This window comes from Agrococcus sp. SL85, assembly GCF_026625845.1.
In the GTDB taxonomy this organism is placed as follows: Bacteria; Actinomycetota; Actinomycetes; order Actinomycetales; family Microbacteriaceae; genus Agrococcus.
Genome location: NZ_CP113066.1, coordinates 733,700 through 843,611 on the forward strand (window position 1 = coordinate 733,700; position 109,912 = coordinate 843,611).

Here is a 109,912-nt window from a genome sequence, read left to right on the forward strand (position 1 = left end):
GGTTGGGAACGTGCGCGAACACGCGCTTGATCGATGCGCGAAGCGACTGCTGCGGCACGACGAGCCCGATGCGCGGGGACGCGAGCAGCTCTCGGTGACCCGGCGTGAAGAAGTCGTCGAACACCGATTCGCCCGTGGGCTCCTCGTCGCGGTCGGCGGCGGCGATGTCGGCGAGCAGCTTCACGAGGTAGATCGCGACGATCGTCTTGCCCGTGCCCGGATCGCCCTGCACGATGCTCGTGCTCTCGATCCCCCGCTCGAGGTCGTGGAACAACGACTCGACGATGCCGGCGGTCGCGACCGCCTGGTCCTCGGTGAGCGCCTTGAACGGCGAGAGCTTGAACAGGTCGGAGTTGCGGATCTCGGGTATCGAGCGGGTGAAGAGCCCACGAGCCCGGAGTTCGTCGAAGATCTCATCGAAGCGGGTCCGGTACTCGTCGCGACGGTAGTACTCGGCGTCGACGATCCCCGTGTTCCGGTTGAGCACGATGCGGGCGGCGTCACCGCTGAACAGCCGGATCAGGAGCGACTCGAGGTCGAGGCACGCCGACTTGTGGAAGGTCTCGTCGACGACGACGTGCGCCCGCTCGAGCTGCTGGCGATACGGGTTCGCCAGATGCTGCCGCGCGCGGGCGCCCATGTTGAGCGTCTCGCCCACGTAGATCTCCGTGCCGCCTTCGAGCGCGTAGACGACTGGCCAGTTCGTCGCGCGCCGATCGCCCATCGACCACGCGCGCATGGAGGCGTCGTCGAACGGCAGGTCGTGGATCGTCGCCATGCGATCAGCGGCGGTCGTACTTCGTGATCGAGCCCTTCGCGAGCTCCACCGGGTACTTCTGCTTCGTCTGCTCGAGCTTCATGAGCACGAGCTCGGCGGGGTCTGCGCCGATGCGGTCGGCGAGCAGCAGGCAGTAGGTCAGCACGTCGGCGAGCTCCTCACGCACGCGCGCGTCGTCCGCATCCTCGCTCCACTGGAAGCACTCGAGCAGCTCGGCCGCCTCGATCGAGACGCTCTTCGCCAGGTTCGGCGCGGTGTGGAACTGCGCCCAGTCGCGCTCGGCGACGAACGCGCGGAGCGCGGCGAGCGCGCGGTCGTCGGTCATGGTCTCACGCTAGCTGGCACTCCGCGCGGCCTGCTCACCTTGGCCTGCACCGCCTGTCGGTCAGGTTCCGGCCCGATGCGAGCAGCTGCAGGTCAACCGCGGTAGCGGCGGACGGACTCTCGGATCGCGTCAGCATGCGAGTAGATGTCGTCCAGCGACTCGATCGGGTGCCGAGTCTCGGTCTTCGCCTCGTCGAACACGCCGAGGTACTTCTGCTTCCTGCTGTTGAAGTGCAGGCGGGCAATGGGCTTGCGGTTGTTATCGTCCAGCAGGATCGCGAAGTAGGACTTCGCATCGCGGTGCACGATGCGAGGAGGCTTGACCTCGCTGCAGGCGATCGCCTTCACGATCTGGTAGCCCTCGAGCTCCTCGAGCGTCGTGTCCACCTCGGTGTCGCGATCGAGGTCCTTCTCCGCGATGGGCTCACTCGTCACGGCGGCGGCGGAGTCCGATAGTGGCGCCGGCGTGTATCCGGTCGCGCCGAGCGCGGTCTTGAGCCGATCGTTGACCTGATCGCTCAGGTACTGCTTGCCGGCCTTCGCGACGAGCGCGGTGAACTGCTCGCGCACTTTCTGCGTGAACGACCCCTCGTAGACGCGCGTCGTGAAGAAGCGCACCCAATCGTCCGAAGGCTCCCGGAACTGCTCCCCGATCGCGCGTTTGAGCGCGCCCACGTACTTGAGCTCTTCGGCCGCGCTGATCACGGAGTCGAGATCGAAGTTCTCCTTCGTGAGTTTCCGCAGCTCCGGAACGATCGACTCATCGACGTCGCTGAGGTCCAGGACGAGGAACGGCTTCTCGTCCATCCGATTCGGCTTGTCCAGGTCGGTGTAGAACTGATAGGTCTCGCCATTCGTCAGCACAGCGATCCGGGCATTCGTGACGGCGAAATACCGGAACAGCTGCGAGGCGTGCTCGAACTTCAACTGACCGACCGAGGCCTTGCACTCGAGAAGGATCTGCACCTCGCCATCCCGAAGGATCGCGTAGTCGATTTTCTCGCCCTTCTTGAGCCCGACATCCGCGGTGAACTCCGGCACGACCTCGAGCGGATTGAAGACGTCGTAGCCGAGGATCGTCGAGATGAACGGCATGATGAACGCGTTCTTCGTCGCCTCCTCCGTCTGGATGGCCGCCTTCTGATTCTGAACCTTCGCGGCGAGGGCGTTGAGCCGATCACTGAATTCCATAGTTGCCTCCCGAGATTGGATCGACCATAGCGGTTTGGATGACAAGTGTGAGCGCGACTCAGCGCTCAGGAGTTCGTTTCCGAATCGGACGCATCCGCAGTCTCCGCGCCGCTGTCTCGCTTCCGCTTGAAGAGCGACCCCAGGCGCTCGCCAGCCCCTTCTGCAAGCCCCTTCGCGGTCGCCCCCGCGTCCTTGATCGCCGTTAGCGCCCGCGCCTCATCGGGGACGCCATCACCGTCAAGGTCGACAGGACGGAAGAAGTCCGACACATCGGAGACTGCGGCGAGCGCTCGCTCGCGGGCGGCACCGAAGCCGGCTTCACCAGCCGCTTCAGCTGCTTCCGACTCCTCGTCCGCGCGGCGCACGAGCAGCAGGTACTCCGCCGCATCGACACCAGGCGGCGGCAGTTCGCGCAGGTGCTGCTGCAGGCGCCGCGACTGCACGCCCAGCATGACGTACGTCATCGTCCCCGAGACGACGCCGCCGATCACGGGCACGACCTTGCTGGCGGCCTTCGCGAAGCTGTCCTTCGTCAGCTGTACACCGATCACTCGAAGGATCTGCTTCATGGGCGTGTACCAAGCGGTCTTGGTCAATGCGATGCCTGCGATCTGTCGCTGGACCGCGGGTCGCGCGACGTTCGCAGCGAATGCCGTGAGCGACGCGGACGCACCACCGACACCCATCATGACCCCGAGGAAGGTCGCGAGCATGCCGAGCGTCTCATCGTCGATCTCCTCAGCGTCCTCGAGGAATGACTGCCAGCCATAGACGTAGGCGAGCTTCTGCATGATCCGGAACGCGTGGATGTAGAACTGCGTGATGTCGCCCGGAATGGTGCCGATCATGAGCAGCCCACCCGGAAGGCCGGCCGCGAACGACAGCATGGTCGACTTACGGGTCTCGAACTCGATGGCCGCCATAGCGATGGAGTCGAGCATCGCCGGCGGGATTCCGGCCGCAGCCGGATTCTCCGCGAGCGCGCCGGCGATCACGTCTTGCGAGAAGCCACGCTTGTGCAGCTCCGCCTTCAAGAACTGCTCCCGCTCGATGCGCACGCCACGAAGGCGGATGACTCGCTTCAAGAAGCCCGCAGCGAACTCCTCCGCTTCCTGCCGCTGCTCCTCAGTCATCTCTCGGATGGCGTCAGCCAGGCTCGGCCCTTCATCATCCGCCACACTGACGTCGGTCGCCTCGACTTCGAGCGGCCTCCGCAGCTCGTCCCGCTCATCGCCATCCATTAGGATCGCCTTCCCGTACAGGGTTCCGTTTACGGCCGTCGCGTTGACGGTACCCCAACTGAGGCCTCGTTTCCGAGAAATTCTCCGCGCTGCCGAAGCGTCTTCAGCCGCGACCCCTACGCCCGCACCGAACTCCCCCGCGGCATCAGCGTCGGCATCGCCAGACGCACCTCTCGCTCGGCGCCGCCATCGAGCAGCTCGAGCGCCGATGCCGCGATCTGGGCGAAGTTCGTGCGCACCGAGCTCAGCGGCACGGGCAGCCGCGCTGCCACCGGGATGTCGTTGTAGCCGACCAGCGAGTAATCGCGGCCGGCCTCGAGACCTGCACGATGCGAGGCCGCGAGCACGCCGATCGCGAGATCGTCGTTCGCCGCGAAGACGGCCGACGGCCGGCGCGAGCCCGACAGCCACCCGGCCGCCGCCTGCTCGCCGGAGGGGATGCGGTAGTCCGTCGTCTCCGCGATCAGCGGTGCGACGCCGGCCTCGGCGAGCGCCCGCTGCGCGCCCGCGAGGCGGTCGCGGGCACTCGACGTGTAGAGCGGGCCGGTCACGAGCGCGATGTCGCGGTGCCCGAGGTCGACGAGGTGGCGGGCGGCCAGGTAGCCGCCGGTGTCGTCGTCGCCGAGGGACGCCGGCGAGACGCCGTCCGAGCGCAGCACGAGCGCGTGCCGCACGCCGCGGGTTCGCAGCGACGCCACCAGCGGATCCGAGATCCGCGCGGAGGCGAGCAGCAGTCCATCGACACCGCGCGCCAGCAGCGTCTCGGCGGCCGCCGCCTCACCGCCGTCGGTGTCGCCCGCAGTCGCGACGATCGCGAACCGCCCCGAGCGCTCGCACGCGGCCGCGATCGATTCGTACATGAGCGCCATCACGGCATCCGACAGCCTCGGCACGAGCACGCCGATCGTGCCGGTCTCGCCGCGGCGCAGCGCCGATGCCGCGCGGTTGCGGCGGTAGCCGAGCTCGTCGGCGATCTCGCGGATGCGGGAGGCGTGGGGCGAGCGCAGGCTCTTGCTGTCGAGCACGCGACTGGCGGTCGAGACCGAGACGCCCGCGGCCGCGGCGACGTCCTTGAGCGTCACGACCTCGCGCGGCTCCGCTGCCATCCGGCACCTCCTGGGGCCAGCGTACCCACGAAGTCGGGAACGTTTGCAGATCGGGGGTTGACACGAGCGCCCGCCAGCGCGCACACTGCAATCGTTCCTGCAAACGTTTGCAGACAACGACCTCCCGCAGCGGACGCTGCGGCGACTCGATGGAGAGGACGCCACCATGGCACTGGACCTTCGCGGGCTCGTCCCCGCACCTGTCACGCCGTTCACCCGGGATGGAGCGGTCGACGTCGACGCGATCCACCGCCTCGGCGGCTGGCTCGGCAGCATCGACGGCGTCAAGGGCCTCGTGGTGCTCGGCCACGCGGGCGAGGGCACGTTCCTCACCCAGGACGAGCAGGCCGCGGTCATCCGCGCGTTCGTCGAGGCCACCGACGGCCGCACCCCGGTCATCGCCGGCATCACCGGCGAGGGCTCGAAGGTGGCGGCCGAGGAGGCGAAGCGGGCCGTCGACGCCGGCGCCACCGCGGGCCTCGTCTACCCCTCGCACGGCTGGCTGCGCTTCGGCTACCAGGCCGGCGCCCCGCAGGCGCGCTACTCCGAGATCTACGAGACGAGCGGCCTGCCGCTCATCCTCTTCCAGTACCCGGACGCCACGAAGGCCACCTACGACCTCGAGACGCAGCTGGAGATCGCCGGCCAGGAGGGCGTCTTCGCCACCAAGAACGGCGTGCGCAACATGAAGCGCTGGGACACCGAGATCCCCGTGCTGCGCGCCGAGCACCCCGAGCTGCAGATCCTCACCTGCCACGACGAGTACCTGCTGCACACGATGTTCGACGTCGACGGCGCGCTCGTGGGCTACGGCGGTCTCGCGCCCGAGCCGCTCATCGAGCTCATCGCTGCCGGCAAGGCCCGCGACTACGCGAAGGCCCGCGAGATCCACGACCGCCTGCTGCCCGTGACGAAGACCGTCTACCACCGCGGCTCGCACATGGAGGGCACCGTGGCGCTCAAGGAGGGCCTCGTCGCCCGCGGCATCCTCGAGCACGCCACCGTGCGCTCGCCGCTGCTGCCGCTCGCCGACGGCGCGCACGACGAGATCGCTGCCGCGCTCGCCTCCGCGCAGCTCGGCAGCGCGCTCATCCCCGCCTGAGCGGATGCGGGAGCCGGCTCGCCCGGCTCCCGCATCGCCCCGCCCCCGCCCCGCGCGGGAACCCTGCCGCATCGCCGACGAGCGGGCGCGCGGCGCAGAGCGCATCATGGATGACGGATGCGACCACAGCTCGACCGGTCAACGACGACCATCGCGGCACGGCCGCGGTAGAACCAGGAGCTTCCATGAGCACCACCGACGCCCGCCGCAGCACCGCTGGCGCGCCCGACTCCCCCGCCGCCGACGCGATTCCCCCGGCCGACGCCGTGGCCGCGCCCGGGGCGGCGCGCCCCCGCCGCACGATCTGGCGCACGCTCGCCCTCGCGGGCCCGGCCTTCGTCGTCGGCGCGTGGCAGTTCGGCCCCGGCAACCTCGCCTCCGCGGTGCAGGCCGGTTCGGCCTTCGGCTACGCGCTCGTGTGGGTGATCGTGATCTCGACGATCCTCATGATCTGCTTCACCGACATGAGCGTGCGGATGGGCATGCGCTCGCCCGTCTCGCTCATCCAGTCGATCAAGGACGAGCTCGGGAAGCCCGTCGGCGTCATCGCCGGCATCGGCGTCTTCTGCATCACGCTGATGTTCTCGGTCGGCAACGCGGTGGGGTCGGGGCTCGGCCTCTCGCTGCTGCTCGGTGGGTCGCCCATCCTCTGGACCGTCGCCTGCACCGTCGCGGTCGGCGCGATCCTGCTGTTCCGCAACGTCTACGGCGTCGTCGAGAAGGTGCTCATCGTCATCGTCGCCCTCATGGCGATCGCCTTCGTCGTGAGCGCGGTCGTGGCCCAGCCCGACTGGGCGCAGGCCGCCGCGGGCCTGTGGCCGGTGATGCCCGCGGGCAGCGAGATCCTCGTCGTCGCCCTCGTGGGCACCAACTTCTCGATCAACGCCGCCTTCTTCACCTCCTACGGCATCAAGCAGCGCGGCCACACGCGCGCCGACTACCGCGACATCACGCTCGTCGACACGATCCCCGGCATCGTCGCCCCCGGCATCATGACGGCGCTCGTGATCGTGGTCGCCGCGGCGGTGCTCGGACGCACGGGCGAGGATGCCTCCACCATCAACCAGCTCGCGGCCGTCTTCGAGCCGCTCGCCGGCCCGGTCGGTGCGGGGCTGTTCGCGCTGGGCCTCTCGGGCGCCGCCTTCTCGTCGATGATCGCCAACGCCACCGCGGGCGGCACCATGCTCTCGGATGCGCTGGGTCGCGGCCCGTCGGCGAGCAGCCGCACCGCACGCATCGTCTCGGGCGCGATCCTCCTCTGGGGCATCGTGATCACGCTCATCTTCCAGTCGTCGCCCGTCGGCCTCATCATCACGGCGCAGGCGCTCACGGTGCTCGTGGCCCCGCTGCTGGGCGCGCTGATGCTGATCATGAGCAACCGCCGCTTCATGGGCGACCTGCGCAACCGCTGGTGGCACAACGTGCTCGCGGTGCTCGGCTTCGTCGCGATCTGCGCGACGTCCGTGCGGCTGGTGATGGCGCTCCTCGGCTGAGGATCGGGAGTCGGGGGCGTCAGCGCCCCCGGCTCCCCTCAGCAGGACGGCGCCGGGCGCGCCGACGGCCCGTCACACCGAGATCGGCGCCCCGCACTCCCGGCACTCCGCCGCCTCCGGCACCACCATGAAGCAGCTCGTGCAGGTGACCTCGCGCATCGCTGCGGGCGCCGGCTTCGTCGCGCGCGGCGTGCGCGGCGTCCGGGGCGTCGTCGCGCGGGGCGCCCTGGTGACGGGCCTCGCCGAGGTCCGCGGGGTGAGCTGCGGACGGCCGCCGTCCTCGGGCAGCTCGGCGCCGTAGAGCCGGTAGCAGTCGAAGCGGTCCTCGGCGGCGCGCTGCTCGCGCGACTGCACCGTGGTGCCGGGCACGGCGCCCGCGTGGTCGCCCACCGAGAGGTCAGCGCGCACGCACAGCGAGGCGATGCGCGGCTCGCCGCGGCCCTCCGCATCCATCGCGACGCGCGTGAGCACGGCGCCCACCCACTCCTCCGCAGGCTGCCGGGTCGTGATGCCGGTCGCCGCCTGGATGCGGACGGCGAGGTCCTCCTCGGTGATCCACGCGCCGTACTCGCGCGCGGTCTCGAGCAGCACCTCGCGCGCGGCGGGCCACCACTGGCGGATCGCGTCGGACTGCGAGACGTACTTGCCGCTGGCGAGATCGGGCATGGGGCTCCTCGTGCTGCTGCCCGCGGGCTGGCCCCGGGCGGGATGGGTCGTGCGGGATGGATCGGTCGTGCTGGGTCGTGCGGGGTGGATCGGTGCGGGATGGATGCGCGCGGCGCCGGCGGTCGCCGATGCCGGCGCGGCTAGCGGGCGCCGCTCTCGACGAGCCGCTCGAGCAGCGTCGCGAGCTGGGCGCGCTCGGCGGGGTCGAGCGCGTGGAGCGCGGTGGAGTCGGCGGCGATGGCGGCGCCGAGGCGCTCGCGCACGGCGGCGCCCGCCTCGGTCGGCGAGAGCGCCGGGGCATCGGGCTCGCCGTCGCGCACGGCGAGGCCCGCCCGCTCGAGCGCATCCGCGGCGGCGGCGATCACCGCCTCCTCGGCGAGCAGCCGATCGGCGATCGCGCGCAGCGGCATCGGCTCATCCAGGAGCAGCAGCACGCGCGCGGCCTGCGGCTCGATGCCGAGCGGCCGGGCGGCGCGGGCGAAGTCGTCGCGGGCGAGCGTCGCGGCCCGGTGCAGGAGGATCGCGAGGCCCCTGGCCTCGTCGACCTGCTCCGCGCTCGCCACGGGTCCAGGCTACTCCCGCGGCGAGGGCCCGGCCCGGCGGTGCTGCCGGGGCCGGGCCCTTGCGCTGCCTGTGGTCACGTGAGGCCCTCCGGAGGCGCCGAGGAGGGCGCGAAGCGACCACACCCCTCCACCCGCGGGAGGCGGGGGATCAGGTCGAGTAGACGCCCACGACGCGGTTCTGCTCGAGGATCGCGTCGGCGTACTGCTCGAGGAAGGTCTCGTAGGTGGGGTTGCCCGTCACCTCGCGCGAGAGGGCGTAGACCCACGCGTAGTAGTGGTGGTCGCCGTGCCCGGCGGGCGGCTGCGGGCCGTACCAGCCCTCCTGGCCGGCCGTGTTCGGCCCCGTGACGCCCGTGGCGGGATCGATCGGGCCGTCGTGCGCGGGCAGGCCGTAGCGCACCCAGTGCGTGAAGCCGCGCGGCAGCGGCGCATCCGGGTCGTGCACGACGACCGCGAGCTCGACGGCGCCCTCGGGCGCGCCCGTCACGGTGAAGGTGGGCTCGGCGTTGCCGCCGTCGTAGCTGAGGCCCGCGGGGATGCGCTCCCCCGGCCCGAACTCGGCCGCGCTGATCGCGAGGTCGGCGATGTTGAGTCCCATGCATGCTCCTTCGTCTCCACGCACCGCGCGGGCCGCGCGGCGCCGCCGTCACGCTAGCCAGCGCGGCTGTGCGCCGGATCGGCAGCGCGTGCGCCCTGCCAGGGCGCCGGCGCACGCCTCGGCCGGGCCGCCGGCCGCCGCGCACCCCCTGCCGCCCACCATCCGGCGTGGCTAGCATGCGCGGCAGGGCCGCATCGCGCTCGCCGCCCGGCGGCGCACGGCCGAGCAGCCGAGGAGGCCCGCGATGGGTGCACTGGACGACCTCACCAAGAAGGCGCAGGAGTTCGTGGAGCAGAACAAGGAGCAGATCGACCAGGTGCTCTCGAGCGAGCAGGCCGAGCAGTTCACCGACGGCGTGCTCGGCACGATCGCCGAGAAGGCCGACCAGGTCACGGGCGGCAAGCACAGCGAGAAGATCGAGGAGGTGCGCGCCACCCTCGACGGGAAGGTCGGCGACCAGTAGGGCGGCGGGCGGCCGCTGCCCGCCGCTACACGATCGCGGTGTCGAAGGAGACGACCGCCTCGCGCAGCGCCGCCCGCAGCTGCACGTCGTGCCACTGCGGGTGGCGGATGCGGCGCTCCTGCATGCGGTGCCAGTAGGTCTGGTGCAGCTCGGCGTTCGTCGGCACGGTCGCCAGGTACTGCAGCGGCACCGAGCCCTCCTCGGGCGAGAGCGTGAGGCGTCGCGAGAAGGCGGCGTTCACGAGGCCGTGGAGCACCGGCACGTCGCGGAAGACGTGGCTCGCGACGTAGCCGGGGTGGAAGGCGGCCATGCCGACGAGCGGCGCCTGCGCGCGCTTCGCCGCTTCGTCGAGCAGCAGCAGGCCCGCGAGCTTCGCGCTGCCGTAGGCGCCGAGCATCGAGTAGCTCGAGTGGCGGCCCTCGAGGTCGTTGACCTCGAGCCGGGCGAAGCGGTGCACCGCGGAGGAGGTCAGCACCACGCGGCCCTCGCTCTCGCGCAGGCGCGGCAGCAGCATCCGGCTGAGGAGCGCCGGCGACAGCACGTTCACCTGCCAGGTGCGCTCGTGGCCGTCGACCGTGCGGCGGCGCTCGCCGTAGAGCGCGCCGGCGTTGAGCGCGAGCACGTCGATGCGCGGCAGCTCGGCCAGGAGTCGCGCGGCGAGGTCGCGGACGCTCAGCGCCTCCTCAAGGTCGACGAGGAAGTGGCGGGCGCCGATCTCGTCGGCGATGGCGCGGGTGCGCTCGGGGCTGCGGCCGACGACGACGACCTCGTGGCCCGCCGCGCTCAGGGAACGGGCAGCGGCGGCACCGATGCCTGCGCTGGCACCGGTGAGCACGACGACCTTGGGCTCACCCATCCGCTCTCCCTCGCGCCATCAGCGCAGCATCAACGTTCGCTCAGGCGTGAACCTAGCACAAGCGGAAGTCACATCCATTTCGATATGATCACGATATGGACCAGCAGCCGAGGCGACGAGATGCCGAGCGGAACCGCGCACGCATCCTCGAGGTGGCAGCGGAGCGCATCGACGCGGGCGAGAGCGTCGCCCACAAGGACCTCGCGCGCGCCGCAGAGGTGGGCGTCGGCACCGTCTACCGTGCCTTCCCGGCCCGCCCCGACCTCATCACCGCGCTCGCCGAGCCGCACCTGCTCGAGCTCGCGAAGCTGCTGCGCGAGGCCACCGAGGCGGAGGATCCGCTGGCGGTCGCCGTCACCGGCGCCGTCGGCCTCCTCGGCCAGCACCCCGACGTGGCCGAGAACCTGCGCGACGAGGCCGGCCACGCGCAGCCCGCGCCCGCCGTCGCCGAGGTGCTCGAGGCGCTCCAGGGCGTGCTCGCCACCCCCGGCCCCCTCGGCATCCACCAGGGCGTCGACGCGCACGCGCTCGTGCGCATCCTCTGCGGCCTGAACTACGCCGCCTCCCTCGCATCCGACAAGGATGCGGCCCGCGTGCTGCACGTGGGCGTGGCCCTGCAGGGGCTGCGCGCGGCCTGAGCCGCGCCCTCTGCGCGCCCTCCCAGCGGCGCGCGGGAGGATCGAGCCGTACCCCGACCTGACCAGGGGAGGCACCTCGTGCGCACGCGATCGGACGCCGACGAGCGGCTCGCCGCCTATCTCAACGAGCACCTGCTCGGCAGCGAGGGAGGCGTCGAGGCGTTCCGAGCCGCAGGGAGGACCTGGGCGGGCACGCCGCACGCCGCCACGATCGAGCGACTGGCGGTCGACGTCGCGCGCGATCGCCGCGACCTCGCGAGGCTCGTGCTGTCGCTGGGCTTCCGCCCGGCGAGGTGGAAGCGGCTGCTCACGGGCACCCTGCGCGCGATCGGCGCCGCCGCGCCCTACAACCTGCTGCGCCGGCGCCGCGCCTCGACCGCCCAGCTCGAGCTCGACGTGCTGATGGGGGCCGTGCGGGCGAAGCTCGCGATGTGGGAGGCGCTGCACGAGCTCGCGCGGATCGACGGGCGCATCGACGCCACGCTCGCGCAGCGCCTGCGCGAGCGCGCCGAGCACCAGCTCGACGAGCTGCGCCGCGTCTCGCTCGCGACCTGCGCCGAGCGCTTCGGGCCCGCCGCCGCGCAGAGGGAGGGGCGCGCGTGACCCGCGCCGTCGTGGTGGGCGCGGGCGTCAACGGCCTCACCGCCGCCGCCGTGCTCGCCCGGGCGGGGGTCGAGGTCACCGTGCTCGAGCGGCTGCCGTCGATCGGCGGCGCCGCCGCGAGCGCTGCGGTGCTCGGCGAGGGCACGGTCGTCGACCTCGGCGCGGCCGCGCACCCCTTCGGCGTCGCGAGCCCCGCCTTCCGGGCGCTCGGGCTCGCGCAGCACGGGCTCGAGTGGGTGCACGCGCCCGTGCCGCTCGCGCATCCGCTCCCGGGCGGCCGCGCCGCCGTGCTGCACCGCGACGCGGAGCGCACGGCGCGGGGGCTGGGCGCCGACGCCCGCGCGTGGCTGCGGCTGCACGCGCCCGCGACCGAGCAGCCGCTGGAGACCGTCGCCTCCGCGATGGGGCCGCTCGTGCGCATGCCGGAGCATCCCCTGCTGCTGGCCCGCATCGGCGTGCGGGGCGCCTGGCCGGCGCGCGCGCTCGCGAGGGCCGTGTTCCGATCGGGCGCGGCGCAGGCGCTCTTCGGGGGCTCGGCGACGCACGCGACCCTGCCGCTCTCGCACCCCATGACGTCGGCGTTCGCCGTCGCCTTCGGCGGCGTCGGGCACACGCTCGGCTGGCCCTTCGCGCGCGGCGGCACGCAGGCGATCCCGGATGCGCTGGCCGGGGCCGCGAGGGCGGCCGGCGCGCGCATCGAGACGGGCGTCGACGTCGACGACCTCGGCGCCCTGCCCGCCGCGGACGCCGTGCTGCTCGACCTGACGCCGCGGCAGGTGCTCGAGCTCGCGGCCGACCGGGTCGAGCCCCGCTACCGGCGCCGCCTGGGCGGCTGGCGCTACGGGCCGGCCGCCTCCAAGGTCGACTACCTGCTCGACGGCCCCGTGCCCTGGACCGACCCGGCGGTCGCGGGGGCCGGCACCGTGCACCTCGGCGGTCGGATCGAGCAGATCGACGACGCCGAGCGGGCCGTCGCGGCGGGGCGGATGCCGGATCGGCCCTTCGTGCTCGTGTGCCAGCCGAGCGTCGCCGACCCCTCGCGCGCGCGCGGCGGGCAGCAGGTGCTCTGGGCCTACGCGCACGTGCTGCACGGGTGGCGCGGTGATGCGCGCGCGGCGATCGACGCCGAGATCGAGGGCGCAGCGCCGGGCTTCCGCGACCGCATCCTCGCCGCGCGCTCCACGCCGCCCGCGGCACTCGAGGCCTGGAACCCCAACCTCGTCGGCGGCTCGATCGGCGGCGGCTCGCTCGCGGGCTTGCAGCAACTGGCGCGCCCCGTGCTCGCGCGCCCGTACCGGGCGGGCTCCGGCCTCTACGTGTGCTCGTCGTCGACGCCGCCCGGCGGCGGCGTCCACGGCATGGCGGGCTGGCACGCGGCGCACGCGGTCCTCCGCGACCTCGGCGCCTGAGGGCGGCCCCGGAGGCTGTGGAGGGCGTCCGATCGCGATCGACGCTCGCCCGTACCTTCCCGGCATGCGCACCACGACCCTCCTCGCCCTGGCCGCTGCCGCGGCAGTCCTCATGACGACGGCCTGCGTGCCGCTGCCGCCGCCGCTCACCTCCTCGGCGCCCGCCCCGCAGGGCGCCGCAGCCGACGCTCCGCCCTCGCAGACCCCGGAGCCGACCTCCTCGCCCGCGCCCGCCGAGTCGAGGGCGGCGCTCGCCGAGCCGCTCGTCATCGAGGCGGCGTGGGGCTCCTCCTGGTTCGTGATCTCGAGCATGCAGCGCACCGGGTCGCGCGACCCTGCCGACCTCGCCGGCATCGCCACCCCGGCGGAGCAGGAGCTCGCGCTCGCGTTCCTCGACTCGCTCGACGCGGACGGCATCGCGGTCACGGGCGTGCCGACCATCGACTCGATGGAGGTCGTCGAGCACGGCTCGTCGCACTCGAGGATCGTGCTCTGCAACGACCTCTCCCCCATGCTCGAGAGCGATCTCGACACCGGGATCGCCTCGCCCGTCACCTCGGTGGCGCTCGAGGAGGTCACGCTCACCCTCGAGCTCGTGGACGGCGTCCCGAGCGTCGCGGACTGGACGCCGGTGGATCCCTCCGACCGCAGCTGCGCCTGATCAGCCCGGAGGCAGATCCGGCGGGCGCGCGTCGCGCCCGCCTGCGCCTACACTGGCCGCACGCCGCAGAGCGGCGGGCGATCGGAGCCCCCATGACGACGTGGACCGACCGGCGCGAGCACGCGCCCCGGCTGCTCGTCGAGCGCGCCCACGACGAGCCTCGTCGCGGGCCACGCCGACGACCCGCGGCTCGCCGCCGTCCGCTCGCTCGTGCGCGACTCCTGGAGCCGCTCGCTCGCGGGCCTCGTGGGCGTCGAGGGCGCGCCGCCGCTCGAGCTCGACGCCGAGGCGCTCGCCGCCTACCGCTCCGCGCACCCGCTCGCGGGCGCCATGGCGATGATCCGCTCGCTGCTGCTGCCGGGCGACGCGCTCGAGTCGGGCGTCGTCGTCGCCGTGGGCGACGCGGCCGGCCGGCTGCTGTGGGTGGAGGGCGACCGCACCGTGCGCGCCCTCACGGGCGACATGGGCTTCGTGGCCGGCACGAACTGGTCGGAGGCCGCGGTCGGCACCGCGGCGCCCGGCACGGCCCTCGCGCTCGACCGCTCGGTGCAGATCCGCGGCCCCGAGCACTTCAACCGGCTCGTGCAGCCGTGGTCGTGCACCGCCGCGCCCGTGCACGACCCCGAGACCCGCGCGATCCTCGGCGTGCTGGACGTCACCGGCGGCCCCGAGGCGGCAACGCCGCAGGCGCAGCTGCTCGTCGACGCCACCGCGCGCGCCGTGGAGTCGGAGCTGCTCGTCGCCCGGCTGCGGCAGCGGGCCGAGCCGACGAAGCGGTTCCGCTCCGCGCTCCCCGCCCGTCGGCCCGCGCCGCAGCGCGCCGCGACCCTGCGCGTGCTCGGCCGCGACCTCGGCGCGCTCGACCTGCCCGACGGCCGCACGGTCGAGCTCAGCTCGCGCCACGCCGAGCTGCTGCTCATGCTCGCCACGCATCGGCAGGGCCTCTCGGGCGAGCGGCTCGCCGAGCTCGTCTACGACGACCCGCGCTCCGACTCGCTGCGGCCCGAGCTCGTGCGGCTCAAGAAGGTGCTCGCCGAGCACGCGCCGCACCTCGTGCCCGCCTCCCGGCCCTACCGGCTCGAGGCCGCGCTCGAGACCGACCTCCACCAGGTGCTCTCGCTGCTCGACCGCGGTGCGCACCGCGTGGCCCTCGCCGCCTACTCCGGCGACGCCCTGCCGGGCTCCCGCGCGCCCGGGGTCGAGGAGCTGCGCGACAGCGCGCGCGCCACCCTGCGCGAGGCGCTGCTGGCCGAGGCGAGCGCCGAGGTGCTCCTCGCCTACGTCGACACCACCGCGGGCGCCGATGACCTCGAGGTGCTGCGGCTGTGCCTGCGGATGCTGCCCGCGCGATCGCCGCGGCGCGCGGGCCTCGTCGCCCGCATCGAGCGGCTGGAGCAGCCCGCAACCTGACGCAACGTGCCCCCTCGTAGCCTGCCGGGCAATCGCAGCGTCGCGGTCGCGGCGCTCGGCATCCGAGTCAAGGGAGACCACGATGACCATCGTCGACGACGACGTGCAGGCAGAGCCCACCGCGAGTCCCGGCGTCTACGCCGCCCCCGGCAGCGAGGGCTCGATCGTCAGCTACCGCTCGCGCTACGGCCACTGGATCGGCGGTGAGTGGGTGGACCCCGTGAAGGGCCAGTACTTCGAGGACATCACGCCCGTCACCGGCAAGCCCTTCTGCGAGGTCGGCCGCGGCACCGCGGAGGACATCGACCGCGCGGTCGACGCCGCCTGGAAGGCCTTCGCGAGCTGGCGCCGCACGACCCCCGCGGAGCGCGCGCTCATCCTCAACCGGATCGCCGACCGCATCGAGGCGAACCTCGAGCAGATCGCCGTCGCCGAGACGTGGGAGAACGGCAAGCCCGTGCGCGAGACGCTCGCGGCCGACATCCCCCTCGCCGTCGACCACTTCCGCTACTTCGCGGGCGTGCTGCGCGCGCAGGAGGGCGGCCTCAGCCAGCTCGACGAGGACACCGTGGCGTACCACTTCCACGAGCCGCTGGGCGTGGTCGGGCAGATCATCCCCTGGAACTTCCCGATCCTCATGGCCACGTGGAAGCTCGCGCCCGCGCTCGCCGCCGGCAACTGCGTCGTGCTGAAGCCGGCCGAGCAGACGCCCGCGTCGATCCTGCTGCTCTTCGACCTCATCGGCGACCTGCTGCCGGCGGGCGTCGTGAACATCGTCAACGGCTTCGGCATCGAGGCCGGCGCCCCGCTCGCCTCGCACCCGCGCATCCGCAAGGTCGCGTTCACGGGCGAGACGACGACGGGCCGCCTCATCATGCAGTACGCCTCGCAGAACCTCATCCCCGTCACGCTCGAGCTCGGCGGCAAGAGCCCCAACCTCTTCTTCGAGGACGTCGCGCGCGACACGGGCGACAGCTACTACGACAAGGCGCTCGAGGGCTTCACCCTCTTCGCGCTCAACCAGGGCGAGGTGTGCACCTGCCCGAGCCGCGCGCTCATCCAGCGCTCGATCTACGACCAGCTGCTCGGCGACGGGCTCGACCGCGTCGCGAAGGTCAGGCAGGGCAACCCGCTCGACACGTCGACGATGATCGGCGCGCAGGCCTCGAACGACCAGCTCGAGAAGATCCTCAGCTACATCCAGATCGGCACGGAGGGCGGCGCGAAGCTGCTCACGGGCGGCGAGCGCGTCGACCTGGGCGGCGAGCTCTCGGGCGGCTACTACGTCGCGCCGACGGTGTTCGAGGGCACGAACGACATGCGGATCTTCCAGGAGGAGATCTTCGGCCCCGTGCTCTCGGTCACGTCGTTCAGCGACTTCGACGACGCCATCTCGATCGCCAACGACACGCTCTACGGCCTGGGCGCGGGCGTGTGGAGCCGCTCGGGCGACATCGCCTACCGCGCGGGCCGCGCGATCGAGGCGGGCCGCGTGTGGACGAACACCTACCACCAGTACCCGGCGCACGCCGCGTTCGGCGGGTACAAGCAGTCGGGCATCGGCCGCGAGAACCACCTGAAGATGCTCGAGCACTACCAGCAGACGAAGAACCTGCTCGTCTCGTACGCCGACGGGGCCATGGGCTTCTTCTGATCCGCCCGCCCGGCCGTCGGTGCTCACCCCCGGCGGCCGGGCGCTCCCCCAGGAGGCACGCATGACCGACTTCGAGCGCGTCGCGATCACCGCCGACGCCGCCGCCATGGTGCGGCAGCTCACGGCCCAGCACGGGCCGCTCATGTTCCACCAGTCCGGCGGCTGCTGCGACGGCTCCTCGCCGATGTGCTACCCCGTGGGCATGTTCCTCACGGGCGCGGGCGACGTGCTGCTCGGCGCGGTCGACGCAGGCCTCGACGACCCGGTCGAGGTCTACATGTCGGTGAGCCAGTTCGAGTACTGGAAGCACACGCACCTCACGATCGACCTCGTGGAGGGGCGCGGCGCCGGCTTCTCGGTGGAGGGGCCGACGGGGATGCGCTTCCTCATCCGCTCGCGCATGCTCACGGAGCCCGAGCTCGTGCACTTCGGGCTGCTCGCGCCGCCCGCCGAGGACTGAGGCCGGCGGAGGACCGCACGGGCGCCCCTCCGGCGCGGTCGACATCGCCGCGCGGACGGGCCGTCGTGGGACGATCGGCGGATGCGGGGAGCGACGTGGTTGCTGGCGGCGGCCGCCGTCGTGCTCGCGCTCGCCGGCTGCGCGCCCGGCGCGCTCGTGCCCGGGCCATCGCCCGCCGCGACGCAGCCCCGACCGGATGCGACCGCGACGGCCGCGCCGTCGCCCGAGCCGGAGCCCGCGGCCGCGCCCGTGCTCCTGACTACCCTCGCCGCCTCCGACGGACTCGCGATCGTCGACCCCGACGCCGACGAGCCGGTGCTCGACGTCGTCGAGGTGGGCCAGGCGCCGTGGGGCGTGGCAGCGGCCGAGGGCACCGCCTACGTCGCCACCGCGGAGGGCCTCGCGGTCGTCGACCTCGCGGCGCGCGAGCGCACCGCGCTCGTGCCCTACCTGCACCAGCCCGCCGAGGCAGGCTTCGGCGAGTACCGCGACGGCGGGCTGGGCGTCGCCGTGTCGCCCGACGGCGCGCACGTCTTCGTCGCCGTGCACCGCTGGCCGGATCCTGCGTGGCTCGAGGCCTACGACGTCGCCGAGGGGGCCTTCACGGGCAGCGTCGGCGTGGGCGTGCGCCCCTTCGACGTGCTGGCAGACCCCGACGGCGAGTGGGTGGCGACGATCGACCACGACTCGTACACGGTGTCGGTGGTCGACGCGGCGGCGCTGGAGGCAGCGGGAGGGGCCGGCGGCGGCGGGGCGGCGGCGCCCGAGATCGTGCGACATGAGATCGCGCCCTTCGGCAACCTCGGCTTCGCCGGCTGGGAGAAGCCGCACTATGCGGCGATCACGGGCGACGGCCGCATCGCGCTGCCCTACCAGGGGCTCGTCATGGTGCTGCTCGATCCCGCGACGGGAGCGACCGAGCGCGTGCCGATGGCGGCGAACAGCCACTCGCACGGCGTCACGGCGGCGCCGGATGGACGGCTCGTCACCGTCGGCACGGGCGCGTTCGGCACCGCGACAGGCGCGCCGGGCGTCTCGCTCCTCGACCCCGGGACGCGCGAGGAGCAGGTGGTGACGCTCGAGCGGCCGCACGAGACCGCGGCGATCTGGCAGCCGGATGCCGGCGGCGGCTGGCAGGCGGTGCTCGCGGGCGGATTCACGCGCGATGGCTGGTGGGACGGGCTCACCGTGGTGGATCCGGCCTCGGGCGCCGTGCGCGAGATCGCGCTCGATGGCCGGCCGCAGGCGATCGTCGCCGCTGCCCTCCCCGCTCCCTAGGCGGCGCTCGCGCCGCGCGCCGCCTCGCCGCGGACCTCGGCCGCCGTGCGGTCGAGCCGGAGCCGCATCGCGCGCAGCGCGAACACGACGGCTGCGGAGCCCGACTCCGGCTCGTCGCGCTCGACGATCGCGCGGTAGAGCGCGTCGATCGCCGCGGCGCTCGCGCGGGAGGCCTCGGCCACGCCCTCGAGCCCGGCGAGCGCCCGCAGGTGCTCCCCGAGCGCGTCGAGGGCATCGGCGACGAGCGCGCGCTCGTCGGCGTCGAGGCGCACGGGCACCGGGAGTCCCCACGCGGCGCCCGCGAGCACGTCGAGCACCTCGGCCATGCGATGCACGATCGATCGCAGCGACGCGAGCATGCGCGCGTCGCGGTCGACGTCGTGCGGCCGCCAGATCGTGCGGGGGTTGAGCAGGCGGCTCTCGCGCGCCTGGCGCACCGCGTCGCCGAGGTCGTCGGCCTGCAGGCTCGGCTCGGGCCCCCAACCGGCCCAGTCGTCGCGCGGCGGCGGCCACGCGCCGCGCAGCTGCGCCGCGATGACGTCGGTGCGGTCGGCGAGGTCGTGGACGGCGAGGCGGATCTGCTCGCGCGCCTCCCGGTCGTGGAGCGGCGGCACGATCACGAGGTTCGCCACGACGCCGATCGCGAGGCCCACGGTGAACTGGGCGACGTAGGCGAGGGCGTAGTTGTCGGCGTCCACGCCGCCGAAGATGAGGACGAGCAGGGCGACGACGGGCACGACGGCACCGCCGATGCCGAGGGACGCGAAGCCCTGCACCAGCACCGCGACCACGGCGATGGCGCCGACCGCGACGAATCCCGGCAGGTCGAGCGCGAGGAGCGCGAGGCCGAGCGCCGCGCCCAGGATCAGGCCGATGGTCTGCTGCATCGCGGTGCGCGCGATCGTGAAGACGGTGCTGCCCGTGGCGATGAAGGCGCCGAGCGGTGCGGCGTAGGCGTACTGGTGGAGCTCGCCCGGGAGGTTGTTAGCCACGAACCACGCGGCCATCGCACCGAGCGCGGCGCGGGCGGCGATCGCGATGCGGAAGCGCGGCAGCCACCGCAGCAGCGCCCTGCGGGCGCGTCGGCGCGCGGTGGCGCCGCCGCCCGAGGGCGGGCCGGACAGCGGGGAGTCAGGGGTTCCCACGTGCACACGGTAGTCCAGCGGGCGCGGCGACGAGCGGACGCACGGCTGCGGGGCAGCCCGGTGGGCTGCCCCGCAGCCTGGCCGCGCTCGGGCCTGCTCGTGGCGCGCGCGGATCGCCGGCCCGGCGACCCGTTCGGCGACCCGCGCCGAGCCTCGCTTCGGAGCCCGGTCGCGAGCGCCCGCAGCAGCGCCTGCGCGCTCATCGCAGCGGGAGGGTGGCGAGGGCGCGCAGCGCGTGCTGCTCGCGGTCGGCGAGCGCGCGCTCGGCGGTGCGAGCGGGCCGCCGGTCGGGCGCGGCGGGCTGCAGGGCCCACCGCTCGAGGAGGCGCGCGGCCTGCAGGGCGAGCCTGCGCGGCGCGGCCGTGGGAGGTGCTGCGGCATGCAGCGTTGCATTCGACATGGTACGACTCTCTGGCATGGCGATATCGCCCCTCGGACGGGCGTCGATATCGCAGGGGAATTGCGTCAGGAATGCGCGACGAACGTCCCTCGCGGGGGAATTCTTCGCGCGCGGCCGCCCGCTCGGCGCGAGACGGCGCCCGGGCGACCGGATGCGGACACGGCGATGGGCAGAGCGCACGGACGCGGGCCTCGGCCAGCCCTCCCGCCGCGGGGGCGGTCGAGCCGGACGCGGCCGCCGGCGCCTGTGCTGGCCAGGCGTGGCGTGGCGTGTCGTGCAGTGTCGGTGCTGCCCCAGTCAAGGATGACCGGAGCGGAGCCGGCGTGGACGGCCGGGCGAGGCCGTCGGTCCGTGCGCTCTGCCGCTAGCGGATCCCACCGACGGGGAGGGCTCCAGCGGCCGTGACTGCGGGTGCGGTCTTCAAGAACATCGCGAGCATCCTCCTCTCTCATCGGTGATGGGACATCGCGGGAATGACTGTATGGGGGAATTGCGCTCGGGCGCAAGCCCGAGGAAGGGATTCGTCGGAGGAATTCGCGCGTGCGGGCGCCGTCGCGGTCTTCCCCTGGCGCATGACCAGCTGCGCGGCCCCTCCGGCGCGCTCGACGCGCATCCGCGAGACTGCCTCCCGCGATTGGTCGAACCAATCTTGACAGCACCGCGCAGGCGGGCGTACCGTCTCGGATTGGTCGAACCAATCTGGTCCGGCCGCGCTCGACGGCGAGAGGGGGCAGCCATGCACGAGACGCTCGAGGCGTTCGCGATCCAGCTCATCGACCTCTCGACCCCCGAGCCCGACGGCGGCCGCCGCCTCGCGCCCGAGCGCGAGCTCTGCATCCGGCTCGAGGTCTCGCGCGGCACCCTGCGCGAGCGCCTCTCGCAGCTCGAGTCGATCGGCGTGCTCTCGCGCAGGCAGGGCCACGGCTCCTACCTGCAGGCGCCCGGCCCCGACGTGATCCGCACCTACTTCTCCACCATGCGCGCGCTCGGGTTCCTCGACGCCGCCGAGATCGCCGAGGCGCGCGAGATGCTCGAGACGGTCGTGGCCGTGCAGGCCGCCCGCCGTGCGAGCGCCGCCGACGCCGAGCGCCTCCGCGCGTTCGTGGACGAGATGGTGCAGTGCACCGCGGCCGGCGAGCACGACGCCGCGGCAGAGGCCGACCTCGCGTTCCACGCCGAGCTCTTCCGCATCATCGACAACCCCGTCTTCACGATGGTGCACACGGGCCTCGCCCACGCGCTCGCGCAGCACATGCACGAGCGGCGCGCGGCCGTGATCGCCGCCCTCGGCGCGGAGCACGAGGGCCCGGTCGACACCGACACCGTCCACTACCCGATCGTCGACGCGATCGCGGCGAACGACCCCGACGCGGCGCGCGACGCCATCCGCCGCCACTTCGAGGTGCACTCGCTCATCACCCTCGAGACCGCCCAGGAGGGCACCGCATGACCGCTCCCGTCGTCTTCATCGGCCTCGGCGCCATCGGCACGCCGATGTCGCAGCGCATCGCCGCGGCAGGCTTCGCCGTCACCGGCGTCGACCCCTTCGAGGCCGCCCGCGAGCGCGCGGCGGCCGCCGGCATCGCCGCCGTCCGCTCGATCGCCGAGGCGCCCGCCGAGGGCACCGTCGTCGTCATGGTCGCCACGCCGGACCAGCTCGACGCGCTCGTGGCCGAGGCGCTGGCCGCGGGCGTCGTCGCGGGCCGCACCTGGATCGTCATGTCGACCGTCGGCCCGGATGCGGTGACCCGGGCGGGCGCGGCGCTGCGGCAGGCGGGCGCCGCGGTCGTCGACGCGCCCGTCACGGGCGGCGTCGCCCGCGCCACGACGGGCGAGCTCATCATCTTCGCCTCCGGCGTCGATGCCGAGGTCGCCTCTGTGGCCGACGTGCTCGCGCCGCTCGGCACCGTCCGCACGGTCGGCGGCGAGCTCGGCCAGGGCCAGGCGATCAAGGTCGTCAACCAGCATCTGTGCTCGGTGCACATCGTCGCCGCGGCCGAGGCGCTCGCGCTCGGCGAGTCGCTCGGCCTCGACAAGGCCGCCGTGCTCGACCTCGTGGGCGGCGGTGCCGCGGGCTCGTGGATGCTCGCCGACCGCGGCCCACGCATGCTGCTCGGCACCGATGCCCCCGTCACGAGCACCATCGGCATCTTCGTGAAGGACTCGGGCCTCGTGGCCGACTCCGCCGCCGCCGTCGGCGCCGAGGTGCCCGTGCTCGCGGCCGCGCGCGCCCGCTACCTGCAGGCGGCGGAGGCGGGGCTCGAGCGTCGCGACGACAGCCGCGTCATCGAGACCTACCAGCGCTGACCGACCCTGGCCGAGGAGGCACCATGCTCCACCGACCCATCGACGAGCGGCGCCGCGCCGCCCCGGCCGGAGCGGCACGCGCATGACCGTCACCGACACGACCGCCCGCATCGCGGGCAAGGAGGGCCGCACCCGCGACGAGCGCATCCGCGCCGTGCAGGAGGCCGCCTACCGCGCCCGCCACCACGCGATCGACATGGGCGAGGTGCAGGGCCAGGGCTACGTCGGCCAGGCGCTCGGCGCCGCCGACATGCTCGCGGCCGTGTACGCCGACCAGCTGCGCTTCGACCCGGCCGACCCGCACTGGGAGGGCCGCGACCGCTTCCTGCTCTCGACCGGCCACTACGCGATCGGCTGCTACGCGGCGATCGCCGAGGCGGGCATCGTGCCCGTGGAGGAGCTGCTGACCTACGCCGGCGACGACTCGCGCCTGCCGATGTCGGGCATGGCCTCGTACACGCCCGGCATGGAGATCTCGGGCGGCTCGCTCGGCCACGGCCTCACGGTCGCGGTCGGCATGGCGCTGGGCCTGCGACTGCAGGGCCGCGGCGAGCAGCGCGTCATCAACTTCCTCTCCGACGGCGAGCTCGACGAGGGGTCGACGTGGGAGGCCGCCATGGGCGCCGCCCACCACCGCCTCGGCAGCCTCACGGCGCTCGTCGACATGAACGCGCTGCAGGCCGACGGCCCCACCGCCGACGTGCTGCGCATCGAGCCCGTCGAGGAGAAGTGGCGGGCGTTCGGGTGGAGGGCCATCCGCGTCGACGGCAACGACGCGGGCGCCCTGCTCGACGCCTTCGACGCCCTGGAGGCCGATCGCGCGCCCGAGGGCCAGCCGCAGGTGATCATCTGCGACACGAAGGTCGGCCGCGGCGTGCCGCTGCTGGAGGAGCGGGAGAAGGCGCACTTCATGCGCATCGAGGAGCACGAGTGGCAGATCTGCCGCGACCAGCTCACCGCAGGCGAGGAGGACGCACGATGAGCACCGCAGCACCCGCCAAGCGCGCGAGCACGAGCGCGATGATCGCGTCGATCGCCGACGCCGACCAGCGCACCCAGACGGCACCCTTCGGCACCGCCCTCGCGGCGCTCGCCGAGACCGACCAGCGCGTCGTGGGCCTCACCGCCGACCTCGGCAAGTACACCGACATGCACCGCTTCGCGCAGCAGCACCCCGGGCGCTTCTTCCAGATGGGCATGAGCGAGCAGCTGCTGTTCGGCGCCGCCGCCGGCATGGCGGAGACGGGCCTCGTGCCGTTCGCGTCGACCTACTCGGTCTTCGCCGCGCGCCGTGCGTACGACTTCATCTGCCTCGACATCGCCGAGCCGAACCTCAACGTCAACGTCGTGGGCGGCCTCCCGGGCCTCACGACGGGCTACGGCCCCAGCCACCAGGCGACGGAGGACATGGCGATCTTCCGCGGCATGCCGAACCTCACGATCGTCGATCCGTGCGACGCGCTCGACATCGAGCAGGCCGTGCCGCAGCTCGCCGCCCACGAGGGCCCCACGTACCTGCGGCTCCTGCGCGGCACGGTGCCGCTCGTGCTCGACGAGTACGACTACGCCTTCGAGCTCGGCAGGGCGACGGTGCTGCGCGGCGGCGCCGACGTCGTGCTCATCTCGTCGGGCCTCATGACGATGCGCGCACTGCAGGCTGCGGAGGCCCTCGCGGCCCACAGGGTCGACGTGGCGGTCGTGCACTCCCCCACCATCAAGCCCTTCGACGCCGAGACCGTGCTGCGCGAGCTCGACACCCCGCGCCTCGCGGTGACGCTCGAGAACCACACCGTGGTCGGCGGCCTGTTCTCGGCGGTCGCCGAGGCGGCGGCGCGGACGGGCGTGGCGAAGCGCATCGTGCCGATCGGCCTGCCGGACGCGTTCCTCGACGCCGGCGCGCTGCCGACGCTCCACGAGCGCTACGGCATCTCGAAGGACCGCATCGTGCAGACGGTGCTCGCCGAGCTCGGCTGAGCGCACCCGGGACGACGAGCGGGGGCGGAGCGCGCGATGCGCTCCACCCCCGCTCGTGCGTCGGCCTCAGCCGACGAGGTTCGCCGTCGCCTCGGCCATGTGCGCGTGGAGCGCGCGCTCGGCGGCGTCGGGATCACCGCCCTCGATCGCCACGACGAGCTCGCGGTGCCGGTCGACGCTCATGTTGCGCAGGGCGTGCTCGACGCCGGCGAACATGATCGACATCCGGATCGACCCCTCCAGCTGACCCCACTGGTGCAGCAGCGTCGCGTTGCCCGCCGCCGCCACCAGGGCGCGGTGGAAGGAGAGATCGGCCTCGAAGCGCTCGGCGATGCTGTCCTGGGGCGGCTCGGCCATCGCGACGAGCGCCGCCCGGACCGGCGCGAGCGCCGCCTCGCGGTCGGCCGCGCCGGCGACGAGCCGCACCGCGAGCGCCTCGAGCGCACCGCGCACCCGGAAGATGTCGACGATCTCGTCCGCGTCGAGCGAGCGGACGCTGAGCCGGCCGCGCGCATCGGCCTCCAGCAGGCCCTCCTGCTGCAGCTGCCGCATCGCCTCGCGCAGGGTGCCGCGGCTGATGCCCAGCCGACCGGAGAGGTCGGACTCGACCATGCGCGTGCCGGGCGCGAGCGCGCCCGCGGAGATCGCGCCGCGGAGCGAGGCGAGCGCCTGCTCCCGCAGGCTCGTGCGGCCGAGCTCGGCCATGGGCGGCAGCATCCGAGCTCCTCCGATCGTCGAGCTCGATCCTACGGCGGAGGCGGCGGAGAGCGGACGATCGATCCAGAATCGTGTCCTCTGGTTGACTGTCAACAGTAGGACGCGGTACCGTCGCATCGTCGCCGACGACGGCCGACGGCGACAGGAGGGCCGACGATGGCGCAGATCCCCGAGCGACTCGGCTGCTCCACCATCTCGTTCCAGCACCTCGCGCTCGAGGACGCGCTCACGGCGATCGCCTCGCTCGGCTTCGCCGAGATCGACCTCGGCGCGCTCCCCGGGGTCTGCGACCACGTGCCCTTCGACCTCGACGAGTCGGCCATCGCGAGCGTCGCCGCGACCGTCCGCGCGAGCGGGCTGCGGGTGCGCAGCGTCAACGGCGACATCGGCGACCTCAACGATCCCGCCGCCGACGCCGAGGCGCGTCGCTCGCACCTCGACCGCCTCCTGCGCCTCACGGCCGCCGTGGGCGCCGAGGCCCTCGTGCTGCCCTGCGGCGCGCTCGGCCACGAGCCGCTCCGCACCGAGGCCGAGGACCTCGACCTCGTCGGCGACTGGCTGCGCGAGGCCGGCAGGGCGGCGCTCGAGCACGGCGTCGCGCTCTGGGTGGAGTCGCTGCACTTCCTGCGCTTCGGCTGGAGCCGGGCGCGGGCCGAGGCCCTGCACCGCCGGCTCGCGGGCACCGCCGTGCGGCCGATCCTCGACGTCGCGCACGTCACCGCCGCGGGCGACGACCTGCTCGACCTCATCGTCGGCTGGGGCGACCGCATCGCGCACGTGCACCTGCGCGACGCCGTGCCCGGCGACTTCAGCCGCGCCATCGGCGAGGGCGCCGTCGACTTCGGCGCCGCGATCGCCGCGCTCGAGGCGCGCGGCTTCGCGGGCGCGTACGCGCTCGAGCCTGCCCTCGCGCGCCTACGTCGACGACGCCACCGGCCCCATGACCGACCCAGCGCGCGCAGCGCGCCTCGACGCGATCCGCGACGCCGCGGACCGCATCGCCCCCGAGCTCGCGGCAGCCGCAGCTCGCTGACCCCACAGGAGCACCCATGACCCAGCGCACCGCCATCGTCACCGGCGCCACCTCCGAGCGCGGCATCGGCATGGCCGTCGCCGACCGCTACGCGCGCGACGGCTGGGCCGTCGTCGTCCTGGACCTCGACGGCGAGCGCGCCGCTGCCGTCGCGGCCGAGATCGGCGAGCGCCACGGCGTGCCGCACTTCGGCTTCGCGGTCGACGTGGCCGACGAGGCCGCCGTCGCCGCCGCCGCGGCCGCGGTGCACGCCGAGGTCGAGGCAGGCCGCCTGCCCGTCGTCGGCGGCCTCGCGAACATCGCCGGCATCACCTCCCCCGTGCCGTTCCTCGAGACCGACCTCGCCCTCTGGAACACGGTCATGGCGGTGAACGCCACCGGCACCTACCTCGTCACGAAGGCGTTCCTGCCCGCGATGCTCGAGGCCGGCTGGGGCCGCATCGTGACGATGTCGTCCGTCTCCGCCCAGCGCGGCGGCGGCGTCTTCGGCAAGGTGCCCTACTCGGCCGCCAAGGCTGCCATCCTCGGCTTCACGAAGGCGCTCGCGCGCGAGATCGCCTCCTCGGGCGTCACGATCAACTCGGTGACGCCCGGCGCGGTCGACACGAACATCCGCGTCGGCTCGACCCCCGAGTCGGAGGCGAGGCTCGCCGCCGACATCCCCCTCGGCCGCGTCGCCTCGACCGATGAGATCGCCGCGGTGTTCGCCTTCCTCTCGAGCGAGGACGCCTCCTACCTGCAGGGCACGAACATCGACATCAACGGCGCGAGCCACCTGCACTAGGCCCGCACGACCCCCGGACCCGGCGCCCCGACCCCCGCGACACGGACGGGGCGCCGCCCATCCCCCGAACCGCCAGCCAGAGCCCCGAACCCGAGGAGCCCCATGCCCGACGAGCCCCTGGTCGTCATCGCCGTCTTCCGCCCTGCCGAGGGCGCGCGCGAGCAGGTGCTCGCGGCGCTCGAGCGCGCCATCCCGCGCGTGCACGAGGAGGCGGGCTGCAACCTCTACGCGATCCAAGAGGCTCCCGGCGGCGTCATCTGGATGGTCGAGCACTGGGACTCCGCCGCGCTGCTCGACGCGCACGGCGCGGGCGAGCCGGTCGCCGACCTCAACGCCGCGCTCGACGGGCTGCTCGTCGCCCCCGTCGAGGTCATCCGCCTCACGCCCATCCCGATCGGCGACCCGCACAAGGGCGCCGTCGCCGCCTGACTCGCCGCATCCGCCGAGACGCTGGCTGTCAACAGTCCGACTCACTACACTGACGGCACCCCGGCGGCTCCCCCGGCGCCCGTCGCCGTCCGTCACCGTCGACCGCAGGAGCATCGATGACCCAGCACCCCGCACCGCTCGGCCGACCCCTCGGGCACGCCGCCCGGGGCGTCCGGTGACCGCCGTGGCCCTCGACGCGCAGTTCCAGGCCCTCGGCTCGATCGAGCGCGTGACGCGCCGCGAGCTGATCCTCGACCGCCTCCGCGAAGCGGTGACGGGGGGCGAGCTGCCCGCCGGCACCCACCTCGCCGAGACCGAGCTGAGCGCCTCGCTCGGGGTCTCGCGCGGCACGCTGCGCGAGGCGCTCCGGCACCTGGAGGAGGAGGGCCTGCTCACGAAGGACGCGCGGGGCCGGCTGTCGGTGCGCGTCGTCACGCTCGAGGAGGTCCGCGACATCTTCGACGTGCGCTTCGCGCTCGAGTCGCTCGCGGCCGAGGTGGTCTGCGCGCGCGAGGACCTGCCCGCGGTGGTCCGAGAGCTCGAAGGGGCGCTCGCCCGGCTCGAGGCGAGCGAGCAGGGCACGATCCCCGAGCAGGTCGAGGCCGACCTCGCCTTCCACGAGGCCATCTGCGCCGCGAGCGGCAACGAGACCCTCGTGAGCTCGTGGCGGCGCGTCTCCGGCCTCGCGCGAGCCGTCATCACCGCGGCCGGCCACGACACCGCGGTCGTGAACATGTCGGCCGCGCGCCACCAGCCGATCGTCGAGGCGATCGCATCGGGCGACGGCGAGCGGGCCCGCACGGTGCTGCGGGAGCACACGACGACCGCGCGCGACCTCATCACGGCGCGGCTCGAGGCCTCCGCCGGCGCCTGAGCCGCTGCGGCGCCTGAGGCGCCGCGATGCCGCAGGCGGGGCGCGCCGTCAGCGCGAGCGGTCGGTCGCGCCGCCACCCGCGATCGTGCGGTAGACGCCCGTGTGGTCGAGCCCGCCGTCGCCCGCGTCGGCCGCGGCCTCGAAGAGCGCGAGCGCCGTCTCGCCCGCGGGCAGGCGCAGGCCGCCGGCAGCGGCCGCCTCCTGCGCGTAGCGGAGGTCCTTCACCTGGTAGTCGATCGTGCCGCCGGGCTCGAAGGCCTCCGCGATCCAGTGGTGCCGCTTCTGCCGCAGCACCTCGCTGGCGGCGAGGCCTGCGCCGAGCGCGTCGGCGAGCGCGGTCGGATCGATGCCGGCGGACCGGGCGAGCGCGAAGGCCTCCGAGAGCGCCGTGACCGTCTCGGCGACCACGAGCTGGTTGCAGAGCTTCGCCGTGGCGCCCGCGCCCGTCGGCCCCATGCGCGTGACGCGGCTCGCGCACGGCGCGAGCACCTCGGCCACGAGAGCGGCCTGCGCCTCGCTCCCGCCGACCATGACCGACAGCCGGCCCTCGGCGGCGCCGAGCACGCCGCCGGAGAGGGGCGCGTCGACCACGTCGACGCGCCCCTCCAGCTCGGCGGCGAGGGCACGCAGCGCCACGGGCGAGACCGTGCCGCACACGACGAGCGTCGGCGCGCCCGCGCGCTCGCGCCAGCCCGCCAGCAGCCCCTCGGGGCCCTCGAGCACCTCGCGCACCTGCGCGAGGTCGGGCAGCACGGTCAGCACGACGTCGCACGCGGCGTCCGCGGGGGTCGCGGCGACGACCGCGCCCGCCTCCGAGCGCAGCGCCTCAGCCTTCTCCGGCGTGCGGTTCCACACCGCGAGCGGGCCGGCCGCGGCGATCAGCCGCGCCATCGGCATCCCCATCGCGCCGAGCCCCAGGAGGCTCAGCGAGCGGGCCGGCACGCCGCTCACCGCGCGAGTGCAGCCGCCGCGAGCGCCTCGGTCTCGCGGCGCAGCTCGATGGCCTGCGCGAGCGAGTCGTCGACCTCCACGTCGTCCCAGCGCACGCTCTCGCCCTGGGCGATCGCGCGCTTCAGCGGCACATGGTGCGCGAGCGCGACGGGCAGGTAGCCCTCGGCGACCGAGGTGCGGGCCGAGACGAGCTTGCCGTAGACCGCGAAGCCTCCCTCGCCGTCGAGCGTCGAGCCCGCGGCCAGGTCGGTCTTCGCCGTCGCGACGACGTCGGCCGTGAAGCCCACGGCCGTGCCCGTGGCGACGCCGCGCAGCACCGCGTTGGCGATCGAGACGTTGAGCTCGAGCCCGACGTAGTGGTACGGCCGGTAGAGCGCCGCGTACTGCCCGCTCGGGTCCGGGTGCCACGGGTACTCCTGGAAGCAGCTCGCGACGTACTCGTTCGTGGCCTTCACCACGACGAAGACGCCCTCCTGCGTGTTGTGGGGGATCCAGTCGCCCTCGCGCGTGTAGCTCGACATGACGTCGACGGTGCCCTCGTGGGGCAGCACGCCGCCCGCCGACTCGGGCCTGCAGACCGTCGCGATCTCCTCAAGGTTGCCGGGCGTGAACGTGAGGCCCGCGTCGCCGGGCACGAGGCCCGCGGCGTTCGCGACCGCAGCCATCTCGATCGCGGCCTTCGTGCCGTCGCGGAAGGACGTGTGCATGTTGGGGTTCAGCTGCCCCGACTGCTTCAGCTCGTCCGAGAACTCCCAGTGGTCCCAGACGTTGTCGGGGTTCATCTGGTGGTAGCCGGGCAGGTACTTGGCGCCCTTGCCCGCGCAGACGACGTCGAAGCCGGAGGTGCGGGCCCAGTCGATGAGGCTCCCAGATGAGCGCGGGCTGGTCGCCGAACGCCATGGAGTAGACGACGCCCGCGGCCTTGGCGCGCGCGGCGAGCGCGGGGCCGGCGAGGGCGTCGGCCTCGACCGTGACCATCATCACGTGCTTGCCGGAGTCGATGGCGGCGAGGGCGTGCTTGATGCCGACGATGGGGTTGCCCGTGGCCTCGACGATGACGTCGATGTCGGTGCGGAAGAGGTCCATCGCGTCGGCGATGACGGCCGTCCTCCCCTCGCTGAGCGCGTCGACCGAGTCGACGATCGCGTCCTCGGGCCAGCCGACGCGGGCGAGGGACTCGCGCGCGCGGGCGGTGTTGATGTCGGCGATCGCGGCCACCCGGACGCCCGGGATGTTGCGGGCCTGCGAGAGGTACATGGTGCCGAAGCGGCCGGAGCCGATGAGGCCGACGCGGATCGGACGGCCTGCGGCCTCCCGCTCCTGGAGCAGCTCGTGGAGGTTCATGGGTGCCTGCTTCCCTGGGTGGGTCGATGGAGGGGTCGGTGGGATCGCGCGGGCGCGACGGGTCGCGCCGCACCGCCTGGGTGCTCGGTGCGGCGCTGCGGGAGGGCGGGCCGGTCGGCCCGTGGTGGTGGCGGGGCCCCGAGGTCGGGGCCCCGCCACGGGTCACATCGCGCGGATCTGCTCGACCCAGGTCTGCACCTGGTCCGGCAGGCCCTCGACGACGGGCGTGGTCGCCTCGATCCAGGCGTCGCGGTCGGTGATCTCGGTGAAGACGGCGCCGCCCTCCTCGAGCTGGGCGCGGTAGTCCTCGGTGTTCGTCACCGTGTTCTGGGTGTACTCCTGGCCGACCTCGTCGGCGACCTCGGTGATCGCGGTGCGGACGTCCTCGGGCAGGCCCTGCAGCGCGTCGTCCCACATGATGAAGTGGTAGTTCGCGAACATGTGGCTCGTCTCGCCGATGTTCGGCGCGACCTCGTGGATCGAGTTGAAGAGGATCGCGTCGAGCGGGTTCTCCTGGCCGTCGAGCACGCCCGACTCGAGCGCCGAGTACACCTCGTTGAACGGCAGCGCCTCGGCGCGCGCGCCGAGCGCGTTCCAGGTGTCGAGCATCGTCTGCGCGCTGGGCGTGCGGATCGTGAGGCCCTGGAGGTCGCTCAGCTGGGTCACCGGCTCTTTCGTCGTGAGCTGGCGGGCGCCGCGGTACATGTTGCCGAGCAGCGCGTAGCCCGATGCCTCGGTGACAGCCGTCTTGATCTCGGCGCCGAGCTCGCCCTCCCACACCTCGAAGAACTGCTCGTCGTCCTCGTAGAGGAACGGCGCGGTCTCGACGGACGCGAGATCGGTGTACGCCTCGACCGAGAGCATCGACTCGATGACGATGTCGACGGAGTCGATCTGCAGGCCGTCGATCATCTCCTCCCACGTGCCGAGCGTGGAGTCGGAGTGGATCTCGACCGTCACCTGGCCGTCGGTGGCCTCCTCGATCCGCTCGGCGAACTGCTCCGCGGCCCACTGGCGCGGGTCGGTGGTGGAGCCGGCGTGGCCGAGCACGAGGGTGATCGGCTGGCCGTCGTCCTCGCCGCCGCCGCTGGCAGCGGGGTCGGCGCCGCCGGACGAGCAGCCCGCGAGGGCGAGGGCGACGATGCCCGCGCCGGCGATGAGCTTGGTGGTGCGCATGGGGTTCCTTTCGGGGTGGTGGAGGTGGTGCGTCACTCGCCGAGCAGCACGGACGGCAGCCAGAGGGAGATCTGCGGGATGTAGGTGATGAGGAGCATGTAGATGAGGCCGGTCAGCAGGAACGGCCACGCGGCGCGGATCGCGGAGAGGAACTTCACCTTCGAGATCTCGGCCGAGAGCATCAGCGCGATGCCGACGGGCGGGGTGATGAGGCCGATGCCGAGGTTGACGACGATGATGATGCCGAGGTGCACGGGGTCGACGCCCGCCGCCGTGAGCACCGGCAGCAGGATGGGCGTGATGATGATGAGCGCCGCGTTGGCCTCGATGAACATGCCCGCGATGAGCAGCATGATGTTGACGAGGATGAGCAGCACGACCAGGTTGTCGGTGAAGCCGAAGATCGCCTCGGCGGCCGCCTGCGGCACGCCTCCGGACGTGAGCGCCCAGGAGTAGAGCTGCGCCGCCGCGAGGACGAGCATGATGAGGCCGACCATGAGCGCCGACTCGGCGAAGGCGGTGACGAGCTTCTTCCAGGTGAGCTCGCGGTAGACGAACAGGCCCACCACCAGTGCGTAGACGACGGCGACGGCAGCGGCCTCGGTCGGCGTGAACCAGCCGAACCGGATGCCCGCGAGGATCACGAGCGGCAGCAGCAGGGCGGGGAGCGCCGCGACGACGGCCTTGCCCAGCTTCGGGCGCTCCTCCTTGGGGGTGACGCCGACCAGCTTGGGGTCGGGCGCCTTCGCGAACGCCTCCTCGGTGAAGCCCTGCTTCCGCACGGTGAGGTGGACGGTGACCATGACCATCGCGATGTAGAGGATGGCGGGGACGATGCCGGCGAAGAAGAGCGCGCCGATCGACGTGCCGGAGACGACGCCGTAGACGATCATCGTGATCGACGGCGGCATGATGGGCGCCACGATCGGCGCCGCGGCCGTGACCGCCGCCGTGTACGCGGCCTTGTAGTCGCGCGCCTTCATCGCGGGGATGAGGATGCGGCCGAGGCTCGAGATGTCGGCGACGGCCGAGCCCGAGATGCCGCCGAAGAAGAGCGCCGAGAGCACGTTCGTCTGCGCGAGGCCACCGCGCATCCCGCCGACGATCGCGTCGGCGAGGCCGAGCAGCCGCTTCGTGATGCCGCCGGCGTTCATGATGCCGCCGGCGAGGATGAACAGCGGGATCGCGAGGAGCGCGAACGGCGTGATGCCGGCGACGATGCGCTGCGCGCCGATCGTCAGCGGGGTGTCGGTGACGAGCCAGAGCGTGATGATCGACGCGAGCGCGAGCGCGAACCCGATCGGGACGCGGAGGAGCATGCCTCCGAGGAAGTTGCCGAGCAGCAGAGGACCCATGGTCACATCTCTCCCTTCACCATCGTGTCCTCCTCGGACTGGAACAGGACGCGCGAGGGGAGCGGATCCACCTCGGGGTCGGGGTTGCGCACGAGCCTCCACCAGGCCTCGATCGCGAAGAGCGCCGAGATGCCGCAGCCGACGGGCACGGCGAGGGAGATGAGGCCGAACGGCAGGTCGATCCCCGGCATGTTGCGGCGGAGCGCGCTGGGCAGGGCCTCGATGCCGTAGAGCACCAGGACCGCGAGCGTGAAGAGCACGAGGGCGCTGGCGACGGTCGTGACCGCGATGCGCAGCCACCGCCGCTGGGGCAGGTACTCCCAGATGTCGAGCACCATGTGCCGGCCCTGGCGGACGCCGAGCGCGATGGCGAGCATCGCGAGCCAGACGAAGGCGAGCGAGGCGACCTCGGTGGTCCACGACGAGCTCTCGCGGGTGACGTAGCGGGCGAGCACCTGCCACGAGACCGAGATCACGATGAGCGCGAGGAAGGCCACGCAGAGCCATTGGACGATGACGTCGAGCATCGACATGATGCGATCGACCAGTCGTGGCATGTTCGCTCCTTTGCGAATGGGTGGCGGTGCCGGGATCGAGTGAAGCAGTGGGTTCGGTCGACTGTCAACAGTCGAACGCGCGCTGTTACGGAGTCGTGATGCCGTGCTCGGCGCGGAACTCCGCCTCGAGCTCGCGGCGCACCTTGACGGCCGCGAGGGTCTCGTCGGCGTCGACGTCCGCCCACGTGACCGAGCGGTCCTTGGGGACGTCGCGCACGAGCTTGGCGCCGTGCGCGAGGCCCAGCGGCAGCGCGCCGTGCTCGAGCGAGTAGGAGGCGGGGCGCAGCTTCCCGAAGACGGTGAAGCCGCCCTCCCCGTCGAGCGTCTCGCCGGCCCGCAGGTCGCGCTTGGCGGTCGTGACGACGTCGCCGCGGAAGCCCGTGGGGGCTCCGGTGGCCTCGCCGCGCAGCACCGCGCTCGCGATCGAGACCCCGAGCTCGAGGCCGATCATGTGGTACGGCCGGAAGAGCGAGCCGTAGCGGCCCGTCTCGTCGGTCTTGACGCCGTACTCGGCGAAGCACTGCACCGCGTAGTCGGTCCTGGCCTCGAAGGTGACGTAGACGCCCCAGCGGAGGTCCCGCTCCACCTCGCTGCCGTCGCGGTGCAGGCTCGAGGCGATCTCGACGGTGCCGCGGCGGTCGAGCGAGCCGCCGACGCTGCGCTCGCGGAACACGTGCGGGAGGTCGTCGACGCCGGCGGCGGGGAACGCCAGGCCGTCGAGCTGCGGCTCGAGGCCCGTGCCGTTGGCGACGGCCGCCATCTCGATCGCCGACTTCGTGCCGTCGAGGAACGAGTTGAACATCTTGGGGTTGAAGTCGCCGCTCGCGAGCTGCTCGTCGCTGAAGCCGTAGTGGTCCCACACGGTGTCGGGCGTCGAGTAGTGGTACTCGGGCAGGTACTTCGTGCCCTTGCCCGCCGCGACGACGTCGAAGCCGACGGTGCGGCACCAGTCGACGAGCTCGGAGATGAGGGCCGGCTGGTCGCCGTAGGCCATCGAGTAGACGACGCCCGCGGCGGCGGCGCGGCGCTGCAGCAGCGGGCCCACCATGCAGTCGGCCTCGACGTTGACCATGATCACGTGCTTGCCGTGGTCGATCGCGGCGACGGCGTGGTCGGTGCCGACGATCGGGTTGCCCGTGACCTCCAGGATCACCTCGACCGCGGGGTGACGGATGAGCGCCATCGAGTCGTCGATCACGGCGGTGAGGCCCGTGCGGGCGGCCTCGTCGAGCGTCGCGGCGGCGACGCGGTCGGCATCCCAGCCGGTGCGGGCGAGCGCATCCTTCGCCTTCGGCACGTCGATGTCGGCGACGCCCACGACGTGGAGCTCGGGCGTGACCGAGGCCTGCGTGAGGAACATCGAGGCGAACTTGCCGGCACCGATGACGCCCACCCGGATGGGGCCGGACTCGGCGTTCCGTCGCTGCAGCAGCGTGTAGAGGTTCAAGGGTCTGCTCCTTCGCAGCCGATGCGCCGAAGCGCCGTGTTTGATTGTTGACAGTAAAACCTCACAGCGCTCGCGTCAACCTCCGTTCGCGCGTCCTCCCTGTCGTCGAGTGGCGCCGTTCGGCGGTGAGTGGCGCCGATCGGCTGGGATTGGCGGCGAGATCCAGCCGTTCGGCGCCACTCGACGCCAGGAGTCGCCACTCACCGCATGGGGTCGCGGCGTGCGGCAGCGGGTCGGATCAGCTTCGGCGGGGCGGCGCGGACAGCGGCGAGGCGGAGGGCCGGGTCAGCGCGGGCGGACGGCTCGGGAGGCGGCGGCGACCGCGACGGCGACCGCGACGCCGATGAGGGTCTCGAGCACGCGGTCGGCGAGCAGCTGCGGCACGGGCTCGGGGCTCGAGGCGTGCACGAGCACGAGCGCGAGCGGCGTCACGGCCACCAGCGCGAGGCCGTAGTTGCGCACCACGACGAGCCTCGGCGGCCGCCTGCAGCAGCACGACCGCGAGCACGACGCCGAGCGGCGGCAGCTCGAGCAGCAGCAGGAGCGCGGCGACGACGATGCCGAGGCACGTGCCGAGGATGCGGTGGGCGCCGCGCGCGAGCTGCACGGCCACGCCGCGCCCCACGAAGGGCACGACGGCGGCGAGCATCGCCCAGTAGGGGTGCCCGATCTGCGCGGCCGTCGCGATGGCGCCCGCGAGCGCCACCGCGATCGCGGTCGTGGCCGCGTGCCGGCCGATGCCCGCCGGTCGTGGCCGGCTGCGCGGCTGGTGCGCGGCGGGCAGCAGGGCCTGCTCGAGCACGCCGAGGAGCACCGAGAGCGTCGCGGCGCCCGCGGCGACGAGCGCTGCCACGCCGACACCGGGCCAGTCGCCGGGCACCGTCGCGCTCGCGCCCACCGCGAACACGGGGAACAGCGCTCCCGGGGGCGACCACCCCTGGCGGTCCGAGAGCCAGGACCCGAGCGCCGCCACCGCCGTCACGACGGGGATCGCGAGCCACGCCCTCGCGTCACTCGTCCCGACCGCGGCGCCCAGCACCACGGCGCCCGTGAGCAGGAGCCCATGCCGCACCTGGATGCGCCAGCGGCCTGCGCTCGGCAGCCGGCCGCCGTAGAGCGATGCGAAGATGCCGAAGCTCGCGTAGAGGCCGAGGTCGAGGCGCCCCGCGAGCGCGAGCCCGCCGAGCACCAGCAGCATCGCGAGGCCCGCCCGGGCGGCCACGCGCCAGTCGCCGACCGAGGGGTGGAAGCGCACGAGCTCGCGGCCCGCGTCGCGCAGCACCCCGCCGATGCGGGAGCGACGATCGCGGGGGTGGGATGCGGCGGGCTCGGTCATGCGCCTCCATCCTCCCGCGCGCACAGGGCTGTGGAGGGCGCCCGACCGGGTCGCACCCCGTCGATTACTCTGCCCGCATGCGCCGAACCACCCCCGCAGCCCTCGCCCTCGCAGCGATCGCAGGCGCGCTGCTGGCCGGCTGCACGCCCGAGCCGCCCGCCGAGACGACGCCGCCGCCGACGGCGGAGCCGTCCGTCTCGGAGGAGGACGCCCGGGCGGCTTGGGAGGTCTACCAGCAACGACTTTCCGAACTCGGTGCTCAGCCCGAGTCAGCGGAACTCGAGGACCTCCTGACGGTGGCTGGCTCAGACCTGGCGCAAGATCAACTCGAGAACATGCAGCGCGCCGCTGATCGGCGCATCCGAGTTGAGGGGAATCGTCGGACAAGCGCCTTCGAGTTCGATCAAGCAGCACAGTCCGCTAGGGCGGCCGTCTGCATCGACGTCTCGGATGAACGCGTTGTCGGCGATGAGGGCAGGGAGATCGAAACCGGCGAGCCGAGGACGACGATCGCGAGGTCGGTGACTTTCGCAAGAGTTGATGGAGCCACCCTCGTCACTCAAGAGCAGGAGTTCGAGGGCCCACCGGAGTTGAACCCATGCGATTGATCGCCACGGTGCTCCTCGCTTCGGTAGCGCTCTTCGGATCTGGCGCAGGTGAAGACGGAAACGCAGGCTTCTTCGACGAGGACCACCTCGAAGTCGCGGGCGAGCGCCTCTTGGACGGAACTCAACCCGCCGCTGACATTGCCGATAGCGACATCGACTGGGATGCGCTTTGGGAGCAGTACTTGGCCGACAGGCGAGCGTCGTGCGTCGCTGATCTCGATCCAGCTTTGTCGCCCTCGATGTGCGACATCATCGTCGTCGACCGCCGCCAACCTCCTCCTGTCGACGGCACCGACCCCATCACCATCGAGGACCTCGCCTCGTTCGAGCCGATCGTCGGCGAGCTCGTCGTCGAGCCCGACGGCTGGGGCGTCGTCGGCACGCCCACGAACTTCTACGCGACGGCCGAGTCGCACACGATGCAGGGCGACCTCTTCGGCGCCCCGGTCTCGGTGCGCTGGACCCCCACCTCCTACGCCTTCGACTACGGCGACGGCACCGTCGAGACCACGGAGGCCTCCGGGCGCGCCTGGCAGGGCACCGAGGAGCAGTGGACCGAGACCTCCACGAGCCACACCTACGCCGACCGCGAGGACGCGACCGCGACCCTCACGGTCACCTTCACCGCCGAGGTCGACGCCGGCGGCGGCTGGTTCCCCGTGCCGGGGAGCCTGCCGGTGCAGGCCCCGCCGATCGAGGTGAAGGTGTTCGAGGTCGACACCGTGCTCACCGACGGCGACTGCCGCGCGCACCCGACCGCGCCCGGCTGCGGCTAAACCCGACGCCGCCGGCGCTCGCCGCGCGGCGTAGGGTCGTGCCATGACGGACAGGCTCGGATGGGGCATCCTCGGCGCCGGACGCATCGCCGGCGCCTTCGCGCGCGACCTCGCGCACGACGGCATGCGGCTCGCCGCGGTCGCGAGCCGCGACGGCGACCGGGCCCGCGCCTTCGCGGACGAGCACGGCATCCCCACGGCCCACGGCTCCTACGAGTCGCTCGCCGCCGACCCCGACGTCGACGTCGTCTACGTCGCCACGCCCCACTCCCACCACCTCGAGCACGCCCGGATCGCGCTCGACGGCGGCAAGCACCTGCTCGTCGAGAAGGCCTTCACCACCTCCGGCGACGATGCGCAGGCGCTCGCCGACGCCGCCCGCGCCGCCGGCGCGTTCGCGATGGAGGCGATGTGGACGCGCTTCCTGCCCACGATGGCGGCCGTGCGCGCGCGGATCGCCGCGGGCGACCTCGGCGAGGTGATCGGCCTCGTCTCCGACCACTCGCAGGTGCTCGACCTCTCGCCCGGCAGCCGCCTCATCGAGCCCTCGCTCGGCGGCGGCGCGCTGCTCGACCTCGGCGTCTACAACCTCTCGCTCGCGCACCACCTGCTGGGCCCCGCCACCGCCATCCAGGCGAGCGGCGTCGTCGACGCGAACGGCGTCGACCACCGCGCGAGCGTCGTGCTCGAGCACGGGGCCGGCCGCATCTCCACGAGCACGTTCTCGATGACCTCGCTCGGCTCGAACCGCGCCGTGGTGGTCGGCACCGAGGGCGCGATCGAGCTCGACCCGGCCTTCTACACGTGGACGTCGTTCACGCGTCGCCGCGCGAGCGACCGGGATGCCGTCGCCGAGCGCTACGAGGCGCGGCCCGACGGCCGCGGCATGCAGCTGCAGGCGCGCGAGGTGGAGCGGGCGGTCGCGGCGGGCGAAACCGAGAGCCCGCTCATGCCGCTCGACGAGAGCGTCGCCATCATGCGGCTGCTCGACGACGTGCGGGCCGCGCTCGGCGAACCCGCCTAGGACGCGGCAGCGTCACGGAACGGACACGATCTCCGGTCGGTTCCCGTGCGGAGGATTTGCCGAGGTACGCTCACCTCGACGACAGCACGACGGGCCCGGCCGACGGTCGTCCTCCAGCGCATCCGGGTCTGTCCCGAGAGTGCCACCGATGCTGTCGACGCCCCCTGCCCGCGCACGCCGCGCCCTCCGCTCCCTCTTCGCCGGCGCCGCGGCGATCGCGACCGCGGCGGGCCTGCTGGTCGCCGCCCCTGCGGCCCCCGCGGAGGCCTCCTTCGGGGGCACCCCCAGCTGGATCGGCGGGAAGGACCTCTACGAGACCAGCGCGCTGATGTCGCGCCAGCAGGCGCCGTCGACCAGCGTCTATCTCACGAGCGGCGAGGCCGGCGGCGACGCGCTCGCCGCCCCACCCGCCGCCAACGCCGCGGGGGCGCACCTGCTGATGGTGCGCCGCGACTCCGTGCCCCCCGCGATCGAGCAGCGGCTGCGCGAGCTGCAGCCGAGGTTCATCAACATCGTCGGCAGCCGCGCCGTGCTGTCGGACCGGCTGTGGGCGGACGTCCGGCGGATCCTGCCGAACGTCAAGATCTACCGCGTGGGCTCGAACGCGGGCGACCGGGTCGACTCAGCGCTCCGCCTCATGTTCAACATCCGCAACAGCGGCGGGGTGCTCGACGAGGTCTTCGTCATCGGCCGGAACGGCTATTCCGACGGCCTGGCCGCGGGCAACGTCGCCGCCCGCATCGGCGGCGCGATCGTGCCCGCGATGGGAGACCCGGCGGCATGGGCGCAGCGGGTCCTGCCGGAGCTCCGGCGCGCACGAGCGGTCTACTTCGTCGGGGCTGGCAGCGTGCTGCCGCAGTCGTACTTCGCCGCGCTCGACGCGGTCCTGCCCGGCCACATCGGCATGGATCGGCTCGCGGGCCCCGATCGCTACGCGACGAATGCCGCGCTGATCGATCGCTTCGTGCCGGGCATCAGCGCCCGCCAGGGCTACCTCATCGCCGGCAACGGCCACGGGGACACCGTCGGCGCATCGGTGCTCGCGGCGCGGCAGGACTCGGTGATGCTCCTCTCCGGCCGGGCCTGTCACGACCACACCGCGGTCCCCGAGCAGCTGGACCGCCTCCAGGTCGATCGCATCGTCGGCATCGGCACGAAGTTCTGGATCGCGGAGTCGGCACTCCGGATGCGGCTGTGTGACGGCAGCGCCTACCGGTCGCAGCACGGGCCTGACCCGTCGATGCCGCAGCTCCAGCCCGTCGAGACGGCACCCGACACCGGCTGGCTGCAGCGCCGGGCCGGCCAGATGCTCGGCACCTTCCGAGGCGGCACGCTCTCCGGCGGCGCCGGCCACCACGAGGTGCAGCTACCCGCAAACGCATACTGGGGCGTGCTTCGAGCGACGCACGCGATGGTCGGCTCCGGCGACTTCACGGTGACCGCGCACAGCAGCCGGACCGATCTGACCGAGATCGTCGTCGCCGACACCGGCGATGCGTTCGACGGCAGCGGCCTGATCGCACCGATCGACATGGCCTACGCCCCGGAGTGGCTCGAGATCGACGCCGAGGGGCCGTGGACGATCCTGGCGCAGGACCTGCGCTACGCGTACAGCGGCGGTTTCCACGGCACCGACTCGCACGTCGGCCTGGTCGGCGGCGACTGGGGGCGCACACTCGTGAACGAGCCCCGCGGCTCGCACCTCACGGTGCGCCAGATCGGCTTCTGGTCTGGCCTCGGCCCGACCCTGCAGGCCCGGCCGGGTGAATCTCGGTCGGTCGCGCTGCTGCAGGAGCCGATGGTCCTGCAGATCGTGCAGGACGGCGCCCCGGACGACGGCTGGGCGCTCCAGCTGCGCTAGGACACGGCGGCCGCCCGCGCGGCGAGCCGCGCCCGCACCTCCGGGCGCCGGAGGGGCGGCACCGTGCTGGGCGGCTGCCGCCGCTCGGGGAGCGCCGCCAGCAGGTGCTCGGTGCTGTGCGCGATCTCGGCGACGGCCCGCTCGAACGCCTCGCGCGTGCGATCGGTGGGATGCGTGATGCCCGAGACCTTGCGCACGTACTGCCGGGCGGCCGCCTCGACCTCGTCGTCGGTCGCGGCCGGCTCCAGACCCCGCAGCTCGGTGATGTTCCTGCACATGCCGGTCAGGCTAGGGCGGGGCGGCGCGGCCCGCCAGGGCTGGACGGCCGGGCCCGGCGGGGCCTCGTGACGGCAGCGCCTCCGGCGCGGCCTCCTCGACCAACGGAGGCTCCGCGAGAGGACGAACCGGGGCGGCGGACGCCGCCCCGCCTCAGCTCTCCTTCGTGATCTCCACCGACACGAAGAGCTGGCTCTTGCCCGCGCCCGCGTAGACGCCGCGCAGCGGCGGCACGTCGTTGTAGTCGCGCCCGAGGCCCACCTTCACGTGGCGCTCGCCGATGTCGATGAGGTTCGTCGGGTCCCACGCCGACCACTCGCCCGTGAACCACTCGACCCACGCGTGCGACTCGCCGCGGATCGTCTCGCCGATCTGCGCGTTCGGCTTCGGGTGCAGGTAGCCCGAGACGTAGCGCGCGGGGATGCCGACGGCGCGCAGCGCGCCGATCGTGATGTGCGCGATGTCCTGGCAGACGCCCTTGCGGTTGGGCCAGGCCTCGGAGGCGAGCGTGTGCACGTGCGTGACGCCCGACATGTACTCCATCTGCTCGCCCACCATCCGCGCGATCCGCGCCGCCGCCTCGCCGGGCGTCGCCGCGGCGTCGGCCACCTCGCGCGCCGCCGCCACGAGGTCGGCGGTGGGGCGCGTGCGCGGCGTCTGCGCGAGCTGCTCCACGTACTGCGAGGCGCGCTGCGACACCTTGCCCAGCTGCTCCCACGTGAGGTCGTGGCCGCCCGTGAGGCGCGGCCGCACCTCGACGAGGCTCGTGGCGGTCAGCTGCAGCTCGGTGTGCGGCTGCAGCACGTCGAACGAGACGACCTTCGTGCCCCAGTAGTCCTCGTACGTGTTGACCGATGTGTTGGGGCGGATGTCGAGGTTGGAGTAGATGACGAACTGGCCGTCGGAGGTCGACGGCAGCATGCGCGACTCGTTGTAGGAGGCCATCGCCGGCTGCTCGTAGCGGTAGCCGGTGGTGTGGCGGATGCGGATGCGGCTCACGATGCCTCCCTCGTCCAGGCGGGCATGTTGTGGGTGGGGAAGTAGCGCTCCCGCACCGCGTTCGACACCGCGGTCGTCGTCGTCTGCACGCGATCCATCACCGCGGGCAGGTCCTCGATGATCTCCTGGATGGGCCGGAACTCCAGCTGCGCGCGGATCTGCCCCAGCATCCGCTGCGCCGAGTCGACGTAGCCGACGCGCTCCTGGCGCGGCTCGATGTCGCGCAGGCACTGCTCGGCCGAGAGCACCGAGAACAGGATCGAGCGGGGGAAGAGGCGGTCGAGCAGCAGGAACTCGGCCGCGTTCGTCGACGAGGGCACGCCGCGGTAGGTGCGCAGGTACGCCTCGTAGGCACCCACCGAGCGGAGGATCGTGGTCCAGGAGGGGCCCGTGGCCTCGGTGAGCGTGCGCGTGGCGAGGAGGCGCGCCACCATGTCGGCGCGCTCGATGGAGCGGCCGAGCGTGAAGAAGCTCCACGCGTCGTCGCGGCTCGCGGTGGAGTCGGAGATGCCCGTGGCCAGCGCCGAGCGCTCGCGCACCCAGCTGAACATGCCGGAGACCTGCTCGGTGGCGACGCGGCGCGGCATGTTGGCGTAGGTGGTGTTGAGCACCTCCCACAGCTCGGTCGAGATGATCTCGCGGGCCCGGCGCGCGTTCTCGCGCGCGGCGTTCACCGAGTAGGCGATCGACGCGGGCTGCGAGCGGTCGGTCGCGAGGGAGTTGACGACGTCGACGCGCGTCAGCTTCCGCTCCGGCGGGGCGTCATGGCCCATGACGCCGAGGAGCGCGCGGCAGGCGGTGTCCTCGTCGACCGCGACGTCCTCGAGCAGGAGCTGCAGGTAGACGTCGAGGATGCGGGCGGTGCCGTCGGCCCGCTCGATGTAGCGGCCGATCCAGAACAGGCTCTCGGCGATGCGGGAGAGCATCATGCGGGGTCTCCGTCCTCTCGGATCGCTGCGGCGGGTCTCGTGCCGGCAGCGCCTGCGGCGCGGCCTCGGCGACCGGCGGACGCGGCCTGCTGCTGCTGCTCGGACTGCCCTCGCGGGCCGTCCTGCGGCGACTGGTCCTGCGGGTGGTCGGCGACCGGAACGATGGGCATCGAGCGCGTGATCGGCTCGCCCGAGGCGCCGAACTCGGCGTCGTGGTCGACGACCGGCAGCTGCTCGCGCGGATCCGCGAGCACCCAGGTGTCCTTCGACCCGCCGCCCTGCGACGAGTTGACGACCAGCTGGCCCTCCGGCAGGGCGACGCGCGTGAGGCCGCCCGGCAGCACCCACACGGTGTTGCCGTCGTTGACGGCGAAGGGGCGCAGGTCGACGTGGCGGGGGCGCATGCCGTCCTCGACGAGCGTCGGGATGGTCGAGAGCTGCACGACGGGCTGCGCGATCCAGCCGCGCGGGTCGTCGAGCAGCCGCTGCTTGAGCGCATCGAGCTCCTCCTGCGTGGCGTCGGGGCCCACGACGAGGCCCTTGCCGCCCGAGCCGTCGACGGGCTTCACGACCAGCTCGTGCAGTCGGTCGATGACCTCCTCGAGCTGGCCGGGCTCCTCGAGCCGCCACGTGTCGACGTTCTTGAGGATCGGCTCCTCGGACAGGTAGTAGCGGATGAGCTCGGGCACGTAGGTGTAGACGAGCTTGTCGTCGGCGATGCCGTTGCCGACGGCGTTCGCGATCGTGACGTTGCCGAGGCGCGCCGCGAGCATGAGGCCGGGGCTGCCGAGCATCGAGTCGGCCCGGAACTGCAGCGGGTCGAGGAAGTCGTCGTCGACGCGGCGGTAGATGACGTCGACGCGCGCCGGCCCCTCGGTCGTGCGCATGTAGACGCGGCCGCCGCTCGTGAACAGGTCGCGGCCCTCCACGAGCTCGACGCCCATGAGGCGCGCGAGCAGCGTGTGCTCGAAGTAGGCGGAGTTGTAGACGCCGGGCGTGAGCACGACGACGCGCGGGTCGTCGACGCCCGCGGGCGCGGCGGCGCGCAGCGCGTGGAGCAGCTTGTCGCAGTAGTCGCCCACGGGGCGCACGCGCATCGAGGCGAACATCTCGGGCAGCGTCTGGGCGATGACGCGGCGGTTGGAGATCACGTAGGAGACGCCGGAGGGCACGCGCACGTTGTCCTCGAGCACCCGCCACTCCCCCTCCTGGTCGCGGATGAGGTCGATGCCCGAGACGTGGATGCGCACGCCGTTCGCACCCGTGATGCCGGCCGCCTGGCGGTGGAAGTGGTTCGAGGAGGAGATGAGCTTCGCGGGGATGATGCCGTCCTCGACGGCGCGCTGCGGCCCGTACATGTCGGCCAGGAACGCCTCGAGCGCGCGCACGCGCTGCTGCACGCCCGACTCCACGTGCCGCCAGTCCTCGGCGGTGATGATGCGCGGCACGGCGTCGAGCGGGAAGGGCCGCTCCTCGCCCGCGAAGTCGAAGGTGACGCCCTGCGCGAGGTAGGAGGTGGCGAGCGCGTCGGAGCGCGCCCGGAGGTCGTCCTTCGTCAGCTCGGACAGGGCCTCGTGGATCGCCGCGTACGGCTTGCGCGCCACGCCCTTCGCCTCGAACATCTCGTCCCACGCGGTGCCGGTGCGCTTGCGCGGGTTCGCGAAGGGCTTGTCGTAGTCGTCGAACAGATCGCCCATGTCGCGAGCCTAGTCGGCGGCCTGTTTCCGGCTCGTGACGGCGCTCCCAGGTGCGCGGGGCAGCGTCAGCGGCGATCGGCGGCGCGGATGATCCGCGCGGAGGCCGTGGCCATGTGCGCGGCCATCGCGCGCTCGGCGGCGACCGGGTCGCCCGCGGCGATCGCCTCGGCGACCGCGGCGTGCTCGCGGATCGCGGCCTCGATGTCGGCGGGGTCGTCGACGGCGTTGTCGAACCAGACCCGCAGGAGCGAGCGCGAGGTCGAGAGCAGCTCGGCGAGGATGCGGTTGCCGCCCATCGCCGCGACGTGCTGGTGGAAGGCGACGTCGTGCTCGACGTAGGCCGCCGATCCGACCGCGGAGCGCTGCAGCTCGACGAGCGCGCGCAGCCGCGCCGCGTCGGCGTCCTGCACCCGCGCGGCGGCGGTCTCGGCCGCGGCGCGCTCGAGCGCGCCGCGCACGACCGCGAGGTCCTCGACGCGCTCATGGTCGAGCAGCATCGACCACGAGAGCGTCTGCGGCAGCAGCTCGGAGGTGGCGCCGCGCAGGTAGGTGCCGGAGCCCGCGCGCGTCTGCACGACCCCGAGCACCTCGAGGGCGGCGATCGCCTCGCGGACCGCCGAGCGGCCGACGCCGAGCGCCTCCGCGAGCGCCCGCTCGCCGGGCAGCCGGTCGCCGGGCACCATGGCGTCGCCCAGCAGCAGCGCGAGCAGCTGCTGCGCCACGGAGCCGCTCGCCGAGGTGGCGGTGCCCGCCGTGCGCCGCAGGGCATCGAGCAGGGCGTCGTCCGTCACAGCGCCAGCGTAGCCAAGGTCAGCATCTCAAATTGGTCAACCGGTTGCGCGATCGCATCGACGCGGAGTACGGTGACCGAGGCCGCGCGACGACCGCCGGCCGAGCGCACAACGGAGTAGCAGCATGGATGTCGGCATCGGCTCGTACGCGATGTTCTGGGAGTGGCACGACCACCCGGACCCCATCGGCATCGAGGGCATGCTCGACCGCGCCGCCGAGCTCGGGTGCGCCGTCTTCGAGGTCTGCGACGACCCGCGCATCGAGGACCGCTCCGCGCAGGGGCTCGCCGCGCTCCGCGCCCGCGCCGCCGACCTGGGCCTGCGCCTGCAGCTCGGCACCCGCGGCATCGACCCCGCGCACCTGGCCCGCTGGATCGACATCGCCGAGGCGCTCGACGCCCGCGTGCTGCGATCGATGGTGCAGCGGCCCGATGCCGAGCGCGGCGTCGAGCACGTCGCCGAGGTCCTCGCGGCGAGCCTGCCGCGCCTCGAGGCCGCGGGCGTCGCGCTCGCGCTCGAGACCTACGAGCAGGTGCCCACCGCCACGCTCGTCGGCGCGATCGAGGCCGTGGGCTCGCCGCTCGTCGGCGCCACGCTCGACCCCGCCAACTGCATCGCCGCGCTCGAGCGCCCCGTCGACGTCGTCGAGGCGGTCGCGCCCCACGCGCTCGACCTGCACGTGAAGGACTTCCGCTTCGACCGCCAGCCGGGCTGGGTCGGCTTCCAGCTCACCGGCGCCCGCATGGGCTCGGGCCAGCTCGACCTCCAGCACGAGCTGGACGCCGTGCACGCCGCCGGCCGCGCTCCCGCCGCGATCGTCGAGCACTGGCTGCCCTGGCAGGGCTCGAGCGCCGCCTCCGTCGCGCTCGAGCGCGACTGGACCGCGGCGACCCTCGCCGCGCTCGCCGCCTGGACTCCCTCCCCCTCCACCACCACCACCACCGACGAAGGAGTTGCCCGATGACTCAGAACCCCAAGAACCCGCTGCTCGGCAAGGTCGTCGAGCTCGACGCCTCGCTGACCGTCGCCGTCGTCGGCGCCGCCGGCAAGATGGGCATGCGCGTGTCGAACAACCTCGAGCTCACCGAGGCGACCGTGCACTACGTGGAGGCCTCCGAGGCCGGCCGCGCGCGCATCGCCGAGCTCGACCGCGAGGTCACCGAGCTCGACGAGGCCGTCGCGGCCGCCGACGTCGTCATCCTCGCCGTGCCCGACGTCGTGCTCGGCACGGTCTCGCAGGGCGTCGTGCCCGCGATGCGCCCGGGCGCCGTGCTCCTCACCCTCGACCCCGCCGCCGCCTACGCGAGCCTGCTCGCGCAGCGCGACGACATCCACCAGGCCGTCGCGCACCCGTGCCACCCCTCCGTCTTTCTCGAGCGCACCACCGTCGAGCAGTACGGCGACACCTTCGGCGGCATCGCGGCCGACCAGGACGTCGTGGCCGCCTTCGAGGGCGACGACGAGGAGGCCAAGGCGCGCACCGAGGCGGTCGTGCGCGCGATCTACGCGCCCGTCATCGACGTGCACTGGGTGACGGTGAAGCAGCTCGCGCAGCTCGAGCCGACGCTCGTCGAGACCACGGCCTGCATGATCGGCCAGTTCCTCAAGGACTCGATGGACCACGCGGTGCAGGAGGTCGGCATCCCCGAGGACGCCGTGCGCGCGATCTTCTACGGCCACATCGGCATCGCGCTCACGAACGCGCTGCGCGGCTCCAACCCGTTCTCGGAGGCCTGCCACCTGGCGATGGACTACGGCCGCGAAGCGATCATCAAGGACGACTGGAAGCGCATCTGGGACGACGAGGACCTCGACCGCGTCCTCGCCACGATGCTGAAGCTCGACCGCGTCGAGCGGAGCTGACCATGGACCCCATCTACCTCGTGGGGGTGGCGGTCGTCGCCATCGCCCTGCTGCTCTTCCTCGTGATGAAGCTGCACTGGCCCGCGTACCTCGCGCTCCTCGCCGTCTCGGTGCTCACGGCCCTCGCCGCGGGCATCGCCGTGCAGGAGGTCATCCCGACCGTCGTGGCCGGCATGGGCGGCACGCTCGGCAACGTCGCGCTGCTCGTGGGCCTCGGCGCCATGCTCGGCGGCATCGTCGAGAAGACGGGCGGCGCCGAGACGATCGCGCGCCTCGCGGCGAAGAAGCTCGGCAAGGACCGCCTCGGCCCCGCGCTGCTCATCGCCTCGGGCCTCGTCGCCATCCCGATCTTCTTCGACGTGGCGTTCATCATCCTCGTGCCGATCATCTTCAGCTTCGCGAAGGCGGCCGGCCACCGCAGCCCCATCGCGTTCGGCGTGCCCGTCGCGGTGTTCATGGTGTTCATCCACAACGCCGTGCCGCCGCACCCGGGCATCGTCGGCTCGACGACGCTGCTGAACCCCGACGTCATGGGCCTCGTCACGATCCTCGGCATCCTGCTGTCGATCCCCATGGGCTTCCTCGTCTGGTTCCTCTCGAAGCGCATCACGGGCCGCGGCACGTGGACGATGTCGCCCGAGATCGCCGAGCGCTACGCCGAGTCGGGGGCCGCCGACCTCGGCACCGGCGCGACGCCCGCCGCGGGCGGCACGGCGACGGCGACGGCCACCGAGACGCGCACGCGCACGCAGACGACCCCCAGCGCCGGCGGCGTGATCGCGCTCATCCTGCTGCCGATCCTCATGATCGCCGTCGGCACCGTGGGCAAGCTCGTCGTCGAGCCGGAGACCACGGCCGCGAACGTGCTCGCCTTCATCGGCGCCCCCGCCCTCGCGCTGCTCGTCGCCTGCGTGCTCGCGATGTACCTGCTCGGCATCCGGCACGGCTACGGCCGCACGGCGATGAGCGAGATCATGGACGCCGCGCTCGCGCCGGCCGCGATCGTCGTCTTCGTCACGGGAGCCGGCGGCGTCTTCGCCCGCGTGCTCACGGAGTCGGGCATCGGCGACGCGGTCTCCGGGATGCTCGTCGACGCGGGCGTGCCGATCATCTTCCTCGCCTTCCTGCTCGCGCTCATCTTCAAGGTGGCGCAGGGCTCCGGCACGGTCGCGACGCTCACGGCCGCGGGCCTCGTGCAGTCGACCGTCCTCGCGGGCGGCTACAGCGAGCTGCAGGTGGCGCTCATCATCCTCGCCATCGCGATGGGCTCGGTGTCGCTCTCGCACATCAACGACTCCGGCTTCTGGATCGCGACGCGGTTCGTGGGCCTGTCGGTGGCGGGAGGCCTGAAGACCTGGACGGTGCTGTGCACCATCCTCGGCATCACGGGCATGGCGATCATCTCGATCGCCTGGTTCGTGGTGGGCGCGATCGGCGGCTGACCGCCGGAGCGCAGCGAGGGGGCCCCGTCCGCGACGCGGGGCCCCCTTCGCGCGCCCGGGGAGGTCGCCCGCCCGGGCCCCGCCGCTCAGCGGCCGCGGCGGGCCAGGAGCAGCCCGGCGGCCGTCGCCGCGACGGCGAGGATGCCGAGGCACCACGCGAGCGCGATCCACAGCTCGGCGCCCACGGGCTGCTGCGCGAGCAGCGCACGCAGCGCATCCACGATCGAGGTCACCGGCTGGTGCTCGGCGAACCAGCGGACCGGGCCCGGCATCGACTCGGTGGGCACGAACGCCGACGACACGAACGGCAGCAGGATGAGCGGGTACGAGAAGGCGCTCGCCCCGTCGACCGTGCGCGCGCTGAGCCCGGCGACGACGGCGAGCCACGTGAGCGCGAGCGTCACGAGCACGAGGATGCCCGCGACCGCGAGCCAGGCGAGCGGGCCGGCAGACGACCGGAAGCCCATGAGCAGCGCCGCGCCCACGACGAGCGCGAGCGAGACCAGGTTGGCGACCAGCGACGTGACGACGTGCGCCCACAGCACCGACGAGCGCGCGATCGGCATCGAGCGGAACCGCTCGAGGATGCCGCTCTGCAGGTCGAGGAAGAGGCGGTAGGAGGTGTAGGCGACGCCCGAGGCGATCGTGATGAGCAGGATGCCCGGCAGCAGGTAGTCGACGTACGCGGCGCCGCCGACGTCGATCGCCCCGCCGAGCACGAACACGAACAGCAGCAGGAAGGCGATCGGCATCACCGCGGTCGTCACGATCGTGTCGGGGCTCCGCAGGATGTGGCGGAGCGAGCGCCCGGTGAGCGCGGCGGTGTCGGCGACGACGTGCGTGGTCATCGCCCCTCCTCGGGTGCGGGTTCGGGCGCGGGTGCGGGCTCGGCCGCGCCGCCGACCACGGCGAGGAAGACCTCCTCGAGGCTCGGCTGGCGCTCGACGAGCTCGACGGTGGGGCGCGGCAGCAGCGCGCGGAGCTCGGCGAGCGTGCCGTCGACGACGATGCGGCCCTCGTGGAGGATCGCGATGCGGTCGGCGAGGTGCTCGGCCTCCTCGAGCTGCTGCGTGGTGAGGAGCACCGTCGTGCCGTCTGCCGCGAGCTCGCGCACCGCATCCCACACCTCGAGGCGCGCCTGCGGGTCGAGGCCCGTCGTGGGCTCGTCGAGCACGACGACGGGCGGCTCGCCCATGAGGCTCATCGCGATGTCGAGCCGGCGGCGCATGCCGCCGGAGTAGGTGCCCGCGCGGCGGCCGCCGGCCTCGGCGAGCGAGAAGCGGTCGAGCAGCGCGTCGGCGGTGGCCCCGGGGTCGGGCAGGTGGCGGAGGCGGCCGACGAGCACGAGGTTCTCGCGGCCGGTGAGGATCTCGTCGACGGCGGCGAACTGGCCCGTGAGGCTGATGGACCCGCGCACGGCCGCGGCCTCGTCGCGCACGTCGTGGCCTCCGACGCTCGCGGAGCCGGCCTCGTGCCGCAGCAGCGTGGCGAGGATGCGCACGAGCGTCGTCTTGCCCGCGCCGTTCGAGCCGAGCAGCGCCACGATCGACCCCTCGGCGACGTCGAGGTCGACGCCGCGCAGCACGCGCAGCTCCCCGTACGCCTTCTCGAGGCCGCGCACCCGGATCGCGGGCGGCCGCTCGAGGGTCGCGGCGCTCACCGCCCCTCCTCGTGCGCGACCGCCTCGGCGACCGAGCGGCGCAGGCGGTCGCGCTCCTTGACGATCCAGCTGCCGCGGCCGTAGTTCTCGAGGAACGTCTCGATGAAGTCGACCGGGTCCTCGCCGAGCAGCTGCGGCACGGGCGTGCCGTCCGCCGCGCCCTGCTCGAGCAGCGTGACGAGGTCGTCCAGCATGCGCACGAGGGTCTCGCCGTCGTCGACGGCGCCGAGGTGCATGAGGTAGCGGTCGAGCGCGGCGGCGCTCGCGCGGTAGGGCTCGGGCAGGGCCTTGCGGCGCGCCACGTACTCGCGGTACTTGCGCTTGTGGGCGAGGTCGCTGAAGAGCTTGTCGAGGACGGACATGTCAGTTCCCCTCCGGGATCGTGGTGGCGGCGGCGTCGGCGGATGCGGGCGCCGCGGTGCGGAGCGACGCGAGCCGCTCGGCGAGGAACGTCCAGTTCCCCCAGAACTCGTCGAGGGCGGCGGCGCCCGCGGCGTTCAGCGTGAAGACCTTGCGCGGCGGGCCCTTTTCGGAGGGCACCTTCTCGACGTCGACGAGGCCGCGCTGCTCGACGCGCAGGAGCAGGGCGTAGATCGTGCCCTCGGCGATGTCGGCGAAGCCCTCGTCGCGCAGCCGCGCCGTGATCTCGTACCCGTGCGCCGAGCCGCCGGCGAGGATCGCGAGCACGATGCCCTCGAGCACGCCCTTGAGCATCTCGGTGACCTGCTTGGGCATGCGCGCCTCCTGCTCCTCAGCGGTGTTGCTACTCAGTGTCGCTGAGTACCACTAGATAGTGACACTGAGTAGCGGATCGCGCAAGAGGGCGCGACTACCGTGGTGGGGTGCCGAAGCCCCACCGCTCCGACCTCGCCCGCGCCGGATCGCTCATCGCCGCGACGCCCGACTTCCCGAAGCCCGGCGTGCTCTTCCGCGACATCGGGCCGATGCTCGCCGACCCCTCCGCGCTCGCGGCCGTGACGACGGCGCTGCACGAGCGCTTCGACGAGGAGTTCGACCTCGTCGCGGGCGTCGAGGCGCGCGGCTTCCTGCTCGCGGGCGCCGTCGCGGCCCGCACGGGCACGGGCCTGCTGCCGATCCGCAAGGCGGGCAAGACGCCGAACCCCGGCGCCTCCGTCGACTACGCGCTCGAGTACGGCATCGCCACGATCGAGGCCGCGGGCGACCTCACCGGGGTGCGCGTGCTGCTCGTCGACGACGTGCTCGCCACCGGCGGCACGCTCGCCGCCGCGATCTCGCTCGTCGAGCAGCTGGGCGGCGAGGTCGTGGGCGTCGCCGTCGTGCTCGAGCTCGAGGAGCTCGGCGGGCGCGCCAAGGTGCCGCACGCCAAGGCGCTCTTCACCGCCTGAGCGCCGCGGCGCGGAGACCCGCGACGACCTGCGGCGGCCCCTCCCATCCGGATCTCCGGATCGGTGGCGATAGCGTCGAGGCATGCCCGAGACGCCCTTCGACGACTTCACCGACATCGACGGCCTGCTGCGGATGCCGCGGCTCGCCTCCCTCGCGACGGGGCCCGACGGCCGGCTCGTCGCCGCGATCGCGCAGGCCGACGAGCACGGCGCGCGCATGGTCTCCTCGCTCTGGGAGCTCGACCCGGCGAGCGAGGCGGAGGCCCAGCGCCTCACGTGGTCGGCGAAGGGCGAGAGCGCGCCGCGCTTCGCGCCCGACGGCTCGCTGCTGTTCTCCTCCGCGCGCCCCGACCCCACGGGCGGCGCCGACGAGGACGTACCGGCCATCTGGCGCCTCCCCGAGCGCGGCGAGGCGCGCGTCGTGGCCTCCGCACCGGGCGGCCTCAGCCTCGTCGCCGTCGCCGACGACGGCTCGATGCTCGCCACCACCGCGGTGCTGCCCGGCGGCTCGCTCGAGACCGACGCGGAGGCGCGGAAGGCGCGGAAGGACGCCAAGCGCACGACGATCTGGCACACGGGCATGCCCATCCGCTACTGGGACCACGAGCTGGGCGACGCGAGCCCGCGGCTCGTGCACGTGAGCGCCGAGGGCGAGCTGCGCGACCTCACGCCCTCGGCCGACACCGTCGCGCTCGTGAACGCCTCGGCCGACCTCTCGCGCGACGGTCGCCGCGCCGTCACCACATGGACCACCCGCGTCGCCGGCGGCGAGACCCGCACGGGCATCGCGATCGTCGACGTGCAGCCGCGGCGGCGACGGATGCTGCTGCGCGCCACGGCCGCCCACCAGTGGGCGGGCCCCGCGCTCTCGCCCGACGGCGCGACGCTCGCGGTCACCCGCGTGACCGCCTCGAGCCCCACCGACACCTCCTACGACTTCCTCGAGCTGCACCCCATCGGCGGCGGCGAGCCCGTGGCCGTCGACCTCGGCGACCTCACGATCGGCTCCTACGCGTGGCTCGACGACGCGCGCCTCGTGGTCGCGGGCGACCTGCACTCTCGCGGCGCCGTCGTGCTCGTCGATGCCGCCACGGGCGCCGTGCGCACGCTCGTCGACGACGCCCCGCACGGCGCGCTGGCCCCCGCCGCCGACGGGAAGGCGGTCTTCGCGCTCCGCAGCGACCTGGCCTCGCCCGCCGCGCCCGTGCGCATCCCCACCACCGGCCGCGGCCGCGTCGAGGCCGCGACGATCCCCGCGCCCGGCCGCATCGGGACGCTCCCGGGGCGCCTGGAGTGGGTGGAGTCGGAGGTCGACGGCACGACCGTCGGCGGCTGGCTCTGCACCCCGAAGGCCGCGAGCACCGCATCCCCCGCGCCCGTCATGCTCTGGATCCACGGCGGCCCGCACGGCTCCTACAACGCGTGGAGCTGGCGCTGGAACCCGTGGCTCGCGGTGGCGCGCGGCTACGCGGTGCTGCTGCCGGATCCCGCGATGTCGACCGGCTACGGCCACGAGGGCCTCAACCGCGGCTGGCCGCGCCTGGCCGACGTGGTCTTCCGCGAGTGCGAGGCGCTGCTCGATCGCGTGCTCGAGCGGCGCACGCTCGACGCCTCGCGCACGGCGCTGCTCGGCGCCTCCTTCGGCGGCTACATGACCAACTGGATCGCCGGGCACAGCGACCGCTTCGACGCGATCGTCACGCACGCGGGCCTCTGGGCGCTCGACCAGCAGCACACGACCACGGACGCCGCCTCGCACAAGGTGCGCGTGCACGGCCACCCGGATGCGCTGCCCGAGTGGTACCGCGCCTACTCGCCGCACCACGCGGGCGGCGCGATCACGACGCCCATGCTCGTGACCCACGGCAACCGGGACTACCGGGTGCCGGTGAGCGAGGCGCTGCGGCTGTGGTGGGACCTCGTCTCGTCGTGGGAGGGGAGCCCCGCCTCGATGCCGCACCGGTTCCTGCAGCTGACCGACGAGAACCACTGGGTGCTGCGCCCCTCGAACGCGGTCACCTGGAACCAGGCGGTGCTCGCCTTCTGCGACCAGCACGTGCGCGGGGGCGACCCCGTCCCCGACGCCCTGCCCTGGTGATCGCCCCTCCGGACGGTCGGCGGGCTCAGGGCTCGAGGACGAGCTTGCCGACGTGGGCGCGGGTCTCCAGCTCGCGCTGCGCGTCGGCGGCGCGCTCGAGCGGGAAGGACGCAGCGATGACGGGCTCGATCGCGCCACGGCGCGCGAGGTCCATGAGCTCGGCGAAGTGGGCGCGCGTGTGCATCGCGGAGCCGATGAGCTGGAGGTTGCGCAGGTAGAGCGCACGCACGTCGAGCGCGATGTCGTGGCCGCCGAGCGCGCCCGCGACGACCCAGCGTCCGCCCTCGCGCAGGCGCGGGAGGGTGTCGGCGATGAGCTCGCCCGCGACGACGTCGATCGCGACGTCGATGCCCTCGGGCGCCGCCTCGTCGAGCTGCGCCGCGAGATCCTCGCCGCGGTCGAGCACGACGGCGGCGCCCGCCTCGCGCACCGCGTCGAGCCTTGCCGGCGCTGCTGATGGCGAGCACGCGCGCGCCCGCGCGGCGGCGAGCCTGCACCGCGGCGAGACCCACACCGCCGGAGGCGCCGGAGACGAGCACCGTCTCGCCCTCCGCAGCGCGGCTGCGCACGAGCATGCCGAGCGCGGTGCCGTAGGCGCAGGGCAGCGCCGCGAGCTGCGCGTCAGTGAGGGGCGAGGCCGTCTGGTCGTGCACCTGGGCCGCGGGGGCGAGCACATGCTCGGCGTAGGCACCGTCGCGCTCGCTGCCCATGAGCCCGACGGGCTCGGCGTGCTCGCCGTCCCCTGCGTAGACGGCGGGGTCGACGACGACGCGGCGACCGAGGAGCGCGTCGTCGACGCTCTCGCCGACCGCGACGACGACGCCGGCGGCGTCTGCACCCTGGATGCGCGGCAGATCCATCGGGCCCTTCCAGCCGGCGCGGGGTCCGGGAAGGCCGTAGGCGCCCTCGCGGGTCCAGATGTCGGTGTTGTTGAGCGCCGCCGCGCGCACGCGCACGAGCACCTCGCCCGTGCCGGGCGACGGCACGGGCACCTCGGCGAGCTCGAGCACCTCGGGGCCTCCGTGCTCGGCGAAGCGCACGGCCCTCATGGTCTCGGGGATGGTCTCGGTGGTCTGCACGATGGGCTCCTCCCTGCGGCGCGAACGCCGGTACACTGATCGGTGAAGTCGATGCCGCCCACGGTACACCGATCTGTGAAGGAGTGGCTGGATGCCCGATCCGAGCACCATGCGCGGCGCGAGCCCGGCGGCGGCCGAGATCCCCGACCTCGCGACGATGCCGGACGCCGCCCGCCGCATCGCGGCCGCGGCCGAGGCGCTGTTCTACGAGCGCGGCATCACGGCCGTCGGCGTCGACCGCATCGCCGAGGCGAGCGGCGTGACGAAGCGCACGCTCTACGACCGCTTCGGCTCGAAGGACGTGCTCGTCGCCGTGTACCTCACCGAGCGCGACCGCCGCTGGCGGGCGCTCGTCGAGGAGGCTGTGGCGGCTGCGCCCGACACCCACGCCGCGCTGCTCGCGCCCTTCGATGCGCTGGAGAGGTGGATGGGCGGCACCGCGCGCGGCTGCGCCTTCGTGAACGCCCTCGCCGAGCTGCCCGACGCCTCGCACCCCGGTCGCGCCGTGATCCTCGAGCAGAAGCGGTGGCTCGAGGCCAGGCTGTGCGCGCTCGCCACGGCCGCAGGCGCATCCGACGCCGCGACCCTCGCCGCCCGGCTGCTCGTGCTGCACGAGGGCGCGCTCGCGACGCAGCCGCTCGACCTCGGCACGCTGCCCGTGGTGCAGGCGCTCGCGCGCGAGCTCGTCGACCGCGCGCTCGCCTGAGCTCGACCGCGCAGCCCCCCTGACCCCGTCCGGCCGCACGTGCGTGGTCGCTTCGCGCCCACATGCGGCCCGGAACCGGGCGCGAAGCGACCACCCCCGGGGCGGGAGGTGACCACACCCGGGGGCGCGGGGTCAGTGGAGGGCGATCGTCTCCACCGCGCGCAGCTGGTCGCGGATGAAGCGGTTGGCGTGGGCGGCGAGGTCGTCGGAGTCGTCCCAGAGGTTCCGCCAGATGCCGAGCGTGTTCGAGAGCGAGGCCGAGACCACCGCGCTCGAGAACGACTCGAACACGATCGGGCCGTCGTAGCCGAGCCGCGAGAGGCCGCGGAAGAACGACGGGAAGTCGACGGATCCCGTGCCGAGGTAGCCGCGGTGGCTCTCGCCGATGTGCACGTACCTGAGGCGCTCGCCGGCGTCGAGCACGGGCTCGAGCATCCCCGACTCCTCGATGTTCATGTGGTACGTGTCGAGGTGCAGGTGCACGTTGGGGTGGCCGACCTCCTCGAGGAAGCGCAGGCCGCCGCGCGCCGTGTTCATGATGTTCGTCTCGTAGCGGTTCACGACCTCGAGCGAGAGCGTGACGCCCGCCTGCTGCGCGCGCTCGCCGAGCCGAGCGAGCGCCGAGGCCGAGGCCGCGCGGTTCGCGGCCGTCGCCGGCTGCACGTACTTCTGCATCGCCGAGAAGATGACGCCGCACAGGTGGGCGCCGCCCGCCTCGGCGACGACGTCGATCGCGCGCGCCAGCAGGTCCTCCCCCGCCCGGCTCACCGCGGTGTCCTCGCTCGAGAGGTCGTGCGCGGCGTCGAGGCCGAGCGACGAGGTCATCGCGACGCCGTGGTCGCCGAGGATGCGCGCGACGAGCGCGCCGTCGATCTCGTAGGGGTCCATGAGGGGCAGCTCGAGCAGGTCGAAGCCCGCCCGCTGGGTGCCGGCGATGGCGGTCTGGATGCCCGCCTCGTCGAACGTGCCGGTGAAGACGAGGCCGTGGACGCCGATCTGCATGGGGAGCTCCTTCGCTCAGGGGGTGGTGGATGCGCGGCTCAGCGGCCGGCGAGGGCCGCGCGGCGCACGTCCTCGTCCTCGCGGCCGTCGATGCGGTCGACGACCGCGTCGGGGAGGAAGGCGGGCTCGCCCGCGGCGAGCGCGCCCGCGAGGACGCGCGCGACCTTGTCGGCCATCTCGGTGATGCGCAGGCACTCCGCGGGGTCGTCGCCGATCGCGAACATGCCGTGGCTCTGCAGCCAGACGAGCTTCGGCAGCGCGCGGTGGCGGTCGGCGAAGGCGCGCAGCTCGTGCCGCATGAGGCGGCCGAGGCCGAGGCCCGGGTCGACGTAGGGCACGAGCAGCGTCTGCGCGCCGAGCACCACGACCTGGTCGGGGAAGAGCGCGCCCGCGGCGAGCAGCGGCGCCCGGTCGGAGCAGAGGATGCCGTTGGCCGAGATCGGATGCGTGTGGCACGCGGCCGCGGCGCCGGAGGTGAGCACGACCGCGTGCAGCAGCGCCTCGACGCTCGGGCGCTTCGCCGTCGGGTCGACGCGGGAGGCGAGCAGCGCCTCGGCGACGCGCGCGTCGCCCTCGCCGCCCTCGAAGGCGCGCGGGTCGTCGAGCAGCTCGAGGATGGGCGCGAAGCGGCACTCGACGAGGTCGTCGGCGCCCGCCGAGGCCATCGACGAGCCCGTCGCCTTCACGAGCATCCGCTCGTCGTCGATGCGAGCCGAGACGTTGCCCTCGGCGAGGATCACGAGCTCGCGGCGCGGCTCGCCCACGGCGTGCGCGAGCGCGAGCAGCGCCTCGGCGACGCTCATCGGGAGCGCCCCGCCGCGGTGCCCGGCACGGCGGCGGGCCTCGTGAGCCCTGTGGTCCTGCGCCGCACGGATGCGTTCGCGAGCAGCGAGGCGCCGAGCAGCACGACGCCGAGCGCGAGCAGCTGCGCCTGGGCGCCCTCGTTGCCGGGCACGACGAGCAGGATCGAGGCGTTGAGCCACACGATGAGCAGCGCTGCGAGCAGGATGCCCGAGAGCCGGCCGATGCCGCCCGTGATGGCGACGCCGCCGAGCACCGCGATGGTGATGGCCGGCAGCGCCATGCCGCTGCCGCTCGTGCCGGCGTCGGGCCTCGCGGAGGCGAACTGCGCCACGGTGTACACGCCCACGAGGCCCGAGATCGCGCCCGAGGCGACGTAGGCGAGCATGCGCGTGCGGCGGGTGTCGATGCCCGCCCACTGCGCGGCGGTGTCGTTCGTGCCGATCGCGTAGAGCTTCCGGCCGTAGGACGTGCGGTTCAGGACGAACCACGCGACGACCGCGACCGGCAGCAGGAACGTGAAGACGCCGAGCGGCACGAGCGGCAGCGTCGCGCCGATCACGGGCAGCTCGATCGCCTTCGCGGCGTCGTAGAACTGCGAGATCTCGGGGCCCGAGACCGGCTTCTGGTCGCTCACGACGAGCGCGATGGAGCGGTAGGCGTAGAAGGTCGCGAGCGTCGTGATGAGCGCGGGGTAGCCGAGGTAGGCGGTGAGCACGCCGTTCACGGCGCCCAGGAGCGCCCCGAGGGCGACGGCGAGCAGGATCGAGGCCGCGAGCGGCAGCATCGCCTGCTGGTACAGCATCGCGAAGGCGATGCCGGTGAGCGAGACCATCGAGCCGACCGAGAGGTCGATGCCGCCGCGGCCCGAGGTGATCACGAAGAGCTCCGCGAGCGCGAGCAGCGCGAGCGGCACGTAGGCGATGAGGGTCGCGGCGAGGTAGTCGCTGTTGAAGTCGCCGCGCGTGGCGCCGACGCCGTCGAGGATCGACATGACGACGACGAGCAGGATGATGAGCCCGAGCAGCAGCGTCGCGCGCTCCTTGAGCCCGCCGCCGGCGAGCCATGCACGTGCGCGGCTCGCGGCCGAGGGACGCTCGGGCGTCGGTGCCTCGTTGCGGCCGCCCTTCGGGGCGGTGTCGACGGCGGTCATGCGCGCCTCCTGGCTCGCTCGCGGATGAGGTCGGTGCCGACGGCGATCAGGATGAAGATGCCGACGAAGAGGAAGCCGAGCTGGGTGGGCCAGCCGAGCTGGGTGACGCCCGAGACGACGGTCTGCACGAGGATCGCGCCGAGCAGGGTGCCCACGACGCTGCCGCGGCCGCCGAGGATCGAGGTGCCGCCGATGACGACGGCGGCGATGACCTGCAGCTCCTTGCCCGAGCCCACCGACTGGTCGAGGCTCGAGGTCCCGGTGGCGATGACCATGCAGGCGGCGAGGCCCGCGAGCGCGCCGGTGACCGCGTAGACCCAGAGGAGGCGCGGCTGCACCTTGATGCCCGCGAGGCGCGCGGCGTTCTGGTTGCCGCCGATCGCGTAGAGGCTGCGGCCGGCCTTCGCGTAGCGCAGGAACCACCACGCCGCTGCGACGGCGACGACCGCGATCGCGAACGAGTGGGGCACGCCGAGCGTGGAGCCCTCGGCGCCGCGGCCGAAGAAGTCGAGCGTGCCGGGGATGCCGTTGACGGTCGAGGAGTCGAACACCCGCAGGCCCAGCCACTGGAAGAGGTTCGCGGTGCCGAAGGTGATGATGATCGGGTGCACGCGGCCGTAGGCGATGAGCGCGCCGTTCAGCGCGCCGAGCGCGGTGCCGATGACGACCGCGAGCAGCACGGCGACGATCGCGGGCACGTCGGCGGCGACGATGACGCGCGCGGTGACGACCGCCGAGACCATGATCATGGCCGCGACCGACACGTCGATCCCGGCGGTGATGATCACGAAGGTCATGCCGACGCCGATGAGCGCGATCGGCGCCACCTGCACGAGCAGCGGCCCGATCGAGCCGGGCGTGAGGAACGCGGGCGTGAAGATGCCCAGCAGCACCCACAGCACCACGAGCACGCCGAGCAGCACGAGCTCCTGGCCCGTGACGACCGGCGGCAGGATGCGGCGCAGGCTCAGCCGCTCGGGGGCGCCGCGCTCGGGGGCGGGCGCGGTGGTGGCGCTCATGCGGCGTCCTCCGCTCGGTCGGTGGCGGGTGCGGGCGCGCCGTCGTCGTCGATCGCGCCGGCGGCCGCGGCGAGCAGGGATGCCTGGCTCGCGGTGGGCGGCAGCTCGACGGCGACGCGGCCGGCGCGGAAGACGAGGACGCGGTCGGCGATGCGCTGCACCTCGGCGAGGTCGGTGGTGATGACGAGCACGGCGGTGCCGCGCTCGGCGAGGTCGGCGACGATCCGGTGGATCTCCTCCTTGGCGCCGACGTCGACGCCCTGCGTGGGCTCGCCGAGCACGAGGAGCCTCGGCTGCTCGACGATCTGCCGCGCGAGCACGACCTTCTGCGCGTTGCCGCCCGACATCGCGCCGATCGGCTGGCGGCCGGAGGGCGTCTTGACCGCGAGGCGACGGATGAGGTCGTCGCTGATGCGGCGCTCGGCGCGCGGCGACACCCAGCCGGGCGCCCTCCCGAGCAGCCCGAGGGAGCCGATGGTGATGTTGAAGGCGATCGGCTGGAACGAGAAGGAGCCCTGCGAGGCGCGGTTGGCGGGCACCATGCGGATCCCGCGGCGCTTCGCGGCGGCGGGGCTCGCCGGGTGGCGGTCGTCGCCGACGGCGCGGAGCCGGCCGGAGGTCGCGCGGCGCATGCCGTAGACGACCTCCCCCACCTCGGCCGCGCCGGAGCCGACGAGCCCGTAGAGGCCCACGACCTCCCCCGCGCGGATGGTGAGCGACACGTCGTCGAAGGCGCCCTCGAGCGAGAGGCCCTCGAGCTCGAGCACCGCCTCGCCCAGCTCGCGCTCGGTCTGGGTGCCCTCGGGGATGGCGCCGCCGACCATGCGCTCGGCGATCTCGCGCACGGTGAGCTCGCCGATGGGCTGCGACGAGACCGTCTGCCCGTCGCGCATGATCGTGACCTCGTCGGCGATGCGGAAGAGCTCGTCGAGGCGGTGGCTGATGTAGATGATCGAGACGCCCTCGGCCGCGAGGCGGCGCACGACGCCGAAGAGCACCTCGATCTCGGCGTCGGTGAGGATGGCGCTCGGCTCGTCGAGGATCAGGATGCTGGCCCGCTCGAGGAGCGCCTTGGCGATCGACACCTGCTGCTGCTTCGCGATCGAGAGCGAGCCGAGCGGCTGGGCGGCGAGGCCGCGGTCGAGGCCGACGAGGTCGAGCAGCTCGAGCATCCTGGGTGCCTGCGCGCGCCAGTCGATCGCGGGGCCGCGCGTGATCTCGCGCCCGACGAAGCAGTTCTCGGCGACGGTCAGCTCGGGGAAGAGCTGCGGCTCCTGGTAGACGGTCTGCACGCCGAGCCCGATGGCGTCGGTCGTGCTGCCGATGGCGACGGGCGCGCCGTCGATGGCGATCGTGCCCTCGTCGGCCTGCTCGGCGCCCGAGAGGATCTTGATGAGGGTCGACTTGCCGGCGCCGTTCTCGCCCACGAGGGCGTGGACGGTGCCGGGCCGCACGGTGAGGTCGGCGTGGCGGATGGCGCGGACGCCGCCGTAGCGCTTGGCGATGCCCCGCATCTCGAGCCGGGGCGCGACGCCCCGCTCGGCGTGCGTCTCGCTGGCCGCGGTGTCGGTCATGGTGCTCCTCGTCGGCGTCGTCGCCGGTCCGGGTCGTGCTGGGGGTGGTGGCGCGGGAGCCCCGATGGCCGAGGCCCCCGCGCGACCGGTGGGGCGATCAGTAGTCGTAGTCGCCCGCGTTGTCGGCCGTGAAGACCGTGGGCGGGCCGAGCAGCAGCTCGCCCGTCGCCTCGTCGTACGTCGCGCCCGCGGCGGTGTCGAGCCCGATCGAGCTCGTGTCGCCGAGGTCGCCGTCGTTCGCCAGCTGCACGCCGGCCCAGCCGGTGAGGTAGCCGAGCGCCTCGACGTCCCACAGGATGGAGCCGCTCGACGAGCCCGACTCGAGGTACGGCAGCATCGAGGCCGGCGTGCCGAGGCCCACCGTGAACACCTCGCCGATGCGGCCCGCGTCCTCGACGGCCTGCGCGACGCCCGGCGCCGACGACGTGCACTCGCCCACGAGCCCCGTGAGGTCGGGGTTCGAGTTCATGAGGTCGGTCGCCATCTGCGTGGCCATGGCCTGGTCCTCGCCGGCGTAGACGACGTCGACGATCTCGGCGTCGGGGTACTCCGAGGCCGTGTACGCCTCCTGCACCTCGATCCACGCGTTGAGGTTCGCCGCGGTCTCGCCGCAGGAGACGATCGCGTACTTGCCCGAGCCGCCCATGGCCTCGAGCAGCGAGTCGGTGAGCGCCTCGCCGATGCCCTGCGTGGAGGCCTGGTTGACGAAGACCTCGCGCACGGAGTCGGGCGCGTCGGTGTCGGTCGTGGCCACGTGGATGCCGGCCGCCTGCGCCTCCTCGAGCAGCGGCGCCATCGAGTTCGGGTCGTTCGGGGCGACGAAGAGCACGTCGACGCCCTGCTGGATGAACGAGCGCACGATGTCGGCCTGCGCGGCCGCGTCGGCGGTCGTGGGGCCCTGGTACAGCCACTCGAAGCCGAGCTCCTCGGCCGCCTGCTGGCCGCCGGTGTTCATGGCCTCGAAGTAGGGGATGCCCTGCAGCTTGGGCACGAAGGCGATGGTGAGGCCCTCGGCGGTGCCGCCGCCCTCGGTGGCACCCGGCTCCGCCGAGCTGCCCGTGTCGTTGCGCGAGGTGCAGCCGGCCAGCACGACGGCTGCGGCCGCCGAGAGCGCCAGTGCACCCGCGATCCTGCGTGAGATCTTCATCGATGCTCCTTCTGGGTGTGGCGTCGGGAGGCAGACGCGCCCCGCGCCGGGACCGGCGCCGTGCCGGTCGTCTGGTCGTCGCCGAGCGGGACGCGGTCGACGGCGACGCCGACGCCCTCCCACTGCGCGACGAAGTCGTCGTCGGCGGCCTCGTCGGTGATGAGGCTCGTGACCTGCTCGGGCGTCGCGAAGGTGTGGAGCGCGAAGCCGGTGGTCTTGCTCGAGTCGAAGAGGGCGTGGACGCGGTCGCTCATCGCGACGAGCGCCTGCTTGGCGAGCGCCTCGTCGGAGGCGAGCTCGAGCAGGCCGCGCTCGGGCGAGAGCCCGACGACGCCGACGAAGGCGGTGCGGATGCGGCCGCGGCCGGCGAGGGCGTCGCCGATCGAGCCCACGAGGCCGCTCGACTCGCGGCGGAGGGTGCCGCCGGGCATGACGATCCGGGCGGTCGAGCGCTCGGCGAGCATCGTGGCGGTCGGCAGCGACTGCGTGATGACCACGAGGCCCTGGCGCGAGACGAGCTCGAGCGCGAGGTGGTGCGAGGTCGAGGAGGTGTCGAGCGCGATGACGTCGCCGTCCTCGACGAGCTCGGCGGCGCGGCGCGCGATGGCGCGCTTCGCCTCGGCCGCGGTGCGCATGCGGTCGACGAACGCGCCCTCGTCGCGGCGCTCGGGGGCAGCGCGCCGCCGCGGGTGCGGCGGAGCAGCTGCGCGCGCTCGAGCGCGTCGAGGTCCTTGCGGATCGTGACCTCGGAGACGCCGAGGTCGCGGGCGAGGTCGGCGACCGCCACGGATCCTCTCGCGCCGAGCGCGTCGAGGATGTGCGCATCCCGATCGACCACGGTGACTCCTTCGTCCCTGTTGACGGCGACAGTACGCATACGAAACTCCGATCGCAACACTCCGATACCAATTCGTAACCTAATCACTTGCGTTCGAAAGTCGGAGGCGGCATGCTGGGCCGCGCGAGCATCCGATGGCGGAGGCCGCGACGACGTCGAGGAGGACGCGGGCAGATGGGCGAGACCACCGGTCGGCAGGCGCTGCATCCCGTGTGCTTCCGCCTCCGCGTGCGCCCCGAGCTCGTCGACGAGTACCGCGAGCGCCACGCCGCCGTCTGGCCCGAGATGCTCGAGGCGCTGGCCGAGACCGGCTGGCACGACTACCGGATCTTCGTCGCCGACGACGGCACGTGCATCGGCACGCTCCGCACCGCCGACCTCGACGCCTCGCTCGCCGGCATGGCCGCGCGCGAGGTCAACGCGCGCTGGCAGGCCGCGATGCGGCCCTTCTTCGCGGGGCTCGAGCGGCCCGCCGACGAGTCCTTCGAGCTCATCCCCCTCGCCTTCGACCTCGACGCGCAGCGCGCGGCCGCCGCCGCGGCGCGCGGCTGACGCCCCCACCGACGACAGGAGCGACCATGGCCGTCACCCCCACGAGCGCCGAGCTCGACCGCCTCCGGATCGAGGTGCCCAGCTGGGCCTACGGCAACTCCGGCACGCGCTTCCGCGTCTTCGGCACGCCCGGCACCCCGCGCGACCCCTTCGAGAAGGTCGCCGACGCCGCGCAGGTGCACGCGCACACCGGCCTCGCGCCCACCGTCGCCCTCCACATCCCGTGGGACCTCGTCGACGACTGGGGCGCGCTCCGCCGCCACGCGGAGGACCTGGGCGTGGCGCTCGGCACCATCAACTCGAACACCTTCCAGGACGACGACTACAAGCTCGGCTCGCTCACGCACGTCGAGCCGCGCGTGCGCCGGAAGGCGATCGACCACCACCTGCGGTGCATCGACGTGATGCGCCGGACGGGCTCGCGCGACCTGAAGGTCTGGCTCGCCGACGGCACGAACTACCCCGGCCAGGACTCGATCCGCGAGCGCCAGGACCGGCTGGCCGAGTCGCTCGCCGAGATCTACGCGGCGCTCGACCCCGAGCACCGGATGGTGCTCGAGTACAAGTTCTTCGAGCCGGCGTTCTACCACACCGACATCCCCGACTGGGGGACGAGCTACGTGCACTGCGCCGCCCTCGGCGAGCAGGCGAAGGTCGTGCTCGACACCGGCCACCACGCGCCCGGCACGAACATCGAGTTCATCGTCGCCCAGCTGCTGCGGCTCGGGAAGCTCGGCGCCTTCGACTTCAACTCGCGCTTCTACGCCGACGACGACCTCATGGTCGGTGCGGCCGACCCGTTCCAGCTCTTCCGCATCGTCGTCGAGCTCATCGCGGGCGGCGGCTACGGCGACCCCGACGTGCAGCTCGTGCTCGACCAGTGCCACAACATCGAGGCGAAGGTGCCGGGCCAGATCCGCTCGGTGCTCAACGTGCAGGAGGCCGTCGCGAAGGCGCTCTCGCTCGACACCGCGGCGCTCGCCGACGCGCGCCGCGCAGGCGACGTGCTGCTCGCGAACGAGGTGCTCATGGACGCCTACGCCACCGACGTGCGCCCGCTGCTCGCCGAGCACCGCGCGTCGAAGGGGCTGCCGGAGGACCCGATGCGGGCGTTCCTCGCCTCGGGCTACCTCGAGCGCATCGCCGAGGAGCGCCAGGGCGGCGTCCAGGCCGGATGGGGGGCGTGAGCATGGTGCACGAGGCAGTGGAGGCGCTCGTCGCCCGCAGCAACCGCCTGGGCGCGGACCCGACCGTCACGAACTACGCCGGCGGCAACACCTCCGCCAAGGGCGTCGACGTCGACCCCGCGAGCGGCGAGCCCGTCGAGCTCGTCTGGGTGAAGGGCTCCGGCGGCGACCTCGGCACCCTCACGCCCGCGGGCCTCGCCGCGCTGCGGCTCGACCGCGTCCGCGGCCTCGAGGCCGTCTACCCCGGCCTGGAGCGCGAGGACGAGATGGTCGCCGCGTTCGACTACTGCCTGCACGGCACCGGCGGCGCGGCCCCCTCGATCGACACCTCGATGCACGCGCTCGTCGAGCAGCCGCACGTCGACCACCTGCACCCCGACGCGGGCATCGCGATCGCCGCGGCCGCCGACGGCGAGGCGCTCACCGAGCGCATCTACGGCGACAGGGTCGTCTGGGTGCCGTGGCGCCGCCCCGGCTTCCAGCTGGGCCTCGACATCCGCGACATCCAGCGCGCGAACCCGCAGGCGGTCGGCTGCATCCTGGGCGGCCACGGCATCACGGCCTGGGGCGCCACGAGCGAGGAGTGCGAGGAGCGCTCGCTCTGGATCATCCGCACGGCCGAGGCGTACATCGCCGAGCACGGGAGGCCGGAGCCGCTGGGCGCCGTCGTGCCGGGCTTCGAGCCGCTGGAGCCCGCGGCCCGCCGGGCGCGCGCCGCCGCGATCGCCGGCCAGCTGCGCGGCATCGCCTCGCACGACCGGCCGATGGTCGGCTGCTTCAGCGACGACGACGACGTGCTCGACTTCCTCGCCCGCTCCGAGCACCCGCGGCTCGCGGCGCTCGGCTCCTCGTGCCCCGACCACTTCCTGCGCACGAAGGTGCGGCCGCTCGTGCTCGACCTGCCCGGCGGCGCCCCCCTCGAGGACGTCCGCGCGCGGCTGGCCGAGCTGCACGAGGCCTACCGCGCCGACTACACCGCGTACTACGAGCGGCACGCGGGCCCCGACTCCCCCGCGATGCGCGGCGCGGACCCCGCGATCGTGCTCGTGCCGGGCGTCGGCATGTTCTCGTACGGCAAGGACGCCCAGACGGCGCGCGTCGCCGGCGAGTTCGCGATCAACGCGATCCACGCGATGCGCGGCGCCGAGGCGCTCTCGACCTACGAGCCCATCCCGGAGGCCGAGAAGTTCCGCATCGAGTACTGGGCGCTCGAGGAGGCCAAGCTCGCGCGGATGCCGAAGCCCCGCTCGCACGCGGGCCGCGTCGCGCTCGTCACCGGCGCCGCCTCCGGCATCGGCAGGGCGATCGCCGCACGGCTCGCCGCCGACGGAGCGTGCGTCGTGATCGCCGACCTCTCGCTCGAGAAGGCGCAGGAGGCCGCGGCCGAGCTCGGCACCGCCGACGTCGCGATCGGCGTGCAGTGCGACGTGACGCAGGCCGACCAGGTGCAGGCCGCCGTGGACGCGGCCGTGCTCGCCTTCGGCGGCCTCGACCTGGTCGTGAACAACGCGGGCCTCTCGCTCTCGAAGACGCTGCTCGAGACCACCGAGGCCGACTGGGACCTCCAGCACGACGTCATGGCGAAGGGCTCGTTCCTCGTCTCGCGCGCGGCGGCCCGCGTGCTCATCGACCAGGGCCTCGGCGGCGACATCGTCTACATCTCGTCGAAGAACGCCGTCTTCGCCGGCCCGAACAACATTGCCTACTCGGCGACGAAGGCCGACCAGGCGCACCAGGTGCGGCTGCTCGCGGCCGAGCTCGGCAGCCACGGCGTGCGCGTGAACGGCATCAACCCCGACGGGGTCGTGCGCGGCTCCGGCATCTTCGCGGGCGGCTGGGGCGCCTCGCGCGCGAAGGTCTACGGCGTGCCCGAGGAGGAGCTCGGCAAGTACTACGCGGGCCGCACGCTGCTCGGCCGCGAGGTGCTGCCCGAGCACGTGGCGAACGCCGTCTCGGTGCTCACGGGGCCCGACCTCTCGCACACCACGGGCCTCCACGTGCCCGTCGACTCAGGCGTCGCGGCGGCGTTCCTGCGATGAGCGCGGCGTGCGGCAGGGGGCGCGGATGACGACGACCGTCGCCGCGATCGACCTGGGCGCCACGAGCGGCCGCGTCGTGCGCGCCGAGGTGGGGCCGGGCGTGCTGCGGCTCGACGAGGTCGCGCGGTTCGAGAACCGGCCCGTGCGCGTCGGCGGCGGCCTGCACTGGAGCGTGCTCGGCCTCTACGGCAGCGCGATGGACGGGCTCGCGCGCGCCTCGCGGGAGGCAGCGATCGCCTCGGTCGCCGTCGACTCGTGGGCCGTCGACTACGCGCTGCTGCGCCGCGGCCGCATGCTCGGCATCCCCTACTCCTACCGCGACGACCGCACGGCGCACGGGCTCGAGCTCGTCGACGCGATCATCCCGCAGCCCGAGCTCTACGCCCGCTGCGGGCTGCAGCGCATGCCCTTCACGACCATCAACCAGCTCGCGGTCGACCGCGAGACGGGGCTCCTGGGGGTCGCCGACGGCATGCTCATGCTGCCCGACCTCTTCGGCTACTGGATGACGGGGCGGCGCGTGGCGGAGGCCACGAACGCGTCCACCACGGGCCTCATGCGCCTCGACGGCACGTGGGACGCCGAGCTGCTCGCCGCGCTCGGCATCGACGAGGCGTTCATGGCCGAGGTGGTCGAGCCCGGCACGCGCATCGGCCCCGTGACCGCCGAGGCGCGCGCCCACTTCGGCATCGAGGGCGCGCCCGAGGTGCTCGCCGTCGGCTCGCACGACACCGCCTCGGCCGTCGTCGCCGTGCCGATGGAGGAGGGCGCCGCCTACGTCTCGAGCGGCACGTGGTCGCTCGTGGGCATCGAGACGCCCGCGCCCATCGCCACCCCCGAGGCGCTCGCCGCCGACTTCACGAACGAGGGCGGCGTTGACGGCCGCACCCGGTTCCTCAAGAACGTCATGGGCCTGTGGATCCTCACCGAGGCCGTGCGCACGTGGGAGGCCGCGGGCGAGCGCCTGCGCCTGCCGGAGCTGCTCGCGGCCGCCGCCGAGGTCGACTGGCGCGTGCCGGTCTTCGACCCCACCGACGCCGCCTTCTACCCGCCGGGCGACATGCCCGCCCGCATCGCCGCCTGGTTCGCCGAGCGCGGGCAGCGCGGGCCGCAGGGCCGCGCCGAGGTGGTGCGCTCGATCCTCGAGTCGCTCGCGGAGGGCTACGCGGTGACGCTGCGCGACGCCGCCCGCATCAGCGGCCAGCGGGTGGAGCGGGTGCACGTCGTGGGCGGCGGGGCGCGGAACGCGCTGCTGTGCCAGCTCACCGCCGACCGCACGGGCCTGCCCGTGATCGCGGGCCCCGTCGAGGCGACCGCGATCGGCAACGTGCTCGTGCAGGCCCGCACGCTCGGCGCCGCGCCCGACTCCCTCGAGGCGCTGCGCGCGCTCGTGCGCCGCACCGCCGACCTCACGACCTACGCCCCGCGCCTGCGCGCGTGAGCCGCGCTGCCGTGGACGCCCACGGCGCGCACCGCCCCGATCACGGAAGGATGGCCCCCATGCGACGCCAGCTGCCCGACCTCGCCGCCCTCGCGACCCTCATGCGCTTCGAGAACCCGCTGCGGAACCCCGCCGAGCAGCGCCTCGCGAAGGCGCAGACCGTGTGGGACCTGCGCGCGATCGCGAAGCGCCGCACCCCCAAGGGCCCCTTCGACTACACCGACGGCGCCGCCGAGGGCGAGGTGGGCCTGCGCCGCGCGTACGACGCGTACCGCGACATCGAGCTGCACCCGAGCGTGCTGCGCGACGTCACGCACGTCGACACGGGCTGGGACGTGCTCGGGCAGCGCTCGGCGCTGCCGTTCGGCATCGCGCCCACGGGCTTCACGCGCCTCATGCACGCGGCCGGCGAGCGGGCGGGCGCGCAGGCGGCGGCCGCCTACGGCATCCCCTTCGCGCTCTCGACGCTCGGCACGACGAGCCCCGAGCACGTGCGGGAGGCCTCGCCCGAGGGCCGCCTGTGGTTCCAGCTGTACATGATGCGGGAGCGCAGCCGCTCGTACGAGCTCGTCGAGCGCGCCGCGGCAGCGGGCTTCGACACCCTGCTCGTGACGGTCGACACCCCGGTGGCGGGGGCCCGCCACCGCGACAAGCGCAACGGCATGTCGTTCCCGCCGCAGCTGACGCCCGGCACGGTCCTCGACGCGCTGCCGCGGCCGGAGTGGTGGATCAACTTCCTCACGACGCCGCCGCTCGAGTTCGCGGCGATCCGCAACTGGGACGGCACGGTCGGCGAGCTGCTCGACGCGATGTTCGACCCCTCGATCGACATGGACGACCTCCGCGAGATCCGCTCGCTCTGGAAGGGCAGGTTCGTCGTGAAGGGCGTGCAGTCGGTCGAGGACGCGCGCCGCATGGCGGACTTCGGCGTCGACGCGATCCAGCTCTCGAACCACGGCGGCCGGCAGCTCGACCGCGCGCCCGTGCCCTTCCAGCTGCTGCCGGAGGTGGCCCGCGAGGTGGGCAGGGACCTCGAGATCCACGTCGACACGGGCATCATGTCGGGCGCCGACGTCGTGGCCTCCGTCGCGCTCGGCGCGCGCTACGCGCAGGTGGGGCGCGCCTACCTCTACGGCCTCATGGCGGGCGGCCGCGCGGGCGTCAACCGCATGCTGTCGATCCTGTCGTCGGAGGTCGCGCGCACCATGCGGCTGCTCGGCGTCGCCTCGCTCGAGGAGCTCGGGCCCCAGCACGTCACCCAGCTGACGAGCCTGCGCCCGCGCTGATCGCGCGCGGCGCGCCCGGAAGCCCTGCACCGGGGGACGCGTTGCATCCCCGTGGAGGCGCCGAGGCCGGCGCCAGGACGGAGGAGACACGATGGCACGGTTCGACGGCAAGGTGGCACTGGTGACGGGCGGCGGCTCGGGGATCGGCGAGGCGATCGCGAAGCGGCTCGCGAGCGAGGGGGCGCAGGTGCTCGTGACCGACATCGCGCTCGACGCCGCGCAGCGCGTCGTCGGCGAGATCGAGGCCGCGGGCGGCGCGGCCACGGCGTTCCGGCAGGACGTCGCCTCCGCCGAGGACGCGAAGGCGGCGGTGCAGGCGGCCGTGGAGGCCTACGGCGCCCTCCACCTCGCGGTGAACAACGCCGGCATCGGCGGCGCCCCCGCCCCCACCGCCGAGGTCGACCCGGCCGCGTGGCAGAAGGTCGTCGACATCAACCTCACGGGCGTCTTCCACGGCATGCAGGCGCAGATCGCCGCGATGCTCGAGCACCCGCAGGAGTCGGCCATCGTCAACATGGCCTCCATCCACGGCTCGGTCGCCGCGCCGATGAGCAGCGCCTACACCGCGACGAAGCACGCGGTCGTGGGCCTCACGAAGAACGCGGCCGCCGAGTACGGCGCGCAGGGCCTGCGCATCAACGCGGTCGGCCCCGGCTACATCCGCACGCCGCTGCTCGAGGCGAACCTCGACGACGCCGCGATGGAGGGGATCGCCGCGAAGCACCCGCTCGGCCGCCTCGGGCGCCCCGAGGAGGTCGCCGCGATCACGGCGTTCCTGCTCTCGGACGACGCGAGCTTCGTCACCGGCAGCTACCACCTGGTCGACGGCGGCTACACGGCAGTCTGACGCGCGACCGCGAGACGCGGAGGGGCCCGGCGCGACCGCGTCGGGCCCCTCCGCGCGCCGCTAGCGTGGGGACGACGACGAGGAGGCGCGGATGGGCGCAGCAGGCACGCACGGGATCCGCGGGGGCGACGGCGTGCTCGTCGTGGGCTCCACCTCGGTCGACCTCACCGCCTTCGCCCGCCGCCTGCCCGGCCCCGGCGAGACCGTGCTCGGCGAGGCCTTCACGTCGGTGCTCGGCGGCAAGGGCGCGAACCAGGCGGTCGCCGCCGCCCGCGCCGGCGCGCCCACGCGCCTCGTCGCCTGCGTCGGCGACGACCCCTTCGCGGGGGTCGTCGAGTCGGGGCTCCGCGACGCGGGCGTCGACCTGTCGCACCTCCACCGCCTCGCGGGCGCCACGGGCGTCGCCCACATCCGCGTCGACGCCGCGGGCGAGAACGACATCGTCGTGGTGCAGAACGCCAACGCCGCCCTCGAGCCCGCGCACGTCGACGCCGCGCTCGATGACGACGGCGGCCGCTCCGGGGCCCTGCTCGTGCAGCTGGAGTCGCCCCTCGCGACCGTCGCGCACGCCGTGCGCCGCGGCCGCGAGGCGGGCCTCGTCGTCGTGCTCGACCCCGCGCCCGCGCAGCCGCTCGACGACGGGCTCTGGGCGCACGTCGACGTCGTGACGCCCAACGAGACCGAGGCCGCGATGCTCACGGGCGTGCGCGTCGACGACGCGGCGGGCGCCGAGGCGGCCGCGCGCTGGTTCCTCGCTCGCGGCGTGGGCGCCGCCGTCGTGACCCTCGCGGGCGAGGGCGCGCTGGTGGTCGACGCCTCCGGCGCCCGTCGCCTCGCGCCCTTCCGGGTCGACGCCGTCGACACGACCGCCGCGGGCGACGCCTTCGCGGGCGCGCTCGCCGCGGCCCTCGCGGCGGGTGCGACCCTCGACGCCGCGGCCCGTCGCGCGGCGGCGTCGGGCGCGCTCGCCGTCACGCGCCGCGGGGCCTCCCCCAGCATCCCGACGGCGGCGGAGGTCGACGCGCTCGTCGCGCGCGGCTGACGCTCGCGAGCGCCTCGGGCGCGACCCCTCCAGGGCCGCGGGGCGATCGTCAGCGAGCGCGCACGCCGCCGAGCTGCGGGAGCCCGACGGGCGGCTCGAGCCTCGGCGCGGCGACGACCCTGTCACGCTCCCAGGGCGCCGGGATCGAGAAGTAGGCCTCGAGGAAGTCGCGGACGGCGCGCGTGCGCTCCTCCACCTCGAGCTCAGGAGCGCTGCCGTCGTTGAGGCAGAACATGTCCTGGTCGCGCTTCCGCAGCAGCCGCTCCATCGCGGGCAGCGCAGCCCGCAGCGTCGTCTCGACGTAGAGCACCCGCGCCGCCTTCTGCTGCACCGCGCGCCCGGTCATGAGGGCGAAGTAGTGGTACAGCGAGTTCGTCACCGAGATGTCGGAGGCCGAGCGGAACCGGCTCGCTGCGGTGCGGCGGAAGTCCTCCGGGAAGGTCGCCTCGAGCTCGTGGAGCACGCTGCGCCGCAACGGCGCGGCGCAGTGCTCGAGGTGCCGCGTCGTCACGGCCCCGAAGCGCTCTCGCAGCAGCCGCCGGTTCGTGCGCGCCGCGTTGTCGTGTCCGGAGCGCCGCTCGTGCGTCTCCCCGAGGCCGATGCGGGTGGAGGCCTCCACGAACTTCGTGATGCCGCCGGGCGAGAAGAAGAGGTCGGGGCTCACGGCACGGCCGAAGAACATGTCGTCGTTCGCGTAGAGGAAGTGCTCGGCGAGCCCGTCGATGCGGTGCAGCTGCGCCTCGACCGCGTGCGAGTTGTGCGTGGGCAGCACCGAGGGATCGGCGAACATCGCCTCGGCCGGCACCAGCGTCACCTTCGGGTGCTCGGCGAGCCAGGCGGGCGCGGGCGAGTCGGTGGCGATGAAGATGCGGCGGATCCACGGCGCGTGCATGTGCACCGAGCGCAGCGCGTACCGGAGCTCGTCGATCTGGCGGAACCTGGCCTCCGAGTCGTCGCCCTCGCCCACGACGTAGGCGCGCATGCGCTTGGCGCGCTCGCGCTGGAACTCGTCGCTCGAGCCGTCGACCCAGGAGAACACGATGTCGATGTCGAACGAGACGTCGCTCGCGAGCGGCTCCCACATGTGCTGGATCGTCTGCCACTCCCGCCCGAAGCGCTCGACGGTCTCGACGACGGCCTCGTGCCGCGGCATGGTCGCGCGCATGATCGCGTTCGGCAGCGGCGCCACGAGCGTGTCCTCGCCGAAGCGCCACAGCTCGAGCTGCACGGCCGTCTCGCGGCCGTAGCGGAGGCGACCGGCGGGCTCGACGCGCGGCCGGTGCAGCCGCATGGCGCTCGCCGTGCGGTGGCCGGCGAGCCGGCCGTCGGCGAGCAGCACCGGGCCGCCCCTCGCCGCCTTCCTCGGCGCGATCGCCTCGGCGTAGAAGGGCTCCTCGGCGAAGGCCTCGGCGAGCACCGCGGCGAGCTGCTTCCGCCTGGCGCGGTCCACCGCCAGGATCGGGCGCGACGCGTCGTCGCGCACGAGCAGGTGCGGGATGCCGGCGGCATCGAGCGCGGCGGCGATGGCGAGGAGGTCCTCGACCATCGACTCGCGCGGGGTCGCGTGCCCGCTGCGGAGCGCGTAGCGGCCCTGCTGCAGCACGAGGTCGTCGCGACGGAACCGCGCGAACCGGCCGCCCGCCGGCACCAGCACGAGCTCGGGCGCGGTGGACACCCTCGGGGCGTGCGCGGAGGCAGCGACGGGGTGCTCGGAGGCATCGGGCTCGTGATCGGGACCGGTCACTCGGCAGGCCTCCTCTCGCGGGGGACGCCTCATGCTACTCGCGGTGCGCGGCACGCCCCTCGGCAGTGCGTTCGCAGGACGTACACGCCGCGTTCACGCGGTGCTCCCGCCGACCTGCTCGGATAGGCTCGTGGCACTGCACGAGGCCGTGCACGCATCGATGGGACGGACGCATCGTGATGACCCGCCAGGCTGAGCACCCCAGGCCGGACCACTTCCTCCTCCACGTCTCGGACACCCACCTGCTCGCCGGAGCGGGTCGCCTGTACGACCGCGTCCCGAGCGAGGAGCACCTGCGCACCCTGTTCGCGGGCCTGGCCGCGTCCGGCGCGAAGCCCGAGGCCATCGTCTTCACCGGCGATCTCGCCGATCGCGGCGAGCCGGACGCCTACCGCCGGCTGCGCGCGATCGTCGACCCTGCGGCCGCCGAGCTCGGCGCCCGCGTCATCTGGGTGATGGGCAACCACGACGACCGCGGCGCGTTCCGCGCCGGGCTGCTCGACGAGCCGGCCACGACCGAGCCCGTCGACCGCGTCATCGACCTCGACGGCCTCCGCGTCGTCGTGCTCGACACGAGCGTGCCCGGCCGCCACCACGGCGAGCTCGACGCACAGCAGCTGGAGTGGCTCCGGCACGTGCTCGAGACGCGCGCGCCGCACGGCACGATCCTCGCCATGCACCACCCACCCGTGCCGACGGTGCTCGACCTCGCGGTGAGCGTCGAGCTGCGCGACCAGCGCGCGCTCGCCGACGTGCTCGTCGGCACCGACGTGCGCTCGATCCTCGCCGGCCACCTGCACCACTCCTCGCACGGCACGTTCGCCGGCATCCCCGTCTCGGTCGCCTCGGCCACCTGCTACACCCAGGACCTCACGGTGCCGGTGGGCGGCCAGCGCGCCCAGGACGGCGCGCGCTCCTACAACCTCGTGCACGTCTACCCCTCGACCGTGCTCCACTCGGTGGTGCCGCTGGAGGCGGGGCCGCCGCTCGACGTCGTGAGCGCGAGCGAGACGGCGGCCCGCCTGCGCCGCTCCGGCATCCGCCTGCCGGAGCCCACGCGGCGGCTGGAGCCCCTGCGCGGCTAGACCAGCCCGGCCGCGCCGTCGGGCGGGGGTCGCGCGCGCCACCGCCCGGTCGTATCCTCGGCCTCAGGGCAGGAGGCAGCATGGGCGACCCCGGCACCGGCCCCGCGCAGGCGGAGACCTCCCTCCGCGGCGCCGCGCGCGCAGCCGCCGACGGCCCGGCGCGGATCCTGCGCGTCGATCTCGCCCTCGCGATCGACGAGGTGCTCGAGCGGATCGTGCAGGCCGCCGTCGACGTGGTGGGGGCCCGCTACGGCGCGCTCGGCGTCATCGGGCCGGACGGCCGCATCCAGCGGTTCGTGCACGTGGGCATCGCGCCGGAGCTCGTCGCCCGCATCGGCGAGCCGCCGCGCGGGCACGGGCTGCTCGGCGCGGTCATCGAGCGGGGCACCGCGATCCGGCTGGCGTCGATCGCCGACGACCCGAGGTCGGTGGGCGTGCCGCCGCACCACCCGCCGATGGCCTCGTTCCTGGGCGTGCCCATCCGGATCGGCGGCGCCGTGTACGGCGACCTCTACCTCACCGAGGCGAGCTCCGGCACGTTCAGCGAGGAGGACGAGCGCGTGGCCGAGGCCCTCGCGCTCACCGCGGGGATCGCCATCGAGCACGCCGAGATCGCCCGCCGGGCGCTCGTGGGCCGGCTGCGAGGCGCCGTGCTCGGCACCGACGCCGACGCGGCGCAGCCGGACCTCACGGTGCGCGAGCGCCAGGTGCTCGAGCTCATCGCGGAAGGCCTCACCAACCGGCAGATCGGGGCACGGCTCTCGCTCGCCGAGAAGACCGTGAAGAACTACGTCTCGACGCTGCTCGCCAAGCTCGGCATGGAGCGGCGCACCCAGGCCGCCGTCTACGGCGCGTCCCACCGGCGATGACGGCCGCAGCTGCCACCGCTCGCCGACACGGCGGCCGCGGCGGCGCGCGATGACGGCCGCGGGCGCGCCCGCGCCGCAGCGGGCGGCGAGCGCGCGACGGCGGCCGGCGGTACCGGGCGCGCGCCTGCTCGTGCTCGTCGTCGCAGCGATCGGCGCCGCGGTCGTGCTGCTGCTCGCCGGCAGCCCGGTCGGCGCCGCGGCGGCCGCGACCGCGGCGGCCGCGGCGGCCGGCATCGCCCTGCTCGTCGCGATCGTGCGCGACCTGCGCGCCGGCAGCTGGGGGCTCGACGTGCTGGCGCTGCTGGCGATCGCGAGCACCCTCGCCGTCGGCGACACCTGGGCCGCGGCCCTCGTGGGCCTCATGGTGGCGGGCGGGCAGGCGCTCGAGGGCTTCGCGCAGCGGCGCGCGCGCCGGCATCTCACCCAGGCTTGCTCGCCGGCGCGCCGCAGGCTCGCGCAGCGGCTCGATGCCGACGGCCCGGCGCAGCCCGTGCCCGTCGAGCAGGTCGAGCCCGGAGACCGGCTGCTCGTCACGGCGTACGCGCTCGTGCCGGTCGACGGCACGCTGCTCGACGACGAGGCCGACCTCGACGAGTCGTCGCTCACGGGCGAGAGCCTGCCGGTGCCGCACCGCCGCGGTGCCGCCCTGCTGAGCGGCTCCGTCAACGGCGGCCGGGCGTTCCGGATGCTCGCCACCGCCACCGCCGGCGCGAGCCAGTACCAGCAGGTCGTGGCGCTCGTGCGCGACGCCACCGCCTCGCGCCCGAGGTTCGTGCGGCTCGCCGACCGCGCCGCGGTGCCTTTCACGGTCGTGGCGCTGCTCGTCGCGGGCACCGCGTGGGCGATGAGCGGCGACCCGGTGCGGTTCGCCGAGGTGCTCGTGGTGGCCACCCCCTGCCCGCTGCTCATCGCGGCGCCCGTCGCCTACGTGGCGGGCATGACGCGCGCCGCGCGCAGCGGCATCATCATCAAGGACACCGCCTCGATCGAGCGGCTCGCGGCCGCGCGCACCTTCGCGTTCGACAAGACGGGCACGCTCACGCGCGGTCGCCCTCGGGTCGTGCGGCTCGAACCCGCCGACGGCGTCGGAGGCCTGCGCCTGCTGTCGGTCGCGGCGGCGCTCGAGCGGGAGTCGAACCACGTGCTCGCCGCTGCGGTCGTGGCCGAGGCCGAGCGGCTCGGGGCGCCGCCGGCCGCCGTGCAGGACATCGAGGAGGCGACCGCGATGGGCATGCAGGGCGTGCTCGACGGCGAGCGGGTGCGCGCGGGCCGCGCGTCGTTCGCGCTCCCGGGCGCCGCCGCGGGCCCCGGCCGGAGCGGCCAGGCGGCCGAGACGCGGGTGCACGTGAGCGTCGGCGGGCGACCGCTCGGGGCCGTGGTGCTCGCCGACGAGGCCAGGCCGGAGTCGGCGTCGACGCTCGCGGCGCTGCGCGCGTGGGGCGTCGACGGCATCGTGCTCGTCACCGGCGACGGCAGCGACGCGGCCGCGGTCATCGCCCGCGAGGTCGGCATCGGTGCCGTGCACGCGGGCCTCCTGCCCGCCGAGAAGGTGCGGATCGTCGCCGAGCTGCCCGAGCGCCCCGTCGTCATGGTGGGCGACGGCGTCAACGACGCCCCCGTGCTCGCGAGCGCCGACGTGGGGATCGCGATGGCCGCCCGCGGCTCGACCGCCGCCTCCGAGACGGCCGACATCGCGATCGTGCCCGACGACCTCTCGCGCGTCGCCGACCTCGTCGCGATCGCCCGCCGCACGAGCGCCGTCGCGCGGCAGAGCGTCGTCGCCGGCATCGCCATCTCGGTCGCGCTCATGCTCATCGCGGCGACCGGCGCCATCCCGGCCGCCGTCGGCGCGCTGCTGCAGGAGGCGATCGACGTCGTGGCGATCCTCAACGCGCTGCGCGCCGGCGCCGGCAGTTTGCCGCGCCCGCACCCCCGGCGGGCGCGCTGAGCCGCCCGCTCAGTCCTCGCGGCCGCCTCGGCGCTCGATGGAGCCCTCCCGCCCGGGCGCCGCCGGCGGCGGCACGACCAGCACGGGGCACGGCAGGTTCATGAGGAGGTCGTGGCTCACCGATCCCAGCAGGATGCCCGCCACGACGCCCCGCCCGTGCGTGCCGACGACCGCCAGGCGCGCTCGCGCGGCGTGCTCGGCGAGCACGATCGAGGGGCGGCCGTGCTCGAGCACGGCGTGCACCTCGAGCCCGTCGAGCCGATCGCCGAGGGAGGCGACCATCCGATCCATCGAGGCGGCCTCGGCGCTCTGGAACGCCTCGAGCGGCGCCTCGAACGATGCCCAGGCGCCGGAGACGAGCAGCGGCACGCTCCAGGCGCGGACGGCGAGCAGGTCGGCGTCGAGCCGCTCGGCCTCCGTCGCCGCGCGATCGAGCGCGGCACCGCCCGACTCCTCGTCGAGCCCCACGAGCACGGGGCCGGCGCTCGGCTCCCAGTCGACGGGCACGACCGCGAGCGGGCAGCGGCTGCGCGCGGCGACCGCGAGCGGCAGGGTCCCGTGGACGAAGCCGACGGCGCTCGACTTGTGCGAGCCGATCACGAGCAGGTCGGCGCGGCGCGACGCGGCGACGAGGCCCGGCACCGGGCGATCGTGCCGCAGCGTCGTGCTCGCGTCGACGTCGACGCCGCTCGTCTCCACGCGCCGGAGCGCCTCCTGCAGCACTCGCTCGTGGGCAGCCTCCACGGGGTCGGGCCCGGTCTGCGGGATCCAGTCGATGTCGACGACGGAGAGCAGCTCGAGGCGCGTGTCGACGCCGCGCGCCCGCTCCATCGCCCAGTCCAGCGCAGCATCGGCGGCGGTGCTGCCGTCGACCCCCACGACCACGTGCTCGACCATGCTCGGCTCCTCCCGCTCGCAGGACGAGGCCATCGTCCCGCTCGATGGTGCCGCGCGACAGGGCCGAAGGTCCCGCCGCGGCGCCGGAGCGCCTAGGCCAGCCGCGCCTCCACGACGACGTCGCGCTCGACGCGCACCTGGACGTCCTCGACGCGCACGCCCGCGGGCAGCTCGGCCGCGAGGTCGATCCGGTGCCCCTCGAAGCCCTGGATGCGGCCGCGCGCCACGGCGAGCATCGCCCCGACGAGCGGGTTGCCGCTGTCGAGGCTGATGTCGTCGAGCGTGAGGCCCAGGCGGTCGTCGAGCGTCGCGGTGGCGGCCCCGTGGGCGGAGGCGCCGAGCAGGCCCTTGCGCACCTTCGCGTCGGCGTAGGCCCGCACGCTGCGCGGCGTGAGCGCCTCGAGCTCGAGGTCGAGCCTCGAGACGGCGACCCCGAGCTCCTGCAGCATCGGCTCGGCGAGGCCGCGCACGGCGTCGCCCAGCTGCTCCTTCGGCACCGCCACGCGCATCGAGCCGTGCACGGGCCGGTCATCGGAGGGCCGGCCGAGCTCGAGCGCGAGCTCGCCCGCGTCGGTCTCGATCCAGCGCACCGGCACGCCCTGCAGCTCGAGGTCGAGCGTGACGTCGGCGCCCGAGACGCGCATGGGCGCCGCATGCACGCGCAGGTGGCGCAGCACGCCCTCCTCGCTCGTGATGGGCGCGCCCTGCGGCTCGATGCGCGAGCGGTCGCGGTCGTGCTCGGAGCCGAGCACGTAGCCGGTGAGGTCGAGGTCGAGGCGCTCGATGTCGGGGCCGTCGAGCACCGCGTCGATGTGCGCGGTGCAGGCGATGCGGGCCGGCTCGGCGGCGATCATGAGCTTGCGGATGCGCTTGGCGAGCACGGTGCCGTCGGTCGGACGGGGTGCGCTGCCGAGGAGGATGCGATCGGGCACCCGGCCGAGCCTACGCCGTTCCTGCGCGCTGTCCAGTCCCTGGCGGGCAGAGCCGGCCGTCACGCGAGCGCCGCGCGCATGCCGTCGGCGGCGGCGCGCAGCACGGCGCCGTGCTGCCGCGCGAGCGCGCGGTGGGCGATCGGGCTCGCGAGCCGCAGCAGCGGCGCGCGCGCCTCGACCTCCTGCGCGAAGCGCACGGCCGTGCCTCGGCCGTGCGGCACGAGCCACCACGCGCACCAGCCCTCGAGGTCGCCGGAGATCGCGGCGCGCAGCTCGCCGCCCCGCGGGTCGGCCTCCGCGAGCCGGATGCGGAGGCCGTAGCCGAGCGGGGCGGCGATTACGGCCTCCGCGGTGCGGGAGCCGGGGGCGCCGCCGCCGCGCAGGATGCGCACGGCGGGCCACCACCGCCCGTACCCGCCGACGTCCTCGACGAGCGCGCGCACGCGCTCCGGGGCCGCGGCGACGTGCCACGCGTGGCCGAAGCGGTAGTGGGTGCGCATCCGCCCATCATGCTCGGCGGGTCTGCGAGCGCGCTCCCCGGCCTCCCCTACTCGGCGGGCGCGCCGACCGCCTCGCGGAACGCGTCGACGAGCATGTCGAGGTCGGCCTCCGAGATCACGATCGGCGGCGCGAGGCGCACGGTCTGCCCGTGGGTGTCCTTCGCGAGGATCCCGCGCTCCAGCAGCCGCAGGCACACCTCGCGCGCCGTGCCGACCGCGGGGTCGATGTCGATGCCGGCCCACAGGCCCACGCCGCGCACCGCGGTGACGCCGTGGCCGACGAGCGCGCCGAGGCCCGCGTGCAAGCGCTCGCCGAGCACCCGGGCGCGCTCCTGCATCTCGCCCTCCTCGAGCATCCGCACGACCTCGAGGCCGACGGCCGCCGCGAGCGGGTTGCCGCCGAAGGTCGAGCCGTGCGAGCCGGGCGTGAGCACGCCGAGCACGTCGGCGTCCGCGACCACGGCCGAGACGGGCACGACGCCGCCGCCGAGCGCCTTGCCCAGCAGGTAGACGTCGGGCACGACGCCCTCGTTCTGGCACTGGAAGGTGGCGCCGGTGCGTCCGAGGCCCGACTGGATCTCGTCGGCGATGAGCAGCACGCGCTCGCGCTGGGTCAGCTCGCGCACCGCCTGCAGGTAGCCGGCCGGCGGCACGAGGATGCCCGCCTCGCCCTGGATGGGCTCGATCAGCACCGCCGCGGTGCGCGACGTGATCGCCGCCGCGAGGGCGTCGACGTCGCCGTAGGGCACGCGCACGAAGCCGGGCGTGAAGGGCCCGTAGTTCGTCGTGGCGTCGGGGTCGTCCGAGAACGACACGATCGTGGTCGTCCGCCCGTGGAAGTTGCCCTCCATGACGATGATCTCGGCCTCGCCGGCGGGCACGCCCTTGACCTCGTAGGCCCAGCGGCGGGCCACCTTGATGCCCGACTCCACGGCCTCCGCGCCCGTGTTCATGGGCAGCACCATCTGCTTGCCGGCCAGGCGCGCGAGGGCCTCGACGAAGGGGCCGAGCGCAGCCGAGTGGAAGGCGCGGCTCGTGAGCGTGACGCGGTCGAGCTGCGCCTTCGCGGCGGCGATGAGCCGCTCGTTGCCGTGGCCGAAGTTCACGGCCGAGTAGGCCGCGAGGCAGTCGAGGTAGCGGCGGCCGTCGACGTCGGTCACCCAGGCGCCGTGCGCCTCCGTGACGACGACCGGCAACGGGTGGTAGTTGTGCGCGGCATGCGCCTCGACCTGCTCGATCGCGGCCTCGGTCGCGGGGCTCTCGTGGGTGCGGACGGCGCTCATCGGCGCAGCTCCAGCGTGCAGCACTTGATGCCGCCGCCGCCGAGCAGCAGCTCGGAGAGGTCGACGCCGATCGTCTCGTAGCCGCGCTCGCGCAGCTGCGCGTCGAAGCCCGTGGCGCGCGCGGCGATGAGCATCGTGCGCCCGTCGCCGAACGAGTTGAGGCCCAGCACCGCGCCGTCCTCGTCGCTCACGTGGATCGCGTCCGGGTAGCGGCGCGCGAGCTCGGCCTGGCTGGCCTCGTCGAAGGCCTTCGGCAGGTAGGCGATGTTCGTCTCGTCGAGGATCGCGATGGCCGTGTCGAGGTGGTAGAACGACGGGTCGACGAGGCGCAGGCTCACGACCTCGCGGTCGAAGATCGAGCGCAGCTCGTCGTGCGACTCGAGCGAGGTGCGGAAGCCGTGGCCGGCGAGGATCGCGCCGTTCGAGAGCAGGAAGTCGCCCTCGCCCTCGTTGACGTGCACGGGCTCGTGCACCTGGAAGCCGTGGTCGCCGAACCAGCGCATGTAGGCCGGGCCCTCCGGCACGCGCTCGTCGTAGGTGAACTTGGCGCCGTAGGCCTTGCCGTCGAGCGTGAACCCGCCGTTCGCGGCGTAGGTCATGTCGTTGAGGCCCTCGATGGGGTCGATGAGCTCGACGCCGTAGCCGAGGCCGACGTAGGCGTCGTGGAGGCCCTGCCACTGCTGCACGGCGGTCTGCGTGCTGGTCGGGATCGAGGGGTCCATCCACGGGTTGATCTTGTACGTGACCGTGAAGTGCTCGGGGCGGCACATCAGCACGGTCTTCCGCACGGCGGCGCGCTCGGCGGCCGCGGCGGTGGTGGTCGTCTCGGTCTGCATGGCCCCATGGTCGCAGGGGTTCGACGCATTTCCCAGGGTGCGAGCGCATGTTTCTTGCGATCTGGTCGGTCGACGTCGTAGATTCCTGCATATGGACAGGATCGATCACGGCATCATCGACCAGTTGCGCCTCAACGCGCGGGCTGGCTACGCCGACATCGGCGCCGAGGTCGGGCTGTCCGCCTCCGCCGTGAAGCGGCGCATCGACCGGCTCGTCGCCGACGGCGTCATCCGCGGCTTCACGGTGCAGGTCGACCCCGCCGTCGAGGGCCTCGCCACCGAAGCCTACGTGGAGCTCTTCTGCCGCGGCACCGTCTCGCCCACCGATCTCAAGCGCATCCTCTCCGGCGTGCCGGAGATCGTCGAGGCCGGCACGGTCACGGGCGAGGCCGACGCGATCGTCATCATGCGTGCGCGCGACGTGATCGCCCTCGAGGAGGCGCTCGAGAAGGTGCGCGCGGCGACCTCCGTCGACCACACGCGCTCGGCGATCGTGCTCTCGAAGCTCATCACCCGCACCGCGGGCTGACGCCCGGTCCTGTCCGGCGAGCCGCCCGGCCTGGCAGGCTGGCCGCGGAGGACGACGATGACGGATGCCTGGCGGACCGTGGCCGCGACGCTCGCCGACGAGGCGCGGCGCCTGCTGTGGGCGCGGATGCTCGCGGAGGGCGGCGTCGACGTCGGCCCGCTCCCCTCGCGCGAGCGGCGCGCGCTCGCCGCGCTCGAGCGCGCGGGCCTCGCGCGCGTCGAGGGCGCCGGGGGTGCCGCGCGGGCGGTGGCGCTCGACGCCTTCTCGCCGCTGCTCGCCCACCGGCCCGCGGCCTCCGGCATCGATCGCTTCGTGCGCGACGGGCGGATCGCCTCGTGGCCGCGCAGGCCATCCGATCGCGCGGCGCTGCTGGCGTGGGCCGCCGAGCGCGCGCTGCCGGAGGGCGGCGCGGTCGACGAGCGCGCCGTCACCGAGCGCCTCGCGGCCATCGCCGACGACCCGGCGACGCTGCGCCGCGACCTCGTCGACGCCGGGCTGCTCGATCGCGACGCCGACGGCGCCGCGTACCGGCGCGCACCGCGCGACTAGCGCGGATCGGCTGCGTCCCGGAGCCGGACGGCAGGCGCGCCCTCCTCGTTCCAGCGGAACAGGACGAGGTGCCACAGTCCCGGTCGCTGTCGCGAAGGGTCGATCAAACCGTTCGCGCCGAGGCGGAGCAAGCGGTCGCGCACCGCCCAGGACGTCGGTGCACCGCCAGCCGCGGCGACGCCCTGCCAGGGCGCCGCCGCGTTCGCGAGGTCGACCCCCGCGGCCTCCGCGGCGCGGGGGTCGCGGAGATCGACGATGCCCCATGCCTCGACGTCGACCTCGGCGACCTCGAGCGCCGAGGCCCGCGCGCTCCTGTGGGCGACCATGGCCGCTGCGACGCCCTCACGGGTCGCGCTCAGGTACAGCGTCGGCTCGTGCGCCCGCGAGTAACGGCCAGCGGCGCGCGACCCAGCAACCGCAGATGACCGGAAGGCCGGATCGATCGCGCGGTAGAAGGTGCCGCGAAGTGTGGGCGCGAAGATCGGCGGCGTCCGGGGCATGACCTCAGGATCGCACCAGCCTCCTGCCGTCGGGCAGGGACGACCGCGCAGCGCGGCGGCCAGAGGCGCCGCACGGCCGGCGAGGTCACGAGGATCGACGGTCGACGGCGGCCCATCCGCCTCGCAGGCGGCGCCGAGCCGAGGCGGGCCGCAGGGCCGGCGCCTAGCCTGGACGCATGGGCGTCATCACGGTCTCGGCGATCTGCTTCGAGCGCGAGGACGGCGCCGTGCTCACCGTGAACAAGCGCGGCACCGACCGCTGGATGCTGCCCGGCGGCAAGCCGGAGGCCGGCGAGGACGCCGCCGCGTGCGCGGTGCGCGAGGTCGAGGAGGAGCTCGGCGTCGTGCTCGACGAGGCCTCGCTCGAGCCGATGGGCGTCATCGAGACGCGCGCGGCGAACGAGGCCGGCTTCGACCTCGTGGCGACGGTGTTCCGCTCGCGCGCGGCGATCGCGCCGGAGGTTCGGGCCGAGATCGCGGGCTGCCGCTGGATCCAGCCGGCCGACGGGATCGCCGACGCGGCCGAGGCGCCGCTGAACCGCGAGCACGTCTTCCCGCGGCTGCTCGCGGAGCGCGAAGCGGCGGCGCGGGGCTGACGACCCTCAGCCGCGCCTGCGCGGCACGCGCCAGTGCAGCATCCAGTCGAGGGCGATCTCTGCCGCGAGCGCCGGCAGCAGGTTGGCGACGCCGTTGCGCGCCGCGACCATGGCCGGGAGGCGGCGATCGGTCGTGGCCCGCAGCACGCGCAGCGAGCGGCGCTGGAAGCGCTGCGTGCGGTCGACGCGCGCGTCGTCGTAGCCGTCGAGCGCCGACTCGAGCGGCCGGTCGTCGACGAGGGCGCCGAGCGTCGCGGCGTCCTCGAGCGTGAGGCTCGTGCCCTGGCCCAGCAGCGGCGCCATCGCGTGCGCGGCATCGCCGACGAGCACGACGCCGCCGCGGTGGAACGAGCGCAGCGAGGTCGGCAGGTACCAGAGGTCGCGCCGCTCGACCGCGTCGTGCGGCGTGCCCGCCAGCAGGCCCTGCACCTCGGGCGACCAGTCGCCGACGCGTGCGCGGACCGCGGCGAGCTCGTCCGCCTCCGTGCGCCCCAGGCGCGCGTGCGCGATCGCCCACCAGTGCACGCGCTCGCCGTCGACGGGCATCCAGCCGAGCTCCGTGCCCTGCCCGAGCAGCTGGCGCATGCCGCGCGCGTCGACGACGCCCGCGAGCGCGCCCGAGGGCGCGAGGCCCTCCCAGATCGTCGCGCCCGAGAAGTCGGGCTTCGCCTTCGGCCACAGCGAGCGCCGCACGGCGGAGCGGATGCCGTCGGCGCCGACGACGAGGTCGGCCTCGAGCCGCTCCGGCTCCGCGCCCGGCCGCTCGACGAGCACCGCGGGCCGGCTGGCCCCGGCCTCGGCGCGCAGCACGCGCATGCCCGTCTCGACCTCGCGGTCGCCGCGGAGGAGCTCGAGGAGGGTGGCGCGACGGATGCCCAGCACGGCGCTCGAGGGCGCCTGGAACGCGCCGATGAGCGGCGCGCCCTGATCGGTCGTCACGCCCTGCGGCAGCGAGCGCGCGCCCGCGCGGCGCACCTCCGCGCCGATCCCGAGCGCGTCGAGCGCTGCGACGCCGTTGCGGGTCAGCACGACGCCGGCGCCCGGCTGCGGCACCGCCGCCTCGGCCTCGAGCACCCGCACCCGCAGGCCTGCGGCCTCGAGCGCGCGCGCGGCCGCGAGGCCGCCGATCCCTGCCCCGACGATGATGGCGGTCTGCGTCATGCCCGCAGGCTACCGAGGGCGGCTGTGCGCGCGGCGGGCGATCAGGTCGGCGGGCGTTCGGGCCGGCGAGCGCTCAGGCGGGCAGTCGCTCAGGCCGGCAGTCGCTCAGGCCGGATCGGGCGAGGTGCGCGCCGCCCAGGCCTCATCGCTCTCGCCCGCCCGTTGCGAGACGCGGCGATCCCAGACGAGCCACTTCTCGTCGACGGCGCGCTCGATGTCGACGCCCGTCGTCTCGGCGAGCGCCAGCAGCATGCCGAGCGCATCGGCGAGCTCGAGCGCGAACCGCTGGTCGATCTCCCCGGGGCTGAGGCCCTTGTCGCGCTGGCGGCCGGTCTTCGCGAGCCAGGCCTGCACCAGCTCGCCCACCTCCTCCTGCAGCTTCAGCACCAGCCAGTCGGCGTCGCGCTCGAAGCCGTAGACCTCGGCGTAGCGGCGCGAGATCGCGTCGACCTGCTGGGCGAGGGCGCGGAGCTCCATGCGGCCCATGGTCGCACGCGGGCGTAGGTTCGGAGCATGGACTCCGCATCGTTCGAGGACCTCCTCGCGCACAACCGCGACTTCGCGGCCTCCTTCGACCTCCAGGGCTTCGACGGCGTCGCACGCGCCGGCGTGGCCATGGTGACCTGCATGGACTCGCGGCTCGACCCGCTGGGCATGATCGGCCTCGTGCCGGGCGACGCCAAGATCCTGCGCAACCCCGGCGGCCGCGTCACCGAGCGCGCGCTCGTGGCGCTCGTGCTCGCCACCCACCTGCTGGGCGTCGAGCGCGTGCTCGTCGTGCAGCACACGCGCTGCGCCATGGCGTCGAAGTCGGAGGACGACCTCATCGCCGCCCTCGGGGCCTCCGCCGGCATGGACGCGTCCTGGCTCGACCTCGGCGCGATCGACGACCAGCGCCAGGCGCTCACGGCCGACGTGCACCGCGTCTCGTCGCACCCGCTCATCGGCGACCGCGTGAAGGTCGGCGGCTTCCTCTACGACGTCGACTCGGGCCTGCTCGACCAGGTCGCCTGACCCTGCTTCCTCAACCGGTTCTGTGGTCGGCGGGCGCGATCATCTCCTCCGCCGACCACAGAACCGGTTGAGATCCTGGCTGGCAGGATCGGGAGCATGGCGAACCCGTTCGAGCAGGTGTCGGTCGATGCGCTCCGGGAGCGCACGAGCATCAAGTGGCGCTGGTTCGAGCCCGACGTGCTGCCGATGTGGGTGGCCGAGATGGACGTCATGCCCGCCGAGGCGATCACGGCCGCGATCACCGAGGCGCTCGGCCGCGGCGACACCGGCTACCCGCACGGCAGCGCCTACGCCGAGGCCTTCGCGCGCTTCGCCGACGCCCGCTGGGGCGCCGCGCTCGATCCCGGCCGCACGGCGCTCGTCTCCGACGTCATGATGGCCGTCTTCGAGCTCGTGCGGCTGCTCACTCGGCCCGGCGGCCACGTCATCGTCACCAGCCCCGTCTACCCGCCGTTCCACGCCTACGCGGAGCATGCGGAGCGCACGGTGCTCGAGGCGCCGCTCGGCGACGACCTGCGGCTCGACCTCGCGACGATCGAGGAGGCCTGCGGCCGCGTCGGCGAGGCCGGCGGCGTGCTGCTGCTCTGCAGCCCGCACAACCCCACGGGCACGGTGCACACCCGCGCCGAGCTCGAGGCGGTCGCCGAGGTCGCCGCGCGCCACGGGGTGCGCGTCGTCGTCGACGAGGTGCACGCGCCGATCGTCTTCGACGCGACCTTCACGCCCTACTGGAGCGTGGATCCGCGCGGCTTCTCGATCACCTCCGCCTCGAAGGCGTGGAACCTCGCGGCGCTCCGCACGGCGCTCGTCGTGCCGGGCGCCGAGGCGCAGGACCTCGAGCGGCTCGCCGAGGTCGTGGGCCACGGGCCCTCGCACCTCGCGAGCATCGCCCACGTCGCCGCGTTCGACCACGGGCGCGACTGGCTCGACGACGTGATCGTGGGCCTCCGCGGCAACCGCGCGGTGCTCGCCGCGGCGCTCGCCGAGCACGCGCCGGCGATCCGCTGGCAGCCGGGCGAGGCCACCTTCCTCGCGTGGCTCGACTGCCGCGGCACGCGCGTCGCGGATCCTGCGGCACGGCCCGACCCCGGCGACGTCGGGCTCTCGACCGGGCCCGCGAAGGCGTTCCTGGAGCAGGCGCGCGTGGGGCTGAACGCCGGCGAGGCCTTCGGCACCGGCGGCGAGAACCGCGTGCGGCTCAACCTGGGCACGCGGCCCGACCTCATCGAGGAGGCCGTGCGACGGATGGGCGCGATCGCGTGAGCGGCGCCGGGCCCGCCGTGCGGCTGCGGCCGCTCGGCGAAGCGGACGTCGACGCGCTCGTGGCCTGGGGCGAGGACACGGCCTTCTGCGCCGCCGCCGAGTGGCGGCAGCGCACGCCGGAGGCACGGCGCGCGTTCTGGATGCGGCAGGCTGGCCGAGCCGCCCGACGGGCTCGTGCGCCTCGCAGCCGAGGTCGACGGCGGGATCGTGGGCTACGCCGACCTGCACGACGACGGCACAGCCCCGGATCGCCGCGAGCTGGGCTTCCTCGTGGGTGGGCCGCACCAAGGTCGCGGCATCGGCACGGCGGTCGCGCGGGCAGCGCTCGACCACGGCTTCGGCGCCATGGGCCTCGAGCGCATCTGGGCGGAGGCGTGGGGGACGAACGCCGCGTCGATGCGCATCCTCGCCCGCCTCATGCGACGCACGGGCGACGGCGCGGCGGGCACCTACCTCGGCGAGCCTGCCCGATACGCGCAGTTCGCGACCGACCGCACGGGCTGGCGGCGCCGCGGCGCGACATCGCGCTAGCGCGCGCGACGGCGCTCGAGCAGGAGCGCTCCCGCCACCACGGCGATGCCCAGCAGGCACCAGCCGGCCATCAGCAGCGCGTCGGAGCCGGGCGGGAGCAGGCCGCCGTCCGCCGCCTGCCACGGCCACAGCGCCCGCAGCGAGCCGACCATGAGCCCCGTCATGATCGCGAGCGTCGTGCGGCGGCGGTGCGCCAGCAGCCACCGCAGCAGGCGCACGAAGGACGCGAGGCCCACCACCGCGCCCAGCGCGAAGGCGCCGAGCACCGGGAGGTCGCGCTCGTTGACCGCGCGCAGCACCGGCTCGTACATCCCGAGCGCCAGCAGCAGGAACGAGCCCGAGACGCCGGGCAGCACGAGGGCGCACACCGCGACCGCCGCCGAGCCCGCGACGGCCCAGAGCGCGGCATCCCCGGGCTCGGCCGCCGGCAGGCCGGTGAGCGCGAAGCCGAGCACCGCTGCGGGCACGGCGAGCGCCCACTCGCGAGCCGACCAACGACCGCCGACCATCCGAGCGGGCACGGCCACGGACGCCAGCACGAGGCCGAGGAAGAGGGCGCGGGCGTCGCCGGGATGCTCGTCGACGAGCGGCGCGACGATGGCGGCGCCGAGCGCCACGGCCGCGAGCATGCCGACCGCGATCGGCAGCACGAAGCGCCACTCGACGGCCGCGAGCTGCGCACGCGCCCGCGACAGTCCCCTGCCCCGCACGGGATCGCCGACGGCGAGCGCCAGGCCGCGCACGAGGTGCTCGGCCGAGGCGAGCAGCCGCTCGTAGACGCCGACGAGCAGCGCGACCGTGCCGCCGGAGACGCCGGGGAGCACCTCCACGACACCGATCGCGGCACCCTTCGCTGCGTGGACGAGCGCGGTGGGGGCGTGCAGGGTTCCTCCTGGGGTCGCGGCGGAGTGACCGCCGGCGGGGCGGCGAGGCCCGTCCATCCTCCCAGCCGCCCGCCGCGCTGCCGCGCGAGCGTCCCGGCGCAGCGCTAGCGCGCCGAGGCGATGAGCTCGACCATCGCGTCCTCGAAGCCGGGCTCGACCTCCATCACCACGCGGTGGCGCGCGCCCTCGCGGTCGGGCCACGTGCCCCACTCGCCCTCGAGCTCGGCGACGGTGCGGCCGCGAGCGGGACCGTGGGAGCAATCGACCGTGACGTCGACGATCGGCGAGAGCGTCGTGCGCACGAGCCCTGCGGCCACCGCGAGCGCCAGCGCGTCGTGGTTGCCGGAGGCGCGCGTGCCCGTCCAGCCCTCGTAGTAGCCGAGGTAGTGGTCGAGGATCGCGGCGCTGAAGCGGCCGGCCGCGCCGCCCGCGGCGAGCCGCTCGCGGTGCGCGTCGGTGATGAGCGAGGTCATCGTGACGTCGAGGCCCACCATCGTGAGGTCCCACGAGGCGTCGAGCACGACCTGTGCGGCCTCCGGGTCGTGCCAGATGTTGGCCTCCGCGGCATCGCTCACGTTGCCGGGCGCGAGCGCGGCGCCGCCCATGATCGTCACGTGCCTGACGCGCTCCGGGAGGCTCGGGTCGGCGTCGAGCGCCGCGGCGACGTTCGTGAGCGGCCCGACGGCGACGAGCTCGAGCTCGCCGGCGCGCTCGTGGCTGAGCCGCAGGATGAGCTCGACGGCCGATTCCCCGCCGAGCACCGGCTCGACCGAGCGGTCGGCGAAGCCGCCGAGGCCGTCGTCGCCGTGCACCTCGGGCGAGAAGCGCGCGGGGCTGCCGTCGCGCGGCCCCGCCGCCCCGATCGCGACGGGCACGTCGCCGTGGCCGACGAGGCGCAGGACCTCGGTGGTGTTGCGTGCGCCCTGCGCGACGTCGGTGTTGCCCCAGACGATCGTGCAGCCGACGAGCTCGATGGAGTCGTGGAGGGCGGCCGTGAGGATGGCGAGGGCATCGTCGATGCCCGTGTCGACGTCGAGGAGCACCGCGGTCATGGGCTCGAGCCTACGGCCGCGCGCGACGCGGCCCGGGTCAGCTCACGCAGAGGCAGAAGGGGTGCCCGGCGGGGTCGAGGAACACGCGGAAGGTCGTGCCCGGCTGGAACGCCGCCTTCGTGGCACCGAGCGCGAGCGTCGCGGCCTCCGCCTCGTCGAGGTCGTCGACGACGACGTCGTGGTGCATCTGCTGCGGATGCTCCTGCCCCGGCCAGACAGGCGCCCGGTAGTCGGCCACCTGCTGGAAGCAGATGACCTGCCCCTCGGCGCCGCGGATCTCGTACCAGTCGTCGTCGGCGTCCCCCGCGGGGGTCACGGGCCAGTCGAGCAGCGCGCCGTAGAACTGCGCGAGCGCCTTGGCGTCGGGGGCGTCGATGACGACGGTGGGCCAGCGTGCGATTGCCATGGCCGGGAACCTACGCGCGACCGCTGACACGCGCCAGGGCGCGCGTCGTCACCAGCCGGTGACGAGCGGGAAGATCGGCAGCGCCTCCGGGTGGTGCGCGTGCACGATCACGAGGAACACGATGGCGTCGAACAGCAGGTGCACGGTGACGACGTAGGCGAGGTTCTTCGTCCACGAGAAGATCGCGCCCTGCACGAGCGCGAACGGGATCGTGAGCCACGGCCCCCACGCCTGGTAGCCGAGCTCCCAGAGGAACGAGACGAAGATCGCCGCCTGCAGGAGGTTCGCGAGCCACGGCCGGAAGTGGCGCAGCAGCAGCGTGTAGGCCGTGCAGATGAAGAACAGCTCGTCCCACAGGCCCACGGCGTTGACGCCGACGAACAGGCGCGCGATCTCGCCCGGCTCCTCGACCGCCGGCCAGTTGCGGTAGACCCCCGAGGTGAGGAAGTAGAACGGCAGGATCAGGTACGCGAGCACGATGACCGCGGCGATGTAGACCCACATCCGCCTCGTCCAGCGGCCGCCTCCCCACGGGAACCGGATGGCGTGCTCGCGGTAGCCCCAGCGCGAGATCGCGTACGGGATGAGCACGGCGCCGCCGAGCGCGACCGTGAAGCGGATCATGCCGGCGTCCGAGAGGTCGGCGTGGAGCGAGATGGTGCTGATGAACGCGAGCGCGATCGCGATGAGCGCGAGGTCGGAGCCGAGGCGGCTCGAGCGACCCGCGCGGTCGGTGAGGATGCCGCCCACGACGCCTGCGACGAGCGGCACGTAGCCCCAGTCGGTCATCGTCCAGAAGAGCAGCACCGCGCCGGCCGACACGAGGGCGGCAGGGACGATGGCGACGGGATGCGTCGCCGTGCCCTCGGCCGCGATCGGCGGCAGCTTGAGGCGACCATCGGTGCGCTCGCGGGCGCCGGGGCTGCGCTCTGCCGTCGTCACGGCACCAGCGTACGGAGCGCGCCTGCGGGATCGCCGAGGCCGTCGGCCGACTCCGCCGCCTCCGCCGCCTCCCACTCCCCTTCCTCTCCGACAGCGCAGGCTCAGCGGCGCGCGGATCCGACCATCCCGCCTGCTCGCCGCTGAGCCTGCGAAACTGAACGGGCGGCAAGGTGGGGCGGTCGTGGGAGGCGCAGAGGAGCGGCCGTCATCCCAGCGGATGATCCTCGTCCGACCCCGGTCGGAACGGGGCCGGATCCGCTCGCGGCACGGCGCCCGGCGCGATGGACTGCCGTCATGCAGACCTTCCAGCCCTCCGCGAACCGCCTCGACGCGGTCGCCCTCGCCCACGCCTACGGCGACCCCGCGACACACGCGCGCGTGCTCGACGGCGTCTCCCTGACCATCGGCGCCGACGGCCCGGAGGCCGTCGCGATCATGGGTCCCTCCGGCTCCGGCAAGTCGACGCTGCTCCACGTGCTCGCCGGCATCGTCGGCCCCCAGGGCGGCCGCGTCGCCTGGCGCGGCCGCGAACTCGCCTCGATGCGCGACGCCGAGCGCACGCGCCTGCGGCGCAGCGACTTCGGCTTCGTCTTCCAGTCGGGGCAGCTGCTGCCCGAGCTGCCCGCGGTCGAGAACGTCGCCCTGCCGCTGCTGCTCGCCGGCCAGGCCCGCGGCCGGGCCGAGGCGCACGCGGCCGAGCTGCTGGGCCGGCTCGGCCTCGCGGGCCTCGAGTCGCGCCGCCCGGGCGAGCTCTCTGGCGGCCAGGCGCAGCGCGTCGCGATCGCCCGCGCGCTCGTCGGCAGCCCCGGCATCGTCTTCGCCGATGAGCCCACGGGCGCCCTCGACCGCTCCACGGGCACCGCGGTCATGAGCCTGCTCATCGGCGCGACGCTGGGCCACGGCGCCTCGCTCGTGGTCGTGACGCACGACCCGGAGGTCGCGGCGGCGTGCTCGCGCATCGTGCGCCTGCAGGACGGCCGCGTCGTCGGCGACGAGCGGACGGATGCGGCTGCCGCGGCGGCCGAGGAGCACGGCGGGTTCGTGCACGCCGGGGCGGGGCACGGCGCTCCGACGCACAGCACTCCGACGCACAGCACTCCGACGGCCGTCGCGCCGGTGCCGGCGGCCGCTCCCGCTCCCTCCCCCGCGCCCTCCTACGGCGCCACGCGCGCGGGCGTGCCGCTCCCTGGCGTGCCGGCCGCGCAGCCGACCGTGCCGCAGGACTGGCGCGGCACGGGCGGCCCCGTGCCCAACCCGGCCGCGCGCCTCCAGCACCCGCAGCGCCACCAGGGCGGCGCGCGATGACCGCGCTGCGGCTCTGGGTGCGGCTCGGCCGCGCCACCGGCCCCCGCGCGACCGACGTGCTGAGCGCCGTCGCGTTCGCCTTCGCCACCGCGGCGCTCCTCGCCGTCCTCGGCGGCGTCAACGCCTTCCGCCTCCGCTTCGAGACCGGCGCCGTCGAGCCGGACGTCGGGATGTTCGTGCTGACGCTCTCCGGCGTCGCCTCGGCGCTCCTGCTGCCGGCCGTCTGGACGCTCGCGCAGGCCGCGGTGCGCCTCGCGATCGCCCGCCGCGACGACCGCCTCGCAGCCCTCAGGCTCGCGGGCGCCACGCGCGGCCAGGTGACCGCGATGGCCGTGCTCGACGCGGTCGCGCAGGCGCTCGTCGGTGGCCTCGTGGGCGCCCTGCTCGCGCTCGCCGTGACGCCCGGCATCGCGCGCATCGAGTTCCAGGGCCTCCCGTTCACGACGGCCGAGCTGCTGCCGCCGTGGTGGGTGTGGCTCGCGGCGATCGGCGCGGTCGTCCTCATCGCCCTCGGCGCGGCCCTCGCCTCGCTCCGGCGCGTGCACGTGACGCCGCTCGGGGTCGCGCAGCGCGTGCGGCCGAAGCGGCTCTCGCTCTGGCGGATCCTCGGCTTCGGCCTCGCGGTCGCCGCCTACGTCGTCGTGGTCGGCTCCGGCTGGATCGACGCGGGCATGGCCGTCTCGCTCGCGCTCATCTCGATCCTCGTGCTCTCGTACTCGCTCATCGGCCCGCTCGTGATCCAGGGCGTCGCGTGGCTCGTGGCGAAGGGCGCGCGATCGCCCGCGACGCTGCTCGCGGCGCGGCGCGTGGTCGACGACCCGCGCGGCGCGTTCAACGTGGTGGGCGCGATGGCGATCGCCGTCATGGCCGGCGGCTTCGCGAGCCTCGCCCCTGCCACCGCGGGCGGCGCGCCCGACCAGATGTCGCAGGACATCGCGACGGGCGCCGCCCTCACGATCGCGATCGCGGGCGTGCTGGGGGCCGTGCTCGCGGGCATCGCGCAGTCGGCCAAGGTGCTCGACCAGCGCCGCGAGCACCAGGCGATGCACCGGATGGGCGTGGAGCTGCCGACGATGCGCGCCGCGATCGTGCGGCAGGTGACGCTGCCGCTCGTCGTCGCCGTGGGCGGCGCGGCGGGCGTGGCGCTGCTGCTCATCGTGCCGACCTTCATGCTGTGGCTCTCGTCGCCCGACTCCGTGCTCATGTGGGGGCTCATCTCGGTGCTGTCGGTCGTCGCCGTGCTCGGCGCCACCGCGAGCGCCCTGCCGCTCGTGCGCCGCGTCGCGACGGAGGCGGCGCCGGCCTGACCGGGCTGGCCGCGCTGGCCGGGCTGGCCGGCTCGGCCGGGCTGGCCGCGCTGGCCGGGCTGGCCGGCCCGGCCGACCCGCTCCAGCCCGCCTCGCGGGTGCCGCCGCTGCTCGCGCGAGTGGCGGCATCCGGCGCTGAGTGGCGGCATCCGGCGCCGAGTGGCGGCATTCTGTCCTGATTCGTCGCCACACCCCGCACATCGTCGCCACTCGAGGGCAGATGTCGCCACACCCAGCACATCGCCGCCACTCGAGGGCAGGTGCCGCCCATCAGCCGGACCGGGAGGGGCCAAACCGGACGGAGCGGGTCCGGAGTCCAGGTTCCGGGACCCGGAATCCGGGACCCGGACTCTGGGATCCGGAGTTCGGCGTCCGGGATACGGGATCCGGAGATCGGCGTCCGGGATACGGGTCCGGGCGGCGGCGAGCGCCGCTCGCGTCAGCGCGCGGGCAGCAGCGGGAGGACGTCCTCGGTGAACTGGGTGAGGAAGCGGCGCTGGTCGTGGCCGGGTCCGTGGAAGACGAGGTGCGTGAAGCCGAGGCCGACGTAGTGCGCGATCGCGGCCGCGACCTCCTCGGGATCCGAGCCCACGATCCAGCGCTTCGCCACCTGCTCGATCGGCAGCTCGTCGGCGAGGCGCTGCATCTCGATCGGGTCGTGCACCGAGTGCTTCTGCTCCTGCGTGAGCGAGAGCGCGGCCCAGAAGCGGGTCGCCTCGAGCGCAGCCTCCGGATCGCGGTCGTACGAGACCTTGATCTCGATCATGCGGTCGACCTCCGCCGACGCTCGCCCCTGCCGCTCGAGGCCCTCCTCGAGCGACGCCACGATCGTGCCGCGGTAGTAGTCGTCGCCCTTGCCGGAGGTGCAGATGTGGCCGTCGGCGAAGCGCGCGGCGTAGCGCGTCGTCGCGGGCCCGCCGCCGGCGACGTAGATCGGGATGGGCCGCTCGGGCCGGTCGTAGATCGTGGCGCCGTGCAGCGAGTAGAAGTCGCCGTCGAAGTCGACGCGCTCGTCCTGCCACAGCCGGCGCATGACGCGCACCGACTCCCGCAGCCGCGCGAAGCGCTCGCCGAGCTCGGGGAACTCGACGCCGATCGCCTGCTCGTTGAGCGACTCGCCCGTGCCGACGCCGAGGATGAGGCGGCCCGGATGCACCTGCCCGAGCGTCGCGAACTGCTGCGCGACGACCGCCGGGTGGTAGCGGAGCGTGGGCGTGAGCACCGAGGTGCCGAGCACGATCGAGCGGGTGCGCTCGAGCGCCATGCCGAGCCACGCGACCGCGTTCGGCGCGTGGCCGCCCTCGTGCCGCCAGGGCTGGAGGTGGTCGGAGATGAACGCCGAGTCGAGCCCGACCTCCTCCGCGAGGGCCACGAGCTCGAGGAGCTCGGCCGGGGAGAACTGTTCGGCGCTCGCCTTGTAGCCGTACCGCATGGATCCAGTCAAGCACCCGCGGTCGAGGGTCGGCTGGCTGCGGGGCCTCGTGACGCGTGCGGCCGCGCCGCGCGCTCCTCGACCAGCAGGGCAGACGCGTGCGGCCGCGCCGCGCGCCCCTCGACCGGCGGGGCAGCGCGCAGCGCAGCCCCGCGCTACACGGGCAAGCCGACGAACGCCTTGTCGGGGTTGCCGAAGCGGTGCGCGGTGATCGAGATCGCCTGCTCGCGCAGGAACGGCAGCAGCTCGATGCGGCCCTCGGAGGAGACCGGCCCGTCGTAGACGGCGACCCGGGGGTTCCCCGCGAGCGCCTCGCGCAGCCCCGCCGCGGTGCCGGCGACGCGGATGCGCCGCACGGGCTCGGTGTCGTGGGCGATGCCGAGCGCGTCCTCGCGGTGGGCGGGCTCGAGCGCCTCCCCCGAGGCGACGCGCGCCAGGAAGCTCGCGTCGTCCTCGACGGTCGTCTCCTCGATCCGCACGTGCGGCACCGCGCTCGCCGCGAGGCGCGCGACGCCCGCGGGCACCTCGATCGCCGTCGACACGCGCACCTTGGAGCGCGTGCGCGCCGCCGCGGCGAGGAGGCGCACGAGCTCACCCGCCGACGCGTCCTCGGCGATGCGCAGCAGCACCTCGGTCGGCCGGTAGCGGAAGACGTTGCGCTCGACGCCGAGGTCCGAGACGTCGCGGGAGACGCCGAACTCCTCCTCCCACGCGCGCTCGTCGCTGTTGGCGCCCGCGCGCACGCGGTCGAACTCCTCGAAGCCGAGGGCGGGGGTCGCCGCCTCGATGAGCTCGGCGACGCGCCGCTCGAGCCCACGCAGGCGCACCGACTCCTTCGGCTCCGCGAACAGCGGCTCCCAGTCGACGAGCGTCGCGAGGTAGTTCGGGCCGCCCGCCTTCGCGCCGGGGCCCACCTGCGAGAGCTTCCAGCCGCCGAAGGGCTGGCGGCGCACGATGGCGCCCGTGATGCCGCGGTTGACGTAGAGGTTGCCCGCCTGCACCTCGTCGAGCCACAGCGCGACCTCGTCGGGGTCGAGCGAGTGGATGCCCGCGGTGAGGCCGTACTCGGTGGCGTTCTGCACCTCGATCGCCTCCTCGAGCGTGTCGACCTCGATGAGCGAGAGGTGCGGCCCGAAGAACTCCGTGAGGTGCGTCTCGGTGCCGGGCAGCACGGCGTCGCGGATGCCGGGCGACCACACGCGGCCCTCGGCGTCGAGCCGCTTCGGCTCGAGCAGCCACTCCTCGCCGTCCTCGAGCGTCGTGAGCGCGCGCAGCAGCTTGCCCTGCGCGGGCTCGATGACGGGGCCGACGTGCGTGCGCGCGTCGAGCGGCGAGCCGACGCGCAGCGTGCTGGCGGCGTCGACGAGCTGGCGGCGGAAGCGCTCGGAGTCGCCGACCGAGTCGACGAGGATCGCGATCGAGGCCGCCGAGCACTTCTGGCCCGCGTGCATGAAGGCGCTCCTGACGACGTCGGCGGCCGCGAGGTCGAGGTCGGCCGAGGGCGTGACGATGATGGCGTTCTTGCCGCTCGTCTCGGCGAGCAGCGGCAGGTCGGAGCGCCACGAGGTGAAGAGCCCCGCGGTCTCGGACGAGCCGGTGAGGATGAGCCTGCCGACGGCCGGGTGGGTGATGAGGCGCTTGGAGACCTCGCCCTCCTCCATGTCGCACAGCACGAGCACGTCGCGCGGCACGCCGGCCTCCCACAGCGCCTCGACCATGACGGCGGCGGAGCGGCGGGCCTGCGGCGCGGGCTTGATGATGACGGCGGAGCCGGTGGCGAGCGCGGCGGTGACGCCGCCGCACGGGATCGCCACGGGGAAGTTCCACGGCGGCGTCACGACGGTGAGGGCGACGGGCACGGGGCGCGCGTCCTGCACCTGCTCGAGCGCCACGGCCTGCTCGGCGTAGTAGCGGGCGAAGTCGATCGCCTCCGACACCTCGGGGTCGGCCTCCGCGAGCGTCTTGCCCGTCTCGGCCATCATCACCTCGATGAGGCGGCCGCGGTAGACGCCGAGGGCCGTCGCGGCCTCGCGCAGGATGTTCGCGCGCCGCTTGGCGCCGAGGCCGGCCCAGCGGGCGCCCGCCTGCGCGGTGCGGTCGATGCGGCGCTCGAGCGTGTCGGCGTCCTCGATGCGGTTGGCGCGCAGGGTCTGCAGGCCGAGCTCGCTCGTGGCGGCGCGCGCGATGATGCGGCGCCCCCAGTCGCGGTTCGAGCCGAGCGAGGGATCGGTGTCGGGCTCGTTCTCGAAGCCCTTGGGGTTCGAGACCGAGACGCTCAGGTCGCCCAGGCGGTCCTGCGTGCGGTTCGGGCGCGGATCGCCCGCGGCATCCTCGCGCTGCAGGAGCGCGAGCGAGTGCAGGAAGCGGTCGCGCTCGCGCTGGAACACGGGCGCCTCGTGCATGTCGAACATCCCCGACATGAAGTTCTCGCCCGAGGCGTTCTCCTCGAGCCGGCGGATGAGGTACGCGACGGCGGCGTCGAACTGGCTCGGCCGCACGACGGGCGTGTAGAGGATGAGGTGCGCGAACTCGTCAGCGACGGCCGCGCGGTGCTCGGCGGCCATGCCGAGCAGCATCTCGGCGTCGACGCGGTCGCGGGTGCCGTGGTGGCGGGCGAGCTCGGCCGCGTACGCGAGGTCGAAGAGGTTGTGGCTCGCGACGCCCACGCGCACGGCGGCGGCGTGCTCGGGGCGTAGCGCCTCGCGCAGCACGCGCTTGTAGTTGGCGTCGCTCGAGGCCTTCGACGGCAGCACGGCGAGCGGCCAGTCGTGCACGGCCGAGTCGACCCGCTCCATCGCGAGGTTCGCGCCCTTGACGACGCGCACCTTGATGCCCGCGCCGCCCTGCGCCTTCCGCTCCTTCGCGAAGGCCGCGAGGCGCCGGTAGGCGGCCAGCGCGTCCGGCAGGTAGGCCTGCAGCACGATGCCGGCCTCGAGCCCGGCGAGCTCGGGTCGCGAGAGCAGCCGCTCGAAGACCGCGATCGTGAGGTCGAGGTCGCGGTACTCCTCCATGTCGAGGTTGATGAACTTCGTCGGGCTCGCCTGCGCGGCGATGCGGTAGAGCGGCAGCAGGCGCTCGACGACCCGCTCGACGGTCTCGTCGAACGCCCACATCTGCAGCTGCGGCGCCATCGAGGAGACCTTGATCGAGACGTAGTCGACGTCGGGGCGCTGCAGCAGCTCGGTGGTGCCCGCGAGGCGGCCCGCGGCCTCCTCCTCGCCCAGCACGGCCTCGCCGAGCAGGTTGATGTTGAGGCGCGTGCCGTCCGCGCGGAGCTTCGCGAGCGGGCGCCCGAGGCGCGCGGGGGTCGCGTCGATCACGAGGTGCGAGACCATCTCGCGCATCGCGCGCTTGGCGATGGGGATGACGAGCCGCGGCGCGATGAGGCCGACGCCGCCGCCGAGCGAGATGCCGAGCTTCAGGTACCAGTCGAGGAAGCCGGGGATGTCGCGGCTGAGCGCCTCGAAGTTGCGCGCGCTGACGCGCGGGTCCTCCGGGCGCACGACCTTGTCGACGAAGCCGATGGCGAAGTCGAGGCCGTGCGGATCCTTGAGGAGGCCCGCGAGGCGCTCGGCGGAGGCGTCGCGCTTCGCGATCGCGGGGCGAGCGAGCCACTGCTCGACGCGGGCGATCGCGGCGAGGGCGACCGGGTCGTCGGTCGCGGGCTCGGAGAGCTCCATCGGCTCGGTGGGGGCGACGACGGGCGGGGCGACGGGGGTCGGCTCGGCGGCCCGCTCGGGCTCGGGCTCGGGATTCGGCTCGGGATCCGGCTCGGCCACCGGCTCCGGCTCGGCCACCGGCTCCGGCTCAGCCACCGGAACCGGAGCTGCCTCCGGCTCGGGGGCCACCGGCATCGGCTCGCTGACCGGCGCCGGCTCAGCGACGACCCGCGGCTCGGGCTCGGCGGCAGGCTCGGACGCCGCGATCGGCGTGGGCTCCGAGGCAGCCTCAGGCTCGGCGGCGGGCGCGGGATCCGCGGCAGGCGCGGGCACCGAGCGCGCGACGGGCACGTCGGCGGGCACGATGGGCGCCGACAGCGCCGCGCGGGGGTCGGGCGAGCCGCCGGCCGCTGCGGGCCGCTCGGCCGGCGTCGAGGCCGCCTCGGCCTCGGACCGCACGGCGCGCGCCTCCTCCGGCACCGGGGCGAGCGAGGCCGCCTCGAGCTCGGCCTGCAGCTCGACGGCGTCCATCTGCACGGTCGGCACCTCGGCGACGTCGGTCGAGAGCGACCATCCGGCCTTCGGCGGCTCGCTCGCGTCGCGCCCCGGCACGGCCACGGGCTCGTAGGGGCGGATGGCCGCGGCGAGCGTCGCCTCGTCGACCTCGAACGCGGGGCCGGTGTCGGCGGCCGGCTCGGCGGGCGCCGGCTCGGCGGGCGCGGGCTCGGCGGGCGCGGGCTCGGCGGGCGCTGGCTCGACGGCCGCAGGCGCGACGCGCTCCGACGCCCCGACCTCCTCGGCCGATCGCTCGGCGGCGGTCGGCTCCCGCGTCGCCGCGTCGTCGCCGTCGGCGCCCTCGGCGGGACGGGCGGGCTGGTCGGCGTCGGCCTGCTCGATGCCCTCGGCGATGAGGGCGTCGAAGTCGTCCGGCCTGGACTGGTCGCTCATGCGGCATATCGTATGCGTGCGGGCACCCGCACCCGGCCGCTCGAGCGTCCGCAGGGCCTCCTGCGCACGACTCTTGCGCCACGGCGCAACGACGCGCCCGCCCACCGCCTGTGAGGAGCAAGAGCATGCCGAGCGTCGCCATCGTCGGCGGAGGCCACAACGGCCTGACCGCAGCCGCCTACCTCGCCCGAGCGGGCGTCGACGTGACCGTCCTGGAGCGCCTGCACCGCCCCGGCGGCGCCGCCGTCTCCGCGGAGGCCTTCTCCGGCCTCGATGCGAGGCTGTCGCGCTACAGCTACCTCGTGAGCCTCCTGCCGGAGCGCATCATCCGCGACCTCGGGCTCGACGTGCGCCTCGCGCGCCGCCGCTACTCCTCGTACACGCCCGTGCCCGGCACCGATCGCGGCCTGCTCGTCGACGCGGGCGACGAGGCGGCCACGCGCGCGTCCTTCGCCTCGATCGGCGCGGCCGAGGACGCCGACGGCTTCGCCGCCTTCACCGACCGCACGACGCGCCTCGCGGCCGCGCTCTTCCCCACGCTCACCGAACCGCTGCCCACGCGCGCCGCGGCGCAGGCGGCCGCGGGCGGCGCCTCGGCGTGGGCCGAGATCGTGGATGCGCCGATCGCCGACGCGATCGAGGCGGCCGTGCGGCACGACCTCGTGCGCGGCGTCATCGCGACCGACGCGCTCATCGGCACCTTCGCGCCGCTCGACGACCCGGGCCTCGAGCAGAACCGCTGCCTGCTCTACCACGTGATCGGCGGCGGCACGGGCGACTGGGACGTGCCGATCGGCGGCATGGGGCAGGTCTCCGGCGGGCTCGAGCGGGCTGCCCGCGAGGCGGGCGCGACGATCCTCACCGACGTCGAGGTCGTGCGCGTCACGCCCGACGGCGAGGTCAGCTGGAAGGAGGGCGGGCGCATCTCGCTCGGCACCGAGCTCACGGCGCAGTTCGACCTCGTGCTCTCCGCCGTCGCGCCGCACGTGCTCGGCCAGCTGCTCGGCGACGAGGGCCCCGCAGCCTGGACCCGCCCCGAGGGCGCGCAGGTGAAGGTGAACATGCTGCTCGAGCGCCTCCCCCGGCTGCGCGAGGGCGTGGCACCGGAGGCCGCGTTCGGCGGCACCTTCCACATCAACGAGGGCTACGAGCAGCTCGGCGCCGCGTACCGCGAGGCGGCGGCCGGCCGCATCCCGAGCCCGCTGCCGTGCGAGATCTACTGCCACTCGCTCACCGACCCGTCGATCCTCGGCGACGACCTGCGGGCCTCCGGCGCGCAGACCCTCACGGTCTTCGGCCTGCACGCGCCCGACCGGCTCGTCACCGAGGAGTCGAACGACCGGATGCGCGCCGAGCTGCTGCAGGCCGTCGTCGCCTCGCTCGACTCGGTGCTCGCCGAGCCCGTGGAGCCGCTGCTGCTGACCGACGCCTCCGGGGCGCCCGCGATCGAGGCGAGGACGACCCTCGACATCGAGCACGCGCTCGGCATGCCCGGCGGCCACATCTTCCACGGCGGGCTGTCGTGGCCGTGGCTCGAGGAGGAGGCGACCTCGATCGCCGAGGCGTGGGGCGTCGAGACGCCCTTCCCGCGCATCCTCATGGCGGGCTCGGGCGCGCGGCGCGGCGGCGCGGTCTCGGGGCTCGGCGGGCACAACGCGGCCCAGGCCGCGCTCGAGCTGCTGCGGCCGGCGCTCTAGGGGTCGGTGCCGCGGGCGCCGGCTACGCGCCGCTCGCGGCGGCGAGCATCGGGATGATGACGCCGATGACGACCGCGGCGAGCGCGAAGCCGCCGAGGATCATGCCGCCGAGCCCCGGCTGCCAGCCGTGCTCCACCTTGTGCGCCACGACCAGCCGGCGCGAGCGCAGCGCGATGAAGACGGCCACGACCGAGACGGGCAGCGCGGCGACCTTGATCGCGAGCTGCTGGCCCTCGTCCTCGGTGAGCGGGGCGAAGAGCGCGACGAGCGCGGCGACCGCGAGCGTCAGGCTCACCCAGCCGAGCAGGGCGACGCGACGCTCGACGGGATCAGCGGAGGCCATGCCTCCAGCGTAGGCGGCGCCGCGATCGGAGGGATCCGCTGCCAGCGGCGGGCCGGCCGGACCATCCAGCTGGCCCGCCGCTCGCGGCCGATCCCTCCGGGCATCCGGGAGCGCCCGCCCGGATCCGCACGTGAGCGGGCCGCCGATCGCGATGTGCGCCCGGACCGCCGCTCACGTGCGGATCCGGCGCGCGAGCCGCCTCAGCGCGGCGTGCGGCCCGCCCAGTCGGAGGGCGCCGCCGCGCGCGAGGGCGGCAGCGCGTTGATGCGCGCCCAGTCGGCCACGCGCTCGTCGAGCTCGGGCAGGCGCACGTCGAGCCCGCCCTCGGCGAGGATCTCGAGCAGCCGCGCCGTGCGCAGCGTGCCCACGCCCTTCTGGATGAAGCGGCCCTGCACGACGCCGCGCGCGCACACCTCGCCGTCGACGAGGAAGCGCTGGGTGAGGTAGATCGCGCGCTCGTCGGCGCCGAGCACGGCCGTCTCGATGTCGAAGCGCTGCCACAGGTCGAGGCTGCGGCGGTAGACCATCGACGACTGCCCCACCACGGCGTAGACGCCGGCGCGCTCGAGCACGGCCTGCATGCCCGTGCGCACGGTCATGTCGACGCGCGCGAGGTCCATGTACGAGGGGTAGCGACCGTTGTTCATGTGGCCGAGGAAGTCGATGTCGGTGGGGAGCACGCGGAACGAGGTGCGCGCCACCTCGTCGACGCCCAGCTGGGGCCTGCCCCTGCTCTTGAGGGTGAAGGCGAGGAGCCACTGCAGCCACATGTTCACCCTCCGATCCTGCCCGAGCGCGCGTGCCGCGCGGAGCGCGCTGTCGCCGCCCCACAACGCGCGGCGCGGGCGCGGGTGCGACCATGGAGGGATGCAGAAGGTGCTGCTCTTCTACCGCTTCACGCCCATCGCCGACCCCGAGGCCGTGCGGCTGTGGCAGCACGCCCTGTGCGAGTCGCTGGGCCTCACGGGCCGCATCCTCGTCTCGCGCCACGGCATCAACGGCACGGTCGGCGGCGACATGGCCGCGTGCAAGCGCTACGTGCGCGCGACCCGCGGCTACTCGGGCTTCCACGGCATGGACGTGAAGTGGTCGAGCGGCACGGGCGAGGAGTTCCCGCGCCTCAGCGTCAAGGCGCGCGACGAGATCGTCTCGTTCGGCGCGCCCGAGGAGCTCGAGGTGGATGCGGAGGGCGTCGTCGGCGGCGGCCGGCACCTGAAGCCCGGCGAGCTGCACGCGCTCCTCGAGGCGCGTCCCGACGCCGTCATGTTCGACGGCCGCAACCGCTTCGAGGCCGAGGTCGGCCGCTTCAAGGACGCGATCGTGCCCGACGTCGACACCACGAAGGACTTCGTGCGGCTGCTCGACGAGGGCGTGTACGACCACCTGAAGGACACGCCGGTCGTCACCTACTGCACGGGCGGCATCCGCTGCGAGGTGCTGTCGTCGCTGATGCGCTCGCGCGGCTTCCAGGACGTCTACCAGCTGGACGGCGGCATCGTCCGCTACGGCGAGAGCTTCGGCAACGGCGGCCTCTGGGAGGGCTCGCTCTACGTCTTCGACGGCCGCGGCACGATGGACTTCGGCGACGGCGCGGCGGTCGTCGGCACCTGCCACCGCTGCGGGGCCGGCACGAACCGGGTGGCGAACTGCGCCGACCGCTCGTGCCGCCGCCAGCTCACCACCTGCGATGGCTGCGCGCCCGCGTGCGAGGCCCACGCCGCGCTCGTCTGAGCCGGGCGCGGGCCCGGCCGCATCGGCGCCCGCCCGCTCGGCGCGGCACCGCCCCACGCTCGGCGCTCCCCGAGCGTGCGCGGCTACGCTGGCGGCATGGGCGAGGGAGCGATCGTGGTGCGGCGGGCGACCGCCGCGGACGCCCGCGCCCTGCTCCCGCTGCTCGCCGCGCACCGCGGCGCCGACGAGCCCGACGAGAAGGTCGACCGCTACCGCGAGCGCCTCGAGGCCCTCGTCGAGCATCCGGCGCACCGCATCGTCGTCGCGGAGGCCGGCGGCGAGGTCGTCGGCTACGCGGCCGCGCAGGACTACGGACCGGCCCCGCACCGAGACTGGTCGATCGCCCGCATGCACGACCTGTGGGTCTCGCCCGCCGCGCGCGGCCGGGGCGCGGGGACGGCGCTCTTCGGCGCGATCCGCGACTGGGCCGAGCAGCACACCCGCATCCGCGTGCTCGAGTGGCAGTCGCTCGACGTCGCCACCGACTTCTACCGCCGCCTCGGCCTCGCCGGCGAGCACCTCGACGACGAGCCGCGCGAGCGGTACGAGCTGTCCGTGCACCTCCCGTCGCGGACCTAGGACGAGCGCGCCGTCGACGCCGACGGCGGAGAGGAGGCGCGATGCGCGCGCTGCTGGCCACCGGCGACCCCGCGACGACGGGCGTCGTCGACCTCGACGAGGCCGAGCTCGACGGGCCCGTGCTCGTCGAGATCACGCATTCGTCGATCAACTTCAAGGACGGCCTCGCGATCGGCGGCCGCCCCGGCGTCATCCGCGACTGGCCGAAGGTGCCCGGCATCGACCTCGTGGGCACGGTCGCGGAGGACGCCGCGGGGTGGTCGGCGGGCGAGCGCGTGCTCGTGAACGGCTGGGGCCTGGGCGAGTCGCGCCACGGCGGCCTCGCCGAGCGGGCGCGCGTCGAGCCGCACATGCTCACGCGCATCCCCGCCGGGCTCTCGGACGTGCACGCGGCCGCGGTGGGCACGGCGGGCTACACGGCCGCGCTCGGCGTGCTCGCGCTGCAGGACGCCGGGATGCGCCTCGACGGCGCCGACATCCTCGTCACGGGCGCGGGCGGCGGCGTCGGCTCGATCGCCGTGCAGCTGCTCGCGCGCGCGGGCGCCGACGTGACGGCGCTCACGGGCCGCGTCGAGCAGCTCGAGCCGTGGCTGCGCTCGCTCGGCGCGGTGGCGGTCGAGCACCGCTCGACGCTCTCGGAGGCGGGGAAGCCGCTGCAGGCGGCGCGCTGGGATGCGGTGGCCGACGCCGTGGGCGGCCGGATCCTCGCGAACGCGCTCGCGCAGGCTGCGACCGGGCGGCCACGCGACCGCGTGCGGCCTCACCGCCGGCGCCGAGCTGCCCGCGACCGTGCTGCCGTTCATCCTGCGTGGCGTGACCCTGCACGGCGTCCACTCGGTGGAGCAGCCGCCGGAGCGCCGCGACCGGGCGTGGGGCGTGCTCGAGCGCACGCTCGACCTCGAGGCGCTCGACGAGGCGACGGAGGTCGTGGGGCTCGAGGGCGCGGTCGAGGCTGCCGAGCGCATCCTCGCGAGCCGCATCCGCGGCCGGGTCGTCGTCGACGTGCGGGCCTAGGCTCGCACGGCCGCGCCGCCGCCCGCGCGCCGGCGCGCGGGCGCGAGGCGCAGCAGGCGGACGAGGGCCGCGAGGGTCGCGGCGCAGGCGGCGCCGAGCAGGGTCGAGGCCGCGGCGAGCACCCAGCCCTCGCCGCCGCCGAGGGCGGAGGCGGCCGCGAGCGCGCCGCCCACGGCGCCCGCGAGCGCCGCGAGCGCCAGCAGCGCCCCTTCGAGCAGCCGGTGGCGGCGCGGGTCGACGGGCGGCGCCGGCGCGCGCCAGGCGGTGCCGAGCGCGGTGACGGCGAGCACGAGCAGCAGCGACCCGAGGACGTCGCTCGGCCGGTGCCAGCCGTCGAGCACGAGGCGCGTGGCGACGAGCGGCAGCACGACCGCCGCGGCGAGCGCGACGGCGAGGCGCCACGCGGGCGGCAGCACGACCATGAGGCCGGCCGCGACCGCCGCGAACGCGACCATGTGGCCGCTCGGGTAGGAGTTGGCGGGCCCGGGCGCGAGCTCGGGCCGGGTGAGCACGAGCTGCTTCAGCACGCGCGAGAGCCCGCTCGAGCCGAGGATCACGGCGACGGCGACGACGCCGAGGTCGCCCCGGCGGCGCGCGATCGCGATGCCGATCGCGACGGCGGCCGCGAGCAGGATGCTGCCCACGCCCACCGCGCCCAGCAGCTGCGAGTCGGTCGCGTAGCCCGCCGCGTCGAGCACCGCGGCGTCGGCGGCCCGGCCCGGCCCGGTGCCGACGGCGAGCGCGTGCACGGCGAGCACCGCCGCCGCGGCGAGCGCCGCGACGAGGCCGCGCCGGCCGCGGGCGGCGCGCGCGGGTGCGATGCCGCTCACGGCAGCGAGGCGCCTAGGCCGTCTCGCCGATGCCGCGCAGCTCCCACGCGGTGGAGCCGGCCGCGAGCGCGACGGTCGTCACCGAGCAGTTGGGCAGGATCACGTCGGGCGCGGTGCCCGGCACGAGCTGGCGCAGCAGCGACGAGATGAAGCCGCCGTGCGAGACGACGAGCACCTGCGCGGCGTCGTCGCCGGGCAGCGCGGCGGCCGCCTGCACGACGTGCGCGAGCGCCGTGTCGGCGCGCAGCACGATCGCCGCGGCCTGCTCCGCCTGGCCGCTCGCGTCGAGCCGCGCGACCGAGTCGAACAGGCCGGCCCAGCCGATGCGGTCGGCGATCGAGCGCAGCGCGCTCAGCTCGCGGTCGACCTCGAGGCCGTGGTCGACGATGACCTCGCTCCACACCTCGCGCGACGGCCGCTCCTCGTGGCTGCCGAAGTGCCACTCGCGCAGCACCTCGGTGTACTCGGTGGGCGGCACGGGCGACTGCCGGGCGAGGATGCCCTCGGCGGTCGTGCGCGTGCGCGGCAGGTCGGAGGAGAAGGCGAGGTCGAAGCGCTCGCCCGCGAGGCGCTCGGCGACCGCGGCGATCTGCTCGTGGCCGAGCTCGGTGATCGGCGAGTCGGACCAGCCCTGCATGACGTGCTGGGTGTTGTAGACGGTCTCCGCGTGGCGCACGAGACGCAGCACGAGCGCCCTGCCGCCCGCGAGCGCCGCGAGCTCCTCGGGCGTGCGCTGCACGGCCTCCTCGGCCGCCTCGGTCCCGGTCGTGCGCTCGGTCATCGCTTGCCCATCCTCTCCAGCATGTCGTTGTAGGCGGCGAGCTCCGCGCCGCCGTCGCGGTCGGCCGCGCGGTCGATGCGCGTGCGCTCCCGACGGTCGCTGCGCGCCCACAGCACGACGGTGGTGATCGCGAGCGCGACGGTCGGCACCTCGCCGATCGACCACGCGATGCCGCCGCCGACCTGCTGGTCGTGCAGCGCGTCGACGCCGTTGCCCATCGCGCCGAACCAGTCGGCGACGAGCAGCGTCTCGCCCGTCATGAGCGTGAGGCCGAAGAAGGCGTGGAAGACCATCGAGCCCAGCAGCAGCACGATGCGCAGCGGGAAGGCGGGGCGTGCGGGGCCGGGGTCGATGCCGATGATCGCCTGCACGAAGAGGTAGCCGGAGCCGACGAAGTGGATGACCATCCACACGTGGCCCAGGTGGTCGCGCATCGACCACTCGAAGAGCGGCGTGTAGTAGAAGACCCACAGGCTCACGACGAAGATGCCGGCCGAGACGAGCGGGTGGCCGACGACCTGCAGGTACTTCGAGTGCACGATCGCGAGGATCCACTCGCGGCCGCCGCGGGTGCCGTCGCCGCGCTTCGCGATCGCGCGCAGCGCGAGCGTGATGGGGGCGCCGGGCACGAGGAGCACCGGCACCGCCATGCCGAGCAGCATGTGCACGAGCATGTGGTACGAGAACTGGTACTCCTGGTAGAGGTTCAGCGCCCCGTTCGTGCACCACGCGAGCAGCAGCACGCCTGCCATCCAGGAGACCGTGCGGCCGACCGGCCAGCGGTCGCCGCGGCGCGCGAGGCGCACGACGCCCGCGAGGTAGAAGAAGCCCAGCAGCGCCGCGACGACGAGCCACAGCGGGTCGATCGCCCAGGTGTCGAGCAGCCGGGCGGGCTCGAAGGGCGGCGGCAGGGGGCTGCCGGTGAGGATCTCGGCGGGGCTCGAGCCGTCGCCCGGCGGCACCTCGGGCACGGGCGTCGGCGTGCGCGCGAGGCCCGCCGCGACGCCGGCCGTCACGCCCATGACCACGAGCTCGACCGCGAGCAGCGCCGCGAGGGCGCGGCCGGGCACGCGCTCGCCGACGCTCGCGAGCGGCCGCAGGATGCGCATCCGCTGCCAGGCGCCGAAGCCGCCGAGCACGACGAGCAGGGCCGACTTCGCGATGGCGAGCACCGCGTAGGGGCTGGCCCAGTCGTCGCCGATGCGGATGAGCGCCGACACGACGCCGCTGAAGGCGACGACGCCGAAGCTCACGATCGCGAGCGTCGAGTAGCGGGCGAGCAGCGCCGCGCCGTCGCCCTCGGCGTCCTTGCGACCCACGAGCAGCCCGACGTGCGCGAGCCCGCCGAGCCAGATGCAGACGAAGACCAGGTGGAGGAAGAGCGACGAGACGGCGAGCGTGTGGTTGTCGGTGCCGCCCGCGTGGCCGCCGGAGGCGATGAGCCACAGCGGCACGGCCCACAGCGCCGTGCTCCAGCCCGCGGCGACGGTGCCGCGCGCGACGAGCAGCACGACCGTGAGCAGCGCGAGCGAGAGCAGCGTGCCGAGCAGCAGTCGCCCCGACTCGATCTCGACGAAGAAGAGCTGCAGGAGGCCGCCGAACTGGTCGTCCGCGGCCACCGGGGTCGTGACGACCGTGCGGAACTGCCCGAAGGCCACGAAGGCCTGCGCGACGGTCGCGACGCCCGTCGCGGAGGCGGCGAGGTCGAGCGTGCGCTGCCAGTCGCGGCCCTGCGGCCGCAGCGCGAAGCACGCGAGCACGAGGCCGCCGAACGCGACGGCGATCGCGAGGTTGCGCAGCATCGTCGCGATCGGGAGGCCGTAGCGCACGAGCGCGCCGGGGTCCTCGATCGCGAGCGGTGCGGCGCCGCCGCCGTACTCGAGCGCCGCCCACACCGCTGCCAGCCCCGCGAGGACCGCGAGTGCCGGCCCGAGGAGTCGGAGGCGCTGCACCAGTCCAGGGTAGTCGGCGCCGCTGTGCGCGCCGACCCGGGACGACCGAGGGGCCCCGCCGTCCGGCGGGGCCCCTCGGTGCTGCGGGTGCGGTCGTTACTTGACGGCAGCCTTGAGCTTCGAGCCCGCGGTCAGCTTGACGCGGTGGCCCGCGGCGATCTGGATCTCGGCGCCCGTCTGCGGGTTGCGGCCCGTGCGGGCAGCCGTCTCGGTGCGCTCGGCCGTGAAGAAGCCGGGGATCGAGACCTTGTCGCCCGCGGCGACGGCCGAGGAGACCTCGGCGAAGAGCTCGTCGAGCACAGCGGTGACCTTCGCCTGCGACAGGTCGGTCTTCGCCGCGATCTTCGAGGCGAGGGTGGTCTTGTTGATGGTCTCAGCCATGGTGTCCTCCTGATGGTGGCATGTCCGTCCCGCCATCGGGCGGGCATCTCGGCCGCCACGCCCAGGGGCGGCGGCCACCCCCGACCGTAGCCGCGACCGCCTCCCAGCACGGCCCGAACACCCCGACACGCCGGAGATTCCGCGGATTCTGCCGTTCTCGGACGCTGTTGCACGCCATCCGCGAACAGGATCGGCCGCTCAGGCGCCGGCGATCGACGCCGCGCGCCGCCCCTCGAGCACCGCCACGCGGGCCGCCCGGCGACGCTCGAACCAGGGCAGGAAGACCCCCACGAGCGGGCCGATGCCGAAGGCGAACACCACCGTGCCGACGCCGACGGGCCCGCCCAGCAGCCAGCCGATGAGCAGCGCCGTGCCCTCGATGAGCGTGCGCGCGATCCACACGGGCCACCCCGTCACGCGCCGCAGGCCCGTCATGAGCCCGTCGCGGGGGCCGGGGCCGAGCCGCGGCGCGATGTAGACGCCGGTCGCGAGCGCCAGCAGCACCATGGCGCCCGCGAGCAGCAGCACCTGCTGCCACAGCGCCGTCGCATCGGGGATGACCCAGAGGCCGAGGTCGGCGGCCGGGCCCACGAGCAGCGCGTTCGCGAGCGTGCCGATGCCCGGGCGCTGCCGCAGCGGGATCCACAGCAGCAGCACGACGGCCGAGACCACGACCGTGGCCGCGCCGTACGACATCGGCAGGTGCACGGCGAGGCCGAGCGAGAGCACGTCCCAGGGGCCGACGCCGAGGTCGGCCCGGATGAGCATGGCGAGCGAGAGGCCGTAGAGCGCGAGGCCGACGAGCAGCTGCGCGACACGGGCGGCCGTGTCGGCGGCGCCCAGGGAGTCGATCGGCAGCAGGAGTCGGCGGAGGCGGTGCATGGCTCCATGAGACACCCGCGGGCGCGCGCGGGCGCGGACCACTCGCCCCGAAGTGGCTCGCGATCACCATGCCACTCCGCGCGCATCTCGGGCACACTGGAGCCATGGCATCCCGGCTCGGCA

110 protein-coding genes and 5 pseudogenes (2 of these 115 cut by a window edge) are annotated in these 109,912 nt (G+C 74.1%); 53 read left to right on the forward strand and 62 right to left on the reverse strand.

The annotated features are described in order from the left end of the window. From OVA14_RS03495 to OVA14_RS03515, 5 genes are all read right to left on the reverse strand, one after another. On the reverse strand, positions 1-778 hold the beginning of the coding sequence (locus tag OVA14_RS03495) for a DNA/RNA helicase domain-containing protein (protein WP_267504906.1). The gene continues 935 nt to the left of window position 1, outside the view; 778 of the gene's 1,713 nt are visible here — the first part of the coding sequence; the start codon lies at positions 776-778; the stop codon falls past the left edge of the window. 4 nt (positions 779-782) lie between these two features. Continuing rightward, a complete protein-coding gene (locus tag OVA14_RS03500) occupies positions 783-1,103 on the reverse strand; it encodes a nucleotide pyrophosphohydrolase (protein ID WP_267504907.1) in 321 nt (106 codons plus the stop codon). Between the two features lie 92 nt (positions 1,104-1,195). Further along, complete coding sequence (locus OVA14_RS03505) at positions 1,196-2,293, reverse strand: type I restriction endonuclease (protein ID WP_267504908.1); 1,098 nt, start codon at positions 2,291-2,293, stop codon at positions 1,196-1,198. A gap of 65 nt (positions 2,294-2,358) precedes the next feature. After that, positions 2,359-3,534, reverse strand: a complete 1,176-nt coding sequence (locus tag OVA14_RS03510) for a hypothetical protein (RefSeq protein ID WP_267504909.1) — start codon at positions 3,532-3,534, stop codon at positions 2,359-2,361. Between the two features lie 116 nt (positions 3,535-3,650). Beyond that, positions 3,651-4,640: a LacI family DNA-binding transcriptional regulator gene (locus OVA14_RS03515; RefSeq protein ID WP_267504910.1), complete on the reverse strand. Its 990-nt coding sequence runs from the start codon at positions 4,638-4,640 to the stop codon at positions 3,651-3,653. A gap of 166 nt (positions 4,641-4,806) precedes the next feature. On the opposite strand from OVA14_RS03515, the gene OVA14_RS03520 reads away from it, so the two are divergent. Then, positions 4,807-5,742 carry a dihydrodipicolinate synthase family protein gene (locus OVA14_RS03520; protein WP_267504911.1) on the forward strand — a complete coding sequence of 312 codons (936 nt, stop codon included), beginning with the start codon at positions 4,807-4,809 and terminating at the stop codon, positions 5,740-5,742. Between the two features lie 185 nt (positions 5,743-5,927). Beyond that, the gene (locus tag OVA14_RS03525; protein WP_267504912.1) at positions 5,928-7,235 is read left to right on the forward strand and encodes an Nramp family divalent metal transporter; all 1,308 of its coding nucleotides are present in this window, start codon (positions 5,928-5,930) and stop codon (positions 7,233-7,235) included. Positions 7,236-7,307: 72 nt separating this feature from the next. Here the strand turns inward: OVA14_RS03525 and OVA14_RS03530 are convergent, their stop codons facing one another. From OVA14_RS03530 to OVA14_RS03540, 3 genes are all read right to left on the reverse strand, one after another. Then, the gene (locus tag OVA14_RS03530) at positions 7,308-7,901 is read right to left on the reverse strand and encodes a hypothetical protein (RefSeq protein ID WP_267504913.1); all 594 of its coding nucleotides are present in this window, start codon (positions 7,899-7,901) and stop codon (positions 7,308-7,310) included. 140 nt (positions 7,902-8,041) lie between these two features. Next, complete coding sequence (locus tag OVA14_RS03535; protein WP_267504914.1) at positions 8,042-8,464, reverse strand: hypothetical protein; 423 nt, start codon at positions 8,462-8,464, stop codon at positions 8,042-8,044. A gap of 148 nt (positions 8,465-8,612) precedes the next feature. Next, positions 8,613-9,062 carry a YbhB/YbcL family Raf kinase inhibitor-like protein gene (locus tag OVA14_RS03540; protein ID WP_267504915.1) on the reverse strand — a complete coding sequence of 150 codons (450 nt, stop codon included), beginning with the start codon at positions 9,060-9,062 and terminating at the stop codon, positions 8,613-8,615. A 244-nt stretch (positions 9,063-9,306) separates the two neighbouring features. On the opposite strand from OVA14_RS03540, the gene OVA14_RS03545 reads away from it, so the two are divergent. Continuing rightward, positions 9,307-9,525, forward strand: a complete 219-nt coding sequence (locus tag OVA14_RS03545) for an Rv0909 family putative TA system antitoxin (RefSeq protein ID WP_267504916.1) — start codon at positions 9,307-9,309, stop codon at positions 9,523-9,525. 25 nt (positions 9,526-9,550) lie between these two features. On the opposite strand, the gene OVA14_RS03550 is transcribed toward OVA14_RS03545, so the two are convergent. Continuing rightward, a complete protein-coding gene (locus OVA14_RS03550) occupies positions 9,551-10,381 on the reverse strand; it encodes an SDR family NAD(P)-dependent oxidoreductase (RefSeq protein ID WP_267504917.1) in 831 nt (276 codons plus the stop codon). A gap of 95 nt (positions 10,382-10,476) precedes the next feature. On the opposite strand from OVA14_RS03550, the gene OVA14_RS03555 reads away from it, so the two are divergent. The 8 genes from OVA14_RS03555 to OVA14_RS03590 all read left to right on the forward strand — a co-directional run bounded on the left by OVA14_RS03555 (position 10,477) and on the right by OVA14_RS03590 (position 18,494). Then, a complete protein-coding gene (locus OVA14_RS03555) occupies positions 10,477-11,019 on the forward strand; it encodes a TetR/AcrR family transcriptional regulator (RefSeq protein WP_267504918.1) in 543 nt (180 codons plus the stop codon). A 78-nt stretch (positions 11,020-11,097) separates the two neighbouring features. Further along, positions 11,098-11,622: a hypothetical protein gene (locus OVA14_RS03560; protein ID WP_267504919.1), complete on the forward strand. Its 525-nt coding sequence runs from the start codon at positions 11,098-11,100 to the stop codon at positions 11,620-11,622. Beyond that, positions 11,619-13,031 (forward strand): phytoene desaturase family protein, encoded by a 1,413-nt coding sequence (locus OVA14_RS03565; RefSeq protein WP_267504920.1) that lies wholly within the window; start codon positions 11,619-11,621, stop codon positions 13,029-13,031. The genes OVA14_RS03560 and OVA14_RS03565 overlap by 4 nt, the downstream gene beginning before the upstream one ends. A 64-nt stretch (positions 13,032-13,095) precedes the next feature. Beyond that, on the forward strand, positions 13,096-13,692 hold the full coding sequence (locus OVA14_RS03570; RefSeq protein WP_267504921.1) for a hypothetical protein: 597 nt from the start codon (positions 13,096-13,098) through the stop codon (positions 13,690-13,692). Positions 13,693-13,902: 210 nt separating this feature from the next. Further along, positions 13,903-15,102, forward strand: a complete 1,200-nt coding sequence (locus OVA14_RS03575; protein WP_267504922.1) for a GAF domain-containing protein — start codon at positions 13,903-13,905, stop codon at positions 15,100-15,102. Between the two features lie 82 nt (positions 15,103-15,184). Continuing rightward, positions 15,185-16,756, forward strand: a complete 1,572-nt coding sequence (locus OVA14_RS03580; RefSeq protein WP_267504923.1) for an aldehyde dehydrogenase family protein — start codon at positions 15,185-15,187, stop codon at positions 16,754-16,756. A gap of 61 nt (positions 16,757-16,817) precedes the next feature. Next, positions 16,818-17,216 carry a DUF779 domain-containing protein gene (locus OVA14_RS03585; protein ID WP_267504924.1) on the forward strand — a complete coding sequence of 133 codons (399 nt, stop codon included), beginning with the start codon at positions 16,818-16,820 and terminating at the stop codon, positions 17,214-17,216. 81 nt (positions 17,217-17,297) lie between these two features. Continuing rightward, entirely contained in the window at positions 17,298-18,494 is a 1,197-nt protein-coding gene (locus tag OVA14_RS03590) for a hypothetical protein (protein WP_267504925.1), read from the forward strand. On the opposite strand, the gene OVA14_RS03595 is transcribed toward OVA14_RS03590, so the two are convergent. After that, positions 18,491-19,639 (reverse strand): hypothetical protein, encoded by a 1,149-nt coding sequence (locus tag OVA14_RS03595; RefSeq protein ID WP_267504926.1) that lies wholly within the window; start codon positions 19,637-19,639, stop codon positions 18,491-18,493. The two genes, OVA14_RS03590 and OVA14_RS03595, sit on opposite strands and share 4 nt — an antisense overlap. Before the next feature lie 199 nt (positions 19,640-19,838). Further along, positions 19,839-20,039, reverse strand: a complete 201-nt coding sequence (locus tag OVA14_RS03600; RefSeq protein WP_267504927.1) for a hypothetical protein — start codon at positions 20,037-20,039, stop codon at positions 19,839-19,841. A gap of 736 nt (positions 20,040-20,775) precedes the next feature. Here OVA14_RS03600 and OVA14_RS03605 point away from each other — a divergent pair. From OVA14_RS03605 to OVA14_RS03620, 4 genes are all read left to right on the forward strand, one after another. Then, a complete protein-coding gene (locus OVA14_RS03605; RefSeq protein ID WP_267504928.1) occupies positions 20,776-21,489 on the forward strand; it encodes a FadR/GntR family transcriptional regulator in 714 nt (237 codons plus the stop codon). Next, on the forward strand, positions 21,486-22,346 hold the full coding sequence (locus tag OVA14_RS03610) for an NAD(P)-dependent oxidoreductase (RefSeq protein ID WP_267504929.1): 861 nt from the start codon (positions 21,486-21,488) through the stop codon (positions 22,344-22,346). Before OVA14_RS03605 ends, OVA14_RS03610 begins: the two co-directional genes overlap by 4 nt. A gap of 82 nt (positions 22,347-22,428) precedes the next feature. Next, positions 22,429-23,328, forward strand: coding sequence for a transketolase (locus OVA14_RS03615; protein ID WP_267504930.1), 900 nt, complete (start codon positions 22,429-22,431; stop codon positions 23,326-23,328). Beyond that, the gene (locus tag OVA14_RS03620) at positions 23,325-24,320 is read left to right on the forward strand and encodes a transketolase family protein (protein ID WP_267504931.1); all 996 of its coding nucleotides are present in this window, start codon (positions 23,325-23,327) and stop codon (positions 24,318-24,320) included. Before OVA14_RS03615 ends, OVA14_RS03620 begins: the two co-directional genes overlap by 4 nt. Positions 24,321-24,386: 66 nt before the next feature. Here the strand turns inward: OVA14_RS03620 and OVA14_RS03625 are convergent, their stop codons facing one another. Beyond that, positions 24,387-25,037, reverse strand: coding sequence for a GntR family transcriptional regulator (locus OVA14_RS03625; RefSeq protein ID WP_267504932.1), 651 nt, complete (start codon positions 25,035-25,037; stop codon positions 24,387-24,389). A 156-nt stretch (positions 25,038-25,193) separates the two neighbouring features. On the opposite strand from OVA14_RS03625, the gene OVA14_RS03630 reads away from it, so the two are divergent. The 4 genes from OVA14_RS03630 to OVA14_RS03645 all read left to right on the forward strand — a co-directional run bounded on the left by OVA14_RS03630 (position 25,194) and on the right by OVA14_RS03645 (position 28,157). After that, positions 25,194-26,090 carry a sugar phosphate isomerase/epimerase family protein gene (locus OVA14_RS03630; RefSeq protein ID WP_267504933.1) on the forward strand — a complete coding sequence of 299 codons (897 nt, stop codon included), beginning with the start codon at positions 25,194-25,196 and terminating at the stop codon, positions 26,088-26,090. Continuing rightward, positions 26,087-26,854, forward strand: coding sequence for an SDR family NAD(P)-dependent oxidoreductase (locus OVA14_RS03635; RefSeq protein ID WP_267504934.1), 768 nt, complete (start codon positions 26,087-26,089; stop codon positions 26,852-26,854). The genes OVA14_RS03630 and OVA14_RS03635 overlap by 4 nt, the downstream gene beginning before the upstream one ends. 102 nt (positions 26,855-26,956) lie before the next feature. Beyond that, positions 26,957-27,283, forward strand: coding sequence for a putative quinol monooxygenase (locus OVA14_RS03640; protein ID WP_267504935.1), 327 nt, complete (start codon positions 26,957-26,959; stop codon positions 27,281-27,283). 175 nt (positions 27,284-27,458) lie between these two features. Beyond that, a complete protein-coding gene (locus OVA14_RS03645) occupies positions 27,459-28,157 on the forward strand; it encodes a GntR family transcriptional regulator (RefSeq protein WP_267504936.1) in 699 nt (232 codons plus the stop codon). A gap of 48 nt (positions 28,158-28,205) precedes the next feature. Here OVA14_RS03645 and OVA14_RS03650 read toward each other — a convergent pair whose 3' ends face one another. The 9 genes and pseudogenes from OVA14_RS03650 to OVA14_RS03685 all read right to left on the reverse strand — a co-directional run. Continuing rightward, positions 28,206-29,108, reverse strand: a complete 903-nt coding sequence (locus OVA14_RS03650) for an NAD(P)-dependent oxidoreductase (RefSeq protein WP_267504937.1) — start codon at positions 29,106-29,108, stop codon at positions 28,206-28,208. Next, on the reverse strand, positions 29,105-29,968 hold the full coding sequence (locus OVA14_RS03655) for a hypothetical protein (protein WP_324288057.1): 864 nt from the start codon (positions 29,966-29,968) through the stop codon (positions 29,105-29,107). Before OVA14_RS03655 ends, OVA14_RS03650 begins: the two co-directional genes overlap by 4 nt. A gap of 109 nt (positions 29,969-30,077) precedes the next feature. Next, positions 30,078-30,452: pseudogene (locus tag OVA14_RS13445) on the reverse strand (Gfo/Idh/MocA family oxidoreductase); the annotation flags it as partial. Between the two features lie 162 nt (positions 30,453-30,614). Beyond that, a complete protein-coding gene (locus OVA14_RS03665) occupies positions 30,615-31,628 on the reverse strand; it encodes a TRAP transporter substrate-binding protein (RefSeq protein ID WP_267504940.1) in 1,014 nt (337 codons plus the stop codon). 32 nt (positions 31,629-31,660) lie between these two features. After that, positions 31,661-32,983 carry a TRAP transporter large permease gene (locus OVA14_RS03670; protein ID WP_267505480.1) on the reverse strand — a complete coding sequence of 441 codons (1,323 nt, stop codon included), beginning with the start codon at positions 32,981-32,983 and terminating at the stop codon, positions 31,661-31,663. Between the two features lie 2 nt (positions 32,984-32,985). Then, complete coding sequence (locus OVA14_RS03675) at positions 32,986-33,540, reverse strand: TRAP transporter small permease (protein ID WP_267504941.1); 555 nt, start codon at positions 33,538-33,540, stop codon at positions 32,986-32,988. A gap of 85 nt (positions 33,541-33,625) precedes the next feature. Next, entirely contained in the window at positions 33,626-34,987 is a 1,362-nt protein-coding gene (locus OVA14_RS03680; RefSeq protein WP_267504942.1) for an NAD(P)H-dependent oxidoreductase, read from the reverse strand. A gap of 285 nt (positions 34,988-35,272) precedes the next feature. Next, the gene (locus OVA14_RS13735; protein WP_420710640.1) at positions 35,273-35,452 is read right to left on the reverse strand and encodes an FUSC family protein; all 180 of its coding nucleotides are present in this window, start codon (positions 35,450-35,452) and stop codon (positions 35,273-35,275) included. 4 nt (positions 35,453-35,456) lie between these two features. Beyond that, positions 35,457-36,323, reverse strand: a pseudogene (locus OVA14_RS03685) (FUSC family protein); the annotation flags it as partial. A gap of 77 nt (positions 36,324-36,400) precedes the next feature. On the opposite strand from OVA14_RS03685, the gene OVA14_RS03690 reads away from it, so the two are divergent. The 4 genes from OVA14_RS03690 to OVA14_RS03705 all read left to right on the forward strand — a co-directional run bounded on the left by OVA14_RS03690 (position 36,401) and on the right by OVA14_RS03705 (position 40,592). Further along, positions 36,401-36,931, forward strand: a complete 531-nt coding sequence (locus OVA14_RS03690; RefSeq protein WP_267504944.1) for a hypothetical protein — start codon at positions 36,401-36,403, stop codon at positions 36,929-36,931. Between the two features lie 239 nt (positions 36,932-37,170). Beyond that, a complete protein-coding gene (locus tag OVA14_RS03695; protein WP_267504945.1) occupies positions 37,171-37,707 on the forward strand; it encodes a hypothetical protein in 537 nt (178 codons plus the stop codon). A 43-nt stretch (positions 37,708-37,750) separates the two neighbouring features. Continuing rightward, positions 37,751-38,731 carry a Gfo/Idh/MocA family protein gene (locus OVA14_RS03700; RefSeq protein ID WP_267504946.1) on the forward strand — a complete coding sequence of 327 codons (981 nt, stop codon included), beginning with the start codon at positions 37,751-37,753 and terminating at the stop codon, positions 38,729-38,731. A 148-nt stretch (positions 38,732-38,879) separates the two neighbouring features. Further along, on the forward strand, positions 38,880-40,592 hold the full coding sequence (locus tag OVA14_RS03705) for a cell wall-binding repeat-containing protein (protein WP_267504947.1): 1,713 nt from the start codon (positions 38,880-38,882) through the stop codon (positions 40,590-40,592). On the opposite strand, the gene OVA14_RS03710 is transcribed toward OVA14_RS03705, so the two are convergent. From OVA14_RS03710 to OVA14_RS03730, 5 genes are all read right to left on the reverse strand, one after another. Continuing rightward, positions 40,589-40,870, reverse strand: a complete 282-nt coding sequence (locus OVA14_RS03710; RefSeq protein WP_267504948.1) for a DUF2277 domain-containing protein — start codon at positions 40,868-40,870, stop codon at positions 40,589-40,591. The genes OVA14_RS03705 and OVA14_RS03710 overlap by 4 nt on opposite strands. Before the next feature lie 151 nt (positions 40,871-41,021). Continuing rightward, complete coding sequence (locus OVA14_RS03715; protein ID WP_267504949.1) at positions 41,022-41,867, reverse strand: transglutaminase family protein; 846 nt, start codon at positions 41,865-41,867, stop codon at positions 41,022-41,024. Beyond that, entirely contained in the window at positions 41,864-42,793 is a 930-nt protein-coding gene (locus OVA14_RS03720; RefSeq protein ID WP_267505481.1) for an alpha-E domain-containing protein, read from the reverse strand. The genes OVA14_RS03715 and OVA14_RS03720 overlap by 4 nt, the downstream gene beginning before the upstream one ends. Beyond that, positions 42,793-44,493, reverse strand: a complete 1,701-nt coding sequence (locus OVA14_RS03725) for a circularly permuted type 2 ATP-grasp protein (RefSeq protein WP_267504950.1) — start codon at positions 44,491-44,493, stop codon at positions 42,793-42,795. Before OVA14_RS03725 ends, OVA14_RS03720 begins: the two co-directional genes overlap by 1 nt. A gap of 65 nt (positions 44,494-44,558) precedes the next feature. Next, entirely contained in the window at positions 44,559-45,284 is a 726-nt protein-coding gene (locus OVA14_RS03730) for a FadR/GntR family transcriptional regulator (protein ID WP_267504951.1), read from the reverse strand. A gap of 124 nt (positions 45,285-45,408) precedes the next feature. On the opposite strand from OVA14_RS03730, the gene OVA14_RS03735 reads away from it, so the two are divergent. From OVA14_RS03735 to OVA14_RS03745, 3 genes are read left to right on the forward strand one after another with little or no spacing between them, the layout of a single operon-like run. Continuing rightward, entirely contained in the window at positions 45,409-46,248 is an 840-nt protein-coding gene (locus tag OVA14_RS03735) for a sugar phosphate isomerase/epimerase family protein (protein WP_267504952.1), read from the forward strand. Continuing rightward, a complete protein-coding gene (locus tag OVA14_RS03740; RefSeq protein ID WP_267504953.1) occupies positions 46,245-47,147 on the forward strand; it encodes a phosphogluconate dehydrogenase C-terminal domain-containing protein in 903 nt (300 codons plus the stop codon). The genes OVA14_RS03735 and OVA14_RS03740 overlap by 4 nt, the downstream gene beginning before the upstream one ends. A gap of 2 nt (positions 47,148-47,149) precedes the next feature. Further along, on the forward strand, positions 47,150-48,589 hold the full coding sequence (locus OVA14_RS03745) for a gluconate:H+ symporter (protein WP_267504954.1): 1,440 nt from the start codon (positions 47,150-47,152) through the stop codon (positions 48,587-48,589). A gap of 86 nt (positions 48,590-48,675) precedes the next feature. On the opposite strand, the gene OVA14_RS03750 is transcribed toward OVA14_RS03745, so the two are convergent. Genes OVA14_RS03750 through OVA14_RS03765 form a run of 4 tightly spaced genes read right to left on the reverse strand, consistent with a single transcriptional unit; the run spans position 48,676 to position 50,984 of the window. Beyond that, entirely contained in the window at positions 48,676-49,437 is a 762-nt protein-coding gene (locus tag OVA14_RS03750) for an ABC transporter permease (protein WP_267504955.1), read from the reverse strand. Then, positions 49,434-50,249: an ABC transporter ATP-binding protein gene (locus OVA14_RS03755; protein WP_267504956.1), complete on the reverse strand. Its 816-nt coding sequence runs from the start codon at positions 50,247-50,249 to the stop codon at positions 49,434-49,436. The genes OVA14_RS03750 and OVA14_RS03755 overlap by 4 nt, the downstream gene beginning before the upstream one ends. Beyond that, a complete protein-coding gene (locus OVA14_RS03760; protein WP_267504957.1) occupies positions 50,246-50,611 on the reverse strand; it encodes a DUF1048 domain-containing protein in 366 nt (121 codons plus the stop codon). The genes OVA14_RS03755 and OVA14_RS03760 overlap by 4 nt, the downstream gene beginning before the upstream one ends. Before the next feature lies 1 nt (position 50,612). Further along, positions 50,613-50,984 (reverse strand): PadR family transcriptional regulator, encoded by a 372-nt coding sequence (locus tag OVA14_RS03765; RefSeq protein ID WP_267504958.1) that lies wholly within the window; start codon positions 50,982-50,984, stop codon positions 50,613-50,615. 107 nt (positions 50,985-51,091) lie between these two features. Between OVA14_RS03765 and OVA14_RS03770 the strand changes: the two genes are divergently transcribed. Continuing rightward, the gene (locus OVA14_RS03770; protein WP_267504959.1) at positions 51,092-51,616 is read left to right on the forward strand and encodes an adenine phosphoribosyltransferase; all 525 of its coding nucleotides are present in this window, start codon (positions 51,092-51,094) and stop codon (positions 51,614-51,616) included. Between the two features lie 82 nt (positions 51,617-51,698). Beyond that, positions 51,699-53,714: an alpha/beta fold hydrolase gene (locus OVA14_RS03775; protein ID WP_267504960.1), complete on the forward strand. Its 2,016-nt coding sequence runs from the start codon at positions 51,699-51,701 to the stop codon at positions 53,712-53,714. 25 nt (positions 53,715-53,739) lie between these two features. Here OVA14_RS03775 and OVA14_RS03780 read toward each other — a convergent pair whose 3' ends face one another. Beyond that, on the reverse strand, positions 53,740-54,390 hold the full coding sequence (locus OVA14_RS03780) for a zinc-binding dehydrogenase (RefSeq protein ID WP_267504961.1): 651 nt from the start codon (positions 54,388-54,390) through the stop codon (positions 53,740-53,742). Between the two features lie 31 nt (positions 54,391-54,421). Beyond that, positions 54,422-54,973: pseudogene (locus OVA14_RS13740) on the reverse strand (alcohol dehydrogenase catalytic domain-containing protein); the annotation flags it as partial. On the opposite strand from OVA14_RS13740, the gene OVA14_RS03790 reads away from it, so the two are divergent. Continuing rightward, complete coding sequence (locus tag OVA14_RS03790) at positions 54,885-55,499, forward strand: TetR/AcrR family transcriptional regulator (RefSeq protein ID WP_267504963.1); 615 nt, start codon at positions 54,885-54,887, stop codon at positions 55,497-55,499. The pseudogene OVA14_RS13740 and the gene OVA14_RS03790 sit on opposite strands and share 89 nt — an antisense overlap. Positions 55,500-55,631: 132 nt before the next feature. Here the strand turns inward: OVA14_RS03790 and OVA14_RS03795 are convergent, their stop codons facing one another. The 8 genes and pseudogenes from OVA14_RS03795 to OVA14_RS13450 all read right to left on the reverse strand — a co-directional run. Next, complete coding sequence (locus OVA14_RS03795) at positions 55,632-56,501, reverse strand: sugar phosphate isomerase/epimerase family protein (RefSeq protein WP_267504964.1); 870 nt, start codon at positions 56,499-56,501, stop codon at positions 55,632-55,634. Between the two features lie 38 nt (positions 56,502-56,539). Further along, the gene (locus tag OVA14_RS03800; protein WP_267504965.1) at positions 56,540-57,304 is read right to left on the reverse strand and encodes a class II aldolase/adducin family protein; all 765 of its coding nucleotides are present in this window, start codon (positions 57,302-57,304) and stop codon (positions 56,540-56,542) included. Further along, positions 57,301-58,455, reverse strand: coding sequence for an ABC transporter permease (locus OVA14_RS03805; RefSeq protein WP_267504966.1), 1,155 nt, complete (start codon positions 58,453-58,455; stop codon positions 57,301-57,303). Before OVA14_RS03805 ends, OVA14_RS03800 begins: the two co-directional genes overlap by 4 nt. Next, entirely contained in the window at positions 58,452-59,474 is a 1,023-nt protein-coding gene (locus OVA14_RS03810; protein WP_267504967.1) for an ABC transporter permease, read from the reverse strand. Before OVA14_RS03810 ends, OVA14_RS03805 begins: the two co-directional genes overlap by 4 nt. Further along, a complete protein-coding gene (locus tag OVA14_RS03815) occupies positions 59,471-61,048 on the reverse strand; it encodes a sugar ABC transporter ATP-binding protein (RefSeq protein ID WP_267504968.1) in 1,578 nt (525 codons plus the stop codon). The genes OVA14_RS03810 and OVA14_RS03815 overlap by 4 nt, the downstream gene beginning before the upstream one ends. Positions 61,049-61,145: 97 nt before the next feature. Next, positions 61,146-62,195, reverse strand: a complete 1,050-nt coding sequence (locus OVA14_RS03820) for an autoinducer 2 ABC transporter substrate-binding protein (protein WP_267504969.1) — start codon at positions 62,193-62,195, stop codon at positions 61,146-61,148. After that, the gene (locus OVA14_RS03825) at positions 62,192-62,830 is read right to left on the reverse strand and encodes a DeoR/GlpR family DNA-binding transcription regulator (RefSeq protein WP_267504970.1); all 639 of its coding nucleotides are present in this window, start codon (positions 62,828-62,830) and stop codon (positions 62,192-62,194) included. Before OVA14_RS03825 ends, OVA14_RS03820 begins: the two co-directional genes overlap by 4 nt. 50 nt (positions 62,831-62,880) lie before the next feature. Next, a pseudogene (locus tag OVA14_RS13450) lies at positions 62,881-63,240 on the reverse strand (DeoR family transcriptional regulator); the annotation flags it as partial. On the opposite strand from OVA14_RS13450, the gene OVA14_RS03835 reads away from it, so the two are divergent. From OVA14_RS03835 to OVA14_RS03865, 7 genes are all read left to right on the forward strand, one after another. Beyond that, positions 63,208-63,585 (forward strand): L-rhamnose mutarotase, encoded by a 378-nt coding sequence (locus tag OVA14_RS03835; protein WP_267504971.1) that lies wholly within the window; start codon positions 63,208-63,210, stop codon positions 63,583-63,585. The pseudogene OVA14_RS13450 and the gene OVA14_RS03835 overlap by 33 nt on opposite strands. Positions 63,586-63,611: 26 nt before the next feature. Continuing rightward, positions 63,612-64,772, forward strand: a complete 1,161-nt coding sequence (gene rhaI, locus OVA14_RS03840; RefSeq protein ID WP_267504972.1) for an L-rhamnose isomerase — start codon at positions 63,612-63,614, stop codon at positions 64,770-64,772. After that, on the forward strand, positions 64,760-66,811 hold the full coding sequence (locus OVA14_RS03845) for a bifunctional aldolase/short-chain dehydrogenase (RefSeq protein WP_267504973.1): 2,052 nt from the start codon (positions 64,760-64,762) through the stop codon (positions 66,809-66,811). Before rhaI ends, OVA14_RS03845 begins: the two co-directional genes overlap by 13 nt. Positions 66,812-66,836: 25 nt before the next feature. Then, complete coding sequence (locus OVA14_RS03850) at positions 66,837-68,252, forward strand: rhamnulokinase (RefSeq protein ID WP_267504974.1); 1,416 nt, start codon at positions 66,837-66,839, stop codon at positions 68,250-68,252. A 50-nt stretch (positions 68,253-68,302) separates the two neighbouring features. Beyond that, complete coding sequence (locus OVA14_RS03855) at positions 68,303-69,538, forward strand: alpha-hydroxy acid oxidase (RefSeq protein ID WP_324288037.1); 1,236 nt, start codon at positions 68,303-68,305, stop codon at positions 69,536-69,538. A 91-nt stretch (positions 69,539-69,629) separates the two neighbouring features. Then, positions 69,630-70,385: an SDR family NAD(P)-dependent oxidoreductase gene (locus OVA14_RS03860; RefSeq protein WP_267504976.1), complete on the forward strand. Its 756-nt coding sequence runs from the start codon at positions 69,630-69,632 to the stop codon at positions 70,383-70,385. A gap of 91 nt (positions 70,386-70,476) precedes the next feature. Beyond that, a complete protein-coding gene (locus OVA14_RS03865; RefSeq protein WP_267504977.1) occupies positions 70,477-71,427 on the forward strand; it encodes a ribokinase in 951 nt (316 codons plus the stop codon). 49 nt (positions 71,428-71,476) lie between these two features. Here OVA14_RS03865 and OVA14_RS03870 read toward each other — a convergent pair whose 3' ends face one another. Next, positions 71,477-73,102, reverse strand: coding sequence for a stealth family protein (locus OVA14_RS03870; RefSeq protein WP_267504978.1), 1,626 nt, complete (start codon positions 73,100-73,102; stop codon positions 71,477-71,479). Positions 73,103-73,350: 248 nt separating this feature from the next. On the opposite strand from OVA14_RS03870, the gene OVA14_RS03875 reads away from it, so the two are divergent. From OVA14_RS03875 to OVA14_RS03890, 3 genes are all read left to right on the forward strand, one after another. Continuing rightward, positions 73,351-74,256: a phosphodiesterase gene (locus tag OVA14_RS03875; protein ID WP_420710610.1), complete on the forward strand. Its 906-nt coding sequence runs from the start codon at positions 73,351-73,353 to the stop codon at positions 74,254-74,256. Positions 74,257-74,336: 80 nt separating this feature from the next. Continuing rightward, complete coding sequence (locus tag OVA14_RS03880; protein ID WP_324288039.1) at positions 74,337-75,125, forward strand: GAF domain-containing protein; 789 nt, start codon at positions 74,337-74,339, stop codon at positions 75,123-75,125. Positions 75,126-75,255: 130 nt separating this feature from the next. Further along, positions 75,256-77,073, forward strand: a complete 1,818-nt coding sequence (locus OVA14_RS03890; protein WP_267504979.1) for a heavy metal translocating P-type ATPase — start codon at positions 75,256-75,258, stop codon at positions 77,071-77,073. Between the two features lie 9 nt (positions 77,074-77,082). Here the strand turns inward: OVA14_RS03890 and OVA14_RS03895 are convergent, their stop codons facing one another. The 5 genes from OVA14_RS03895 to ddaH all read right to left on the reverse strand — a co-directional run bounded on the left by OVA14_RS03895 (position 77,083) and on the right by ddaH (position 81,521). Then, positions 77,083-77,970 carry a universal stress protein gene (locus tag OVA14_RS03895; RefSeq protein ID WP_267504980.1) on the reverse strand — a complete coding sequence of 296 codons (888 nt, stop codon included), beginning with the start codon at positions 77,968-77,970 and terminating at the stop codon, positions 77,083-77,085. Positions 77,971-78,062: 92 nt separating this feature from the next. After that, positions 78,063-78,902, reverse strand: a complete 840-nt coding sequence (locus OVA14_RS03900; RefSeq protein ID WP_267504981.1) for a hypothetical protein — start codon at positions 78,900-78,902, stop codon at positions 78,063-78,065. A gap of 59 nt (positions 78,903-78,961) precedes the next feature. Next, positions 78,962-79,402, reverse strand: a complete 441-nt coding sequence (locus OVA14_RS03905; RefSeq protein ID WP_267504982.1) for an SRPBCC family protein — start codon at positions 79,400-79,402, stop codon at positions 78,962-78,964. A 47-nt stretch (positions 79,403-79,449) separates the two neighbouring features. Further along, on the reverse strand, positions 79,450-80,685 hold the full coding sequence (gene rocD, locus OVA14_RS03910; protein ID WP_267504983.1) for an ornithine--oxo-acid transaminase: 1,236 nt from the start codon (positions 80,683-80,685) through the stop codon (positions 79,450-79,452). Continuing rightward, complete coding sequence (ddaH, locus tag OVA14_RS03915) at positions 80,682-81,521, reverse strand: dimethylargininase (protein ID WP_420710611.1); 840 nt, start codon at positions 81,519-81,521, stop codon at positions 80,682-80,684. Before ddaH ends, rocD begins: the two co-directional genes overlap by 4 nt. A 91-nt stretch (positions 81,522-81,612) precedes the next feature. Between ddaH and OVA14_RS03920 the strand changes: the two genes are divergently transcribed. After that, positions 81,613-82,050 carry an Lrp/AsnC family transcriptional regulator gene (locus tag OVA14_RS03920; protein ID WP_188715169.1) on the forward strand — a complete coding sequence of 146 codons (438 nt, stop codon included), beginning with the start codon at positions 81,613-81,615 and terminating at the stop codon, positions 82,048-82,050. Positions 82,051-82,107: 57 nt separating this feature from the next. Next, positions 82,108-82,599: a DUF2087 domain-containing protein gene (locus OVA14_RS03925; protein ID WP_267504984.1), complete on the forward strand. Its 492-nt coding sequence runs from the start codon at positions 82,108-82,110 to the stop codon at positions 82,597-82,599. Here the strand turns inward: OVA14_RS03925 and OVA14_RS03930 are convergent. Further along, positions 82,596-83,099 (reverse strand): RES family NAD+ phosphorylase, encoded by a 504-nt coding sequence (locus tag OVA14_RS03930; protein WP_267504985.1) that lies wholly within the window; start codon positions 83,097-83,099, stop codon positions 82,596-82,598. The genes OVA14_RS03925 and OVA14_RS03930 overlap by 4 nt on opposite strands. Positions 83,100-83,275: 176 nt before the next feature. Between OVA14_RS03930 and OVA14_RS03935 the strand changes: the two genes are divergently transcribed. Continuing rightward, on the forward strand, positions 83,276-83,695 hold the full coding sequence (locus OVA14_RS03935) for an NUDIX hydrolase (protein ID WP_267504986.1): 420 nt from the start codon (positions 83,276-83,278) through the stop codon (positions 83,693-83,695). Positions 83,696-83,701: 6 nt separating this feature from the next. On the opposite strand, the gene OVA14_RS03940 is transcribed toward OVA14_RS03935, so the two are convergent. Both OVA14_RS03940 and OVA14_RS03945 read right to left on the reverse strand, forming a co-directional pair. After that, entirely contained in the window at positions 83,702-84,856 is a 1,155-nt protein-coding gene (locus OVA14_RS03940) for an FAD-dependent monooxygenase (protein ID WP_267504987.1), read from the reverse strand. A gap of 105 nt (positions 84,857-84,961) precedes the next feature. Next, on the reverse strand, positions 84,962-85,333 hold the full coding sequence (locus OVA14_RS03945) for a pyrophosphatase (RefSeq protein ID WP_267504988.1): 372 nt from the start codon (positions 85,331-85,333) through the stop codon (positions 84,962-84,964). A gap of 36 nt (positions 85,334-85,369) precedes the next feature. Between OVA14_RS03945 and OVA14_RS03950 the strand changes: the two genes are divergently transcribed. From OVA14_RS03950 to OVA14_RS03960, 3 genes are all read left to right on the forward strand, one after another. Beyond that, a complete protein-coding gene (locus OVA14_RS03950) occupies positions 85,370-85,870 on the forward strand; it encodes a beta-class carbonic anhydrase (protein ID WP_267504989.1) in 501 nt (166 codons plus the stop codon). Between the two features lie 96 nt (positions 85,871-85,966). Beyond that, positions 85,967-87,133, forward strand: a complete 1,167-nt coding sequence (locus tag OVA14_RS03955; RefSeq protein ID WP_267504990.1) for a MalY/PatB family protein — start codon at positions 85,967-85,969, stop codon at positions 87,131-87,133. Between the two features lie 174 nt (positions 87,134-87,307). Continuing rightward, positions 87,308-87,664: a GNAT family protein gene (locus OVA14_RS03960; protein WP_324288040.1), complete on the forward strand. Its 357-nt coding sequence runs from the start codon at positions 87,308-87,310 to the stop codon at positions 87,662-87,664. On the opposite strand, the gene OVA14_RS03965 is transcribed toward OVA14_RS03960, so the two are convergent. The 4 genes from OVA14_RS03965 to OVA14_RS03980 form a co-directional block, all read right to left on the reverse strand. Beyond that, the gene (locus OVA14_RS03965; RefSeq protein WP_267504991.1) at positions 87,661-88,494 is read right to left on the reverse strand and encodes a DUF368 domain-containing protein; all 834 of its coding nucleotides are present in this window, start codon (positions 88,492-88,494) and stop codon (positions 87,661-87,663) included. The genes OVA14_RS03960 and OVA14_RS03965 overlap by 4 nt on opposite strands. A gap of 158 nt (positions 88,495-88,652) precedes the next feature. Next, positions 88,653-89,600 carry a nucleoside hydrolase gene (locus OVA14_RS03970; RefSeq protein WP_267504992.1) on the reverse strand — a complete coding sequence of 316 codons (948 nt, stop codon included), beginning with the start codon at positions 89,598-89,600 and terminating at the stop codon, positions 88,653-88,655. A 37-nt stretch (positions 89,601-89,637) separates the two neighbouring features. Beyond that, a complete protein-coding gene (locus tag OVA14_RS03975) occupies positions 89,638-90,006 on the reverse strand; it encodes a VOC family protein (RefSeq protein ID WP_267504993.1) in 369 nt (122 codons plus the stop codon). A 48-nt stretch (positions 90,007-90,054) separates the two neighbouring features. Then, positions 90,055-90,882, reverse strand: coding sequence for a type II CAAX prenyl endopeptidase Rce1 family protein (locus tag OVA14_RS03980; protein WP_420710641.1), 828 nt, complete (start codon positions 90,880-90,882; stop codon positions 90,055-90,057). Positions 90,883-91,242: 360 nt separating this feature from the next. On the opposite strand from OVA14_RS03980, the gene OVA14_RS03985 reads away from it, so the two are divergent. Continuing rightward, a complete protein-coding gene (locus OVA14_RS03985) occupies positions 91,243-92,253 on the forward strand; it encodes an ABC transporter ATP-binding protein (protein ID WP_324288041.1) in 1,011 nt (336 codons plus the stop codon). Then, positions 92,250-93,560 (forward strand): FtsX-like permease family protein, encoded by a 1,311-nt coding sequence (locus OVA14_RS03990; protein ID WP_267504994.1) that lies wholly within the window; start codon positions 92,250-92,252, stop codon positions 93,558-93,560. Before OVA14_RS03985 ends, OVA14_RS03990 begins: the two co-directional genes overlap by 4 nt. A gap of 439 nt (positions 93,561-93,999) precedes the next feature. Here the strand turns inward: OVA14_RS03990 and fgd are convergent, their stop codons facing one another. Together fgd and OVA14_RS04000 are read right to left on the reverse strand one after the other, a co-directional pair. Beyond that, positions 94,000-94,992 (reverse strand): glucose-6-phosphate dehydrogenase (coenzyme-F420), encoded by a 993-nt coding sequence (fgd, locus tag OVA14_RS03995; protein WP_267504995.1) that lies wholly within the window; start codon positions 94,990-94,992, stop codon positions 94,000-94,002. Between the two features lie 155 nt (positions 94,993-95,147). Continuing rightward, positions 95,148-98,672 (reverse strand): proline dehydrogenase family protein, encoded by a 3,525-nt coding sequence (locus tag OVA14_RS04000; RefSeq protein WP_267505486.1) that lies wholly within the window; start codon positions 98,670-98,672, stop codon positions 95,148-95,150. 1,052 nt (positions 98,673-99,724) lie between these two features. On the opposite strand from OVA14_RS04000, the gene OVA14_RS04005 reads away from it, so the two are divergent. Next, positions 99,725-101,296 carry a phytoene desaturase family protein gene (locus OVA14_RS04005; RefSeq protein ID WP_267504996.1) on the forward strand — a complete coding sequence of 524 codons (1,572 nt, stop codon included), beginning with the start codon at positions 99,725-99,727 and terminating at the stop codon, positions 101,294-101,296. A gap of 22 nt (positions 101,297-101,318) precedes the next feature. On the opposite strand, the gene OVA14_RS04010 is transcribed toward OVA14_RS04005, so the two are convergent. After that, complete coding sequence (locus OVA14_RS04010; RefSeq protein ID WP_267504997.1) at positions 101,319-101,639, reverse strand: hypothetical protein; 321 nt, start codon at positions 101,637-101,639, stop codon at positions 101,319-101,321. 200 nt (positions 101,640-101,839) lie between these two features. Then, positions 101,840-102,409: a thioesterase family protein gene (locus OVA14_RS04015; protein WP_267505487.1), complete on the reverse strand. Its 570-nt coding sequence runs from the start codon at positions 102,407-102,409 to the stop codon at positions 101,840-101,842. Between the two features lie 97 nt (positions 102,410-102,506). On the opposite strand from OVA14_RS04015, the gene OVA14_RS04020 reads away from it, so the two are divergent. From OVA14_RS04020 to OVA14_RS04035, 4 genes and pseudogenes are all read left to right on the forward strand, one after another. Next, positions 102,507-103,370 carry a rhodanese-related sulfurtransferase gene (locus OVA14_RS04020; protein ID WP_267504998.1) on the forward strand — a complete coding sequence of 288 codons (864 nt, stop codon included), beginning with the start codon at positions 102,507-102,509 and terminating at the stop codon, positions 103,368-103,370. Between the two features lie 96 nt (positions 103,371-103,466). Then, positions 103,467-103,949 (forward strand): GNAT family N-acetyltransferase, encoded by a 483-nt coding sequence (locus OVA14_RS04025; RefSeq protein WP_267504999.1) that lies wholly within the window; start codon positions 103,467-103,469, stop codon positions 103,947-103,949. Between the two features lie 41 nt (positions 103,950-103,990). Next, positions 103,991-104,257, forward strand: a pseudogene (locus OVA14_RS13745) (alcohol dehydrogenase catalytic domain-containing protein); the annotation flags it as partial. Positions 104,258-104,762: 505 nt separating this feature from the next. Further along, positions 104,763-104,963, forward strand: a complete 201-nt coding sequence (locus OVA14_RS04035) for a hypothetical protein (protein ID WP_267505001.1) — start codon at positions 104,763-104,765, stop codon at positions 104,961-104,963. Here OVA14_RS04035 and OVA14_RS04040 read toward each other — a convergent pair. The 5 genes from OVA14_RS04040 to OVA14_RS04060 form a co-directional block, all read right to left on the reverse strand. Beyond that, a complete protein-coding gene (locus OVA14_RS04040; RefSeq protein WP_267505002.1) occupies positions 104,960-105,793 on the reverse strand; it encodes a phosphatase PAP2 family protein in 834 nt (277 codons plus the stop codon). The two genes, OVA14_RS04035 and OVA14_RS04040, sit on opposite strands and share 4 nt — an antisense overlap. A gap of 13 nt (positions 105,794-105,806) precedes the next feature. After that, positions 105,807-106,574, reverse strand: coding sequence for a histidine phosphatase family protein (locus OVA14_RS04045; RefSeq protein WP_267505003.1), 768 nt, complete (start codon positions 106,572-106,574; stop codon positions 105,807-105,809). Continuing rightward, positions 106,571-108,526, reverse strand: a complete 1,956-nt coding sequence (locus OVA14_RS04050; protein ID WP_267505004.1) for a cytochrome c oxidase assembly protein — start codon at positions 108,524-108,526, stop codon at positions 106,571-106,573. Before OVA14_RS04050 ends, OVA14_RS04045 begins: the two co-directional genes overlap by 4 nt. 96 nt (positions 108,527-108,622) lie before the next feature. Then, positions 108,623-108,907 (reverse strand): HU family DNA-binding protein, encoded by a 285-nt coding sequence (locus OVA14_RS04055; RefSeq protein WP_267505005.1) that lies wholly within the window; start codon positions 108,905-108,907, stop codon positions 108,623-108,625. A 198-nt stretch (positions 108,908-109,105) separates the two neighbouring features. Then, a complete protein-coding gene (locus OVA14_RS04060; RefSeq protein WP_267505006.1) occupies positions 109,106-109,789 on the reverse strand; it encodes a YczE/YyaS/YitT family protein in 684 nt (227 codons plus the stop codon). A 104-nt stretch (positions 109,790-109,893) separates the two neighbouring features. Between OVA14_RS04060 and OVA14_RS04065 the strand changes: the two genes are divergently transcribed. Then, positions 109,894-109,912: the 5' portion of a PLP-dependent aminotransferase family protein gene (locus OVA14_RS04065; protein ID WP_267505007.1), read on the forward strand. 1,385 nt of this gene lie beyond the right edge of the window; only the first 19 of its 1,404 coding nucleotides appear in the window; its start codon is at positions 109,894-109,896; the stop codon falls past the right edge of the window.

Excerpts from the sequence above, each read along its gene's own strand:
- OVA14_RS03500 (WP_267504907.1), bottom strand. The coding sequence starts at position 1,103 with ATGACCGACGACCGCGCGCTCGCCGCGCTCCGCGCGTTCGTCGCCGAG.
- OVA14_RS03505 (WP_267504908.1), bottom strand. The coding sequence starts at position 2,293 with ATGGAATTCAGTGATCGGCTCAACGCCCTCGCCGCGAAGGTTCAGAAT.
- OVA14_RS03510 (WP_267504909.1), bottom strand. The coding sequence starts at position 3,534 with ATGGATGGCGATGAGCGGGACGAGCTGCGGAGGCCGCTCGAAGTCGAG.
- OVA14_RS03515 (WP_267504910.1), bottom strand. The coding sequence starts at position 4,640 with ATGGCAGCGGAGCCGCGCGAGGTCGTGACGCTCAAGGACGTCGCCGCG.
- OVA14_RS03520 (WP_267504911.1), top strand. The coding sequence starts at position 4,807 with ATGGCACTGGACCTTCGCGGGCTCGTCCCCGCACCTGTCACGCCGTTC.
- OVA14_RS03525 (WP_267504912.1), top strand. The coding sequence starts at position 5,928 with ATGAGCACCACCGACGCCCGCCGCAGCACCGCTGGCGCGCCCGACTCC.
- OVA14_RS03530 (WP_267504913.1), bottom strand. The coding sequence starts at position 7,901 with ATGCCCGATCTCGCCAGCGGCAAGTACGTCTCGCAGTCCGACGCGATC.
- OVA14_RS03540 (WP_267504915.1), bottom strand. The coding sequence starts at position 9,062 with ATGGGACTCAACATCGCCGACCTCGCGATCAGCGCGGCCGAGTTCGGG.
- OVA14_RS03545 (WP_267504916.1), top strand. The coding sequence starts at position 9,307 with ATGGGTGCACTGGACGACCTCACCAAGAAGGCGCAGGAGTTCGTGGAG.
- OVA14_RS03550 (WP_267504917.1), bottom strand. The coding sequence starts at position 10,381 with ATGGGTGAGCCCAAGGTCGTCGTGCTCACCGGTGCCAGCGCAGGCATC.
- OVA14_RS03555 (WP_267504918.1), top strand. The coding sequence starts at position 10,477 with ATGGACCAGCAGCCGAGGCGACGAGATGCCGAGCGGAACCGCGCACGC.
- OVA14_RS03570 (WP_267504921.1), top strand. The coding sequence starts at position 13,096 with ATGCGCACCACGACCCTCCTCGCCCTGGCCGCTGCCGCGGCAGTCCTC.
- OVA14_RS03580 (WP_267504923.1), top strand. The coding sequence starts at position 15,185 with ATGACCATCGTCGACGACGACGTGCAGGCAGAGCCCACCGCGAGTCCC.
- OVA14_RS03585 (WP_267504924.1), top strand. The coding sequence starts at position 16,818 with ATGACCGACTTCGAGCGCGTCGCGATCACCGCCGACGCCGCCGCCATG.
- OVA14_RS03590 (WP_267504925.1), top strand. The coding sequence starts at position 17,298 with ATGCGGGGAGCGACGTGGTTGCTGGCGGCGGCCGCCGTCGTGCTCGCG.
- OVA14_RS03600 (WP_267504927.1), bottom strand. The coding sequence starts at position 20,039 with ATGTCGAATGCAACGCTGCATGCCGCAGCACCTCCCACGGCCGCGCCG.
- OVA14_RS03605 (WP_267504928.1), top strand. The coding sequence starts at position 20,776 with ATGCACGAGACGCTCGAGGCGTTCGCGATCCAGCTCATCGACCTCTCG.
- OVA14_RS03610 (WP_267504929.1), top strand. The coding sequence starts at position 21,486 with ATGACCGCTCCCGTCGTCTTCATCGGCCTCGGCGCCATCGGCACGCCG.
- OVA14_RS03615 (WP_267504930.1), top strand. The coding sequence starts at position 22,429 with ATGACCGTCACCGACACGACCGCCCGCATCGCGGGCAAGGAGGGCCGC.
- OVA14_RS03620 (WP_267504931.1), top strand. The coding sequence starts at position 23,325 with ATGAGCACCGCAGCACCCGCCAAGCGCGCGAGCACGAGCGCGATGATC.
- OVA14_RS03625 (WP_267504932.1), bottom strand. The coding sequence starts at position 25,037 with ATGCTGCCGCCCATGGCCGAGCTCGGCCGCACGAGCCTGCGGGAGCAG.
- OVA14_RS03630 (WP_267504933.1), top strand. The coding sequence starts at position 25,194 with ATGGCGCAGATCCCCGAGCGACTCGGCTGCTCCACCATCTCGTTCCAG.
- OVA14_RS03635 (WP_267504934.1), top strand. The coding sequence starts at position 26,087 with ATGACCCAGCGCACCGCCATCGTCACCGGCGCCACCTCCGAGCGCGGC.
- OVA14_RS03640 (WP_267504935.1), top strand. The coding sequence starts at position 26,957 with ATGCCCGACGAGCCCCTGGTCGTCATCGCCGTCTTCCGCCCTGCCGAG.
- OVA14_RS03665 (WP_267504940.1), bottom strand. The coding sequence starts at position 31,628 with ATGCGCACCACCAAGCTCATCGCCGGCGCGGGCATCGTCGCCCTCGCC.
- OVA14_RS03670 (WP_267505480.1), bottom strand. The coding sequence starts at position 32,983 with ATGGGTCCTCTGCTGCTCGGCAACTTCCTCGGAGGCATGCTCCTCCGC.
- OVA14_RS03675 (WP_267504941.1), bottom strand. The coding sequence starts at position 33,540 with ATGCCACGACTGGTCGATCGCATCATGTCGATGCTCGACGTCATCGTC.
- OVA14_RS03690 (WP_267504944.1), top strand. The coding sequence starts at position 36,401 with ATGCGCCGAACCACCCCCGCAGCCCTCGCCCTCGCAGCGATCGCAGGC.
- OVA14_RS03695 (WP_267504945.1), top strand. The coding sequence starts at position 37,171 with ATGTGCGACATCATCGTCGTCGACCGCCGCCAACCTCCTCCTGTCGAC.
- OVA14_RS03700 (WP_267504946.1), top strand. The coding sequence starts at position 37,751 with ATGACGGACAGGCTCGGATGGGGCATCCTCGGCGCCGGACGCATCGCC.
- OVA14_RS03705 (WP_267504947.1), top strand. The coding sequence starts at position 38,880 with ATGCTGTCGACGCCCCCTGCCCGCGCACGCCGCGCCCTCCGCTCCCTC.
- OVA14_RS03710 (WP_267504948.1), bottom strand. The coding sequence starts at position 40,870 with ATGTGCAGGAACATCACCGAGCTGCGGGGTCTGGAGCCGGCCGCGACC.
- OVA14_RS03720 (WP_267505481.1), bottom strand. The coding sequence starts at position 42,793 with ATGCTCTCCCGCATCGCCGAGAGCCTGTTCTGGATCGGCCGCTACATC.
- OVA14_RS03725 (WP_267504950.1), bottom strand. The coding sequence starts at position 44,493 with ATGGGCGATCTGTTCGACGACTACGACAAGCCCTTCGCGAACCCGCGC.
- OVA14_RS03735 (WP_267504952.1), top strand. The coding sequence starts at position 45,409 with ATGGATGTCGGCATCGGCTCGTACGCGATGTTCTGGGAGTGGCACGAC.
- OVA14_RS03740 (WP_267504953.1), top strand. The coding sequence starts at position 46,245 with ATGACTCAGAACCCCAAGAACCCGCTGCTCGGCAAGGTCGTCGAGCTC.
- OVA14_RS03745 (WP_267504954.1), top strand. The coding sequence starts at position 47,150 with ATGGACCCCATCTACCTCGTGGGGGTGGCGGTCGTCGCCATCGCCCTG.
- OVA14_RS03750 (WP_267504955.1), bottom strand. The coding sequence starts at position 49,437 with ATGACCACGCACGTCGTCGCCGACACCGCCGCGCTCACCGGGCGCTCG.
- OVA14_RS03760 (WP_267504957.1), bottom strand. The coding sequence starts at position 50,611 with ATGTCCGTCCTCGACAAGCTCTTCAGCGACCTCGCCCACAAGCGCAAG.
- OVA14_RS03765 (WP_267504958.1), bottom strand. The coding sequence starts at position 50,984 with ATGCCCAAGCAGGTCACCGAGATGCTCAAGGGCGTGCTCGAGGGCATC.
- OVA14_RS03775 (WP_267504960.1), top strand. The coding sequence starts at position 51,699 with ATGCCCGAGACGCCCTTCGACGACTTCACCGACATCGACGGCCTGCTG.
- OVA14_RS03780 (WP_267504961.1), bottom strand. The coding sequence starts at position 54,390 with ATGTGCTCGCCCCCGCGGCCCAGGTGCACGACCAGACGGCCTCGCCCC.
- OVA14_RS03790 (WP_267504963.1), top strand. The coding sequence starts at position 54,885 with ATGCCCGATCCGAGCACCATGCGCGGCGCGAGCCCGGCGGCGGCCGAG.
- OVA14_RS03795 (WP_267504964.1), bottom strand. The coding sequence starts at position 56,501 with ATGCAGATCGGCGTCCACGGCCTCGTCTTCACCGGCACGTTCGACGAG.
- OVA14_RS03800 (WP_267504965.1), bottom strand. The coding sequence starts at position 57,304 with ATGAGCGTCGCCGAGGCGCTGCTCGCGCTCGCGCACGCCGTGGGCGAG.
- OVA14_RS03805 (WP_267504966.1), bottom strand. The coding sequence starts at position 58,455 with ATGACCGCCGTCGACACCGCCCCGAAGGGCGGCCGCAACGAGGCACCG.
- OVA14_RS03810 (WP_267504967.1), bottom strand. The coding sequence starts at position 59,474 with ATGAGCGCCACCACCGCGCCCGCCCCCGAGCGCGGCGCCCCCGAGCGG.
- OVA14_RS03815 (WP_267504968.1), bottom strand. The coding sequence starts at position 61,048 with ATGACCGACACCGCGGCCAGCGAGACGCACGCCGAGCGGGGCGTCGCG.
- OVA14_RS03820 (WP_267504969.1), bottom strand. The coding sequence starts at position 62,195 with ATGAAGATCTCACGCAGGATCGCGGGTGCACTGGCGCTCTCGGCGGCC.
- OVA14_RS03825 (WP_267504970.1), bottom strand. The coding sequence starts at position 62,830 with ATGCGCACCGCGGCCGAGGCGAAGCGCGCCATCGCGCGCCGCGCCGCC.
- OVA14_RS03835 (WP_267504971.1), top strand. The coding sequence starts at position 63,208 with ATGGGCGAGACCACCGGTCGGCAGGCGCTGCATCCCGTGTGCTTCCGC.
- rhaI (WP_267504972.1), top strand. The coding sequence starts at position 63,612 with ATGGCCGTCACCCCCACGAGCGCCGAGCTCGACCGCCTCCGGATCGAG.
- OVA14_RS03845 (WP_267504973.1), top strand. The coding sequence starts at position 64,760 with ATGGGGGGCGTGAGCATGGTGCACGAGGCAGTGGAGGCGCTCGTCGCC.
- OVA14_RS03850 (WP_267504974.1), top strand. The coding sequence starts at position 66,837 with ATGACGACGACCGTCGCCGCGATCGACCTGGGCGCCACGAGCGGCCGC.
- OVA14_RS03855 (WP_324288037.1), top strand. The coding sequence starts at position 68,303 with ATGGCCCCCATGCGACGCCAGCTGCCCGACCTCGCCGCCCTCGCGACC.
- OVA14_RS03860 (WP_267504976.1), top strand. The coding sequence starts at position 69,630 with ATGGCACGGTTCGACGGCAAGGTGGCACTGGTGACGGGCGGCGGCTCG.
- OVA14_RS03865 (WP_267504977.1), top strand. The coding sequence starts at position 70,477 with ATGGGCGCAGCAGGCACGCACGGGATCCGCGGGGGCGACGGCGTGCTC.
- OVA14_RS03875 (WP_420710610.1), top strand. The coding sequence starts at position 73,351 with ATGACCCGCCAGGCTGAGCACCCCAGGCCGGACCACTTCCTCCTCCAC.
- OVA14_RS03880 (WP_324288039.1), top strand. The coding sequence starts at position 74,337 with ATGGGCGACCCCGGCACCGGCCCCGCGCAGGCGGAGACCTCCCTCCGC.
- OVA14_RS03895 (WP_267504980.1), bottom strand. The coding sequence starts at position 77,970 with ATGGTCGAGCACGTGGTCGTGGGGGTCGACGGCAGCACCGCCGCCGAT.
- OVA14_RS03905 (WP_267504982.1), bottom strand. The coding sequence starts at position 79,402 with ATGCGCACCCACTACCGCTTCGGCCACGCGTGGCACGTCGCCGCGGCC.
- rocD (WP_267504983.1), bottom strand. The coding sequence starts at position 80,685 with ATGAGCGCCGTCCGCACCCACGAGAGCCCCGCGACCGAGGCCGCGATC.
- ddaH (WP_420710611.1), bottom strand. The coding sequence starts at position 81,521 with ATGCAGACCGAGACGACCACCACCGCCGCGGCCGCCGAGCGCGCCGCC.
- OVA14_RS03920 (WP_188715169.1), top strand. The coding sequence starts at position 81,613 with ATGGACAGGATCGATCACGGCATCATCGACCAGTTGCGCCTCAACGCG.
- OVA14_RS03925 (WP_267504984.1), top strand. The coding sequence starts at position 82,108 with ATGACGGATGCCTGGCGGACCGTGGCCGCGACGCTCGCCGACGAGGCG.
- OVA14_RS03930 (WP_267504985.1), bottom strand. The coding sequence starts at position 83,099 with ATGCCCCGGACGCCGCCGATCTTCGCGCCCACACTTCGCGGCACCTTC.
- OVA14_RS03935 (WP_267504986.1), top strand. The coding sequence starts at position 83,276 with ATGGGCGTCATCACGGTCTCGGCGATCTGCTTCGAGCGCGAGGACGGC.
- OVA14_RS03940 (WP_267504987.1), bottom strand. The coding sequence starts at position 84,856 with ATGACGCAGACCGCCATCATCGTCGGGGCAGGGATCGGCGGCCTCGCG.
- OVA14_RS03945 (WP_267504988.1), bottom strand. The coding sequence starts at position 85,333 with ATGGAGCTCCGCGCCCTCGCCCAGCAGGTCGACGCGATCTCGCGCCGC.
- OVA14_RS03950 (WP_267504989.1), top strand. The coding sequence starts at position 85,370 with ATGGACTCCGCATCGTTCGAGGACCTCCTCGCGCACAACCGCGACTTC.
- OVA14_RS03955 (WP_267504990.1), top strand. The coding sequence starts at position 85,967 with ATGGCGAACCCGTTCGAGCAGGTGTCGGTCGATGCGCTCCGGGAGCGC.
- OVA14_RS03970 (WP_267504992.1), bottom strand. The coding sequence starts at position 89,600 with ATGACCGCGGTGCTCCTCGACGTCGACACGGGCATCGACGATGCCCTC.
- OVA14_RS03975 (WP_267504993.1), bottom strand. The coding sequence starts at position 90,006 with ATGGCAATCGCACGCTGGCCCACCGTCGTCATCGACGCCCCCGACGCC.
- OVA14_RS03985 (WP_324288041.1), top strand. The coding sequence starts at position 91,243 with ATGCAGACCTTCCAGCCCTCCGCGAACCGCCTCGACGCGGTCGCCCTC.
- OVA14_RS03990 (WP_267504994.1), top strand. The coding sequence starts at position 92,250 with ATGACCGCGCTGCGGCTCTGGGTGCGGCTCGGCCGCGCCACCGGCCCC.
- fgd (WP_267504995.1), bottom strand. The coding sequence starts at position 94,992 with ATGCGGTACGGCTACAAGGCGAGCGCCGAACAGTTCTCCCCGGCCGAG.
- OVA14_RS04000 (WP_267505486.1), bottom strand. The coding sequence starts at position 98,672 with ATGGAGCTCTCCGAGCCCGCGACCGACGACCCGGTCGCCCTCGCCGCG.
- OVA14_RS04005 (WP_267504996.1), top strand. The coding sequence starts at position 99,725 with ATGCCGAGCGTCGCCATCGTCGGCGGAGGCCACAACGGCCTGACCGCA.
- OVA14_RS04010 (WP_267504997.1), bottom strand. The coding sequence starts at position 101,639 with ATGGCCTCCGCTGATCCCGTCGAGCGTCGCGTCGCCCTGCTCGGCTGG.
- OVA14_RS04015 (WP_267505487.1), bottom strand. The coding sequence starts at position 102,409 with ATGTGGCTGCAGTGGCTCCTCGCCTTCACCCTCAAGAGCAGGGGCAGG.
- OVA14_RS04020 (WP_267504998.1), top strand. The coding sequence starts at position 102,507 with ATGCAGAAGGTGCTGCTCTTCTACCGCTTCACGCCCATCGCCGACCCC.
- OVA14_RS04025 (WP_267504999.1), top strand. The coding sequence starts at position 103,467 with ATGGGCGAGGGAGCGATCGTGGTGCGGCGGGCGACCGCCGCGGACGCC.
- OVA14_RS04045 (WP_267505003.1), bottom strand. The coding sequence starts at position 106,574 with ATGACCGAGCGCACGACCGGGACCGAGGCGGCCGAGGAGGCCGTGCAG.
- OVA14_RS04055 (WP_267505005.1), bottom strand. The coding sequence starts at position 108,907 with ATGGCTGAGACCATCAACAAGACCACCCTCGCCTCGAAGATCGCGGCG.
- OVA14_RS04060 (WP_267505006.1), bottom strand. The coding sequence starts at position 109,789 with ATGCACCGCCTCCGCCGACTCCTGCTGCCGATCGACTCCCTGGGCGCC.